Source organism: Pseudomonas nitroreducens (assembly GCF_014204515.1).
Lineage (GTDB): Bacteria > Pseudomonadota > Gammaproteobacteria > Pseudomonadales > Pseudomonadaceae > Pseudomonas > Pseudomonas nitritireducens_A.
Map to the genome: position 1 here is coordinate 1 of NZ_JACHLI010000032.1, position 91,364 is coordinate 91,364.

Annotated in this window: 121 protein-coding genes and 1 other RNA gene; 77 read left to right on the forward strand and 45 right to left on the reverse strand. The window is 57.7% G+C overall.

Features of this window, described 5'->3' with window-relative positions; genetic code table 11:
- Positions 1-124: 124 nt before the first annotated feature.
- The 6 genes from HNP46_RS28140 to HNP46_RS28165 all read right to left on the reverse strand — a co-directional run bounded on the left by HNP46_RS28140 (position 125) and on the right by HNP46_RS28165 (position 4,767).
- Positions 125-625 carry a hypothetical protein gene (locus HNP46_RS28140; RefSeq protein ID WP_184595619.1) on the reverse strand — a complete coding sequence of 167 codons (501 nt, stop codon included), beginning with the start codon at positions 623-625 and terminating at the stop codon, positions 125-127.
- Between the two features lie 89 nt (positions 626-714).
- Positions 715-1,203 (reverse strand): dihydrofolate reductase, encoded by a 489-nt coding sequence (locus tag HNP46_RS28145; protein ID WP_184595621.1) that lies wholly within the window; start codon positions 1,201-1,203, stop codon positions 715-717.
- Positions 1,204-1,244: 41 nt separating this feature from the next.
- Entirely contained in the window at positions 1,245-1,757 is a 513-nt protein-coding gene (locus HNP46_RS28150; protein WP_184595623.1) for a hypothetical protein, read from the reverse strand.
- A 56-nt stretch (positions 1,758-1,813) separates the two neighbouring features.
- Positions 1,814-2,998, reverse strand: coding sequence for a hypothetical protein (locus HNP46_RS28155; protein WP_184595625.1), 1,185 nt, complete (start codon positions 2,996-2,998; stop codon positions 1,814-1,816).
- A 9-nt stretch (positions 2,999-3,007) separates the two neighbouring features.
- The gene (locus HNP46_RS28160; RefSeq protein ID WP_184595627.1) at positions 3,008-4,165 is read right to left on the reverse strand and encodes a hypothetical protein; all 1,158 of its coding nucleotides are present in this window, start codon (positions 4,163-4,165) and stop codon (positions 3,008-3,010) included.
- 2 nt (positions 4,166-4,167) lie between these two features.
- Complete coding sequence (locus tag HNP46_RS28165) at positions 4,168-4,767, reverse strand: hypothetical protein (RefSeq protein WP_184595629.1); 600 nt, start codon at positions 4,765-4,767, stop codon at positions 4,168-4,170.
- Positions 4,768-4,899: 132 nt separating this feature from the next.
- Between HNP46_RS28165 and HNP46_RS28170 the strand changes: the two genes are divergently transcribed.
- Positions 4,900-5,178, forward strand: a complete 279-nt coding sequence (locus tag HNP46_RS28170) for a hypothetical protein (protein WP_184595631.1) — start codon at positions 4,900-4,902, stop codon at positions 5,176-5,178.
- Positions 5,179-5,365: 187 nt separating this feature from the next.
- Here HNP46_RS28170 and HNP46_RS28175 read toward each other — a convergent pair whose 3' ends face one another.
- On the reverse strand, positions 5,366-6,400 hold the full coding sequence (locus HNP46_RS28175; protein WP_221455154.1) for an RNA ligase family protein: 1,035 nt from the start codon (positions 6,398-6,400) through the stop codon (positions 5,366-5,368).
- A 283-nt stretch (positions 6,401-6,683) separates the two neighbouring features.
- Between HNP46_RS28175 and HNP46_RS28180 the strand changes: the two genes are divergently transcribed.
- Both HNP46_RS28180 and HNP46_RS28185 read left to right on the forward strand, forming a co-directional pair.
- On the forward strand, positions 6,684-7,391 hold the full coding sequence (locus HNP46_RS28180) for a 3'-5' exonuclease (RefSeq protein ID WP_184595633.1): 708 nt from the start codon (positions 6,684-6,686) through the stop codon (positions 7,389-7,391).
- 126 nt (positions 7,392-7,517) lie between these two features.
- Positions 7,518-8,612 carry a hypothetical protein gene (locus tag HNP46_RS28185; RefSeq protein WP_184595635.1) on the forward strand — a complete coding sequence of 365 codons (1,095 nt, stop codon included), beginning with the start codon at positions 7,518-7,520 and terminating at the stop codon, positions 8,610-8,612.
- Positions 8,613-8,618: 6 nt separating this feature from the next.
- Here HNP46_RS28185 and HNP46_RS28190 read toward each other — a convergent pair whose 3' ends face one another.
- The 3 genes from HNP46_RS28190 to HNP46_RS28200 form a co-directional block, all read right to left on the reverse strand.
- Complete coding sequence (locus tag HNP46_RS28190; RefSeq protein ID WP_184595637.1) at positions 8,619-9,230, reverse strand: hypothetical protein; 612 nt, start codon at positions 9,228-9,230, stop codon at positions 8,619-8,621.
- A gap of 32 nt (positions 9,231-9,262) precedes the next feature.
- Positions 9,263-10,156, reverse strand: a complete 894-nt coding sequence (locus HNP46_RS28195; RefSeq protein WP_184595639.1) for a hypothetical protein — start codon at positions 10,154-10,156, stop codon at positions 9,263-9,265.
- A gap of 100 nt (positions 10,157-10,256) precedes the next feature.
- Positions 10,257-11,189 carry a hypothetical protein gene (locus tag HNP46_RS28200; RefSeq protein ID WP_184595641.1) on the reverse strand — a complete coding sequence of 311 codons (933 nt, stop codon included), beginning with the start codon at positions 11,187-11,189 and terminating at the stop codon, positions 10,257-10,259.
- A gap of 113 nt (positions 11,190-11,302) precedes the next feature.
- Between HNP46_RS28200 and HNP46_RS28205 the strand changes: the two genes are divergently transcribed.
- Positions 11,303-11,656, forward strand: coding sequence for a hypothetical protein (locus tag HNP46_RS28205; protein WP_184595643.1), 354 nt, complete (start codon positions 11,303-11,305; stop codon positions 11,654-11,656).
- A 62-nt stretch (positions 11,657-11,718) separates the two neighbouring features.
- Here the strand turns inward: HNP46_RS28205 and HNP46_RS28210 are convergent, their stop codons facing one another.
- The 18 genes from HNP46_RS28210 to HNP46_RS28295 form a co-directional block, all read right to left on the reverse strand.
- The gene (locus HNP46_RS28210; RefSeq protein WP_184595645.1) at positions 11,719-12,642 is read right to left on the reverse strand and encodes a hypothetical protein; all 924 of its coding nucleotides are present in this window, start codon (positions 12,640-12,642) and stop codon (positions 11,719-11,721) included.
- A 281-nt stretch (positions 12,643-12,923) separates the two neighbouring features.
- Positions 12,924-13,097 carry a hypothetical protein gene (locus HNP46_RS28215; RefSeq protein WP_184595647.1) on the reverse strand — a complete coding sequence of 58 codons (174 nt, stop codon included), beginning with the start codon at positions 13,095-13,097 and terminating at the stop codon, positions 12,924-12,926.
- A 65-nt stretch (positions 13,098-13,162) separates the two neighbouring features.
- A complete protein-coding gene (locus HNP46_RS28220; RefSeq protein ID WP_184595655.1) occupies positions 13,163-14,023 on the reverse strand; it encodes a prohibitin family protein in 861 nt (286 codons plus the stop codon).
- A 164-nt stretch (positions 14,024-14,187) separates the two neighbouring features.
- Positions 14,188-15,576 carry a hypothetical protein gene (locus HNP46_RS28225; protein WP_184595657.1) on the reverse strand — a complete coding sequence of 463 codons (1,389 nt, stop codon included), beginning with the start codon at positions 15,574-15,576 and terminating at the stop codon, positions 14,188-14,190.
- Positions 15,576-16,922, reverse strand: a complete 1,347-nt coding sequence (locus tag HNP46_RS28230; RefSeq protein WP_184595659.1) for a hypothetical protein — start codon at positions 16,920-16,922, stop codon at positions 15,576-15,578. The genes HNP46_RS28225 and HNP46_RS28230 overlap by 1 nt, the downstream gene beginning before the upstream one ends.
- Before the next feature lie 62 nt (positions 16,923-16,984).
- Positions 16,985-18,310: a hypothetical protein gene (locus HNP46_RS28235; protein ID WP_184595661.1), complete on the reverse strand. Its 1,326-nt coding sequence runs from the start codon at positions 18,308-18,310 to the stop codon at positions 16,985-16,987.
- Entirely contained in the window at positions 18,310-19,437 is a 1,128-nt protein-coding gene (locus tag HNP46_RS36095; RefSeq protein WP_184595664.1) for an ATP-grasp domain-containing protein, read from the reverse strand. Before HNP46_RS36095 ends, HNP46_RS28235 begins: the two co-directional genes overlap by 1 nt.
- Positions 19,438-19,662: 225 nt before the next feature.
- Positions 19,663-20,505, reverse strand: a complete 843-nt coding sequence (locus tag HNP46_RS28245) for a hypothetical protein (protein ID WP_184595666.1) — start codon at positions 20,503-20,505, stop codon at positions 19,663-19,665.
- A 3-nt stretch (positions 20,506-20,508) separates the two neighbouring features.
- Complete coding sequence (locus tag HNP46_RS28250; protein ID WP_184595668.1) at positions 20,509-21,915, reverse strand: glutathionylspermidine synthase family protein; 1,407 nt, start codon at positions 21,913-21,915, stop codon at positions 20,509-20,511.
- A gap of 41 nt (positions 21,916-21,956) precedes the next feature.
- Positions 21,957-22,973 (reverse strand): DUF1190 domain-containing protein, encoded by a 1,017-nt coding sequence (locus tag HNP46_RS28255; RefSeq protein ID WP_184595670.1) that lies wholly within the window; start codon positions 22,971-22,973, stop codon positions 21,957-21,959.
- Positions 22,974-23,035: 62 nt separating this feature from the next.
- Complete coding sequence (locus HNP46_RS28260; RefSeq protein ID WP_184595672.1) at positions 23,036-23,458, reverse strand: DUF350 domain-containing protein; 423 nt, start codon at positions 23,456-23,458, stop codon at positions 23,036-23,038.
- 15 nt (positions 23,459-23,473) lie between these two features.
- Entirely contained in the window at positions 23,474-24,151 is a 678-nt protein-coding gene (locus HNP46_RS28265) for a DUF2491 family protein (protein ID WP_184595674.1), read from the reverse strand.
- The gene (locus HNP46_RS28270; RefSeq protein WP_184595676.1) at positions 24,148-25,173 is read right to left on the reverse strand and encodes an ion channel; all 1,026 of its coding nucleotides are present in this window, start codon (positions 25,171-25,173) and stop codon (positions 24,148-24,150) included. Before HNP46_RS28270 ends, HNP46_RS28265 begins: the two co-directional genes overlap by 4 nt.
- A gap of 58 nt (positions 25,174-25,231) precedes the next feature.
- Entirely contained in the window at positions 25,232-25,786 is a 555-nt protein-coding gene (locus HNP46_RS28275; protein ID WP_184595685.1) for a rhomboid family intramembrane serine protease, read from the reverse strand.
- A 56-nt stretch (positions 25,787-25,842) separates the two neighbouring features.
- Positions 25,843-26,529 (reverse strand): PspA/IM30 family protein, encoded by a 687-nt coding sequence (locus HNP46_RS28280; RefSeq protein WP_184595687.1) that lies wholly within the window; start codon positions 26,527-26,529, stop codon positions 25,843-25,845.
- 14 nt (positions 26,530-26,543) lie between these two features.
- On the reverse strand, positions 26,544-27,230 hold the full coding sequence (locus HNP46_RS28285) for a DUF2170 family protein (protein WP_184595690.1): 687 nt from the start codon (positions 27,228-27,230) through the stop codon (positions 26,544-26,546).
- A gap of 102 nt (positions 27,231-27,332) precedes the next feature.
- A complete protein-coding gene (locus HNP46_RS28290) occupies positions 27,333-27,923 on the reverse strand; it encodes a hypothetical protein (protein WP_184595692.1) in 591 nt (196 codons plus the stop codon).
- Positions 27,924-28,143: 220 nt separating this feature from the next.
- Positions 28,144-29,055 carry a sigma-70 family RNA polymerase sigma factor gene (locus HNP46_RS28295; RefSeq protein WP_184595693.1) on the reverse strand — a complete coding sequence of 304 codons (912 nt, stop codon included), beginning with the start codon at positions 29,053-29,055 and terminating at the stop codon, positions 28,144-28,146.
- 135 nt (positions 29,056-29,190) lie between these two features.
- Here HNP46_RS28295 and HNP46_RS28300 point away from each other — a divergent pair, with 135 nt between their 5' ends.
- The 4 genes from HNP46_RS28300 (at position 29,191) to HNP46_RS28315 (ending at position 34,799) form a co-directional block, all read left to right on the forward strand.
- On the forward strand, positions 29,191-29,919 hold the full coding sequence (locus HNP46_RS28300; RefSeq protein WP_184595695.1) for a peptidyl-tRNA hydrolase: 729 nt from the start codon (positions 29,191-29,193) through the stop codon (positions 29,917-29,919).
- 104 nt (positions 29,920-30,023) lie between these two features.
- Positions 30,024-30,851, forward strand: coding sequence for an ATP-grasp domain-containing protein (locus tag HNP46_RS36100; RefSeq protein ID WP_184595697.1), 828 nt, complete (start codon positions 30,024-30,026; stop codon positions 30,849-30,851).
- A 47-nt stretch (positions 30,852-30,898) separates the two neighbouring features.
- Positions 30,899-32,989, forward strand: coding sequence for a hypothetical protein (locus HNP46_RS28310; protein ID WP_184595699.1), 2,091 nt, complete (start codon positions 30,899-30,901; stop codon positions 32,987-32,989).
- Positions 32,990-33,254: 265 nt separating this feature from the next.
- Entirely contained in the window at positions 33,255-34,799 is a 1,545-nt protein-coding gene (locus tag HNP46_RS28315) for a hypothetical protein (protein WP_184595701.1), read from the forward strand.
- Positions 34,800-35,727: 928 nt separating this feature from the next.
- Here HNP46_RS28315 and HNP46_RS28320 read toward each other — a convergent pair.
- From HNP46_RS28320 to HNP46_RS28335, 4 genes are all read right to left on the reverse strand, one after another.
- The gene (locus HNP46_RS28320; RefSeq protein WP_184595703.1) at positions 35,728-36,216 is read right to left on the reverse strand and encodes a hypothetical protein; all 489 of its coding nucleotides are present in this window, start codon (positions 36,214-36,216) and stop codon (positions 35,728-35,730) included.
- A gap of 76 nt (positions 36,217-36,292) precedes the next feature.
- Complete coding sequence (locus HNP46_RS28325) at positions 36,293-36,643, reverse strand: hypothetical protein (RefSeq protein ID WP_184595705.1); 351 nt, start codon at positions 36,641-36,643, stop codon at positions 36,293-36,295.
- A 105-nt stretch (positions 36,644-36,748) separates the two neighbouring features.
- Complete coding sequence (locus HNP46_RS28330) at positions 36,749-37,864, reverse strand: hypothetical protein (protein WP_184595707.1); 1,116 nt, start codon at positions 37,862-37,864, stop codon at positions 36,749-36,751.
- Between the two features lie 239 nt (positions 37,865-38,103).
- A complete protein-coding gene (locus tag HNP46_RS28335) occupies positions 38,104-38,289 on the reverse strand; it encodes a hypothetical protein (protein WP_184595709.1) in 186 nt (61 codons plus the stop codon).
- 195 nt (positions 38,290-38,484) lie between these two features.
- Here HNP46_RS28335 and HNP46_RS28340 point away from each other — a divergent pair, with 195 nt between their 5' ends.
- From HNP46_RS28340 to HNP46_RS28355, 4 genes are all read left to right on the forward strand, one after another.
- Positions 38,485-38,736, forward strand: a complete 252-nt coding sequence (locus HNP46_RS28340) for an Lpp/OprI family alanine-zipper lipoprotein (RefSeq protein ID WP_184595711.1) — start codon at positions 38,485-38,487, stop codon at positions 38,734-38,736.
- A gap of 130 nt (positions 38,737-38,866) precedes the next feature.
- Positions 38,867-39,310: a hypothetical protein gene (locus HNP46_RS28345; protein ID WP_184595713.1), complete on the forward strand. Its 444-nt coding sequence runs from the start codon at positions 38,867-38,869 to the stop codon at positions 39,308-39,310.
- A 235-nt stretch (positions 39,311-39,545) separates the two neighbouring features.
- Positions 39,546-40,535, forward strand: coding sequence for a DUF6030 family protein (locus HNP46_RS28350; protein ID WP_184595715.1), 990 nt, complete (start codon positions 39,546-39,548; stop codon positions 40,533-40,535).
- A 2-nt stretch (positions 40,536-40,537) separates the two neighbouring features.
- Positions 40,538-41,533, forward strand: a complete 996-nt coding sequence (locus HNP46_RS28355; RefSeq protein ID WP_184595717.1) for a hypothetical protein — start codon at positions 40,538-40,540, stop codon at positions 41,531-41,533.
- A 74-nt stretch (positions 41,534-41,607) separates the two neighbouring features.
- Here the strand turns inward: HNP46_RS28355 and HNP46_RS28360 are convergent, their stop codons facing one another.
- The 4 genes from HNP46_RS28360 to HNP46_RS28375 form a co-directional block, all read right to left on the reverse strand.
- Positions 41,608-42,708, reverse strand: coding sequence for a hypothetical protein (locus HNP46_RS28360; protein WP_184595719.1), 1,101 nt, complete (start codon positions 42,706-42,708; stop codon positions 41,608-41,610).
- 135 nt (positions 42,709-42,843) lie between these two features.
- Entirely contained in the window at positions 42,844-43,668 is an 825-nt protein-coding gene (gene nadE, locus HNP46_RS28365) for an ammonia-dependent NAD(+) synthetase (protein ID WP_184595729.1), read from the reverse strand.
- 1 nt (position 43,669) lies between these two features.
- Positions 43,670-44,920, reverse strand: coding sequence for a nicotinate phosphoribosyltransferase (gene pncB / locus HNP46_RS28370; RefSeq protein ID WP_184595731.1), 1,251 nt, complete (start codon positions 44,918-44,920; stop codon positions 43,670-43,672).
- 17 nt (positions 44,921-44,937) lie between these two features.
- A complete protein-coding gene (locus HNP46_RS28375; RefSeq protein WP_184595733.1) occupies positions 44,938-45,600 on the reverse strand; it encodes an isochorismatase family protein in 663 nt (220 codons plus the stop codon).
- A 160-nt stretch (positions 45,601-45,760) separates the two neighbouring features.
- On the opposite strand from HNP46_RS28375, the gene HNP46_RS28380 reads away from it, so the two are divergent.
- The 7 genes from HNP46_RS28380 to orn all read left to right on the forward strand — a co-directional run bounded on the left by HNP46_RS28380 (position 45,761) and on the right by orn (position 50,233).
- A complete protein-coding gene (locus HNP46_RS28380) occupies positions 45,761-46,321 on the forward strand; it encodes a cytidyltransferase (protein WP_184595735.1) in 561 nt (186 codons plus the stop codon).
- Positions 46,322-46,336: 15 nt separating this feature from the next.
- A complete protein-coding gene (locus tag HNP46_RS28385) occupies positions 46,337-47,035 on the forward strand; it encodes an NUDIX hydrolase (RefSeq protein WP_184595737.1) in 699 nt (232 codons plus the stop codon).
- 198 nt (positions 47,036-47,233) lie between these two features.
- Complete coding sequence (locus HNP46_RS28390; RefSeq protein WP_184595739.1) at positions 47,234-47,746, forward strand: NUDIX hydrolase; 513 nt, start codon at positions 47,234-47,236, stop codon at positions 47,744-47,746.
- Positions 47,747-47,779: 33 nt separating this feature from the next.
- The gene (locus HNP46_RS28395; protein ID WP_184595741.1) at positions 47,780-48,244 is read left to right on the forward strand and encodes a hypothetical protein; all 465 of its coding nucleotides are present in this window, start codon (positions 47,780-47,782) and stop codon (positions 48,242-48,244) included.
- Positions 48,237-48,569, forward strand: coding sequence for a hypothetical protein (locus HNP46_RS28400; RefSeq protein ID WP_184595743.1), 333 nt, complete (start codon positions 48,237-48,239; stop codon positions 48,567-48,569). Before HNP46_RS28395 ends, HNP46_RS28400 begins: the two co-directional genes overlap by 8 nt.
- A gap of 110 nt (positions 48,570-48,679) precedes the next feature.
- Positions 48,680-49,144, forward strand: a complete 465-nt coding sequence (locus tag HNP46_RS28405; protein ID WP_184595745.1) for a hypothetical protein — start codon at positions 48,680-48,682, stop codon at positions 49,142-49,144.
- A 3-nt stretch (positions 49,145-49,147) separates the two neighbouring features.
- Complete coding sequence (gene orn / locus HNP46_RS28410; protein WP_184595747.1) at positions 49,148-50,233, forward strand: oligoribonuclease; 1,086 nt, start codon at positions 49,148-49,150, stop codon at positions 50,231-50,233.
- On the opposite strand, the gene HNP46_RS28415 is transcribed toward orn, so the two are convergent.
- Together HNP46_RS28415 and HNP46_RS28420 are read right to left on the reverse strand one after the other, a co-directional pair.
- Positions 50,230-51,201, reverse strand: coding sequence for a hypothetical protein (locus tag HNP46_RS28415; RefSeq protein ID WP_184595749.1), 972 nt, complete (start codon positions 51,199-51,201; stop codon positions 50,230-50,232). The genes orn and HNP46_RS28415 overlap by 4 nt on opposite strands.
- The gene (locus tag HNP46_RS28420; protein ID WP_184595751.1) at positions 51,198-51,500 is read right to left on the reverse strand and encodes a hypothetical protein; all 303 of its coding nucleotides are present in this window, start codon (positions 51,498-51,500) and stop codon (positions 51,198-51,200) included. Before HNP46_RS28420 ends, HNP46_RS28415 begins: the two co-directional genes overlap by 4 nt.
- A 175-nt stretch (positions 51,501-51,675) precedes the next feature.
- Between HNP46_RS28420 and HNP46_RS28425 the strand changes: the two genes are divergently transcribed.
- The 13 genes from HNP46_RS28425 (at position 51,676) to HNP46_RS28485 (ending at position 58,503) form a co-directional block, all read left to right on the forward strand.
- On the forward strand, positions 51,676-52,287 hold the full coding sequence (locus HNP46_RS28425; protein WP_184595753.1) for a hypothetical protein: 612 nt from the start codon (positions 51,676-51,678) through the stop codon (positions 52,285-52,287).
- 50 nt (positions 52,288-52,337) lie between these two features.
- Positions 52,338-52,814, forward strand: coding sequence for a hypothetical protein (locus HNP46_RS28430; RefSeq protein WP_184595755.1), 477 nt, complete (start codon positions 52,338-52,340; stop codon positions 52,812-52,814).
- Positions 52,811-53,176, forward strand: a complete 366-nt coding sequence (locus HNP46_RS35960) for a hypothetical protein (protein WP_260403291.1) — start codon at positions 52,811-52,813, stop codon at positions 53,174-53,176. The genes HNP46_RS28430 and HNP46_RS35960 overlap by 4 nt, the downstream gene beginning before the upstream one ends.
- A gap of 279 nt (positions 53,177-53,455) precedes the next feature.
- Positions 53,456-53,710 carry a hypothetical protein gene (locus tag HNP46_RS28440; RefSeq protein ID WP_184595757.1) on the forward strand — a complete coding sequence of 85 codons (255 nt, stop codon included), beginning with the start codon at positions 53,456-53,458 and terminating at the stop codon, positions 53,708-53,710.
- A 249-nt stretch (positions 53,711-53,959) separates the two neighbouring features.
- On the forward strand, positions 53,960-54,202 hold the full coding sequence (locus tag HNP46_RS28445) for a hypothetical protein (protein ID WP_184595760.1): 243 nt from the start codon (positions 53,960-53,962) through the stop codon (positions 54,200-54,202).
- 104 nt (positions 54,203-54,306) lie between these two features.
- Positions 54,307-54,567, forward strand: a complete 261-nt coding sequence (locus tag HNP46_RS28450; RefSeq protein ID WP_184595763.1) for a hypothetical protein — start codon at positions 54,307-54,309, stop codon at positions 54,565-54,567.
- On the forward strand, positions 54,554-54,829 hold the full coding sequence (locus HNP46_RS28455) for a PapB/FocB family fimbrial expression transcriptional regulator (protein ID WP_184595767.1): 276 nt from the start codon (positions 54,554-54,556) through the stop codon (positions 54,827-54,829). Before HNP46_RS28450 ends, HNP46_RS28455 begins: the two co-directional genes overlap by 14 nt.
- Positions 54,830-55,300: 471 nt before the next feature.
- Positions 55,301-55,474, forward strand: a complete 174-nt coding sequence (locus tag HNP46_RS28460; protein ID WP_184595769.1) for a hypothetical protein — start codon at positions 55,301-55,303, stop codon at positions 55,472-55,474.
- A 137-nt stretch (positions 55,475-55,611) separates the two neighbouring features.
- Positions 55,612-56,121 carry a hypothetical protein gene (locus tag HNP46_RS28465; protein WP_184595771.1) on the forward strand — a complete coding sequence of 170 codons (510 nt, stop codon included), beginning with the start codon at positions 55,612-55,614 and terminating at the stop codon, positions 56,119-56,121.
- Positions 56,115-56,486: a hypothetical protein gene (locus HNP46_RS28470; RefSeq protein ID WP_184595774.1), complete on the forward strand. Its 372-nt coding sequence runs from the start codon at positions 56,115-56,117 to the stop codon at positions 56,484-56,486. Before HNP46_RS28465 ends, HNP46_RS28470 begins: the two co-directional genes overlap by 7 nt.
- Positions 56,487-56,489: 3 nt before the next feature.
- Entirely contained in the window at positions 56,490-56,888 is a 399-nt protein-coding gene (locus tag HNP46_RS28475; RefSeq protein WP_184595776.1) for a hypothetical protein, read from the forward strand.
- 50 nt (positions 56,889-56,938) lie between these two features.
- Positions 56,939-57,961: a protease SohB gene (gene sohB / locus HNP46_RS28480; RefSeq protein ID WP_184595778.1), complete on the forward strand. Its 1,023-nt coding sequence runs from the start codon at positions 56,939-56,941 to the stop codon at positions 57,959-57,961.
- A gap of 65 nt (positions 57,962-58,026) precedes the next feature.
- Positions 58,027-58,503: a hypothetical protein gene (locus HNP46_RS28485; RefSeq protein WP_184595780.1), complete on the forward strand. Its 477-nt coding sequence runs from the start codon at positions 58,027-58,029 to the stop codon at positions 58,501-58,503.
- Between the two features lie 3 nt (positions 58,504-58,506).
- Here HNP46_RS28485 and HNP46_RS28490 read toward each other — a convergent pair whose 3' ends face one another.
- Entirely contained in the window at positions 58,507-59,181 is a 675-nt protein-coding gene (locus tag HNP46_RS28490) for a hypothetical protein (RefSeq protein WP_184595782.1), read from the reverse strand.
- Positions 59,182-59,332: 151 nt separating this feature from the next.
- Here HNP46_RS28490 and HNP46_RS28495 point away from each other — a divergent pair, with 151 nt between their 5' ends.
- The 13 genes from HNP46_RS28495 to HNP46_RS28555 all read left to right on the forward strand — a co-directional run bounded on the left by HNP46_RS28495 (position 59,333) and on the right by HNP46_RS28555 (position 66,830).
- Positions 59,333-59,671 (forward strand): hypothetical protein, encoded by a 339-nt coding sequence (locus HNP46_RS28495; RefSeq protein ID WP_184595784.1) that lies wholly within the window; start codon positions 59,333-59,335, stop codon positions 59,669-59,671.
- Positions 59,668-60,084: a hypothetical protein gene (locus HNP46_RS28500; protein WP_184595786.1), complete on the forward strand. Its 417-nt coding sequence runs from the start codon at positions 59,668-59,670 to the stop codon at positions 60,082-60,084. The genes HNP46_RS28495 and HNP46_RS28500 overlap by 4 nt, the downstream gene beginning before the upstream one ends.
- 14 nt (positions 60,085-60,098) lie before the next feature.
- On the forward strand, positions 60,099-60,539 hold the full coding sequence (locus HNP46_RS28505; RefSeq protein ID WP_184595788.1) for a hypothetical protein: 441 nt from the start codon (positions 60,099-60,101) through the stop codon (positions 60,537-60,539).
- Positions 60,536-60,901: a hypothetical protein gene (locus HNP46_RS28510; protein WP_184595790.1), complete on the forward strand. Its 366-nt coding sequence runs from the start codon at positions 60,536-60,538 to the stop codon at positions 60,899-60,901. Before HNP46_RS28505 ends, HNP46_RS28510 begins: the two co-directional genes overlap by 4 nt.
- Before the next feature lie 9 nt (positions 60,902-60,910).
- Positions 60,911-61,345, forward strand: a complete 435-nt coding sequence (locus tag HNP46_RS28515) for a hypothetical protein (protein WP_184595792.1) — start codon at positions 60,911-60,913, stop codon at positions 61,343-61,345.
- On the forward strand, positions 61,339-61,692 hold the full coding sequence (locus HNP46_RS28520; protein ID WP_184595794.1) for a hypothetical protein: 354 nt from the start codon (positions 61,339-61,341) through the stop codon (positions 61,690-61,692). Before HNP46_RS28515 ends, HNP46_RS28520 begins: the two co-directional genes overlap by 7 nt.
- 2 nt (positions 61,693-61,694) lie before the next feature.
- Positions 61,695-61,979: a septum formation initiator family protein gene (locus HNP46_RS28525; RefSeq protein ID WP_311771848.1), complete on the forward strand. Its 285-nt coding sequence runs from the start codon at positions 61,695-61,697 to the stop codon at positions 61,977-61,979.
- A gap of 84 nt (positions 61,980-62,063) precedes the next feature.
- Positions 62,064-63,257, forward strand: coding sequence for an AAA family ATPase (locus tag HNP46_RS28530; protein ID WP_184595798.1), 1,194 nt, complete (start codon positions 62,064-62,066; stop codon positions 63,255-63,257).
- A gap of 34 nt (positions 63,258-63,291) precedes the next feature.
- On the forward strand, positions 63,292-63,633 hold the full coding sequence (locus tag HNP46_RS28535) for a hypothetical protein (protein ID WP_184595800.1): 342 nt from the start codon (positions 63,292-63,294) through the stop codon (positions 63,631-63,633).
- Between the two features lie 2 nt (positions 63,634-63,635).
- The gene (locus HNP46_RS28540) at positions 63,636-64,052 is read left to right on the forward strand and encodes a hypothetical protein (RefSeq protein WP_184595802.1); all 417 of its coding nucleotides are present in this window, start codon (positions 63,636-63,638) and stop codon (positions 64,050-64,052) included.
- A complete protein-coding gene (locus HNP46_RS28545; protein ID WP_184595804.1) occupies positions 64,049-64,933 on the forward strand; it encodes a hypothetical protein in 885 nt (294 codons plus the stop codon). The genes HNP46_RS28540 and HNP46_RS28545 overlap by 4 nt, the downstream gene beginning before the upstream one ends.
- A gap of 2 nt (positions 64,934-64,935) precedes the next feature.
- Positions 64,936-66,321 carry a hypothetical protein gene (locus HNP46_RS28550; protein ID WP_184595806.1) on the forward strand — a complete coding sequence of 462 codons (1,386 nt, stop codon included), beginning with the start codon at positions 64,936-64,938 and terminating at the stop codon, positions 66,319-66,321.
- On the forward strand, positions 66,318-66,830 hold the full coding sequence (locus tag HNP46_RS28555; protein ID WP_184595808.1) for a hypothetical protein: 513 nt from the start codon (positions 66,318-66,320) through the stop codon (positions 66,828-66,830). The genes HNP46_RS28550 and HNP46_RS28555 overlap by 4 nt, the downstream gene beginning before the upstream one ends.
- A gap of 277 nt (positions 66,831-67,107) precedes the next feature.
- Here HNP46_RS28555 and HNP46_RS28560 read toward each other — a convergent pair whose 3' ends face one another.
- Entirely contained in the window at positions 67,108-67,551 is a 444-nt protein-coding gene (locus HNP46_RS28560) for a hypothetical protein (protein WP_184595810.1), read from the reverse strand.
- A gap of 383 nt (positions 67,552-67,934) precedes the next feature.
- Between HNP46_RS28560 and HNP46_RS28565 the strand changes: the two genes are divergently transcribed.
- A complete protein-coding gene (locus tag HNP46_RS28565; RefSeq protein WP_184595812.1) occupies positions 67,935-68,369 on the forward strand; it encodes a hypothetical protein in 435 nt (144 codons plus the stop codon).
- A 99-nt stretch (positions 68,370-68,468) separates the two neighbouring features.
- On the opposite strand, the gene HNP46_RS28570 is transcribed toward HNP46_RS28565, so the two are convergent.
- Positions 68,469-68,834 (reverse strand): hypothetical protein, encoded by a 366-nt coding sequence (locus HNP46_RS28570; protein ID WP_184595814.1) that lies wholly within the window; start codon positions 68,832-68,834, stop codon positions 68,469-68,471.
- A 167-nt stretch (positions 68,835-69,001) separates the two neighbouring features.
- On the opposite strand from HNP46_RS28570, the gene HNP46_RS28575 reads away from it, so the two are divergent.
- From HNP46_RS28575 to HNP46_RS28655, 17 genes are all read left to right on the forward strand, one after another.
- Positions 69,002-69,817: an HNH endonuclease gene (locus HNP46_RS28575; protein ID WP_184595816.1), complete on the forward strand. Its 816-nt coding sequence runs from the start codon at positions 69,002-69,004 to the stop codon at positions 69,815-69,817.
- Complete coding sequence (locus tag HNP46_RS28580; protein ID WP_184595818.1) at positions 69,774-70,106, forward strand: hypothetical protein; 333 nt, start codon at positions 69,774-69,776, stop codon at positions 70,104-70,106. Before HNP46_RS28575 ends, HNP46_RS28580 begins: the two co-directional genes overlap by 44 nt.
- A complete protein-coding gene (locus HNP46_RS28585; RefSeq protein ID WP_184595820.1) occupies positions 70,103-70,597 on the forward strand; it encodes a hypothetical protein in 495 nt (164 codons plus the stop codon). The genes HNP46_RS28580 and HNP46_RS28585 overlap by 4 nt, the downstream gene beginning before the upstream one ends.
- 18 nt (positions 70,598-70,615) lie before the next feature.
- Complete coding sequence (locus HNP46_RS28590) at positions 70,616-71,143, forward strand: hypothetical protein (protein WP_184595822.1); 528 nt, start codon at positions 70,616-70,618, stop codon at positions 71,141-71,143.
- Between the two features lie 4 nt (positions 71,144-71,147).
- Positions 71,148-71,504: a hypothetical protein gene (locus HNP46_RS28595; protein WP_184595824.1), complete on the forward strand. Its 357-nt coding sequence runs from the start codon at positions 71,148-71,150 to the stop codon at positions 71,502-71,504.
- A 178-nt stretch (positions 71,505-71,682) separates the two neighbouring features.
- Complete coding sequence (locus HNP46_RS28600) at positions 71,683-71,907, forward strand: hypothetical protein (protein ID WP_184595826.1); 225 nt, start codon at positions 71,683-71,685, stop codon at positions 71,905-71,907.
- On the forward strand, positions 71,900-72,382 hold the full coding sequence (locus tag HNP46_RS28605; protein ID WP_184595828.1) for a hypothetical protein: 483 nt from the start codon (positions 71,900-71,902) through the stop codon (positions 72,380-72,382). The genes HNP46_RS28600 and HNP46_RS28605 overlap by 8 nt, the downstream gene beginning before the upstream one ends.
- A complete protein-coding gene (locus HNP46_RS28610) occupies positions 72,379-72,567 on the forward strand; it encodes a hypothetical protein (protein WP_184595829.1) in 189 nt (62 codons plus the stop codon). Before HNP46_RS28605 ends, HNP46_RS28610 begins: the two co-directional genes overlap by 4 nt.
- Entirely contained in the window at positions 72,564-72,707 is a 144-nt protein-coding gene (locus HNP46_RS28615) for a hypothetical protein (RefSeq protein ID WP_184595831.1), read from the forward strand. The genes HNP46_RS28610 and HNP46_RS28615 overlap by 4 nt, the downstream gene beginning before the upstream one ends.
- Positions 72,708-72,724: 17 nt before the next feature.
- Positions 72,725-73,021 (forward strand): hypothetical protein, encoded by a 297-nt coding sequence (locus tag HNP46_RS28620; RefSeq protein ID WP_184595833.1) that lies wholly within the window; start codon positions 72,725-72,727, stop codon positions 73,019-73,021.
- Between the two features lie 5 nt (positions 73,022-73,026).
- Entirely contained in the window at positions 73,027-73,656 is a 630-nt protein-coding gene (locus HNP46_RS28625; protein WP_184595835.1) for a hypothetical protein, read from the forward strand.
- A 7-nt stretch (positions 73,657-73,663) separates the two neighbouring features.
- Positions 73,664-74,389 (forward strand): hypothetical protein, encoded by a 726-nt coding sequence (locus HNP46_RS28630; protein ID WP_184595837.1) that lies wholly within the window; start codon positions 73,664-73,666, stop codon positions 74,387-74,389.
- A gap of 48 nt (positions 74,390-74,437) precedes the next feature.
- The gene (locus HNP46_RS28635) at positions 74,438-75,280 is read left to right on the forward strand and encodes a hypothetical protein (RefSeq protein WP_184595839.1); all 843 of its coding nucleotides are present in this window, start codon (positions 74,438-74,440) and stop codon (positions 75,278-75,280) included.
- 113 nt (positions 75,281-75,393) lie between these two features.
- Positions 75,394-76,011 (forward strand): hypothetical protein, encoded by a 618-nt coding sequence (locus tag HNP46_RS28640; RefSeq protein WP_184595841.1) that lies wholly within the window; start codon positions 75,394-75,396, stop codon positions 76,009-76,011.
- 40 nt (positions 76,012-76,051) lie between these two features.
- Positions 76,052-76,384 carry a hypothetical protein gene (locus HNP46_RS28645; protein WP_184595843.1) on the forward strand — a complete coding sequence of 111 codons (333 nt, stop codon included), beginning with the start codon at positions 76,052-76,054 and terminating at the stop codon, positions 76,382-76,384.
- The gene (locus tag HNP46_RS28650) at positions 76,384-76,668 is read left to right on the forward strand and encodes an ASCH domain-containing protein (protein WP_221455155.1); all 285 of its coding nucleotides are present in this window, start codon (positions 76,384-76,386) and stop codon (positions 76,666-76,668) included. The genes HNP46_RS28645 and HNP46_RS28650 overlap by 1 nt, the downstream gene beginning before the upstream one ends.
- 39 nt (positions 76,669-76,707) lie before the next feature.
- Positions 76,708-76,911, forward strand: a complete 204-nt coding sequence (locus HNP46_RS28655) for a hypothetical protein (protein ID WP_184595845.1) — start codon at positions 76,708-76,710, stop codon at positions 76,909-76,911.
- A gap of 357 nt (positions 76,912-77,268) precedes the next feature.
- Here HNP46_RS28655 and HNP46_RS28660 read toward each other — a convergent pair whose 3' ends face one another.
- Positions 77,269-77,535 (reverse strand): hypothetical protein, encoded by a 267-nt coding sequence (locus HNP46_RS28660; RefSeq protein WP_184595847.1) that lies wholly within the window; start codon positions 77,533-77,535, stop codon positions 77,269-77,271.
- A gap of 250 nt (positions 77,536-77,785) precedes the next feature.
- Here HNP46_RS28660 and HNP46_RS28665 point away from each other — a divergent pair, with 250 nt between their 5' ends.
- The 11 genes from HNP46_RS28665 (at position 77,786) to HNP46_RS28715 (ending at position 85,390) form a co-directional block, all read left to right on the forward strand.
- Positions 77,786-78,367: a hypothetical protein gene (locus tag HNP46_RS28665; RefSeq protein ID WP_184595849.1), complete on the forward strand. Its 582-nt coding sequence runs from the start codon at positions 77,786-77,788 to the stop codon at positions 78,365-78,367.
- A 58-nt stretch (positions 78,368-78,425) separates the two neighbouring features.
- Positions 78,426-78,677, forward strand: coding sequence for a hypothetical protein (locus HNP46_RS28670; protein ID WP_184595851.1), 252 nt, complete (start codon positions 78,426-78,428; stop codon positions 78,675-78,677).
- Between the two features lie 51 nt (positions 78,678-78,728).
- Entirely contained in the window at positions 78,729-78,920 is a 192-nt protein-coding gene (locus tag HNP46_RS28675) for a hypothetical protein (protein WP_184595853.1), read from the forward strand.
- Positions 78,921-79,575: 655 nt separating this feature from the next.
- On the forward strand, positions 79,576-81,225 hold the full coding sequence (locus HNP46_RS28680; protein WP_184595855.1) for a hypothetical protein: 1,650 nt from the start codon (positions 79,576-79,578) through the stop codon (positions 81,223-81,225).
- 449 nt (positions 81,226-81,674) lie between these two features.
- Positions 81,675-82,034, forward strand: a transfer-messenger RNA (tmRNA) gene (gene ssrA, locus HNP46_RS28685).
- A 63-nt stretch (positions 82,035-82,097) separates the two neighbouring features.
- Complete coding sequence (locus HNP46_RS28690; RefSeq protein WP_184595856.1) at positions 82,098-82,337, forward strand: hypothetical protein; 240 nt, start codon at positions 82,098-82,100, stop codon at positions 82,335-82,337.
- Positions 82,334-83,065, forward strand: coding sequence for a hypothetical protein (locus HNP46_RS28695; protein WP_184595858.1), 732 nt, complete (start codon positions 82,334-82,336; stop codon positions 83,063-83,065). Before HNP46_RS28690 ends, HNP46_RS28695 begins: the two co-directional genes overlap by 4 nt.
- Entirely contained in the window at positions 83,062-83,541 is a 480-nt protein-coding gene (gene smpB, locus HNP46_RS28700) for an SsrA-binding protein SmpB (RefSeq protein WP_184595865.1), read from the forward strand. Before HNP46_RS28695 ends, smpB begins: the two co-directional genes overlap by 4 nt.
- 1 nt (position 83,542) lies before the next feature.
- Entirely contained in the window at positions 83,543-84,001 is a 459-nt protein-coding gene (locus tag HNP46_RS28705; RefSeq protein ID WP_184595867.1) for a hypothetical protein, read from the forward strand.
- Positions 83,998-84,456, forward strand: coding sequence for a hypothetical protein (locus tag HNP46_RS28710; RefSeq protein WP_184595869.1), 459 nt, complete (start codon positions 83,998-84,000; stop codon positions 84,454-84,456). The genes HNP46_RS28705 and HNP46_RS28710 overlap by 4 nt, the downstream gene beginning before the upstream one ends.
- Before the next feature lie 94 nt (positions 84,457-84,550).
- Positions 84,551-85,390, forward strand: coding sequence for an ATP-grasp domain-containing protein (locus HNP46_RS28715; RefSeq protein WP_184595877.1), 840 nt, complete (start codon positions 84,551-84,553; stop codon positions 85,388-85,390).
- On the opposite strand, the gene HNP46_RS28720 is transcribed toward HNP46_RS28715, so the two are convergent.
- A complete protein-coding gene (locus tag HNP46_RS28720; protein ID WP_184595879.1) occupies positions 85,332-86,159 on the reverse strand; it encodes an endonuclease NucS domain-containing protein in 828 nt (275 codons plus the stop codon). The genes HNP46_RS28715 and HNP46_RS28720 overlap by 59 nt on opposite strands.
- A gap of 155 nt (positions 86,160-86,314) precedes the next feature.
- Between HNP46_RS28720 and HNP46_RS28725 the strand changes: the two genes are divergently transcribed.
- Complete coding sequence (locus HNP46_RS28725) at positions 86,315-86,887, forward strand: hypothetical protein (RefSeq protein ID WP_184595882.1); 573 nt, start codon at positions 86,315-86,317, stop codon at positions 86,885-86,887.
- Positions 86,888-86,972: 85 nt separating this feature from the next.
- A complete protein-coding gene (locus HNP46_RS28730) occupies positions 86,973-87,671 on the forward strand; it encodes a hypothetical protein (RefSeq protein WP_184595884.1) in 699 nt (232 codons plus the stop codon).
- A gap of 159 nt (positions 87,672-87,830) precedes the next feature.
- Here HNP46_RS28730 and HNP46_RS28735 read toward each other — a convergent pair whose 3' ends face one another.
- Complete coding sequence (locus tag HNP46_RS28735; RefSeq protein ID WP_184595886.1) at positions 87,831-88,364, reverse strand: hypothetical protein; 534 nt, start codon at positions 88,362-88,364, stop codon at positions 87,831-87,833.
- A gap of 39 nt (positions 88,365-88,403) precedes the next feature.
- Entirely contained in the window at positions 88,404-88,994 is a 591-nt protein-coding gene (locus tag HNP46_RS28740; protein ID WP_184595888.1) for a hypothetical protein, read from the reverse strand.
- Positions 88,995-89,781: 787 nt separating this feature from the next.
- Here HNP46_RS28740 and HNP46_RS28745 point away from each other — a divergent pair.
- A complete protein-coding gene (locus HNP46_RS28745; RefSeq protein ID WP_184595890.1) occupies positions 89,782-90,762 on the forward strand; it encodes a hypothetical protein in 981 nt (326 codons plus the stop codon).
- The last annotated feature ends 602 nt before the right edge of the window (positions 90,763-91,364 follow it).

The following is a 91,364-nucleotide window of genomic DNA, read 5'->3' on the forward strand; positions in this document are numbered from 1 at the left end:
CACATAGTGGCGCGCCACCTCTAGCTTGAACTTCCCATCATGCCTTGCCATGTGGACCCCTCAGAGTTGGTGTCCAACATCTGGGGGTCAGTTCATGGGAGGGGCTTCTTCAGCGGGTCGGCTATTAGCCGAAGGAAGGGCCAGAGTCTTCCTCCTTTCCCCTTTGGGCCAGGAAGTTCTCCAGCCAGAGCTCGTAGTGACGGCCGGCGTGATTCAGGGCTTGAGGATCATCCAGTCGGGCGATTACTGGCGCTGCAATCCAGGCGTCGACCCAAGCCTTGAGCTCTTCGAGAGCATCCTCTTCGACTTCAGGGTTCTCGAGATAGGCGCCTTGATGGAAGAACAGGGGCTCAAGGTCTTCGCCGGTCTTGCTGGTCTCAAACATTTCCAGAAGAACAGGTTGGAGCTGCCCCTGGTACTTGCAGACGCCGATAGCGACGCCATCCTCGCTGAGGATGGCTACCGCGCCGTCGCCGGCCGCCAGTAGGATTTCGCTGGCCACGTAGACCGATTCGAGGAGCCTGTTGTAGACCGCGTCGTACTCGGCATCGGTGATGATCTCGCCATTTGCCAATGTGCTGCGAGTGACATGTGGCTGGCGGGCCAGGGTGAGTGCTGTGGTCATCGCGGTTCCTAGAGTCTGCCAACGCCGGCAGTTGGGCATGATTCCAGCCTACAGGAGCAGCTTGAGGCCGGGAAAGGCGCCATAGGTTCTCAGTTTGCGTTAGGCCTGGCCCAATAGGTCACGGTGAAGCCTTCCTGCGGTCGAAGAGCCTTGAGCACAAACTCCTTCCGGATGGTCGCGAAGAACTCCTCGGGGAGGGAGGCGTCCGCAGGCCCACGGTAGTCGATCTCGCTCAGCACCAGGTGCGTTGCGTACTTCAGGGACTGCATCCAGATCGATGGGCCGCCAATGATGAACACGCGCAGCTCTCTGTGTAGGCGGCGTAGGGCGGTCTCGATGGAAGGTGCGGTTTCGAAGCCGGTGATGACGTTACCGCTTTCGCTGATGACAATGTTGCGGCGGTACTTCAGCGGCCCGCCAATCGCATCCGCCGTCTTGCGCCCCATGATGACGGGGCGCCCAACGGTAGTCTTTCTGAAGTGTTTCAGCTCGGCGGGAAGATCCCAGGGAAGATCATTGTTGAGGCCAACTTGACCATCCCTGCCAAAAGCCATGATCAGGAAAACTTGCGTATCCACGGTGCCGCTCTAATTATTGTTTCGAGCGATATTATCAAATTTCAGAGTGGATAGAAGTCGTGTTTCCTTTCCTCTCGAACTTTCATCAAACGCTCAACCAGTGTCGCCGGGTTAATGGCCCGCATTTTCAGTGGAATTGAGTCGTTATTGATGAAGTCCAGCAGGATCTCATCAATGAGTTCGTGGGTAAGACCATCCGAGTTCAGCACAATGAACAGGCCGACTCCGTCAGGATGTTCGTTGTCGACCACGAACAGCTCCTGGGTGACCATATCCATGCGGGAGAGCAGCTGCTGGGTGATGGCCAGGCGTTCACCGGGCAGCTGACCCATCTCTTCGGCGGCCAGACGTGCGGCATACAGCTGGGCCGTCATCATGGTGATGTCGTAGAGGGCGTCTTCACCGACGGGCAGTTTGATGCGCATCAGCTGCGTGTCGATGCCGTCCTGGTCTTTCGAGTACCAGAAGCGATCCATCTGCTCGGTCATGATCAGCGTCTTGAGTCGATGAACATCGAGCTTGCGCTGATTCCGAGGTAGTTCAATCCAGCTCATGGTCAGTTCCTGAATGTAGGTGGCCTTTAGGCCAAAAGTGACGACATGATACTCGATCAGAGGTCGAAGGCGTCAGCCATGGACTGGGTATCGAACCAGTCTTCGCCCTGGCATACCTCGCGCAACTCGCGTCGGATGAGTTGAATACTCGCCTGGCGGACTTCAGGGCTTAGGCTGTTGACCAGCGCCAGCAGCCGAGCGTCGGTTTCAGGGGTGTGCTCCCAGCCGTGCTGACGAGCCACCGACATCCCTTTGATGATCGCACTGACAGCGTCCGTCAGGTCTTCTCCTGGAACTGGATTGAAGTGCGGGAACCAGTCCTGCTCAAGGCTCTTGATGCCAATGAGCTCGAAGGCTACAAGCGCGGTGATGCAGGCCGAAGAGGTGGCGTCCTCGGCAGCTTCTTGCCTGATCAGGTTGTCGAAGTAGGGGAGCAGCTGAGCTTTTTCGAAGTGTTTGGCGGCGGCCACGAGCTTTTTCGGCTCGCCAATTCTTTCCTGCAGGAGTAGGGCCTGGGTGAGCTTCTCGACACCGAGTTGTGCCAGGCTCATGGTGCCGGTCTTCTCGCGGAATTCGCTATTTGCGGACAGCAGAATATCGACGATTTTGTCCTGGTTCTGCTTGAGCCAATCAATCAATGCCTCGTAGGGCGCCGGTACTCGATCTTTGTAAGTATTGATCTCAGAGATAACGCGTTGCTCACAGAACCTGATGACCTGGACTATCGCTTTCCAGTGAGTCTCGGCAACCTGCAGATAAGCGTCCAACACCCTGGCCACCTGCGGGGACATGTCAGTGTCCTCCTCGGGCGTCTTGCCTGCGTCGGTCAGGTAGCAGGTCTTCTCATGCACGGTGCTCAGTAGAGAAGTTGACCCCCAATGTGCTTCCTCTGCCTGGAACACAGGGATTGCCCGGTCAAGGAAGAGATCAAGTACATCCCGACGGGGCCCAATGACGTCCTGGATGGAAATCAAAGAGCGGTCAGTCAGCCGGGTTTCGAGCAGGATGGCCTGTAGGCAGGCTGGGTGTTCCCCAAAGTCGTATTGGATCTTGTCGCGGGCGGCGATAGCAGCGGCGGCAACCTCCCGGTCTGCATTATCGCAGGCCTCATCGATGGCCTTCAGGACTTGGCGGAGGGGGTACATCGAATCCACGGGCACGGGCGTCTTCACGCCGGCCAGCTCGGCGAGCGCCGGCCGCGCAGAATCGATCAATGCCTGGAGTGGTTCGATCCTGATCATCCCGACTCCTCAGATCTCGAAAGCCGTGATCGCACGGCGCGTGTGGTAGCTGTCGAATTGCTCGAAGATTTCACGCAGGGCAGGGTACTGATCGAACTTGTCGTAGAACTTTTGGGGAACCTCAGTGTTTCGCAAAAACTCAGTCAGCCACTCAGGTCTGATCGACGAGAAGTCGCCTTTGTAGGTATCGAGCACTTCGCCGACCTTTTCCAGTTGTGGTTCAAAGCCTTCAGGTGCAATGAGCTCGCCGCGCTGAAGGGCGTCGCGGATGAAGAGCATCGGCTTCCCGATGATCCTCTTGCGGAACGACTCGTCTTGGTCGAGCTTATCTCGATTGTCGATGAGCACCGTCAGGGCTGGGCCTGTGAAGAAGCTCTGATGGTTGTCGAGGAAATGCTGGGCCATGTCGAACATGCCGAGCTCAACAGCAGCGATGAAGCCTTTGGTGTAGGAGTAGTTGGCTCCGTCGTCAACGCCGTAGATGATCCGAGCCTCGTTATCGGCAATGAACTGCCTGTAGTTTGCCCTGTGCTCAGGGTTAGGGGAGTTCACAGCCTGCTCGAACAGCATGTTGATGGCTTTGGGGGCCGGCGTGAAAACGGGGTCTCCAAACTTGAGGTCGAGCATCTCGTCGACAAGCTCAAGCACAGCAGTCGACGAGCACTGACCGCTCTCAACGATCTTGTTCAGGTAGCTGCTGTAAATACTCTCGTAGCCGTAGTCACCTTTTCCGTTGATGACCCTGTAGTTCAGGTACAGCTCGTTACGCCGGATGAAGTTCAGTGCGTGCTCTGCCAGCTTGGTGCCTTCCAGGTGTGCCAAGCTCTCGTGGCCGTTAAGCGAATCACTGGGGATCAAGTAGCGCATATCCAGGTTGAGGTGCGAGAAGTACTTGAGCATGTTGCTCAGGACAGGCACGAAGTTTCGATTACCGCCCATAAACGAACTGCAGGCCAGACGCCAAACCCCTTCCAGGGCGCTATCGAACTTACGGATGACGGCGTAAGCGTCACGCTTGCGGCACTGCTGGATGAAACTGTCGACACGCTGGATTAGGGCCTGCATGTCCTTTTTGGACATGCTGCAATCTTCCTGCATCACTCTGAGTTCTTCACCGAGGCGCATTGCCTGCTCAGCTAGTGAGCTCTTGTTCTTGATATCGCTCATGGTCAACAGGCCTCGTGAATTTCGTCCAGTGTCAGGTGCAGGCGTTTCTTGATGCTGATCTGTTCCGGGAACCAGGCTACCCAGCAGGTATCGTCGGCTCGAACAGCCAGCACCCCATCAAAACCAAGGATGTCTCTCAGGGCCTTCAGCAGTGCCGGCGCGCTGCCGCTGAAGAAGTCCGTGCCCAGGTTCTTGAGCGTCTCCAGCAGCGGGCCCTTCATGGCAGCGTATCCGCTGGCCGCCCGCTCGATGAGCACACCTTTGTCCTCAAAATCCAGGTCGCCGAAGTTGGCCAGCACCGCATTCAGGTTGGGGGAAGCCAGGAGGATTGCCGTGGCTTGCTCAACGCTGAAGGGGTGGTAGCTGTCCGCGACCAGGGGGTTCGCGATCTTCAGTTCAACCTCCAGGAGCGTAGGAAACAACGCTCGCCCTGGATCTTTCATCACTTTGCGCAGTTGGTCGCAGTGCCTCAGGGCAACTCGGCCGCTACTGCTGAAATAGATGCCAGCACCATAGTTCTGAAGCGAGTCTTCCAAAAGAGAGTCTTCAAACTGTTCAATGTGGCTAAGGCTCCCGTGGAAACAGTGCTGTACTTCATTCATCTCGTAGCCGTATATCATTCAATCAGTGTACGAATGGATTCTTTTCGTCGTCAAAAGCAACGTCTCATTGACTGGCAATATTTAGGGTCGCATGATTGAAACCTAAGTGAATAAACCGTTAAAAGAACCACCATGATCAGCAAAGTTCAACGCACCGGTCTGATTGCCCTTTCTGCGTCGCTGAGCGCCAGCCAGCAGAAGCTGTCGATGGCCATGCACAGGTTCCGGCACAACGAAGTGATGAAGGTCGACATCTCCGACCTGACTTATCAGGTCGGCCTGATTGCTCTGGATACCTCGAGGGTACTCGCCGGAGAGCTGGACGCCATCAGCGATTTCGACCTGGGAATGCTGCACATCCAGGGGGAAATGGTGAACCGAAAGGCGCTTGAGATTCAGCAGTCCTTTTAGGCAATATTGTAGAAAGGCAGGCCTAACCGGAGGACGTGACATGCGTCGACGCGAAGAAGACTGGATCTGAGCCTCACATTTCCGATGCGCGCCCAATTGGAGGGCCCCCATCCGGAACACCTCCAGGCCGCCGGCCAGGAAAGAGAATGCCCCACCGTTGCCGGCGGGGCATTCTCTTTTGGTCGACTTACGCCAGGCCATTGGGGCGGATCTGTTGGTGCTTCCAGTGGGTGTCGGTGGTCACGTGGCCCTTGCGGACGTACTTGGCCACACTGCGGCGGAAGTCCCGGTAGTGGAATTCACCGCGAAGGCGCACAACAAAGCCTTCCGATACCTCCTGATCTGCACGCTCTTCGTAGGCCTTGAGGATGGCCTTCTTGTCGTAGATTCCGGTGTAAAGGGTCTTCACCGGAGTCACGTCGAGGAGTTGGAACCACTCCAGCATGTCGTCGTAGCTCAGGCAGATGTTCTTCTCGTTCCAGAGGAAGAACCCCAGGAAGTAGCTGGGCAAGTTCCTGTACTCGATGGAGTGGATCGCGTACAGATCTTCACCCTGGATACGCCAGCCTTCCGGGATGTTGTGGCGGATCATGCCCCAGAAGCGACGCACCCAGTGCTGTGACGGATGACTATCCGAGTCCAGGCTACGAGCGTGGTAGGCATGCCGGTAGAGGGAGGCGTTTTCGCCATCCATCTTCTCCGTCGAAACGACCTCCTTGCCCTCGAAGTACTTCAGCTCGTCTTCCACCGTCCAGATTTTGTCGTCGCTGGTCGCGCCGGGCGAGTAGCTGAGGTGCGTTGTCCGGGCGGCTTTGACCAAATCGTTGAAGTCACCGAGAAGGTTGGCCTGAAGCAGCAGCCACTGCACATCTTCGAGGTCGAACAGCTCACCCTTCATGCGTGTGCCGTTAGGCTGGAGCTGGTTCCCGTAGCGGTCATAGCGGTCGCTGGCTACCAGGTGGTCGGGGATGATGATCTCCGGGATGCCGGCTGCATCGCGCAGTTTCTGGGTGTTCAGCAGGGTGGTCATCGCGTCCTGGCGGTGCTGGTCGCAAAGCGAAACGCCATTGCCCAGGTAGTGGCCACCGTTGTCGAACAAACGGGTGTCCATGATGTGATGGGCATGATCAGCAGCTGCCCGGCAGACCACGCAACGGTCTTTGTCGCGGTTCCGGACGTTGAGAACGAACTGTTGCTCGCTCAGCAGGATGGGGGACTTCATGTCATCGATCTCCACAGGCTCCGTGCCTGCGGGTCGAAGAGGCAGGCGAGCGTTACTTGATGTAGGAAAGCAGGTTTGCCTTCATGCGTGCTCGTTGGAAGGGTGGTATGAATTTGTGGTGCGCATTTTAGTGACAGAACGTCATGACGTCAATAGTCGGGTAAAGGAGTTGGTGGCCCACAGAGACGACACCAGCTCCCAAGCTAGACGCAGCGGCTCATGGAAACGACTTTGCAGAACAGCCATCTGGCGAATAGCGTCCGCCGCCTGATACGATATAGCCATGACAAACCAAAACGAAAAGAAGAAAGAAAGAACCTACCCCCGCGCCTACTACTGCTGTGTCGACCTGGAAGCAACCTGTTGCGACCAGAATTCGATCTCGCGGGATGAATCCGAAATCATCGAGATCGGCGCCGTCCTCATTGATCCCGAGGGCAAGGTCGTTGACCAATTCCAGAGCTACGTGAAGCCGGTGAAACATCCGACCCTCACGCCGTTCTGCACCAAGCTGACCTCGATCACTCAGGACAAGGTGGAGAACGCCCCAACCTACGCCGAGGCCATGGTTGCGTTCAAGGCATGGTTCGATGCGGCGGAGGCCCGTGGCCAGAAACCCTTCGCCTGGGGTAGCTGGGGAGCCTACGACCGTAAGCAGTTCGAGCGCCACGCCGAGCTCCTGGGGCTGCCCACGCCGTTCACCTCAGCAATGCTGCACATCAACTACAAGGACGAGTTCGGCTATCGAGCGGCCTACCCGAACAAGCGCAACCCAGGCCTCGGCCGGGCAATCGCCGACGAGAAGATGACCTTCGACGGCGTGAAGCACACCGCTCTGGCCGATGCCCTCAACGCCGCCGCCCTGGTGCCCAAGGCCATCGGCTGGGTCGAACCCCTGATCCGCGCCAAGAACCTCCAGGAGCGAGAAAGGAACGAGCTGGCTGCCCGTCGGAAGCGCGAGAAGAGCTCTGGTGGAGGCCTGTCCCGCTAACTCCTGCGGGTGATTTGAAGGCTTCTCCGGGGCTATCCTGGAGATAAAGGGCCTCCTCGTTGTGGCCTGCCTGACGATCAATATGCTTAGGGCACCGCACCTAGGCATCGCACAGTGGACTTTCCAATGCCCGCCGACCACGTAATGCAATTCTCAGAAGACGAGCTCGAAGCAATCAGGGCTACCCAGCTGAACTATCCGAAGCAGATCTGTGCGCGCGTGGTAGCAGAGTGTCCGGACGTTCACCTGGCAGTTCAGGCTATCCAGGCGGCGCTCGGCAGCACAGGGAAGGCACAGCTTGGCCCGCTTAAGTGCGGGGTAGACGACCTCCTCAGTGACCCGGCTCATTACGATGCTGCGTTGGTCTGGATGTACCAGAACAGCAGCCAATTCCAAGCCAAGTATTTTCTCGACCCACTGAAGATCACTCACGGAGGATCGTTCCTTTACGCAAGGGTTGGCAGGGCGCTGTCACGTAATGCTGATGGTTCGCTAAAGGAGTCTAAGCTCCTCAAGAAGGTGCTCAAAAACAGGTATGTCTGCATGACATTCCTGGATTCGGCCCTGCACTTTAACGACACAGAAGCCCTTGAAGTCCTCATGAAGCTTGAGGCGGTGACGAAACACTTCAAGCGCAGCGACCTGGTCGAGCGGGCTCAGAATGCCAAGGCGCCAATTGAGATGAAGGAGTACCTGTCCGAGGGTAGTCGCACGGGTTCCAATGCGCTTGCGGCACTTGCCTTGGGGCTGAGAAACGACAGGGTTCTCACAATCCCAGCAGAAATGATCACCGATGCGGTGATCGAGCATGCTTACCTGATCCCCGGCATGTTTCAGTCAGAGGCATGCGCTCATGAAATCATTGGGGGCAAAATTACTGCCCTCTTTGGCGAACTGCGCAAGAAAGGCGCTGACCTTTACCCAGTACTGGCGGTCGAGCGTGATGGGCCCTATGCCTGGGTGGATGCGGTGAACCGCATCCCAAACCCTGAAGAGGAATTCGCTGAGATCTGCGAATTTGCCCTCCGGTGCTCTCCGAACCAGAAGGCGATGGCAATTGGGCTTCTGGCTGGGATTGAGCCGGTGCGCCTGGCTGCCCATCCAGAGGGGCAAAAGCTCTTGAAGACTAGGTTCAGTGCCCTAGGCGATCCTGCAGATCTGGCGGAGATCAAGTCCGACAAGTTCGCTACCAAGGCCGCCATCGGTGTCTTCGAGCTGTAGCCGTACTTAGGCAGCCACTTTCAGACCCACTTTAAGCTTGGCAAGCTCATTGCGCAGATGGCCGGCGGGCAGGTGCTCCAGGACGAACATCAGGAACCCGAGCTGGGCATGGAGCTTGTACTTCGCATGCCTCCGGCCATCGGCCGCCTTCCGGAGACCCTTCTGAGCGATTTCGGCGCTCACCCTGCCTGGCAGCGCCTGTAGGATCGTTTTCGCACCTATCGACGCACAGAAGCGCTGGGCGAGGCCCTCGTCGCCAATATCCCAAGCGCTGACCAGGCACGCGGCGATGTCATCCTCGTCCAGGTCGTTCCGCAGGCATGCACCGGCAAGTGCTTCCCGAGAGAAGTGCTGGGTGTTGCCCAGGGCCGTCGAAAGCCGCGCCAGCGCTGAAGCGGCATCCTGGCCAACCTTGCGTAATGTCGGCGCCGGCAAGATGGCCAAGGCCTCGGTGATGTGCCGCTCGAGGTTGTTGTGGAGCATGACCAGCTTGGTCGCCGTGCGTGTCCTGGTGGACACCAACTGTCGCCGGGGGCCTAGAGCCGCTTGGAGGCTCGACAGGGTGGCATAGGCCTCGTTGACGGACGGCACTGAGCCCTGGGCCCAGGCGCGCAGCATTTCGTTAGTCTGGGGCGAGTAGGGCGCCATGTTTATACGTACCATGTTTCTGGTTCGTCAACGAACTCAAGCACCGTATGGATCATTCGCTGGTCAGGATGTCGGTTGATCAACGTACCTTGCCTGATGACGTTGTCGAGCAACTCTACCACCTGCGTCCTGCGAAAATCCCTTACCCCTTCAACGCCCCGCACGAAGATCTTCTTCATGGTTTCTCTGAGCTCTGCCGGCCCGCCATAGAAGTAGGCGGCAAGCAAAGACAGTGGTGTTCCTTGGGTCAGCGACCTGATGTCTTCGAGTACGAACTCGCGCACCACTCTGTCTGCCATCTGTGCATACGTAGGTACGAACCGGTTCCTTCGGAGGAATTCCCGGTAATCGTCCATCTGAAGGATTCGACCCAGCAACTTGTGCGAGGCCTGCGTAAGTATTTCCTTGATCTGAGCTTTGAGCTTGGCGCTGGACGTCGCATACGCAGCAATTAGGAGGAATGACTCCTCTTCGTACATCTGGTCAGGGGATAGCTCGAAGGGATAGCTATCGAGCTCGCTACGCTCAATTTCGAGATCACCCCCTGGGCCAAAGAAGTGCAGGATGTCCTTGTGCCCAACTGACTTGTTCTGTGCGGCGGCGATGAGGAGCAGCATGCGGTTTACTGCATTGGGCTTCATAGCAGCAGCAAGCTCAAGCGTTCGCACGGAAGCCATAGGATTCAGCAAACTCTTGAACGCCCAGGATGAGGCAAGAGCGTAGGGGCGCTCAATCATGAAGGACAGGGTGCCGGCGATACCTCTGCGTTGGTTGCAGACAAGGGTATTGGCAACCTCAAGGGCTTTTTCCTTCGGCCAGCTACCTTGGTCGTCGGTGTCCCTGACTAGAAGCCCGAGGCGTATCTCCAGCTCGTAGATCTCTTTGCTCTGCATCATGACCACATCCTGGATTGAAATGATGCGTCTTTTTAATGGAAATTGCAGGGAAAGGGAAGTGAGGAGGCGGGCCGCAGACTCCTGCAGCCCGAATGGGTGATCAGATGGCCAGCGCTGCCTCTCTGACTACCGGCTTTGGTATGTTGTAGGTCGGGCAGTGTTGCTTGGCCAGGCGCACGAACACCTCTGCGGCACGCTTAGCGTCCTTCTGCTGCTCGCCAGCCACGACCATGCTGGCCTGCATGTGCTTGCTTATGTTCTCGACCTTGTCCTCGAAGTATGAGGACTTGGCCAGCAGCGGCTGGCTCACCACGGCTTGGATGGCGTTGAGGAATGCCAGCTTGTCACCAGCACGGTAGAGCGTGGACATCAACTGGCCAAGGTCGGCTTCCTGGTAGAGACCATGCTTAGCCGCAAAGGCAGCGATGACTGGCTCCTGCAGGTGTGCACGGCTTAAGCTCTGGGTGTAAGTCTTCGCGCCCTCCTGGAAGCTTTCGTGGCGCAGCATGAAGGCTGCGTCCTTGGGCTGAAGGTTGTGGATGTTGAGGCCCAGGGCGAAACCAACCTGCGGGTCGTTGCGGAAGATGCCGTGCACCAGCGGAGCGTACCCATCCCCACGCAGAACGCGGCTGTCATTGGCAATGTCGACCGGTGTGTGGCCAGCAGGGGCATCGTTAAACAGCGCAGGGTCGACCGCGAGCGGGCCGCCAGGCGCGAAGACCTCGGCATAGCGATCCGGCGGCACCCAGGAGGGAAGGGCGACCATCAACTGGTGCAAGGCCTTGCTATCGGGGTTGAGGCTGGCACATAGGGATATCACTCGTTCGGCCATTTGCCGGCGAATGGCCTTGGGCACCGCCTCAGGTCGGTTCAAGGCCCCAGCGATCACCATGGCGACTGAGTTACCGACCGGGTTCACCTTGCGACTGGCCAGCATTTCTCGCGCGCAGCTAATCACGGCCGGCGAGCTGTACTTGTTGGTCTGCAGCAACATCAGCAGGTGTTCATGACCAGGACGGGACAATAGGTTCATGGCGATCTCCTCTATAACCAGCTTACGTTCCGCGCACCCAGTGATTCCAGCGCAGTGACAAGGGCCCGCAATTATGAGCTAATTGCACATTCGTCGATACCTGGACACTACTGATGAGCAGCGTCATGCGAATGGGCTATGGCTTTCCGGCCAGTCAGCTCAGCACCGTTGAGTTTCGTGCCCTCTGGAACAAGCGCGTGGAAGGCCCTGGCGGCATGAAGCCGGATCTGATCAGCTGTCATGGACAGAGCTTCCGCCAAGAGGACACCGTTGTGATCCTTAAGTCCTTGGGCCAGGCCCCGAATAATGGCCAGTACATGACCGGCGCCGCGATCACCAACATGCTCCTGGAGCATGGCCAGACATCCGTAGAGCTGCGCGAGGCCATGGATGCGACTCTGGTGTTGAATGGCCTTTCCCACATGCGGGGCCGCTGCAACCAGATGCTCTATCTCGCCGATCACTGAGCAGGGCTAGCTGGTAGGCATGAAAAAGCCCCGCAGTGCGGGGCTTTTCGTTACCTGCTCGATCAGAGCCCTGGGCCAGAGTCGCTGATGTCCTTCTCGAGGGACTTAAGCTTGGCGTCACCCTTCTTGATGAAGGCTTTGCTGATGGCCACGGCCTTGGCTTCAGGGAAGCCTTTCTGCTCGAGGAATGTCTGCAGTACGAGACCGGTGGAGCTGAGCGCCGAAGGCTTGTGCATTCTTGGATCGCTGAGCAGGGTTTCCTCGACCAGTTTCACCAGGCTCTTGTCCTGCGACTTGTGGGCCTCGCTCAGCATGTACGCCGAGTCTGAGTCCCTGTACCAGCGATTTTCGGCGGCGAATCTGAGCGTCGGCACCTGGCCGAGTTGGGAGCGTGATAGATGGCCACGGCTGTGCGTGAGTAGCTCCTTTTGAACCCAAGGCACTTCGATGATTTTCGCCAGGACAACAGGGTTTGTGTACTTCAGGCGGGCTGAAACCTGTTCGGCGACAGACGAGTGGCCATCGAGGTATTCGAGCAGTGATTTAACATTCTCGGCTGAGTCGTTGTACTCGTTCAGGGCGAAAGGCAGCTGAAGAGACTGTGTCCTGGAAGAAATGTCCTCGTAGCCGACAGCATCCAGTTCAAATGCACCGCCGGGGCCGAAGGAAGCCTTGAAGGTCTCCTCGGTCAGGCAGGGGATCAGGTTGTAGGCCAGGCTGACCCTTGTCATCTGGCTTTTCATCAAGTCTTGGGCATCGAACGCCAGAAGATGTTTGATGAGGCGTTCGCCGATGCGTAGGCGATCCTCACGAGACTCGAACTTAGAGCCTTGCAGGGCCGTGATCATGAACGGCCCAATCCCTAGATCAAGGCTTACGGCCTTCTCCATCTGCCTCGCGATGTCCTGATCCGAACTTTCCTTGTGGCGAAGAGCTGCTAGCAGTGAGCTTTGGAGTTCATAAGTGCTGATGGTCTTGGTCGACATGGAATGTGCTCGTTGGATTGATGGCTCGCTGGCCCATATCTACAAGATACAGATGGAGAGTTCATCGGGCCTAGCGGTCTTCGGGCCCGACGCACTTTACCTTGATGTTGAAGGTCGTCATCTGCGTGATTGCGTTACGTACTCGTGTGCAGTCTTCTTTTCGCTCGTAGGGAATGATCTGCACATTAGGGATGCTGTTCATGCTGGTCAGTGCCGTAACAATGACGAGTGTCCACATAGGAGTTTCCAGTGTATTGGTTTGCGATGAAGCGTGTACCACGCTACTTGGTGTCGGGCCCGACGCACTGAGGCGCGACCTTGTTGTTCGTCCTGATGTTGATGACGTCCATCGCTCTGAGGCAGTCGGCCTCGCTCGTAAATGGGATTGCCTGTACGAGAGGAATCTCCTGGCGCCGGAAATCCGTGAAGTAAGTGATCATGATCAGCAGCCACATGGCGATGCTCCTTTGTCCAGAAATGAAGAAGCCCCACGGATGTGGGGCTTCTCCGGCAGAACGTCTTACTTGTTGACGTTCAGGAAGGGCACGGAGCTGCCAGGCACCATCTGCTTCGGCAGTTCGCCGTTCCAGCGCTCAGCCTTGGTCAGCTCGATCAGGTTCTGGTTGGAAGCCAGAGCCTCGGCCTTGGCGCGGATAGCGTCGGCATCAGCCTGGCCGCGCAGACGGGTCGCTTCTGCATCAGCCTTTGCCTGGGCAACTTTAGCGTCCGCATCGGCTTGAGCCTGGGTAACTTTGATCTGTGCTTGCACCTGTTCGGTGGCCAGATTTTGCTGGCGCGTCTGGATCGCTACTTCTGCAAGCATGCGATTCTCAACACTTTTTTCGTACACATCAGAGAAATCAAGCCCCTCGACCTGAACGCTGTCGATCACGATTGGGCCGATGGTTGCTTCTTTGATGGCGGCGCCGACGTCGACGGTCAGCTGGCCACGATTCTGCACTGCTTGAATGGCCGTGTAGCGTCCGAAGACGGCTTCGACCTGGGTCGGAACCTGTCGGCTCAGCAGGCGAGCAACCAGGGAGTCGACGTTGCCGTAGTTCCGGTAGACCTCGGCCACCATGCCCGGCTCTACGTGCCAGGAGACCGAAACTACCAGGCCTGCGGTCTGCTGATCCTTACTGTAGGCTTGCAAGCCTTCGTAGCGGGTGGTGTTGCGTTGGGTGCTGATCTCGACCACGGATTGGAAGAACGGCCACTTCAGGTGCAGGCCGGGCTCGGCAATAGTGTCGTACTTGCCGTTGGTGAGGACGACGCCTCGTTCTTTTTCGTCGATGGTGTATGCCGAGCCGATCAGGGCACAGGCTACGACGAAGGCCAGAAGGCCGCCACAGATCTTACCTACGGGGATTTCGCTGCTCATGAGGATGCGATGATTCCTGGATAGGACTATCGGAGGCGCACCCTCGCGCGGACGAGAGTCATGAGGTCATGACCGCTCGTCGGTTACCCCAGATTCTACAGATTGCCTGCCAATTGACAATATCAAGGAAATTGCGAATAGAAGGGCGTCAGGCGCCCCACGATTCAGAGACCCAGCACTTCTGCCATAGCACCGGTCATGAGGCTGTCGTCGAGGCCGGAGTTGTCGACCAGATCGAAGTCGGAAAGCCAGCGGGCTTTGACCTCCTTCTGCTTGCCGACTTTGAGGATGATGGTGCGCGACTCCGCCGGCCCCAGGTCATCGATCAGGGGCTGCAGATCCTGCGCGCTGCGTTGTCCACTCTCGTACAGCATCAGCATGGACACCAGCCGGTTTCTGGACTGCGGGAGATAGGCCGAGAGCTGCTCAGCTAGCGCCAGCATTTCCTTGTCACCCTGCAGGACGAAGGTGCTGATGGTCTGGGACAGGGTATCCATGATCCGGCCCCTCGCCGCGTCAGATACGTGCGGGAGTAGCCGGTGCGCCAGCCCACAGAGTCCGGAGAACTTGGCCGGGCCCAGGCGCGGCAGCTTGTTGCCGGTAAACACCCGGTCAGCGATTTGCTCGTGTGAGGCGTAGGGAAGGACGCGCTCCAGATCGAACTGACCCTCAGCAAGGCACTGGCCAAACTCCCCGTCGCCTTCCTGCACCCAACTTAAGCCAGACATCACCTGAGCATGGAACGCAGGGATCGCTGTTCCAGCCGGCAGGCGGCCTAGCTTCTGATCCAACAGGAGGTTTTTGGTGATCTGCTCGATGCACTGCATGCGGCTCACTGCCTGCAGTCCGTAGCCTCGATACAGGTCGGCTTTGATCACGGAGAAGATACCAGGGTCTTGCAAGTAAAGACGTGCCTGGGCGCTGACATGGGCGTAGGACTCAAACACCCACTCCTGGTACACGTTGAGGAAGGAGGGTAGCTCCTGTTTGTCTGCAAACTTCGTCCAGCTGGTGCAGACACCATGGGCCTCCAGGAGATCCTTTACGGCGCAGGGGAACCCTTGGCCGCCGGTTCCATAGCGCTTCCCATCGGCGATCTGCTGTGCGCGTTTCACCGTGAAGCTCTCGTACCGTGCTCGGTGCCTCGCCAGGATGGGTTGATCGAGGAATCGGAAGTGCCGCTGCAGGTAGACGATGGTTTCGACCCGGTTGGGGGCACGCGCCTTCCAGATCATGTGCTCAGCCAGGTCACGCTCCAGGAAGATGGCCAGCACGGTGAAGGCCTCATGCTCGGCCAGCGCATGCAGCGTCTGGAAGGTGGCAGCGATCTTCAGCTGGTCGGTCGGGTCGTTGCAGTCATAGGGCTGTAGATCGACCTTCCCCGTCGGCTTGCCGCTGCGGGTGTCGATTTCGTCCTTACCCAGCAACACCTGCTTTATGGCACCAATGAGGCTGCGTTTGCTGCCGGCGTGGCTGAAGTCACGACTGCCTTCGAACGGGAAGGGAAACTCCACCGGTATAGCGGTGGAGGTTGGTACGACAGGCTTGTTCATCAGCTTTCCGATGCAGCCTTGATGACAGTGGAACGGCTCTTTCCAGGGCGGGGAAGGGACTGGCTGTATTCCAGGTTATCCATCCAGGTGCTGATCAGATCAGGGTTGGTGGTGATCTGGCGCATGATGTTCAGTGATTGTTTCGGGCTAACTGCTTCGATGGACTGCTTCATTCGCTCGGTACTGATGGCGCCGATGGAGTAGAGCGCCATGTCGACAGATGTCCTGACCAACTTGGGCAGGTTGATGCCAATGAGGTGAGTAAGGACTTGGTGGAACAAGTCTTCGTCGATGGCCGAATAGCAATGAATGACCGGCGCCAGCTGCTCCAGGATCATGGTGCCGGTGTCGATCTCCACCAGCGGCATCAGTTCGAAGGCGAACTCGATCAGAGATGCCATCTGCTGCTGGCCAACGTGATTGAAGCTGGCGCCCTTGAAGATGCGCTCGGCGAGCCATTCCGGATCGGTGCCGGTCTGGGCGATGACCTCGCTCAGCGGACGCGAACCGGTTTGAACAGCCTTGGTGAACTCGCTGTCGAGGGGCTGGACGAAGCTAAGCTTGGCCAGGCTCTGGTTGGCCAGTGCATCCAGATCCACGTCGGTCAGCGCCAGGAACTGATCCAGGGAGAGGTTCTTGACGCCCAGGCGCTGCCGGCCGTTGGCCAATGCCGAATTTGCAGACTCGACGTAGGTCATCAGATCCTTGTTCACTTGCTGGATCGAGCGCTTATCGCGGAGTACCTCAAGGCCATGCTCGCGGCCGATAAGATCGCGAAGGCAGGCGAATTCTGCAGGGGCACACAGATACATCAGCAGGGTCTGCATCAGCTGTGCCGGCGTGCTGCTGAGGTACTTGGCCACAGCCTCTTTCGCGTCCGGTGCCTTGTCGACGGACAGCAGGCGCTCTGCGCTGTATGTGTAGTGCAGATGCCGCTCCATGATCATCGCCGCCGGCCAGGTCTGCATGGTGATCTCGGCGAAGTCGCGCTTCACGCGGGTGCGGCCCCGCTTTATAACCGACGCGGCCCGCCTGGCAACCGGCTGCTCAAAGAGCTTGAAGTGACGCTGCAGGTAGACGACGTTCGGGATCAACGACTCAGTCTTGAGCTTCTCCAGGCTGGAGCGGATCAGTTCGTACTCGAGCATGGCGGCCAGGGGCGCGTAGTCCTCCATGGCGGCGAGCTTGAGCAGGGCCTTGAAGGCACCGTTGACGGAGCGCAGCTGTGCCTTGGTCATGTCCTCGAAGAGGAAGTCTGCGTTCAGCAGCAGACGCTGCAGGCCAAGGCCGATACGTGCTTCGGTGAAGGGGAAGGTGACAGGCAGTTCCAGGTGATTTGAGATCATCAGCTTCGCGGCTAGCTGGTTGACTGGCATACGCCCGGCGGCCGGGCGCGATGAAGAGGGGGTCAGAGGTTCAGGATGCTGAGCATCGCCTCTGTGTAGACGCTGTCTGAGGCCGGCGTGTCATCGACCCAGCCCAGGAGCACCTTCATTTTCGAGTGGAGGATAGTATCCTTCCCGACCATCTTTTTCACCAGGCGCCGAGCTTCCTTTTGCAATTTATTGTCGGCTATGTGTTTCTGCACCACAGCTTCGTCCAGGCCACTGTCGCGGAGCAGTATCAGCTGTGTACCCAGTCGCTGCAGTGGGTCTTCCATGTGCTCGACACAGTGCCGCAGCATCGGCGTCAGCTCCTGGTAATCGTGCGCCGGCATCCGCTTGAGGGTGTTGTGGCCGTAATAGGTGACCAGATGCTGCCTGACTTGGTCATCGGGCAGCTGAGCCAGCTGTAAGGCGAACCGGTTGAGGTGGCCAGCGATGTCGCCGCCGTCCTTGTAGTGCTTCTCGCCCTGGTAGATGGTCTGTGCGATCTCTATCAATGGTCGCCACTGGGCCAGCGCCTGCAGGTCGAAAGAGCCCGGCGGGAGGGCTCTGCAGAACTCCTGATCTGCCGGCACCAGCCACCTAAGTCCGGCCATCGCCTGGGTTTCGACCTGATCGTAGTCAACTGGGGGCAGATGGCCTGCCTCGACGTCTTCCTGCAGCTTTCTCCGGATCATCTCCCTGGATCGTGTGTTTCTCAGGTACTCGATGCCCACTCTGCGATAGATCGCAGTTTCCACCCCGTTATAGGGGGATTGGTTAACCAGGAACGCGCGAAGATAATCACGAACCCGGTCGGTGGTCTCGCAGACAGTCCGATGGAACCAGTTCGAGATCGATGGTGGGTAACCCCTGGAAGTTACCCCGTCCATCGTGAACGGAAAGAGTTGGTGATGGTGTGCGATCTGTTCATCAGGCCAGTTGGCGACCCACTCACCCCGGCTCGACATGACCTGTGGCCCCTCTACGCCGGCAGAGGCTTGTTTTGCCAACGCCCTGGACTGGATGGTAAGGGCCTTGGTGCGTGCCCCAATACGCTGCTCGAAGGGTTTGTGGCGCTCCATCAAGTAGTGGCAAACCGCGATATTCTTTGGAGTAGTGACTCTACCGACGATCATCTTGCCGGCATGCAGCTCAATCACGGCGGCGGTAAAGGCGAAGGCGGGGTAGTTGGCCAGCTCCCCGAGGGCTACATAGGCCTCGTCGAGCTTCACCCGCGCATCGCTCTCAATGCCTTTCTCCAAGACCTGGTTGATCAGATCAGCGAATCCCTTGCCTACCGTGACACCTTCGAAGGGGAACTTAACCGGCAGCTCCGGGATAGGAGGGAGGTCACGGGTTTTCTGCATCAGATGATCCCCAGTCCGCCGAATGCGCCTTTGAAATCAAGCTTCAGGTCTTCGTCGTCGGTAATCGGCATTGGCAATGCCATGGGCTCGATCAGCGGGATGCGGGCATGGCTGTTGAAGTGCTTGTCGATGGCCCTGTACATCGGCAGCGGTGCGTTATCCAGGTAGCGGCCAGAGCGCGTGAATTGGTTCAGCTCGACTACCTGGCAGCCCTGTTCTGTCTCGGCGATGTCCAGTGCGTAGGCGATGGGCAGCAGCGGGTTCTGGTCTGCCGCGAAAGATACAGCGAACTGACGCACGGCCAGGGGAACGTCTTCGGACTGATAGTCGACATAGCGTGAGAAACTCATCACCTGGCCCTTGAAGACAAAGCAACGGTACTCACGCTTGCTGCCTTCGCTGGCGCCAGCCTTCGGGGCGTCCTTGGCGATGTTCATCACTGCACTGACGATAAAATCGTGTCTGATGACCTCTTCGTGGAGCCGGCCGCGCTGCGTCATCTCCCGGTATGGGCAGTACCAGTCAGGATCACGGTTATGGATCACCCAGTCACCGGGCACACCAATGTCCGGGCGCATGGCCCGTTCGATGGGGCGAATCAGGGATTCGAGCTCTTCGCGGGAGTTGATGACGTGACGCAGGCTGGAGCCGTGGGTAGGGCCTTTGTCCGAGCCCTTGATGAAGATGGGGAAGCTCAGTCGCCCGTCGGTGTACCAGCGCTCGAAGAATTCGGCGCGGGGCACATATTCAACCCTGCGGCCCAGGTACTTGGAAGAAAGGATCAGCTTGCGTGGCCACTCCATGATGGTGGCGTCATCCTCGGCCGACAGCAGGGGCGTGAAGCCTTCTGGCCCAGGGCCGCCGGACAAAGTACGGAGCATCACTCTGGCGCTCTTGCGCTTAAGCTTGCTCAGGTCGACGTTGGTGTCGAGGATCTCCTGTCCGCCGGTAGCGTAGGCGATGAAGGGGATGCGCGCGTTGCGCAGCACATAGGCCTCAAAGCCACGCTCGCGCAGGATGCAGTAGCTGTGGTTCTCATTCACCTCGGTGTAACGGTGAGCCGCGATGCGCAGCCCCTCTTCATAGTCTGAGCGAGACTTGAACTCGATGCCAATGATGACAACCACGGCAGATCCTCTGTGTTGAGAACGTCATTCCAGGATGCCAGGGCAGTCACCGCGCTGGCTATTTAGGGCGAAAATGCGAAGGGCTCCTTTCGGAGCCCTTCTGGATAGATCCGGCCACCACTTTCGACAGGCCTTGCGCCTGTACGGGGTTACCCGCTGGGGAGCGCTCAATCTCAGCCGGTTAGTCGCTCCGAAACGTCATTTTAAGTTGAGTGGCCAGCATTCTCAAGATGGGAGGTACTCAACGCAGTGCCGGCGCAAGACAGGCATGATGGCTGGCGCTTTGTCCGGGGCGTAAGTCGCAGTGAGCTTGATAGAGGTGGTGCAGAGACCGTGGTACTTCTCGTCTGCCGGCGCGGCGTAGGCCATGTAGGTCGGGCCTTCGTTGAAGTCCACAGCGACGTACCAATCCTCGTTCCACTCCACGCTGATCGAGCCATCAATGGCCAGGGTCAGCTTAGGGTCGTATACCCCGGCATGCTGGGTGCTGTTGATCAGCCAGGCGGCCTTCCGGATGGTTTCCAGGCTGGCGCAGTAGCCACGTCCGTTGTCCACGGCGAAGCCTTCCAGGGCTGCCTTTGCATCAGGGCTCCAGAAAGCGAGGTCGCAGAGGACTTCGGCCAGGCTATCCGAGGTCAGCTGCTCCGGCGGAAACTCCTGGTCAGCAGGCTCGTCGGCCGGGAAGTGCTCGCGCAGTAGGGCCAGCACCTCTTCGGTCGGCCCTGTATCCATGTTCAGAGGGGCGGCGGACACGGAGCCTTCGTTGTCACGGATAGCCATGCCGCTATAGCGGTTCGGGAAACAGTCCACAGCAACATAGAGGGATTTCTTCGTATGCCACGTCAGGCAAATCTCCCCGCCAGTCCCGAGCACACAGGACGGCTGCGCGATTCCGGCAGCATAGACAACCCTGAGTAGCTCCACGGCCTTCATGGCGCCGGGAACGCAGGCAGGGTTGGCTGAGTAACCATCCCAGCCCTTGGACTCATGCAGGAAGCGATGCATGCGCTCCCTGCAGTGGTGGTAGGGGCCAGGTACGCCCGAGACGACTTCGTGCTTGCTGAGCATGACTTAACCAAGGATCACGTGGGGTTGGAAACGGCTGCTGTCCTTGGTCACCAGCGAATCATCCTCACGGATACCCATGCCGCAAGCCTCGTCGCCCACAACCCAGGATCCAATGAGGGAATGGCTTTTGCCGTGGCGCATCAGCGGAGCGTACTGCTGGATGATGTACGGCGCATCGGTGTACGGGCCTGGCACCGACTCTTTCTCGCCGCCAGGGGTCACGACGTCGACGTTGGCGCCTTCGCGGCTGAAGTAGGGTTTGCGGACAAAGCCGGCGCCGAGGCTGGCGCTGGGGTCTTTGTCGATGAACGCCGGCAGCAGATTAGGATGGCCCTCGTACTCCTCCCAAAGCAGGGGAAGGATGCCTTTGTTCGACAATACGGACTTCCAGGCCGGCTCGATGAAGAGGGTGGAGCTCTTCTCGACCTTCGGGCCGAAGCCTTCCTGGAAAATGTGCTCCCAGGCATGCAGCTTGAAGAGATAGCTGATTGGGTTGTCATCCATGTCGATGAACTTGCCCATGTCGTTGCAGCCTATCTCTTCGATAGCTACGAAACGTGCGTCATAGCCTGCCTGAGTAGCGACATCGCGCAGGTAGTCGACGGTGCCACAGTCCTCCTTGGAGTAGCCCATGGCGGCGAAGTAGAACGGCAGGGTGATGCCGTACTTGTCGCGGAACAAGCGGAAGCGGCTGAGCAGCTTCTCGTGAATGCTGTTGAACTGGTCTACGTCGCCGGGTAGCTGGAAGCGGCTGCGCATGTCAGTCATCCACTGCCACTGCACTACTGAGGCCTCAAACAGGCTCGTCGGCGTGTCGTAGTTGAGCTCCAGGAGCTTGGCCGGGCCATTGCCGGTGTAGGCGAAGTCCATGCGGCCGTAGAGATGCGGATGGCCTTCAACCCAGGAGGTGTAAACCAGGCTCTGGTACTGCTTGGGGATGTGCAGCCGCGTCATCAGCTCTTCGCTGCGGCAGACCTTATCGCACAGCGCCATGATGTGCTGGTGAAGATCGTTGGTCGGGTCTTCGATGTCCCGCTCAACCTGATCAAGGGTGAACTGCCAGACGACCGACTCATCCCAGTACTTCTCTGGGAGGAACTCCCTCACGGGGTTCTGCGGCGGCTGTACTGCGGTACCGAAATTCTGTACCCACAGGTGCCGGCGGGTATCCTCCCAGGGCAGGGCATTGCCCTGGCCCTGGGATTCAGCCTGCAGCGAATCCAGGTGTGCCTTGACCATGTTCTGGCTCTTCACGAAGTCTGCTCGGCCGGCCAAGCCTTGCGCCGGCTGGTAGTGCATGACTGCGTCCTGGCTCTGTACGAGGTCATTGCCAAAGGTGTGGAACTGGAAGCCAATACCCTCGGCAATGGCCTGCCAGTTGTGGCGTTCGGCGATCTGGATGCGCTGCATGTTACTTCCTTGAGATGTTGAGGAGTGGAAGAGCAGGGCGGTTAACCGCCGCTGCTCCAGCCACCACGGGCGGAGGCTACGCTACCGAAGCCGCTACGGGAGCTGGATGCGCTCGACTTGGACGAGCTACCCCAGCTGCTGCCCCAGCTCGAACCGCTGCTGGAACTGGTCGACTTGTAGGACGAACCGTAGCTGGACGAGTTGTAGGAGGAACCCGAGCTTCCCCAGCTCGAACCGGAGTTCGACGGCTTGTAGCTGCTGGATGAGCTCGGAGCCGCACCCCACAACTTACTGGCGGTAGACTGCGGAGGCTGCGGCGCGATGCGGGTGGTTGCGGCGCGGTTAGCCAGGCTGTCGGACATCGGCTTCTGGCTATAGTCCCAGCCTGAGCGAGACTGAGTCGACTTCTCGAACTTCTGACCTTCGTCGATCCGCTGCTTCAGCGTCGAGGTTCTGTAGTCGCCACGTGAGGTGCGCTCAACGTACACCGGCTGCGCATAGTAACGCGGTGCACTGGCATTGCTGAGGTTGCCCAGGGCATAGCCCAGCATGAAATCGCCAACACCGGAGTGGCTAGCGCCGCCGCTGGTGTTGTTGATGATGGTGGTGCCGCCGGCCGCCGCGCCGCCGCCGGTATTGATCACGCCGTTCTGGCCGCTGGCGGTTTGGGTGGCCTGCTGCTCTTCGCGTTGCTTCTCACGGGCCACTTCGACCGGGACTTCGTGGCTCTCGGTGATCTGGAAGCCAGCGAGCTTCGGCATCCACTGGGCGCCTGAGGTCTCGACACACGAGTCCTTCATGAAGACGTCTTCGCAGTCCGTCTGGGAGCTGAAGGTCGGAGCGACCTTTTTGTGCTCCTGCATCGCTTGGATCAGCGCGTTCTGGCAGATGTCGGTTGGCACCTTGGCGTCCACGCAGGCCTGCATGTTGGCGAAGGTCTTGGAATTGGTGACGGTGGCGACCTCAGGGGCCTTTTGCGGCTCATCACAGCCGGTCAGGATGAGGGGGATGGCACCGACCAGAGCCAGCGTAATTGCCGGGCTGGATTTCCTTTTCATCGCGAATTACCTCCAAATTGCAGTGGTGAGGGCGAAGACGGCAGTTTTCGCCCGACGCAGGATCAGCTCGGGGTCATGCAGGCCGCGTTGATCAGGCCAACGGCAATGGCCATGCCACCGCAGAAGATGCCGGCCGCGATGTTGTCGTCTTCGATCTTGGCGGAGGCGCCTTTCAGGAAGATGGTGCAGATACGGAACACACCCAGCTGCACAATGGCGGCCAGGACTGCCCAAAGCAGGAAGTCTACGGGGTTGTAGGAGTGACTGATGATGCTCTGGAAGGGGATGGCCAGGCCGATCACGGTGCCGGACATGGCGATAGCGGCGGAGACGTTGCCGGCGCGGATCAGCTTCATCTCATTGTGCGGAGTGATGAGGGTGTAGACCCAGGTGACGATGCCAAGGGCAACGACAGCGCACACGATGTACACCCAGAAGGCGATCACGGAGTCCAGCGGGAGGAACGACTTGATAACTTCGATCATTGGAGTTGGGCCTTATCAGAGAACGGTCAGTTCGTTCGGGAAGACGGTGACGCCAATCGCCACGCTTACACCGCGTGTCTTCTCGCCGTCATCCATGGATTCCTCACGGGAAATTACGAGGAATTCGTCGCGTGCGCCGCCGCAAATCGGGCGTGCGTACAGCATGCAGGTGTGCTCGCAGAGCTTGTTCTCGGCCTCTTCGCTGGTGACGTACTCGTCCATGCGGCGGAAGTCTGTCATGCCTTCTTCACTGCCCCAGCGGCGCTGATAGGTGTTGCCGTTGTAGGTGAACTCCGGCAGGCCAAGGCCAGTTTCCGGGCCCATCAGCTTCATGAGCTCGGTGTCGTCATAGGCCGGGATGACCGTGTACGCGTCGTAGTTGAACATGATGACGTTATCGACGACGTTTTCGGCGTAGCCGGTGGTGTAGACCTGCAGCATGAGATCCTCGTCCTCGAAGTAGAAGCGATGCATCTTCACGCCTTCCTTCAGGTCGATCAGGCCCCTGGCCACGACCTTGTCCGTGTCGCCGGGCAGACCAACGACACTCTCGCCCTGGAGGGTGAGCTTCAGTGCGTTGCTGGCGCTCACCAAGCTGTTCGGACGGATGTTCAGTGGGTCGTTGGTGTTCTTGGGCAGAACAATCGGCTTAGGCGAGCTGAACCAGCTCTTGATGGTATCGATGAAGCTCATTGCAGGGTCTCCTGAGTGATTCGTTTCTGCGCGATGTAGTAGACCTGTGCGCCCGCTCGCAGATAGGTCGCAGTCTCCGGCGGTGCAATCGCCGGCTTCGCAATTGCGTCGTGGCTGAAGCCAACGGCAATAGCGCCTTTGGCCTGCATTTTATTGATCAGATCGCGGTAGACGGCATCCCAGGCCAGCACCAGGGTGAATAGGCCGGCGCCGGCAGACGCATCCAGAAGATCGGTTACGACGGATGACGTGCCAGGATCATTGGCCGAGCGCACCAGCATGTCGGCAGTCATGGGAGAGCAGACCTCGATCTCGACCAGGTAGGACTTAGCCAGCGCTGCGCGCTCGGAGGAGTCGAAATGGGCAACCATGTGGCCCTTGTAGTTCGTCGAACCGATAGCAAGGGCGACAGCAAGAGTCTGGTCGTCGTTGGCTCCATGGACGATGATCCGCTTGGCATTGCCGGGCGCGCCGCGCAGCAGGGATGCCAGGCCCAGTCCTTCAGAACGCACGAAGAGGATCTTGTTGGGCAGCGGGTTCTCTTCCACGCCGTCAGCGCACAGGACGATTTCCGCGTCCTCGGCGCCGCGCTCAGCCAGGAGCATCTCCAGCAAGTGCAGGGTGCTGGCGCCTTTCCAGCCGACCACCAGGGTATGACCGGCCAGGTCGGAGTAGTCCATGTTGCCCTTCAAGCGGTTTCTCCATTTGTCGATCAGGTTGGCGGTGCAGGTGCCGATTACGGCGGTGATGATGCCAATACCGCCCAGCATGACCCAGATGGCAGTGAAGTAGCGGGCGAACGGGCTCTGCGGCGAGAGATCGCCATAGCCAACGGTGGTGGTGGTCGTCACGTACCAGTAGAGGAAGTTCGCGAACACGTCGGTGATGTGCGTTTCACCACAGGCGCGCAGCACGACGTAAGTGGTGGCCAGGTGGATGGCCATCGCCACGAACAGGTAACCCCAGCCGACACGTTTGGACATCCAATCGCCGAGCCGGCGGAGCAAGAGCAGGAAAGGCATAACTCGTCCTGAGCCTCAAAGTGGCGACATAATATTACCGAAATTGTCAGTGCGTCAATTAGGTGGTAATTGCGCGTGCGCCCAGCTTTTCAGTCAGGTAGGCGTAGGCATAGCCGGCCCAGGCGCCGCAGATGTGTGCCTCGAAAGAAACGTAGGCGCGCGGCATGAAGCCCCAGATCATGGAGCCGTAACCGACGAGCACAACGGCACCGATCATCAGCGACTTGAAGCTCTTCTTGTACCAGGCGGTGGCCAGCAGATAGGCCCAAAGCCCGAAGATGAGGCCGCTGGCGCCCACGTGGTTTGCATCCCGGCCGATCAGCCATACGGCACCGCCGCCCACGACGATGATGAACAGGCAGAGCTTCAGGTAGCGGTTACGCTCGCCAGCGACCACCAGGATGGATAGCGGCACGAAAGCGACGAGGTTCCCTAGCAGGTGCACCATGCTGGCGTGCAGGAACGGGGAGAGGGCAATACCCGGCAGCCCGGCGACGGAGCGTGGGATGATCCCGAACTGGTTGATCCAGCCGGCGGTGACGAAGTTGACCATGAACAGCATCACCATTGCGCAGGCCGCCCAGGTAATGAGCTTTGTCTCTTTGTGCAGCATCTCAATTCTCCAAAAAGAAAGGCGGGCGCCCAAGGACGCCCGCCTTCAGGATGGCCTTACTTCTTGCTCAGGCTCTCCAGGATCGCCTTGGCGTCGTAGTTTTCGTTCTGGCCGATGCCGGCAGCCTGGAACTTGTCTTCCAGGCTTTTGCCGCTCAGTTGGCCGTCCAGTTCTTCGGCGGCCTCGAGCTGGGCGTCCTTCTGGTTCAGGGTGTCCTCGGCACGCTGCAGGGCGCCCATGGCCGAGTTCAGGCCTTTGCCGGAGGAGCCAGTACTGGCGCTGATCGAGGCACGGGATTCCTGGATGGCCTTGCGAGCACGAGTGCGATCCAGCTGGCTCGTGACCTTTTTGATGTCGCCTTCGGACTTGGTGAAGATAGTCTGCTGCTGGTCGCGGAAGGTTTCGAACTGCTTCAGATCAGTCGCCACCAGGTCGCGCTGCTGGCGCAGGTTGCCGATCTCGCCGGCAGCCTCCATGGCCAGGTCAGTCAGACCCTTCTCCTGGGCCTGGCGGCACTTGTTTTCCATCGACTCGACTTGGGTGTTGAGGTCGTCCAGCTCTTTACGCTTGAGCTTGACCTTGGCGTTGAGGTCGATCACGGCGAGGCGGGCCTTATCCTGGTTAGCCCTGGCTTCACGCAGGTACTGTTCGGCGGTGTCGGTGGACAGGCCGTCAGCGGTTTCTTCCATCTTGCCGTTGAAACGGTTCTGGATGGCTTTGATGATGTCTTTGAAAGCGCTCATGGAGGTGCTCCTGGTCAGTTGGTTTGGGTGTTGCTGACGAGAACCGGCTGGAACTCGCGCATGGCCTTCATGGTGTTTTCGGCCAGGGTTACCACTTCCTTGACGATGTCGGCCAGGCTGGAGCCGGAGCTCAGCGTGCCGTACATGATGTACCAGTCCTGCTCGTCTTCGTTCTGTTCGATGGAGACGGCGGACAGTTCAAACAGAGCGCGGGAGCGCAGAATACCTTCGTTGAAGGCAGCACTGTCAGCGACCTGGGTGACGGGGAACAGGTTGGTTTCGAAGAGCGTTTGCTCGCCGGCACAGGCACCGAAGATCTCCAGGTCGCCGTGTTCGTGGCTGACGATGTGGATCGACGTGTTCATGCCGCCAACTTGAGTGACGGTCATGCCCGGAATCTGGCCAATCAGGGCTTTGGCCAGGGATTCGGTGCTCCAAGCGGTCGGTGCGGTCATCAGTGACTCCAGTTCAGAGGGGGTGGTGCCGGCTTCAACTGGCCGGCGCAGTCGTTGTTCGATCCCCTTGAGGATCGACTTGTTCTCAGGCAATACCCAGGCTTCGACACGAATCAGGCCGGCTTCATGAAGGCGATCCTTGCGGGCCTTTTCGTAGTCGGCGGACGTCTTTTTAGGGATATTTGCACTTCGCCCGGTCAGACTGCCTTTGGCAGAGCCTTTCTGGGATTTCTTATCGGCAGACATCGATACATCTCTTCTGCAATTTCCTAGATATTATCGATGCGGAATTTGGGCGTCAATATCCTCACCGGTGAGAATCTTAAACATCACCGGTGAGGATCTGAGCTAGCGGTGCGGGGAGACGAAGGGGGTGCCGTTGAGACCATCCAGCGGATGATATTCCTTGAGCGCCAGGATCACCTGCGGGTTAGCTGCACGCAGTATTTCGTAGGGCGATATCTTGCTGGGGCCCGCGCCATTGGTGGGCTTGAAGAGGAGGCCGACGTCGGTGTGCAGCACATGACGGCTCCAGGTAGCTTCCAGGTGTGATCGGTTGTCCAGCCAATACGCGTAGTTGCGCATCAGGAAGAAAAGCGCGATTCCGCGCCAGGTGTTGTTGGAGAGGTCGGTATCCAGCTTGGCCAGGTGCGTCATCAGCGGCCCGTACTTCTTGAACATGGCCTTGCGGATGTCAACGGCCCAGCCTGCAGCCTTCTCAGGCCCGTTCATCACGGGAAGATCGAATGGGAAGGGCTGCTCCTCGTAGGTGCCCTTGACCCACTCATCGACCTGCTTGCGGCATTCCTGGCACATCCAGGTCTTGTACTCGGCTTTCTGCCCGGCGAGGTCGCGACGTCCACGATAGGTGAAATCGTTGAGTTCCGGGTGCCCACAAGCCATGTGGACTTCGCTGTAGGACTTAACCGCGCTGAGCATGTTTGCTCTCCATTTCCCTTCAAAAGGGAGTTAACGCTTTCTGGTGAACCCCGCCGCTGCTTTAACCGACATAAGCGTCTCAAGATCAAGCACGACGGGGATAACTGTGTCGACTCCGCAGTGCGGGCAAAAGGCAGTCTGCCCTTTGTCACACCACTGGGTTACCTCTTCGAAGCTCACGTGCTTCAAGCAACAGTAGCAACAGCCATTTCCCTCTGCCTTAAGCGACCCATAGTTCCTGGACGCCATCGGCATATAGAGCGCGGCCTTGTCGTTGCGCCCTGCGACGGTTGAACTCTCTTTTTGTGATGATTCCATGGTCGTGCACGGCCTCTCGGAGCTTTTGTTGGGATCGGACGTCGAGCTGTCTGACGCGCTCGGCGCTGATACCCAATTCTATGCCGATTTCCTTGTTGGTCGGGCACTTTTCGCCATCCTGAAGGTAGCGCATGGTGATGATCGATGCGGACTTCTCATCGAGAATATTGCTGATATTGCTGATCAGCTCGCCTGTTATCCGGGCGTGCTCATCGCGTAGGATCTCGGCCTCAACATCGCCACTTTGAAGACCCTCGTGGTCTTCAGCCTCCAGTGCTTCGCTATCGTGCTCGAGGTAGTTGTCGTGCATCGCGCTGTGCGCATACTTCACATGCGCTTCCGATACACCCAGCTCGGATGCGATGGCCTCTACCTGGCTCTGGCGTATGTCGGGCCCCACGCCGCACTTGAGCAGTCGCCGGAACGCTGCATGGAAGGGCTTCGAGTGCTCGGGAACACTGACCAGGCCCCAGTTGACGATGCAACGCCGGCCGCTCTTGTGCATCAGACGGACTTTGGCGTAGGCGAAGAACGGGTAAGCCCCGGTGAACTTAAACTCCCGAGCGCAGTGGATCAGCTCTTCCATGCATTCCTGGAAGGTGTCCTCCTGGTTAAGTCGGTAGCGGAAACGCTTGGCAACTTCGTGGCACAGCCCGCTATGCGCCAGCAGAATTCGTTCAAGGCTCTTGCCGCACCCGGTCTGCTGGTACTTGGCCACCAGCTCAGCGACTTCCGCGAACGACGGGTAGCCGAGGAGGGCGCCCGCGCACTTGAGGGCCTGGAGGGTGATCGGTTGCTGTGCGATAGTTGCCATCCTAGGCCGCCCATCTGAGTTGAGATGCGCCAAGCTTAGTGACAAAGTGACATGATGTCAACCTGTCACTAAGATGCTCTTTTATGTGGAAATTCCAACCCCCTGAGACAAAATTCTTTTCGAAGGAATCGAGCAATGCTGAACATCTACGTTCGCAACGACCTCAACATGCGCCTGGGCAAGCTGGCCTCCCAGTGCGCGCACTCTCTCACCAAAGCGGTGCTTGCGGGGTTCAGCCAGCGGCCGGATGGCCGGCTTCAGCTCACCAGGAGCGACTACCTCGTTCTGTTGGATTTCATCTGCTATCCGGAGGTGAAGATCAACCTCGTCCCAGAGCAGGAGATTCTGGCACTGGCTGGCAAGGCCCACTTGGTGATCGACAACGGGCACACCGAGTTTCACGGGGTTCAGACACTAACGGCAGCGTCCGAGAGTATCTTCCCCGAGTTTCGCGAGGAGACACTTACTGACCCAACGGGAAAGTCGGACGCGCCGATAAGGCAGTATCTGATCTTCAGCAAGGAAAAGAAGCCGTCCAAGGAGAGAGCATGCGAAATGGCCGCTCACGCCCAGGTACGGCAACTGGCAGTCGATCTTCAATGGGAATGCGCGCTCTTCGAAGGGGACTTCGTCGTCCTCCCGCCGCTTAACCCTCAGCTTGAATGCTGGCTCCGTAGCGGGTACGGCAAGATCGCAGTGTCGGTGACCACGCAGAAGGAGTTGGTTCAGGCTGACGAAAAACTTTGTGGCATCGAGGGCATGAAGACTACCCTAGTCGCCGTAGGGGACTCCCTTGCACTGGCCACCAGCCCGGCCATCGCCGCGCACCTTGCGGATATCACTGGGTCGATGAAGTTGCTCTGACCCACTCCCGTGCCTGTACGCAGCTCACAGCCACGTGTGAGCTCGTAATGCGCCAGCCACCTTCCGCCTGACCTACAGCCACTGTCGAATTTGAGGAGAGTAGGGTGAGTACCCAGTTTTTGCTGCAGCAGAGCATGCTTGAGCGCACTGGCCAGTCTGACCTGCCAGAGGTGCTCCGCGCCGCCGGCATCAGATTCCACCTGGTGGAGTCGTTGGACAGCTGCCGGGTGGTAGCTGACCAGGATGTCCCTCAGGTGCTGTATGGGGCCATCAAGTGGGTTGTTGATGCCAACAAACAGCTCTCCCTGATCCCTGGGATGTACTACGACGATAAGCGCTTCAACTGCTCTGACTACATGCGCCGGCTTCCCCTGGAAATTGTTGCGAATGGCGACGGTGTTTATATGCCGTTTGGCGACTTCCGGCGCCGGGTCGACCAGGTGATGAACCTTTTCCAGGTTGACGAACTGTTTCTGAGGCCAGACGGTGGGAGTAAGACGTTTACAGGCTTCACCATCACGCGCGAGAACGCTGCATTCGAGATCAGTAGCCTGGATCAGCTGACTGGCGTGGTTGATGGAACGATGATCCTGGTGGCGCCGGCAAAGACCATCTCAGCCGAGTACCGCTTCTGGATCGTGAATCGAAAAGTCGTCACTGGCAGCCAGTACCGGGTTCAGGGCAGAGACGAGACGTCGCAACACGTTGATCCTGCGTGTTTGACTATCGCAGAGCGAGTGGCCACGCTCCCATATCAGCCTGATGTCGCTTACACCTGCGACGTGGCCATGATAGGCCAGACCCCCATGGTTATTGAGCTGAACGCCATGTCCACCTCGGGCTTGTACGAGTGTGACCGTGCAGTTCTGTTCCAGACGCTGGCCGTAGCTGCGAAGCTCGAATATGATGGAATTCTGTCGAGAGAGGGCTGATTTTTCTTATCAGTCTGTAGGAAATGACCCGAAGCTATGGAGGCTATATGGGCGAAGTTGTACAGATCACCGGAACGCTGCAAGACGCATTCGACGACTTCTTCAGCGCCAGCCCGAACAGGCCAAAGCCCTATCGCTACCTGCCTGACCGTTTCCTGAACAAGGAAACATTCGAGAAGCTGATGGTAATGCTCCTTCCAAACGGGGTTAAACCAAAGCAATACGAAAAGATGCTGCGTGACTTCCTATCTATTGTCGCACCTAATCGTGAGGCGATTCGAAGTGTTCCAGTTGTAACATTGTTCCAGACTGCCTATTACTGCCATGAGACACGTGAAAAGTTTTACGATCACGTAGGTGTTTCTTATGGACAAGACAGTCCGCTGGTACTTGAAGAACGACTTCCTTCTCTCTGCGAAAAGCTGAATACAGTTGTTCCGGACTCGTTATGTGATCTTCCTGAGCCCCTATTGAAAGTTGGTGGGAATCTGGCTGATGGCGGGATGTATATTCTGTCGAATAACACGGCAGAATCCGACTATAAGGCCCTCAGTAGAACCGCTAGGGACTATGTTGATCTAGCTGTTAACTTGATACTTTCCAATAGTGGAAGGCCGACATTTATCAAACGCTATTTCGAAGCATTCCCGTGGCTTCGTGATAGCCAAAGTACGTTCTACAAAGCCGTTTGTGCATATCTGGATGAGTATGGTGATGCGTTCCTGAATGACGATGACACACCTACCTTCCAGGGTATTGTTACAGAGTGGACGGGATTCCTTGCCGATCAGGCTGTGGGGATTGAAAAGAACTACTCCAGTCGCGTCACGAAAGTTGCCCAAATCTATCAAGCCTTCCACACGATGGCCAGTGGAGCATACGGCCCGATCAATGCTTTCGACGCCGCCATCCGCGAGGATGCCAAAGAGATCATTGCTGCAGTTGAGTCCATCGCCGAAGCGATGAAGCCTGCCGAGAAGTACATTAAGAACCGGAGCTTGGCCGACGTTGCAGCTAATGCAAAAGAGCTGTTTTCCTACTCTTTCTCCGGGGTCAGAATTACCGAAGACTTCGTTGTCAAAGTTGTCGAGTACTCTAAGACTCGGCGTGCCTCCCTCACGACCGTGAAGAGTCTGGCATCTGCTGCCATTGACCGTGCAAATAAGATCGGAAGTCTCACCTCCAGAATTTCCGAGACAGTAAACTCGGGTGACTTGGAAGGCCTTTCCAAGCTTGCCGAATGGTCTACTGAAATCTCGGAACATGCCACTCACTTCTCGGGCGAAGTTGATGGGATTTTCGTTGCCTTTGATGCCCAGTTGGCTGACTTCAAGAAGATCATTGAGATCAAAGAAGCACAACTCGCACAAGAAAGTTCCGTAGTAACGCTTCAAGGCGAAGTTGGCACGGCTGGGCAGGCTGTTCGTGATCTGGAAGAGCGCCTCAGCAAATCCCAGGACGAAACCATCGGCCTCGGTATTCGACTCGCCGAGGCCGAGCTTGAGGTAAAGCGCCTGGCCGAGCACAACGACGAGCTGGCGCACGCGGAGCTCGAGAAAGACGAACAGATCGGCGAACTCAAGCAAGAAGTTCACAACCTGAAGGTGGTTGTCGAGTCTTATTCCTCACAGCGGCCGACAGACAGTGCCTTCGCCAATCTGCCGGTGGATGATAAGACTGTGCTGCGAATGATGAGGGGGGAAGAACTTAAGCCCGTCGAGATCCTGCGTGTTTTCGAGGTTATCGCACCTGATCGCGTAGTCATTCTGCCGTCTGCATACGAATCGGCAGATGATGCCGAGGACTTCCGCAACACTAAGCGTTTGTCCTCTCTTCTCGAGTCCTTGATCTATCCGTATCTGGAGGCCTTCCGTGAAGGCAAGCAGGATTCCGAAGCTCGTCATCTCCTTAACGGTAAGTACGGTGCTAAGGAGTCGACCACTGTCGAGAATAACAAGCGGCTGCGCTCTCTTCGTGAGTTCGACTACAACGGTGAGACTGTTTACTTCGACTCGCATGTCAGCGCAGGTGGCAGCTACGGTACCGCCAACATGTGCCGCATCCACTTCAAGGTGATCGACCGCAAGATCGTCATCGCCTGGTGCGGTGAGCACCTCGAGGTTGCCGGCACGAACTGAGTTGGCCTGGCCGGGTTCTCCCGGCCAGCTTTAACTTGGTTAGGCTAGGCTGTAGAATTGAAAGGGTAAGCGCTTGGGGCAAATCGTCGGCAGGTTATGAGCACCACCGAAGATCCAAGGGCAATGAAAACCGTTGAAGGCCACCTTTCCAGGTGGCCTTTTTCGTTAGAGGCTGGCGCTCGTAGGTGAGGGCAGTTGCCCGGTGGCGCCAGGTCTTGCTCCTCTGGTGAAATGAATCAAGGTGCCTAAGGCACGGACTTCTTTCATGAGCGATCAAATGCAACCGTCTTCGTCTATTCGTATCTTTGCCGCGCCGCTGGAGGCGCTCTTGCCCAAAGAGCTGCTCCTGGAGCTGACAAGGCTCAAGTACGACCTGGACGCCGGCAAGACCACAGGAAGCCTCCTGGAAGCCTTCCTACGCGCGGATAGCGTTGACACCCGGCTCTTGAGAGGAGCCCATGGTGATGAAGCAGCTGTGCCCACCGGGTGGACGTTTGCGACTGCTGTGTGCCTTTTGCGTGAAGCCTCATCTCACCCCCAGCGCGAAACGCTACTACCCAAGTTCAAGAGCATGCTGGATATCAGCAGCCCATTCTTCTACAACGGCGAAGCCACGACTATTGACGCCGGCACGATCATGGCGCTGATGTACGACTTCGAGCCCGAGGCCCGCGAACAGCTGATTCACAGCTACTTGCGCATGACTAACGCGCCGGCCGCAACTGATAATCTGAAGCTGCCTGACGGAATCCTGGACGCCACCTTCCTGGCCTCGGCCGTCAATCAGAAGTGCCTCTACGGAACCGATATCACCTGTGACGAGCTCGATTCAGAGGCCTTGGAGCTTGTCCGTCTAGCAGTCTCCCCGGATTACCTGGTCTCTGAAGCCCCCGAGAAGGCCGAGGCCTACAAGATGCTCCTGCGCAAAGCCAGGGGCACGATTGTAGATCGCGCCAATGTTAAGTTCAGTGAGGATTACGACGAGTCCTGGGACTACTTCGTCGAGGAGCACTACAAAGACGGCACCTGGGACATCGCCTGGGGACGAAATCTTGGCCGTATCGCTATCCAACAGGGTTACCCGGTGCAACAGGTCGTTAAGGGGCTTGAGGCACTCTACGGTGCCATCTATGACGAGGTGACCAACAACAGGCACCGGGAGGAGAAGATCCGCCAGATGGTGATCAGCACTCTGTTCCCGTTCCCTGATGCACTTAGGGAGGTCAACCCGACGAAAATGGAGTTGGTCGCGCCAGATATCTGCGACCGCTACAGTGAGCTTCATCCAAGTGATCACCTGAAGCTGCACTTTAGGCAGACTTACCTCAACGACTACCTCGATGCCCTGACGCGTTACGACGGGGAGTATTTCACTCCGTACCGCCTAATTGGAGCTGCTGCCCAGCCCAGAGGGTTCGACAAGTTGCGTGAGGCGCTGGCGAGCAGGGTTGGGACTTGGAAGAAGGACTTCATTGCCTGGGCCAACGAAGGCTGCATGGGGTATCACTTCGAGACGGGCGCTTCAGATCTTGTCAGCCTGTACGCCAGGAACCCGTGGCTCCTTTGCGAGCGGCCGGGGAGGATGGCCTATAACCGCATGGTGCTCAATAGCGGGCTCAATGGAGAGGGATTCAAGGGTAGCCTTCTGCGCTACGAAGGCTGCGACAATGACCTGGTCGAAATCCTGCGTGATATTGGCCAGCTCAAAGCCGACGTCCTGCGTTCCTGCCAGGTTGATGAGGCTGTCATCAAGCGTGTGACCAATCCCTTCAAGGCTGTTCCCAGCTCCTCGCAAGAACTGGGCATGTGATGCTGGCGCCCTGGCTGGTTTAGCAGGGCGTCCTCTCAATATCATCTCGCCAAATGCCTGCCGGCGGCAGGCCTCTATCTGCCACCTTCCACATTTCCATCCACCGATCGGAGCAGCAAACCGATCTCCTGCCTTAGATCGGTATCCACTACCGTGGGCCTTCTTGGTGACCCCTCGATTGCGATCAAAGGGAAGGGCAGAGGCCAAAATACACCCGCAATTGCGCCTCAGTACGCGCAGGCGATGAAATGACAGGGCAGGGGCATCTCGCTGAGGATTCAGAGTCGCGCCCCTTCAACAGCTCCTGGAAGCCTTCATGCTCGACACCTCCGGCCGCACTGTATTTATCGCTACCAATGACCGCGACTACCCGTTTAGATGAGGAAGGGGTGCAGGTGGCCCCTATCATCCACGGCCGCAGGCCTCTGATTCGCCCAGGCGAGGAGGGGAGGCTAATCGAGCTCCTGGAGGATATCGAAGAGATGACCGTCCTGAGCCTGGCAAAGTCAGGACTCACGTTCGAGCAGATGGATGCCGTCCGGCCAGACAATGACCTTGTTCACACCTGGCGCGCAGTCGACGGCTTCGACCTTTAGGCCAGCTAAAACCGGTGCTGGTGATAGACGTCACTGCCTGCTCAGCGCAGGCCCAAGCGGAACAGCATGCCCCGGCACAAAGCAAAAGCATCTGCCAGACCCGATACCCTCAAAGAAATACACGCCTAGATCGGTATCCGGTAGCACCGCCGTATGGTGCAGACCTGTTCTGACTCCCAGAAGCGGAGATATCAGGGGATAAGGCAGTTTTGATGCCAATTCTGAGAGTTTGACTACAAAGAGATGCCCCAAAAGCGAGGCAAGATGGGTCGGTAGAAGGGCTGAGGAGCCTGAATTAGATGGGCTCCTCACAAAAGCAGGTGCGTGCGAACTCAGGAGTTACTGGGTTCCTTTCCGTTGAAAAGCGGAGCGATGAAGATCAGGAATGGAAACAGAGCCAGCATAACGCGCGTGATGCCTTCACCAGCTGTGCAGCCCCAGAACAAGGGCATCCACTCAGGGAATCGCGATTTCTCGATGCCAAACGTCTCGATGACACCGGCCATACCGAGTGCGATGTAGGCCATCAAGCAAAGGACAGCTAGCACCAGGTATCCGATGAACATGACCCCCATGCGCCCGAGATAGCTACCTGGCCACATCCCATCGTCCGATGCATATTCGACCTGCGAGAGATCCGATTTCCGTAGATCATCGAGGACTGCAGCAGCAACGATGTCACGGCTGGCAGTGACAGTTACGTCAAATCGACGGCCGCCGGCAGTTACTCCCGTGAAGCTATGCTCGACCGTAGAGGACTCCTGAACCGGAATGATGATCGGCATGACATTCGGCGTCGGACTGGGAATGATAATGTTCATGAGACGACTCCAATCGAGAAGTCGGCGATTCTACTGCAATAAGATCAAAAAGGAAGCGCCCCTAAGGGCGCCCTGTTTACGCCTCGCCTGGCGGCGGAGGAGGAGGGAAGTCACCGGAGCCTTCTCCGCCTCGAGGACGTCCTTCCGGATGGTTCTGCTTCCACTCTTCGCGCTTCTGCTTGAAGTACGCCTTGCGCTCGTCTTGCGACATCGCATCGATCTTCGCCTTCTCTTCGGAACTGATCTGAGGACGGTGCTTACCGCCACGGCCTTTACCGGGCACGCACCCCTCGTGCTGTGCTGCCTCACCGCTGGCGCCGACAGGTTTGATCGCTTCATCGGCCATAGCCTGACCTGCACCAACCAGCAACCCACAAAGGGCGACAGCCAGTGTGTACGGTCGGGCAATTTTCAACATCTTCTGCATTCAGGAACCCTCAGTTGAACTTGCTCCAGGAGCACACAACCGATGCTAGGGATGAGCATTGGTGGGCTCAACAATTCCCAGGTAAAGGTCATGTAAAGGCAGCTGTTACAAAGAGAAGCCGTTGATCAAGAGCTCAGTAGCCAACTTGTCGTCCTCCGGGAAGCTTCTGAGCAGATCAGCCTCATCGAATACCAGATGCAGGTGCTTTCTGAAGTCAGGATCTTCATCCCTGAGAAGCTCTGCGACCGACGCCAAGGGGTAGGTGCCAACCACCGCCAGGCCCAGCATCATCACCGACTTATCTTCTGAGATCATCCACTCAATCGCGTCGTGGAGGCTCCCAGGGAAGAAGAAGTGCTCGCGAGCAGTAGTGGCATGGGCCAGCATGGAGAGTACACGTCGATTAGCCGGCATCGATGCCGCAGACTCGTGATTGCCGGCAACTGCTGCAGACACCATGGCCTGAGTCAGCTCGTCTTCAGGAATCCAGCCGATGGCAGCTCGATCCCTGGCAACCGCGATCACTCGGAGATCGTTCTTCTCCTTCGGTGACAAGACCAGCTTGTCGAACCCAGCATTGTGGCACTGGACTTCAAAAGGTTTCGCGTTGACCCGCCTGCCAGTTTCCAGGTCATGTAGCAAAGCTGGCTTCACCTTCAGGATGCCCACCAGGTCGGTATAGCCCAGAAGGCTGCGCGCCACATCAAGAGCAATCGAGTACTGCTCCGTCTCGATTAGAGCATCCTTTACGGCGAAGGTTAGAACCTGGGAAGAAACATTTACGCGGTCGAGCAACCCGCCCTGGCGCGCATACACCGCCTTCAGCACCAATGCCTCCGTGATCCTTGTCTCCGGGACATCCTCGATGTTGCGGCCGTCGGTGCAACATCTCTGCTCGTAGATTCTGACTTTCACGTGATCAGGGATTCCTGCCGCTTCGAGCTCTGAAAGAACGTCGGCCTGGCAGAATGCCGCTTCAAGCCAGAGATCTACGACTTCATCATCGCTCAGGCCTGGACTCTCAGATATCTGCACAACCAGCCCCGGCTCTTGTTCGATTGCCTTGAGCTTCACCTCGAGAGTGGCGAGGCCCTCAGGCAGCTTAAGCACCAACGAAGGATCTGAGGTCACGGCCACCAGCGCATCCACAGAACTGACCTCGTTCTGGTCGACGGAAAGGATCAGTGCAGGGTTGTCTCGAATCTGTTGATGCCAATACATGAAGGGCTCCTGGGGTTTCCTCATTTTGGCACGCGAGCCCTTTCACGATCACCCCGTCGATGCTTCGCGAAGCGCCCTAAGAGCCTTCATTCTTGATGCCAAAAAGGGGATACGGAATCTGGGATGAGACTCGAGAAGAGGAGGGGAAGGAAAAGGGTGGTTGGTTGATACCAAAGAAGGGATGGTAGGCCAGGCTGCGCCTGGAAGCCCTGGAATTGGAGACCTCCAGGGCAGGGCGATCAGAACGGCTGTCGCTTGAGGGCTTGCCTCTCGTGCTTGTGTCCACACAGCTTGCACTTGCCGCCGATGCTCACCTTTCCCCTATCGCAGTAGCTGCACCAGAACTCCCCGAGCCTGGGGCTGAGCCTCCTCTGCCGGTTCGTCATCCACCTCTTGAAGAAGCTGTTGACCTTGGCTGCTTTCATACCGACCTCCATTAGCCAGGAAATGACCTCCTGGCCACACCATGATACCCATGAGAATTCGCGTACAAAATGAGAACTGAAAAGACACTCTTTTTTGTCGTAATTGCAGTTTCTAAGCCCCATGCGCAGTGGTATTATGGGGATTCTTTGATGTGCTGTTTTGATTGCGCAAGTCCACTGATGTCGAGGATATCGATGAAAAACGTTCTGAAGTTCTCCGCCCTGGCAATGGCTGCTGTTCTGGCTACCGGCTGCTCCTCCCACTCGAAAGAGTTCGAAGCTCGCCTGACTGCCGCCGACGACGTCGCCGCCAAGGCCAATGCTCGCGCTGAAGAAGCCTACACCCGCGCCGACGAGGCCCTGGCTGCTGCTCAGAAAGCCCAGCAAACCGCCGATGAAGCCAACGAGCGCGCCGCTCGTATGCTGCAGAAGGCAAGCCGCAAGTAATACGCTTGCTGCTGTGAAAAAGCCGGCCGTGAGCCGGCTTTTTCTTTTGGCGCCTGAACTCCTGCTCCGAGTAGCCGAGACGCCTGCTCACGTGGAAAGATGGGACATCAACCCAGCAGGACTCGCGCTGATGACCATTGACCCTTCAACTGCCACAGCTGCAGCAAATGCCGAGTGGCCAGATATCCTGAAAGACAATTCTGCTATCGCTGAATACGTCTGCGAACTGTCTCCCTACGAGGTCGACGCGGAGATGCTCGAGGAGATGTTCCATGGCTCCCGCGCCAGGCTCCGCTGGGTAGAGTTGGCCACATTAATCCTTGCGCCTGAAGAGAGCCATCTCCCGAGTAAGACGAGGCAGAAGAGAGTCGACAAGCTGCCGATCTCCACCATGCCGCCGCTGCTGGTATGTGACCTACATCTCCAGGACGGCTACCACCGACTCCGAAAGCTTCTAAAGGAAGGTATCACCCACCACTGGGCTTATGTGGTTGAGGATGTGCCAGAACCTTCGCTGGAGGTTGCCCAAGCGCCTGCCTCCAGATGGGATGACATGTACAACATTGGCCGCTAGATCAAATCAGCTCGAAAATGCCGGCGCATAGTCGGCTTTTCCTTTTTCTTCTGGTACATTCGTCCATCGCCCAGGATGGCAGATCAGCATCATGAAACGCATACCCACTCGACACCCTCCGCTACACATCTGCCACTGGATGGCCGCCAACTCTCAAAAAATAGGTGACCAGGCGCAAGCTGCCCATGCTGTAGCCGCGTCAGTTGTTTACACGCTCATATAACAGGGGAGTTATATGGAAACCAACCTCATCATTCTTTCGTTCCTGTTCACCGTGTTCATGGTGTTCTTCTACGTGGGGATGACGCGCAAGCTCATGCGCTTCAAGCGCTACAAGACCTACGCACAGGTCATCTACACCAAGCTGATCGAGCACTACGAAGAGCTCTCAGCGAAGCGGGATGCATTGATCGTCGACAAGGGTTACAACGTCGTCGACCCGCAGCCCTGGATCGATGAGATGCACAAGTTCATCTCCATCGTCATCGCGCCGGCACTTCCTAAGAGCCTGCAGGCAACGATCAAGAAGAAAACCCTGGCGAGCATCGAGTTCTCCTCGTTCGCTTGCGCGTTCCTGGTGAAGTTGCTCGACGAGCCGAAGAAGCCTTCTGGATACGACCTTGATGCATTCACCCAGGAGCTCGAGGACACAGACCGTATCGACTCGTTCTTCAAGGGTGAGCCGGCGTACAACAAAGGCATGAAGGTTACTACTCGGCTCGCCGGTTTGATGCTGCTCATTGCCTTCGTCGGCCACCAAGGTACCGCCCTTGCCGAAGATGCGCAGGGTTTCGCGCCTATCACCGCGTGCAATGCCCTGGCTGATGAGCCCGGTTTCAGCCCATCGAACTGGTCTGAGCTCTACGAGGGCAAGTACACCTGCGGTACAAAGTACAAGGATCTTGGCCAGGGCGCGCTGCCCAACAACCTGTCCATGTACGGCATGGGCACTAAGGCTGAAGTGACTCGCGTCAGGTTGATGCTGAATGTCAACGTCAAGTCGCGCGCCGGGCAAGATCAAAAGACTCTCGCCGGGTTGTGCACCAAGATGACCGAAGCCCTGATCGGTGATGTTCCTCAGGGCTACGCTGGCAAGATCGCCGCCGGCACGCCGTTTGAATCGGACTTCAATGGCTACCGTGTTGCGCTGACCAAAGAGGTTTGGAAGACCGGTAAAGGCTTTGAACTGAACTGCATCGTGGCAACCAAGTACCACAAGGAATGACGATGACTACTCAATCGAGCAAGAAGCTCTCTCACTCGGACATCTTCTGGTGGGTCGGTACTGCAGCCCTGGTCGTTATCGGCGCCGGTAGTTTCCGTGTCAGCTGGGCCGCCGGCCTGTTCATGATCGCCATTGCCGCGATGATCTCCCCGTTCGTGTTCCAGAAGATCCTGGCCAAGCTCGGAATAGCTGATCGCATCCAGATCCGAGTTTTCATCACGTGGATCGCAATCGTCGGCACCACGATTATCTACATGGGTCAGTTAACACACCTGAAGCACCAGGAAGAGGCTCGACTCGCAGCCGAGCAAAAGCAGCGGGCCGAGCAAGCGGCAATCGCTGAAGCAGAAGCTCTGAAAGTCAAAGCCGCCAACTTCCAAGCCAATCGCACGGCCATCATGGCGGACATCAACAAATCGATTGAAGCCAAAGAGGTCGGGCGAGCTGATAGCCTTCTCCGGCAACAGTCAGGGATAACCGACCCTGAACTTATGGCTGCTACAGCCAAGTACAAGGAAATGGTTCAGAAATGGCAGGATGATGCAAAAGCAAAATCGCTCAAAGCCGAGCTAGCCAAACTCCAGCCAAAAGAGTACAGCCGTGCTGCAGATATCTACGGTAAGTTGCTGGATTTGTATCCGGGTAACAAGGCGTACCAAGTGGCGAAGGACAAAAACTCCAAGCTAGCTGACGCTGAGGAAGCAGCAGCAGCCAAGCGTCGCATTGAAGAAACTAAACAAGCTGAACGCACCAAGAAAATTGAGGCTCAATTCAGCGGATGGGATGGTTCACATCGCGGGTTGGAGCGAGTTGCCAAAAGCATGATGAAGAATCCTGATAGCTTCGAGCACGTGGAAACCAGATATAGTGACAAGGGTAAGTACATTAGGGTTGGAATGACCTACCGTGGAACAAACTCCTTCGGCGCTGTTGTCCCTGGCACCATCGTGGCCGATTTCGATCTGGAAGGTAACCTTATCAAGATCGTTTCCCAGTGACTGTAAGGGCCGGCGAAAGCCGGCCCTTTTGATTTCAACCCGCTGAGAGTGCCGAACCTTTTAGTGCTTTTAATTCATTTTGTAACTGCACCAGCTTGTCCAGAACCTGAATTTCCATCTCCATTCTTCTTAGCACTTTTCACCTTCTTAACCCCATCCGAAACTGCATTGATTATGTCAGCGGTGCTATCTGACTTTGACGCCTCTTGTGTGACATCGAATCCGCAGGTAGAACGAGCCTTAAAGGTCGCTTTGCCAGGAAATTTATAAACATCCAAATAATAAGGATCTGCCACTACGAGCTGGACTGTCTTCGTCACGCCACCAACATCAACCTCGATCACTGCTGGACGACAAGATGAGGCATAGAAGTAGCTCGTATCCTTTCCTAAAACACCTGACTCAGAACTATTCAATTCTGTGTATGGAACTGTACCTGGAGCAGGATCATCGAGATACACTGTGTATTTCATGAGACCAACATCAACGTTAGTGCATGTGAAATAGGTGTCCCCTGATCTTTTAACGCACCGCTTATCATTTGGTTCTGACTGATTGCTGCCATCAGAAACTCGGTCGCCCAAGCTCCGCTTGAACCCTAAGTCAGTGATTTCAGATGACTCAATTCCTGTAGGCCTATGGAAAGTACTTCTAAGCAATGGAAGGGTGTCGATCCTAATCGGGTATGTAATGCCATCCTTTCCAACAGGAGGGGTAACATTCGCACCTTTCTGTCCATTATCAAATAGAGCTGCAAGTGCAATTGTCGCTGTAATGACATCAGCTCCAGCCTTTATATTTGATACTCGCTCATCAACCACTTCAACCCCTAACGAATCAATGAGATTGGTTCCATCTACCTTAGTCATTGTTAATGATGTATCTGAGAAGAGGGTTTTAACCCTGGATATCGTGTAAAGCGTACCAACATCCCCAGGGATCGTTTGAACCCCAAACGAGTCCGGCCCTTTGTCTTTGTCCGGCGCGGTGATAACTATGTCTGTTTTACGAAAACTGAACTTGAAAGCTCCAGGTTCAAGGACGGATTGGTCTTTGGCCTCGCTGCTGCCGGCATCTTCAAGCTTTTCGTACCGCACAGTTGGACTTGAACCACAGCCCTGCAGCAGAACCAAGCAGACCAGCGCCAGCCAAAACCCAATACCCGTGCACTTCATGTCCATTCTCCTTGTGCTCAAAAAGTGGCGATTTGACAGTAGCACCAAGAGTGGAAACTGCCATGATCCTGGCAGTAATCCTTCGCCATAAAAAAGGCCGGCATCATCGCCGGCCTTTTGACTGCAGTTGGTGCGTTAGGGAGCGTAGGGCAGCTCGCGTTTGTGCTGGGTCTTGGCGTACTGGGCCTCGATCAGCTCTGCGACACGGTCATCTACCGAATCGCCGAGAAGATAGTTCTCGATTTCCTCGTAGCCGCAGCCGAAGGCCAGCACGTCAGGTTTTCCGGGAACCAGGTCTTCCAGGTCAGCAGTGGGCGTCTTGTGCACCAGCTGGCCCGGCGCGCCCAGATAGCTTGCGATGTTTCGCACCTGCTCTTTGGTCAGCCCGCTGAGCGGAGCGATGTCGCAGGCCCCGTCCCCGAACTTCGTGAAGAACCCCATCACCGCTTCTGAAGCGTGATCTGTTCCGACAACCAGGCCGTTTGTGGCGTTGGCGATGTTGTACTGGGCAACCATGCGCATGCGGGCCTTAGTGTTCCCCAGGACGAAATCGCGTGCTTCCGGGGTAAGGCCTTCCAGCGCCAACGTTTCACCAGCAATGGCCTGCACCGCCGGCCCGATGTTAACGACCTGGACTTCGCTTGGCTTAATGAATCGCAGCGCGGCCTGGGCGTCTTCCTCGTCCAACTGGGTACGGTAGGGCAGGCGGACTGCAATGAACTTGTACCCGCCCTGGCCTTGGCCATTCAGCTCGTCGATAGCCTCCTGGCACAAACGGCCGGCGCACGTGGAGTCAACGCCGCCGCTGATACCCAGCACCAGGGTCTTACAACCGGAGACCAGCAGGCGATTCATGATCCAGGAAATTCGAAGGCAGATGGTCTGTTTCAGCTCTTCAGTGGTCTCGATACGCTTTACGCCCAGGGCGGCTGCGATCTCTTTTTGCTTGGAAGTGCTCATTTCAGGCAGCCTCGCTCTTGTTGGTGGCCTTGGTTGGCAGTTTCACGCCGAAGGTTTGCCCCAGATAGTTGAGGAACCCCTCGTCTTCACACATAGCCTTTTCCGGGTTATCGCTGATCTTCGCTACCGGCTGGCCGTCCATGCTGGTCATTTTCATCACCACGCTCAGCGGGGTAACGCCTTCGACATCGCAGGTCAGGTTTGTACCGATGCCGAAGCCCATGTTGATGCGGCCTTTCAGCGCGCGGATGATTCGCAGCGATTCCTTGAAGTCCAGGCCGTCTGAGAAGATCAGGGTCTTGGTCTTCGGATCGATGCGCAGCTTTTCGTAGTGGGCGATCATCTTCTCAGCCCAGGCCACAGGATCGCCGCTATCGTGGCGCAGGCCATCGAAGAGCTTGGCGAAGTACAGGTCGAAGTCGCGCAGGAAAGCGTCGCTGCTGATCGTGTCGGTCAGGGCAATGCCGAGCTCACCACGATACACACGGGCCCAGTTCTCGAGAGCGACCTTCTGGTGATCCTGCACCCGAGCTCCACCAGCCTGCTGGTGCCCCATGATCCATTGGTGGGCCATGGTGCCGATGCAGTTGAGGTTAAGCTCTCTGGCCAAGTGAACGTTGGAGGTGCCAGTGAGCACGCCGGGGAAGTCCTTGCGCAGGATGTCCACGACAGTGTGCTGCGCCTCGTAGCTGAGCCGGCGACGGGTACCGAAGTCCGAAAGCTTGAATTCAGCCAACTCGCTGGCATCTGCGTTTTGCTTCAGCCAGTCGATCTTGTTGTAGAGCCGTTCGTTGACCATGTCGAAGGTCACGTCCGGGTACTTGGCCTTGTTACGGATCTCACTGAGCATCGCCAGGATTGCTATCTCCCAGATCTGCACGAAGAACCAGCTCCCAGAGGCACGAATGTCGATCTGGCCGTTCGACTCGCTGATTTTCACCATCTTCGCCTGGGGCTGGAAGATGCTCAGGAAGTCTTTGTAGTCGGCCTTCAGGTAGCTACGGTTGTGGCTGAACAGGAAACGCAGCTCGTCTTCACGAAAACGCATCTGCCCGTACATATCGACCTGTTCACGCAGATCTTTGATCAGCGGTCGCAGATCTTCGCCTTTCGTGCGCACGGTGACGCGGAAGACAACCTGTGCGGAAGAGTGCAGCTTCTGGATCGCCTGGCCCATGGTGATCTGGTAAAAGTCCGTGTCGAGCAGGGACTTCATCACGCATTCGTCGGGTTTGAAGTAGATGCCGTTCATGCCGGTTTTCCTTGTGATCAAAGGGCGGAGAGGGCGACGGCTACGTCAGCGGCGCTCGCGACCAGTCGAATATTGGGGTAATTGCCGAGTTCACGAGTTGCATCGGCGGCCGAGTTGTCAGCGATGGCGCGGGTAGCGGCCATGTTCACGATCACGTTGAACTCGGCCTTGGCCAGTTGCACAGCGGTCGTTTTCACGCAGTAGTCGTAGGCCAGGCCGCCGACGATTACGTTCTTGATGCCTTGGGCCTTCAGGTACTCGATGACGCCAGTAGACAGTTTGTCAGCGAGATCGTGGAAGCAGGCGCCGTAGGGGTGGAGGCTAGGGCTTACGCCCTTGTAGACCACGAAGTCGTAGTCCAGCTCGGCGGGGAGGCCAGGGATGAACTCGTAACCCGGAGTTCCGGGGACGCAGTGGCTGACCCAGGTCAGATCGGCGTTCGGCAGGCCGGTCGGCTGCAGCATTTCAGCGTGGGTTTCAACGACCCAGGGAGCTGTCGGGGTGTGGGCATCCTTGCTGGCAACACGCAGGCGGGCCAGGGCAGCCATCGCGTTCAGTTCGCCGACAATTTCGTCGCCGCCGGGAACCGGCAGCTCACTCGGGGCCAGGGGAGTGAAGCCGACCTGCGGGTCAATATCGAAGGATGCAGTTGCATCGAAAATCCGGGTGGAGGTGTTCATTTTTGGTGTCTCTCCGGTGTTGATGATTTGATAGTACACACCGTGCTCTATCTTAACAAGCGTCGGCTTAAACTTTTTTCTCAATCTGCATCAAGTCGCTACCTATAAAGGCACAAACGCCCTCTCGACAGTTAGAGCACATCGTGCTCTAATATGGAGCATGAACAGTCAGATCAAAGTCGCCATCTACGGAGGCGCATTCAACCCGCCCCATGCCGGCCACGCCGACGCGATGCTGCAGGCCAGTGCTTTCGCGCATCGTATCCTGGTGGTGCCTTCGTGCCGGCACGCGTTCGGGAAGGTGCTCAACGACCTCGAGGAGCGGGCGACCCTGCTCAATCGCATCGTGAGCGAGATCAAGGGGCCGGCTCTGATTGAAGTCGATACCATCGAGCGTGAGCTCGCTACGCAACAGGCCGGGGCAATCTACAGCTACGACCTGCTCACCGCAATTGCGAACCGTGAAGGTTTGGAGACAAAACAGGTCGCTCTCGTGATCGGTGAGGACAACGTCCAGACTCTGAGTCGGTTCTACCGATCTGCCGATCTGATCCAGGACTTTTCCCTGGTCGTGATTCAGGAGCGCCTGGGCGTGCACAGTTCCAAGATCAAAGAGCTTCTGGCCCAGGGCCTCGACTTTCCAGCAGAGTGGGTGGCCCCAGGCCTCTGCCGCGCCGACTATGACATCTACAACCCATCAGCCATGCCTATCTGCGCCTGACCGGAGCCTGAATCGATGACCAATCAACACAGAGACTACCTTCACACCATCGACGTCGCCGTTCTGCGTTTGAACTTCGAGGTCAGCCAGGTGGAAGTGCTGGTGCACAAGCGCCTGAACGATCCTTTCGCCGGCAGCCTGGCGCTGCCCGGTCTCGTGGTCAGCGGTAGCACTGTTGATACCAGCCTGCCAGGCGCGGTGAAGCGCCTGATGGACTCCGACAAGGTCGGCATGGCTACGCGCTTCATCGAGCAGGTTGGGACTGTAGGTGACGCTTACCGCGACCCGCGCGCCTGGTCGTCCAGCACCTACTACTTGGCGTTCCCGGAAGAGCATGTTGAACTGTCCGATGACCAGATGTGGCTGAGCATGAATGGCATCCTTTCCGGTGCCTACAAGCTCCCCTTTGACCACAACACCTTGTGCGAGGACATCTTCAAGCGCCTCGAGTCCAAGGCGCGCTACTCGAGCATTCCGCTCTACATGATCGGCCGAGACTTTACCGTCGGCGAAGCGGTAGCTGCGTTCTCGATAGTCCTGAGCCGGCCGGTGCAGAAATCCAGCATGCGCAAACGCATCGTGAAGATGCTCGAAGATGGCTACCTGGTAGAAACCGGCGAGAAGCGCTCAGGCAGTTCCGGGCCCAAAAGCGAGGTCTACCGCCTGGTGAATGGCGCAGAGCCTTACATTTTCGACTCCAGCCTCGAGCGCTGATCCATGAAACAGCTAAATACCAACGAAGCAGTCCTGGCCCTGGCCCGAAACCTCACGCGGGCGATGGATGAGAGCCCGTCGCTGATTCATCCGGTTCCCCAGCGGCAAGATTCGCCGACTGGATGCTGAGTTCAAAGTCCTGGGGGTCATCGTCATGACCGCAACCAGGCGCAAATTGAGGCCAGAGGAGTGATGCAGATGCCGAAACAACGTGTGGAGTTCGGGTGCAAGTGGTTCGATGTGGTGGTGCAGGACGACAAGTACTTCATCGTCAAAGAGCCGAAGGAAATCAACGGCGCCGTGGTTGTCGGCGTGCGCCGCTTTGACGGGGTGTTGCACGTGGCCATGGTCGAACAGTACCGCCCGGCAATCGGCGAATCCTCTCTGGAGCTGCCGCGTGGCCGCATCGAAGATGGCCAAGACCCCGTCGACGCCGGCTTGCGTGAGCTGAACGAGGAGACCGGCTACACAGCCAAGCCGGAATCTGCGCAGATCATCGGCAAGCTGCACACCAACAACTCGCTTTTGGCCAGCGCGGTGATGATTGTGTTCGCCGAAATCAGCGACACGCCCCAGGGCGAGCTCGACGGCGAAGTGCAGGTGGTCTCATATTACAAGCCCGAGGAGCTGTTTGGCCTGCTGGGCACCAAGATCACCGACAGCCACACCATCGCCGGCCTGACGTTCGCCAGACAGCGCGGCCTGTTGTAAGGTCAGAGTGAGAGGGCAATGAGGCCGGAGCAGATGCAGAACACGAAACAGGTCGACGCGGTGAAGCTGGGCCAGGTGCAGGACATCGCCGAGATGACGAGGCAGATGTTCGTGTCGATTCTCAAAGACTCGGGCTACCAGCGCACGGCCGGCAGTTGTCTGCACGCCTCTTACTTGTGCTGGTCACTGATCAGCAAGTTCGCTGACCTGACGTGCCGGATAGTCGGCGGCGGGGGCGAGGGATTCGGCGGCATCATCGTGGATGGCAAAACCCACGGGCACTACTGGGTTGAAGTGATGATCGATGAGCAGTGCTACATCGTCGACATTACTGCCGATCAGTTTGGCCTGCCGGAGGTCATCGTCGCGCCAGCAGCAGAAGCGCCAGCCACATACCAGCCCGATGACCAACTGGCCGTTAACGCCCATGTGGCAGAGCTTGAGGCTTGGCTAAATCCGGTGGGCACCGTCGATTCAGAAGGAGTGAGTGATGACTGAGAAGGATGATTTTGGCACTTGCGCACCAGATGTGGCCCAGTTCTTCATCGAACACCTGGTTAAACAAGCAAGCTATGCGGCCATGCACACGGCCTGGTACAAGAACCTTTGGAGCGCCAGTAACTGGCAGGTGGTAAAGGTTTCCATCGACGAGATGAAGTTTCAGACCTGGCCGGTTCCAAATCAGGACGACTGTGAGGAGAGCGTTCTCACCGCCTTTGGCACTGTTACCGCCTACGGTGAGACCAAACGGTTCAGCTGGCCTTTGCGCAAAGGGCTTTTGGTCGAGCACGGCATTCTCAATCCCTTGGAGATTATGAACTAAGCTCCTTTAGCCGGAAATTCAATCGTGTTGCCGGTATCCCTCATCGAGTAACATGAAGGTATCTGCGGCCCTGTGCCGCTTCCAGTATTGAGAACCAGAGAGACTGCCCAATGGAAATGAGCGTGTACACCGAGGCCCAGCGCCTTGAGATCTATCGCCTTCGCTCTGTCGTTGGCACTCACCTGGGCGAGCCCGAGCGCGTGACCTGGGCCATCCAGGACAAAGAGCTGGTCGGCTACATCATCGACCTGCCGACCGAAGCCCAGGCTGACCAGTACCTGACTGACCGCGAAGCGGCCGAACCCGGCGTCGTTGAGAGGGAAGGGCTGCACAAGGTGCGCTGCTCCCATTGGGAGGACTACCTGGGCCTGCACGGCGAATGCGCGGCATCGCAACGCTTCCAGGAGTGGGCTTTTGCCCAAGACGCGCTCGCCGGCCGCACTCCCGCCGACTTCGCTGGCCAGGCAAGCCCGCACCAGCCGCTGCTGGTGGTGGTTGCGTCCAAAGTGATCCCAGGCTTCAGCTTCCCGCTTCCCTACGTGGAAGAGGCGCCACTGCTGATCGTGGGGGAGTGATCCATGAAGCTCTCGAACCAGTCGGCCGGTGAACTGCATGAACAGCGCACTCAGTGGGTTCGTAAGCTCGCTGAAGAACGCTGGGGTGAGCTGCGTAAGCGTGACGCTCAGATCGGCCAGATGATGGGCGAGATCCCTGAAAAGCACTGGATGATCCTGGGTAGCTCCGGCGGCTACTGCTTCGACGGGAAGGGCCCGCTGGGCGAGAAGTCCGTCAAGCAGTACTTCTCGGAGATGAAACCCAGCGTCGTCGAGCGCGAGGGGTATCGGGTCGTGGTGAATGACCTGTGGCCCGATTATCAGGCGCTGAGCGGTCACAACAGCGGCTCGTCGCGCTTCCTTGATTGGGCCCTGCGCTTGCCAGAGCTCGCTCAATCGCTCGCCAGAGCGCTGACTGAGATCCGTGAGGGGGAGTCGCTGCCTTTCCTCCTCGCGAACGAAATCCTCAGCGAGCCGGCACCGGCACCTGCTCGCCTTGCGCCAGCAGCAGATCGCCGTCTTGCATGGGTAGACCTGGAAACCAGCTCGTTCACTGAGCTGGACAAGAAAAAGGTTTACAGCGCTGACGTCTTAGAAATTGGCTTGGCCGTCACCGACTGCCAATTCAACCTGATCGCGTCGACCAGCATCGTGATCCATCACGACCCCCTGCAGGTCATGGCCAAGTGCGACGACGTCGTCCGGGAGATGCACGAGAAGAATGGTCTCTTCGCCGATATGGCAGTCGCGACCATGACCCTGGAAGAGGCCGAGCGCGCCGCCGTGGCGTTCCTTGAAAAGCACGGCGTCACCCAGAAAGGCTCGCCGATGTGCGGCAATGGCGTCACCTTCGACCGGATCTTCACTGAAGCCCGCATGCCGTTCCTGAACAACTTCCTCCACTACCGAAATCTTGATGTGTCTGCGGTGAAGGAATTCATGAAGACGGTAGACCCGCGCGTTGAGCTGCAGAAGCGCGCCACTCACCGGGCCAAGGACGATATTCTGGAGTCTATTCAGGAGGCGAAGAAGCTAAGGGCTCTGCTGGCCCCAGGCATCGAAGCAATCCTGGGTCAGCAGAAGAGTGCAGAGCTGGAGCTGGGCCGTTAAAGGCCCAGTACTGCATCCTTGTCGTACTTGTTGGTGGTCGATTCCTGCATCAGCTGACGCATGGTCTCAGCGTCGTAAGTACCCATCCTCGGGTTATCCAACTTCCCGTCCAGGATCAGCCTGGTCATAGCATCTGGATGCGTACTGGGCTGGTTATCCAGCTTCCCGTCGAGAATGAGCTGGGTCATTGCGTCAGGGTGCTGAGTGCCATCCACCTGTGGCGCGTCATCAGCCATTTCAGCATCGGTTGCCAGAGCCTGCGCAGCTGCTTCAGCGTTCTTGGCGTAGTCCGGGTTCGACTGGTTGTCGTACCGGTCGTTGTAGTACTTGTAGAACGGCTCGGTCTCACCACCACGCTGAGCGATACCTTCTTCGGTGGCGTAGCGAGTGACCAGTTCCTCTGGCATTTCATTACCGTCAAAGGCTGCGTCGACCAGAGCCATCATACGTTTCTGGTCGGCGTCACGTACTTCCTGAGGCTGTGCGGAGCGCGCATCACGCTCGGCTTGACGGATCTTGGCGATCTCGGTGAGCTTGATGGCTTCTAGGCGGGCGCTGACTTCGGCCAGCTTGGCCTTCGTCTGGATCTCTTCGCGCTGGGTCACGTACTCATAGGTGTCCTTGATCTCGCTGCCGGCTACGAGTGTCATTGCTACCGGGCCGGCGGCCGAGGAGAACAGGACATTTCCAACGCTACCCATCGCCTGGCGCAGCGGCGAGACGTCGGCAGGAGAGGGCTCCTGGTCGCTGATGCCGGCGGTCACCTCGATCCCGTTCTTGAACCCCGTCCAGAATCCAGGCTCGTCGGCCATCGCTTTGCCCGGAGTGGCCACCGACATGACCGTGGCCAGGGTCAGCGCCAGCGTAACACCCAGTTTCTTGGCGGAGGGCCCGCTCTCGAAAACAGCCGCTTTGGTGGCTCCCAGCTTCTCCAGAAGCTTGGATTTGAACGTCGGCTCTTTGCTCATCGTGGTGCTCCAGAGTAAACGACCTGCAGCATGACTTCTTCCTGGGTGTCCGGATCGAACACCACCAGGGGCAGATCGAGGTGAATGGCTTCAACGCAGCGCTGGTCTATGCCGGCCAGGCGCAGGGATTTGAATTTGCTCACAATGAGGAGGTCACCGCCGACGAGCTGGGCCGATTCGGGCGTCGCCGGCATGGCGCCGACGGGCTCTACGGAATCAGCGGAAACGGCGAGGCAGACAGGCTTCTGGTGGTCATTGAAGCAGACGGAGAGGGCATAACTGGTGGCACGAGCTTCCATGGCGCATTTCCATCAATGGGTTTCATCCATGCTACCCAAGGAGCGGCCACCCCGTAAATGAAGTGCCCAGAGTAGGGTCACCAGGCGTGCCAAGCAGCTCTTTATACGATAAATTGCAGAACCCGCCTGGTGCTCCGCTCCGGGTGCTTTCGCTTATCAACCCCTCAGGTGCCCGATGTCACAAGAAGATACGAACAATCCGTCCGCCATCGTCGTTGAACGCCCCTACAGGCTGACCTCCCGCTACTCGCTCACGTCGCTGGCCATCTACATGGTCATCTTCGTGGCGGTTGCCTGCCTGGGCTTTGGCCTTCGTAAAGTCGACCCTGACTATTTCTTCATGGAAGAGAACCCGACCTACACCGCAGCGCTCTTCAAGGTCATGGAAACGAAAGAGCTGGATGGTTATTCGCGCATCAGCGTTAAGCAGAGTCTCTTCAAGAGTGAGTACGGCGCGACGATGGAGTCTGCTGATGGTTCGTTCTATGCGGCACTGGCCAGCGATTCGGCCTATGAGCGGGCCGGACTGGAGAAATATTGCCGCCGGGGATGCCCCGAATTCGTTCTGCGTAAAAATGCCGACGACAAATGGGTTGTCCTGACGCCATCGGCTGTTTTGTCTTACCCTTATAACCCCCTGAATGTGTTGGCCATCGCCCAAAAGGTCAGGGAAGCCATTCTGGTGCCGCTCAGCTGGAAGATCGATCAGAGCCAGGCCGACGTCGAAAAGAGAAAGGCTGAGATGGGCATCCCGGTCAAGAAAGGCGAGTTCACGCCCAAGCCGTGAGGTGAGAGGGCGCCTGTCGCCCTCTATCGTTACCTGACTAGAGGTGTTTCATGAGTAAAGACATGCTGGAACGTGGCCTTGGTGGCATAGCCGCGCTATTCGTTGCTGTTGCCTTGTACTTCCTGTTCGGGCTGCACTACGTCGACTTCATTGTCTACAGCGAGAACCCCCGCATCAGTGCCGACGTGCGCAAGCTGATCAAGCCAGGGGAGCTGGATGGACACTACCGATTCGCGGTAGGTGACTTCAACGTATCCGGGCAGATCTTTGAAAGTGAGTGGGGGATGGACGTCTGGGGAGGCGAAGTTCAGCCGTTCCTCCCACTGAGTCGTGGAAACGGCAGCCCCAACTACAAGGATTATGTCGTGCGAACCGGTTTCTTGAGCGATGAGATCGTAGTGCTGACGAACCGGGACGTTTACAACTCCCCCTACAGCAGCACCGTCGCAGCACAGATGGTTGGCAACATCCGTGAGGCTATCGCACTGGCGGCGTCCTGGAAGGTCACGCCTGAGGCTAAGCCATGACGGATGTGATCGATGGCGACATCGTCTACAAGCCTTACCTGTTGCGTCACAACAGCTTCCAGCGCTCCTGGTTCATCTTCGAGCTGGACTCTGAGCGCTGTAGAGGCGTAGAGAGCTCCAGGAAGAAGATCGAGCCCCGGCTGGCCAGGATCATCGTCGAGGACGAACAAGATCTCCTGGCGCCAGCCTACCAGGACAAGATGCAGGCCAAGGGTGAGCAGTACAGCTACATGGACGCCTTGGATGCTGTGATCCATGAGGCCACCCACAACGCCAGGCACTTCCTTGACGTGCTGCTGCCCGAGCTTCGCGCGATTGACCAGGCTTCCGGCCGCTTAAGTCTGGAAATCAGCTTCGACTGAGCAGAGAGGGGCCTAACGCCCCTTTTTGATACCAACCGCTGTTGCCTTCTCGCATGCCGTGCTCTCTGCCGGCGCGCCTTACGCTTCCCCACTCTGGGGCTCCCAGAATCTTGACCGCTTGCTCTTGGCACGTCACTCCCGACGAAATTTGATGTTTCTCTCAATCCTCCTCTCAGATTGAGAAGGCTTTGTTGAGAAGACCAACGTAGGAGAGAGAAGGCGCTGACAAGAGGGCTCTTTTACCAAATAATTGCAGCCCCGCGTTTAGGAAGTTGTTGCATGTACCGCACCTCTCGCGACCGCAAGGTCGACAGCATTCTGTCTCAGCTAGAAAAGAGCGGCTTCACCATCCAGGCTGGCAAGCAGCGCATCCTCGCGCTCCTCACCAATGGCGGCACCGCCTTCGTGAAGGCCGGAATCGTCGACTGCTGCCTTCGCATGGTCGGTGATCACCTGGACATCGATCTCAGCCCAATGCCCCCACGAGCTGGCCAGCCCCACGGGTATCTGGTGAGGGCGACGGTTGGGGGGTGAGTTTGCTCGGGATATTGCTTACAGTATGTAAGGGCTTTGCATTCAAACGAGTGCCTGCTCACTGCCGGCGGCGGGTCTCCTGTTCGCCAGCGTACTGAAGTAGGGGCGAATTCTTCGCCGAGTAACGATCATCAAGTGAGGTGGGGGATGGGGTTCCGGTCTGTCTGTCTTGTCGCGTGCGCTGCTGTGATGGCAATGCTGGTTGGGTGCGAAGATCCGCACAAGCCTACAAAGGCCGTAATCACGAAGGTGGATACCTGGGCGCAGGATGAGGCCAACAAGGCCGGCCTGCAGGTGGGGAAGTTCGTTGACGTGAAGAAGCCGGAGTACTTCAGCTACTGCGTGCCGGTGAACGGTGACCTCATCCTTTTCAAGCCCGACGATGGCACGGGTGATGGCCATGGCACCGCGCGTCGCCTGGAGCGCCATAGCCCGGTATGCCAAAGGACTGACTCTTCCTACAAGGAAGGCATCTACGTCCACAACAAGTGACAGTGTGGCCCGGTCTCTCCGGGTCATATCAAATTGTCACGACAGACTGGATATCCTCCGGGAACTGGATAAAATAACCCTTCCAGTAGAGCAAGGAGCTGGACATGGAATTTCTTGAGTTCGTCGCCGAAGTAGCCAGCCGCCCCGAGTTTGTTGCCGAGTTCAATCGGCTGACCAACAGCAACGTGACGTTCACTGACGACCGCACGCCGCTCGAGCGCGCCATCGACAAGGTTACCGGCCGCCAGGCGGAAATGGACGCGAACGAGCAGGAAGATGTCGTCAACTTCGTGTCTTTTTGCCTCTTCGACCTCTGGCCGCAAGTACCGCAGGAGCTGAAATCTCCAGCCTATGCGATCCACTAGCGCCAAGGATCTTCCGAGGATCGAGGCGGGTTCTCTCGTCGCAGAACACTTCGAGCTGCTCTTGGCCGGCACCAGGGCCGACAGCCAGCGCGTGGTCGATTCGCTGCGCGCGCACCTGGTCGATGGCCAGGACGCCAAAGTTGCTCAAGCCAAGCATGGCGTGTCTGCCTCTGAGTTTTCCCGTCTATACAAGTCGCTACGCGTCCAGCACGTCCGCGCCATGAGCCTCGCGCCGTTCTACAGCCTCGCCCAGCAGGCTTGATCCGTGGAGCAGAGGACTGATCGTCTGGCTCGTGATCTTCGTCTGTGCCCTTGGTGCCAAAAACCGCCCGTCCTCAACCAGGATTTGGATCTGACCTGGAGTGTCGCCTGCAGGAATACCCTGTGCCCAGTGATGCCGATCTCCAAGTCATTCGAGACGGCCTTCGCTGCAATCCGGGCCTGGAACGGCGTCATGCCGGCGCCGTTGCGCGTAGTCCAGTCTTGACTGTCACATCTCATTGCGGATTGGTATCCTATTGGTGCCGGCTGATGCCGGTGCGCCCCATGCGTGCTTACCTTGCCGGACGTCGGCCGGGGATGCACCTTGCGAGTGGGTGTCCTGGTTCGCCACCAGGCCACCCTGGCGGTTCGGTGCTAGATGCTGATACTTCGCATGGCCCGGCCGTCATTAGGCATGCATGCGATCTTGTCGCGGCGGCGCGGCCACCTCATTCTCTTCAGGAAGGTTTCGATGACAGACTCGCAAGACCACCAGAAGAAGTTCAACACGCTAGTAGCCTCGGTGACGCAGAAACGTGAGCACATCACGGAAGAGCAGGAACAAGCCTTCGCTGAATTAGTGAAGCAGGCCCAAGAGCTGGACATGGGCTACGGCGACTCCTTTAGGCCGAAATTGCTTTCATAGATATACAGCAAAGTGTATATTTGGCCATCACACCGCTAAAGGATGGCCATGATGGCTAAGCGTCCCTTCAGCTCGTATCTTCATTACCTTGGCTTCGTCTTCCTGCGCCCCAGCCCTGATTGCCAAGGTGTAGGCTCATGAGCCAGCTGTATTCTCTCCTCTATCCCTATTCCTGTGGCGACTGTAAAGGGCGCCTCACCTCGCTTGCCCATGCCGTCGCCTGCTGTGGCGCGCCTTACGTGCTGGTTGCGAATCCCGATCTGTTCTGTAACGAGCTGACGGATGACTCCCCCGAGCACTTCATTGTCGCCAAGGACGCCTACGTTCCGGGCTGGCAGCTGGTAAGCAAGCAGCGAGTTGTCGGCACTGCAGTCCTGGTTCATCCGATGAGTCACTTCCAGTCGCAGATCATGGAAGCCATGGCCATGTCCGGCGTCATGACGCCTGCTCAAGGCATTGGCCTCAAGAGATTCAATGTCCTCTGGCACCGAAAGGGCGAGAGCTTCGACATCGAGGTCGACAGTCTCCAGACCTTCAAGCTGAAAGCCGTGGACGTTGATCACGCCCGCAAGCTCTTCCAATCCGAAAGTGCTGATGTAACCATCTGGTCAATTGATCAGCCCGAGCAAGGAGCTCAGACATGCTGAAAGAGTGGGTAGAAGAAGTCGCTGACCTGCAGCTCGCCAGCGGTGAGACCGTCGGCGACACCTTCGTCGGCGCCAAAGTCCTGGAGTGCGCGCTCAAGCACATCGAGGAAAGCGAGATCCCGAGCCTGGTGCCCTGTAACGAGCTCATTTTCCGGCGGCAGGACATGGGGCCTGGCCGCCTCGAGATGATTCGCCAGGAAGATGGCGACATCTGCATGAGCATCGTCGGCGCCGACGGTCACAGCAGCAACGTCGAGTTCTGCACCTACAGCGGCGGGGGCAAGTCACCCCGTGTACTCAAGGCCCTCAACGCTCTGATGGTGGCCATTGCCGCCGACAACAAAGACCGCCCGCTTCCCGAGTAACGCATGAGCCCTGTTAAATTAGCGGTTCTCCTGCAGCTCATGGAGATGCCAAAGGGTGAGCTTTGCCAGGACGCTCTGGATGTCCACCAGGGCCAGATGATCATCGCCGGCCCGCTCCTAGGCGTAAGCACCTTCATTCCGATGTTCGCCGGGTACATCCTGCAGGTCAGGCTGACGATGGAAGAGGGTGGCCACCACCATTTTCTTCTACGCCAGATCGACGGGAGCATTACCTCCGTGCCGGCCAGCGGCTTCTGCCGCATGACTCCCGAACAGGAGGCCCTGGCGCGCGAGTCCTTTGTTTGCGTACCCGAAGACGAGGACACCGCCCACGGCTACAAGGCCATTGGTGACAAAGACTTCATTCCAGGTTTCCTGGTGCGGCCGCCGGCCTGCGCCTGATTTTTCTGCCGGCGCCAGCGCCGCACAATCAACGATCACGAGGATCGCCGATGCAATACCTGTACGATTTCCTGCTCTTCCTGGCAAAAGCAGTCGTGCTACTCACCGCCGTGGCCATCGTGGCTTCCATCATCTTTGGCTCCAAATCCAAGGGTGGTGGAGAGGGGAACCTACGCGTGCGCTCTCTTAACACCTTCTACAAGAAGCTCAACAACGCCGTCGGCGCCGTGCTGCTACCCAAATCGCAAGTGAAGGCCCAGCGTAAGATGGAGGCCAAAGAGGCCAAGCTGGTGAAGAAGCTGGGCCTGAGCGCCACCCAAAAGCCCAAGGTATTCGTCCTGGACTTCAAGGGCGACCTGTACGCCTCCGCTGCCGAGAACCTGCGTCACGAAGTTACCGCGCTCCTGAGCCATGCGAAGGAAGACGATGAAGTCCTGGTGCGTCTGTCCTCGCCCGGCGGCACCGTCACCGGCTACGGCCTGGGCGCAGCTCAACTGGCGCGCGTGCGCGATAAAGGAATCCCGCTGACTGTTGCGGTCGACCAGGTTGCTGCCAGCGGCGGCTACATGATGGCCTGTATCGCCAACAAGATCATCTCGGCCCCGTTCGCTATGCTGGGCTCCATCGGCGTGGTCAGCCAGGTAACCAACGTACACCGCCTGCTGAAAAAGAACGATGTAGACGTCGAGCACTTCACTGCGGGCGAATACAAGCGCACGGTCACCATGACTGGCGAAATCACCGAAGAAGGCCGCGAGAAGTACCGGGAACAGCTGGCTGAGATCCATGAGCTGTTCCGTGATCATGTCAGCGCCTACCGCCCCGAGCTCGACATGCAGAAGATTGGGACTGGCGAGGCCTGGTGTGGAACCAAAGCGATGGAGCACGGCCTGGTTGATCAGCTCATGACCAGCGACGAGTATCTGCAGGATAAGGCCAATATGGCCGACCTGATCCATCTGGAGTTCCGCGCGCCGAAGCCCGGCCGCCTGAAGAAGCTCATGGGCGCCGAGCTGGCAGACTTCGTGGATGGCTTCCTGACTCGCCTGTCCTCCCGCTCCTCGGTAATCTGACCCTATCAGTTCAGCGCCGGGCCCAGCGCCCGGCCTGACTTAACTCCCGATCAGGCTCCCAGACGATGAATACCCACGAAATTGAGACTCCGAGCGGGCTGCGCTTTCACCCTGAGCCCGACGCCACCGTTCCGTTCCTGCGCCAGCCGGAAGCTGTAATTGCATCGGCTGGCCCGCAGCCGGGGAGCAGTTTGTACCTCTCCCTGCACCGCAGCGCCATGGAGCGCCTGATCAAGCATCGCAAGGCAAAGCTCACACCTGATCAACTGGCCGCCGGGGTAGAGCACGTGAAAGAGCTCACCGGCATCGTGATGAAGCCGCGCCAGCTGGCCGATATCCTGGATATCAGCCCGAGCGCCAAGATGCACCTGGCAGCGTTCGGCGAGTTCGGCCGGCAGTTCAACGACGCCCTGGGGTCGTACTTCCTCGGCTGCGCTTGGCCCACCGAGAAAGAAGTCGCCGCCGGCATCGATCTGCGGTCGTTCCTTTCCATCCTTCGCCGGCAGGCGGAGGCGATGGGCTACAAGCTCCACAAGGCATAATTCTCAGATACCAAGCTCTAGCGCCATCGAAGACGTGGCAGCCGTGTCTGACGCTCGCTCGATCAGATCTGCGGTGCGGTACTTGATGGCCATGGCATCAATGTCCTTCTGGCTCAATGAAGCATGTTGAATCCCGAGCTCAGCCAACAAAGCTTCGTCGAAAGGGCCTGTCCCTGCATTTGTCCCCAAACAGAGCCAGTTCTTAAGTCTATTAGCATCTTCGGCGAGGAACATCGCGAGCGGTTGCACCAATCGCACTCCAGCGCCAGCCTCCACTTCTTCCAGCAGTAGGTATGTGCTGTTGAGCGAGGGTTGGAGGTTCCTGCCCACGAGTGGATGGATTGCCAGTTCATTGGCAAAGCCTACGAGAGCATCTATGCCGACCTGATCAACACGCATGGAGAGGTCTGCCGGGACGTGCCAGCGCTTTGCTCGATAGGCTTTGTCCTGGAGAGACACTGCGCCAAAGACCTCGGCCAATACCAAACCGAGGAAGGCATGGTGATCAGGAATCCCAAACTGCTCATCCCAGAGACCAGCAATGGCTTTGCATTGGCTCTTGGAGTAGGGCCCATGATTGAGCCTGGATGCTGCGCAGTCGTAAACAAAGGCATCCCGACCGTCCTGCTTTGCGATCACTCGCTCAATAAAGATCTCGCGGATTATCCCCACAGCCATTCACCTCAGTTCTTCAACTATTCCTTGAGTCTGACGAGTGCGCCCGTGCGACGTCCAGGGCTCACCAAATTTCCAGCGCAGCTACCAGGTGTCAGAGCGAATAGCTGCTGATATGATGCCACCCTGCAATTTCATGCTTAAGGATGCACCTGTGACTGCTCTGTCCTCCACCCCAAGCCTTCCCAAATTCGGGGTAGGTTCGTTCGTAGTCCTCGGGCCGCTGTTCCGCTTTGCCCATGGCATCTACGGCTACACCGTGACAGAGCGCACGCTGACTGCCGAGATAGAGCATCCGCCGCTGCGTTGGTTCTCCCATACTGCTGCGGCATGCGAGATCGAAGACCTGGTGCGCAACGGGCAGGAGGGCGTGGTTTTCTACCCATCCAAGAGCTCCCAGGATCGTGCTGAGGCACTGAAGGTACTTCAGGAGTCCAGCAACAGGGTCTATCCGGACAAGGTCGAACGCCTGGTCAAGGTTCATTTCGAATGAAAGCCTCCCGAATCGCTCCCGACTTCAAGCAATCCAGGACGAAGGATCTGGCAGCAATGGCTTGTGAAGTGCTGGTGGATCTGGCCCTGGGCACCGCGTTCCTGGTTGTTGTCTTCGCCGCCGGCTTGAGCTTTAAAACGAGCCTCGCTGCAGATCGTCTGCTTCCATTTCTTATCTTGGCCTGCACGGTGATGGGCATGCATGCCATGATCGGCTTCCGTGCTCGAAGCATAGGCACGCTCTCGTTCTACGGATTCGTTGCCGGGGTGCTTATGGAGCTAGGGCTGCATACCTTTGGTGTTGTCAGCTACCTGCTGATCACAGGAGGTTGCATCTGCATGGCCATCTTCGCGCTCTGCTACTGGTTCGCACGCCCGCAATACAAAAACGGCAGAAAACCCAGCTACTTCTAGGATGAGGTAAACCCATGCAAGACCAGAACAATCAGGGCACCAAGACCCCCATAGCTCGTGCACTCGGCTTTGCGTGCCTGAAATTCGCCCAGGTGCTTATGGCCATCGGCCTGATGCTCTTGATCTGGGCCTGTTTGCTCGGTTCCTGGAACTGGCCAAATTTGCTTCTTGCTGCGGCCGTGGTGGTCGGCATGTTCCTGGCCCAGGGGCATGGGTTCAAGCACGTGGTAGGGATGATTGGCTGCGCTATCGCAAGCGGCTGGATGCTACGTCTGATTAATGAAGGCATAGACATCCACTCTCGAAGTATCACCAACGAGCAAGCAACCATCTTCGCAGTCGCTACCGTTTGCGGGTATGTGGTGTTCTACATCGCCTGCTACGTATACGGGGACAAGCACTTCAGGGCTTGGCTTGGTACCAAAACCAAGCCGGCGGAGAAGCCTGAAGCATGAGCATCGCAATATCGATCAAAAACAGCCTTATGACATCCACCGCTAGGTTCGCAAAGACCTGGTTGTGGGGCCTCTGCGTGGGCGCTCTGATGCTAATCGCCGTCGAGTGCATCTTCATCTCGGCCTCTCTGGCCCTGCAGCTGCCAGACACTCAGCTGGTCAGCGCCACCATTTTGCTCGCCATCATTGTTCTGGGAGCAATCTTCGGCGATTCCGTGTGTTTACTGATGATGTCAGGGGTATCGGCCAGCTGTGCCTTTCTCATCCCGAGCCACCAAGCCCTGTATGGACTGGTTGCTCTGGGCTGCTTGGCTTCGTACCTCATGATCTGCCTGTTCCGCTTCAAACATGCATCTGACTAGGAGTCCAGCATGGCCGAATCCATTTCCCTGATCGACAGCGAATGCTCGCTGCAGAAGAAGATTGCCGCCGCCTTTGAGCTTCTGCGCGCGTGCGCAGTCCTCGATCCTGGCACCGAGGACGAGAAGTCCGAGCTGTTGGACGACATCAAGGCCGCTGAGTACTCCATTGAAGATGTCAAAGACCGGCTGTTCGAGCGCTTCGTCGGTGCTTCGCGCAAAGCCGTCTACCACCGGCTTTCTGATCTTGTGCCTGGCCTCTACGAGATGCCGGAGTCCGAGTGGCCGGCGGCCTTGAAACTGCCTGCCGACAAGATCGAGGCGTGGTCGGACACTCTCACCCCTCTGGAGAAGTACTACTTCGAACACCACCGGGGGCACATGATTTTCCACGCTGTCACACTTCACGCCGAGTTCGGCCCCGAACCATTGGAGGAAGCATGCTGAAGAAACTGCAGGCGGCATTCGACGAGCAACTGCCTGAGAGCCGGGCAGCATTCAACCTGGTGAGCAAGTACGTCAACTACGCCTTGCTGGCTCTCTACAGCAGCATACTTCTCTTCCAGCACCAGCCGACCCATCACTATATTCTCAGTGTATTCGTGACCTGTCTGTGCCTGGTCTGTGCCGTTTGCAATTCCTTCGCCAAAGAGGGCCCGCCGAACTGGCGACTGATGCTCAAGCAGAACCTCTACCGTATGGGTTTGAGCATTCAGGCACTTGCCGTCGTTGGCGCCATGTTCTTGGCCTATGACGCATACAGCCACTACCCATTCCTGTTGTCTCAGGCCTGACTGTGCGCTTCATGAGCCCCTACTGGCTGTTCCCCGTACTGCTCGGCACCCTGGGCGGACTCCAGTATCGCCTCTGGATCGGTGAGGGCAGCATCCAGAGCGCTCAGCGCCTGCAGGAGCAAATCCTCACCCAGCAGGCTGAGAATGAGCGCCTGGAGATGCGCAACCACATGCTCGCCGCCGAGGTGGCTGAGCTTAAATCTGGAGCCGAAACGGTAGAGGAGAGGGCGCGCGGTGCTCTCGGAATGGTAAAGCAGAACGAACGGTTGTATTTGCTGGCCAGATGACGCCAATGTGTTGGTAGCAAACCCTCCTTTTGTGTAAAATTGGCAGATCGGCAAGACTGCCGAGCGAATTTTACAGGTGATGTGATGGACTACTACCAACTGGCAGAGCTTGTCCCGGATGCCGGCGCCAGCGTCAACTACGACGCCCTCTACGCGCTGATCCCCGACCTTCTGCTCCTCGCAGACTCCCCTGGCGACCCGATCTGGCACGCCGAAGGCGATGTGCTGACCCACACCAAGATGGTCGTCGAGGCGATGATCAACGGCCAGGCCTACGCATCTGCGTCGGCCGAGGATCGCTTCATTCTCTTCTACGCCGCTCTGCTGCATGACATCTCGAAGCCGGCAACTGCCGTGATCGAGAACGGCAGGGTGAGCAATCCGAACCACTCTCCACGTGGCGCCATCGACACCCGTATCCTCCTGTGGCGTGCAGGCGTACCCTTCGCTGCCCGTGAGACGATCTGCCGACTGATCCGCGTGCACCAGGTGCCGTTCCACTGCCTGAAAGGTGACCGCAAGGGCAACAGCCCCGAGTTCATCATCGACCGGCTGTCCTGGGAGGTGCCGATCTGGATGCTGGCAGCCCTGGCGGAGGCGGACATTGAGGGCCGCATCGCCGAGGACATGCAGAAGGTGCTCGATGACATCGAGGTCTTCGCGCTGTTGGCCGAAGAGCGTGGCGTGCTGCGCACACCCCAGAAGTTCGCCAGCGTGTACACCCGCATGCGCTACTTCGATGGCGCCAACGTACTTCCTGAGTTCGAGCTGTTCCAGGAAGTCGTGGGCCCCGAGGTGATCGTCATGTGTGGCCTGCCGGCGAGTGGCAAGAACACCTGGGTTTCGAAGAATGCGCCGGGCCTTCCGGTTGTCTCCTTCGACGACGCCCGTGATGACTTGGGACTGCGGCACGGGAAGAACGAGGGCATGGTGGCTCACCACGCTACCGACCTGGCCAAGAAGCTGCTGGCCTCGAAGACACCCTTCGTCTGGAACGCCACGCACCTGAGCGATCAGATGCGCAGCAAGACACTGACCCTGTGCCACAACTACCACGCCAACGTGCGCCTGGTGTATCTGGAGCACCCGGAGGCAGTGCTGCTCTCGCGCAATAGCAAACGCGACAGCTCGCTCACCAACGCCGGACTGCTGGGCATGCTGCACAAATGGGAGCTTCCATTGCCCTGGGAAGCTGCCAGCGTCGAGTACTACGTCGAAGAGAAGCCGGCGCCGCGCAAGGCCAAGGCTGTTCAAACCACAGAACCGGGCGGCCGTTAAGCCGCCTCGTTTTTATCCGCGAAGGAAGCAGACCATGAGCAATTCTCCGAGATCGATCATCGTTGGCCCGGCTGAACAGGTCGGCACCAACTGGATTCCGCGCATCATGTCGCCGGAATCTTCGTCCATGGAAACCCAGTTCATCCGTGCGAACGACAAGTTCACGGAAGAGCAGTGCAACACCTTCCTGGACGAAAAGGCCCAGATGTACCGAAGCAGCGGCATGCGTGTGATCCGGGTAAAGACCATGGAAGAACGCGACACCATCCTGACCTTCGTCCGCCAGAGCGCTGAAATGGCCATCAGCGGGCTGATTTCCCGTGCTAAGACCCACGGCCACGAAGACTCCTCCAAAGCTTTCTCCCTCGCGTCCTGACCATGCATCCTTACATCCTCGCCAAGTTGTTGCGTGACCAAGCTGACCAGGTTCTTTGCCAGCTAGAGCTGCTTAGCGACAAGTTCAAGGATCTGCCCAGCGGAAAGCTCACCGGAGCCACGTATCACGGTCTTGGCCAGGCCCTGGAGGCCAGTCTTGAGCAGTTCCAGGCTGCTGTGCCGGCGCTCAAGCTCGAAGCCGAACGCCACGAGCGAGCCATCTGCGAAAGTCTACTGCCAAAGCTCCGCCCATTTGTTGGCAAAATCGAGCACCTCTATGCCGGCGACCTGGCGCAGATCCCTGGAGTTGAAGAGGGCGAGCTGCTGTACATGCGCCTGAAGTCCATCGAAGACGTCGATTTCTGCATGCTCATCGCACACTGCGAGAAGATGTGCGGTGATCAGGGAATTGAGTCGTGAGCCAACCCAAGAGCAAGGTAATCCAGATGTCGGAAGGGGCATTCACTCTGCTCGATGGCCACCTGCAGAGCGCCAGTATGTCGCTGGGCATCGCCCTCAAGGAGTGCGAGTCGTCAGAGATCGCTGCTCTCGCGGAGCGCCTAAGCATCCTGAAGGTCGGTGTCGATGGGGCCCGAAACTTCCTGTCAACCGAGAGAATCCAGGTGCTTGATAGCTCCGGCGTTGCCGGAATTGGCGACCTGGGGGTGACCGGATTGGCTCTTGGCGACCTGCTGGAGTTGATCGCCCGAATCAAGGCCACGCCGGCCGCCGAGATCGAGGCTCTGCTCAAAGCGCTACCTGACTATAAGCTCGAGGCGATCAAGAATATCGCCGTCAGGCGCGACGACATGACATCGGTGATGTTGTACTTGCTTCGTTTTCGCCCTAGCGTACAGCTGAATGTCGGCGGCTCATTTTTCCACATAATAAGCTGTACTCACCGCATAACTGCCATGCCAAACCCTACTGTGTGGTTCTCCGCCATCAAGGGTTCACACACCCTGAGTGGCGGGACTATTCAGCCGTACAATGAAGAAGCCATCGCTCATCGTTTTGGCATGAGGGCCCATTGCAGGGAGGTGAATCTTGTAGCCACCAATGGGCCAACCGTGATTCGCCTGAACGGCAATATCGCCATTGACCAAGACATTGACGATACCACTGCAAACGTCCATTGCTCGAGTTTCCATGATGGAACCTTCCAGTGCACCGTCGATTCAAACGGCCAATTCCCAGAGTTCATTCATGACATCCTCAGCGAGCTTAAGCCCCTTGCAATTAAGCTAGCGCTCGGCGAGGCGCTACGTAAGATCGTGCGCGATAAATCCCCCCTGGAGTAGAAATGACTGAAGTGCCCAAGGTTCTCGCCGATGTGAACGTCGAGCGCGACAGCAGCAAGCGCCTGCTGCACATTATCCCGGCCATGAAGGTTCCGGCATCCGTCCAGGCCATGATCAAGCATGGTGACGTGTCCCTCTCGATCTCGTCGTCACTGGGGCAGAACGTTCTTCCGGAGGGTGGGGTGGTACTGCGGCGCCCGTACCCCAACCCGATTTTCATCGTGGCCGGCTCCAATAACTCCCGCAACGGATGGGTGGTGGAGTTGCCTGATGGGCTCGATTTCCTTGAGTTGTCGTTCATCTGGAGCTTCTCGAACCCGCGCTTCATCCACAAGCTCATGCAGCAGGCGGCGTACCTGAAACCTGAGTATCTGCCGGCAGGTGACAGGTGGGTTGTCGAACACGACATCACGATCTGCCTCAAGCCCGGTACCGGCAACACGTTCACCTTCGACAGCGCGTTCTGGTCGGGGCAGAAGCCAGTTGCAGCACCGATCTACACTAAACCGGTTGGCCACCTGTTCTTTGAACAAGAGGGGTCGAAAGGTCTGTCCTTCAGGACTGCATCCGGTAGGGCGCTCCTGGGTGAGCGCGAGCAGATCATCGGCTACGACATCGACGAATACGTGGTGATTCACGGTGTCCCGCTCGAGAAAGCAATGCTGACGATCAACGCCCACCAGGAGGAGCAACTCCACGAGCTGACCCACGCCGAAGGCTTCTCTACAAACACCGAAGAGCATCGGGCCAATGGCGCCCATGAGATGCCGGCGTCCGTACTGTGGCGCGCGGTCATGGAGGCCAGGCGCATTCCGTTTGACTTCAATTCGCTCCTACGCACAGAGCACCCCGGCGCCGGCTGGGCTGAACACCACCCAGCACTGAAGACGATCACGGACTGGTGGAAGTCAGCCGAGCGCCCTGGCACCCGACTGGAGCCTGGCATGGCCATGCTCTGGGTGCGCGTTGAGGACAACGATAAATACCACTGCGGCAACCCAGAGCTTCCTGGCACCAGCATCGCAGGCTTCCTGCAAGATAGGTGCTCGCAGGCTACTGTCGGACAGCATCTTCTGGTTCGATTCAATTGTGGGGTAAAGGACTTCACCTTCGACGAAGGCTGTTTCACCACGAAACTCCTGAATGGCTCCGAGGAGACCGAGGTCGGCATCGGTCGGGATGAATACCGGGCAGGTGAGTACGACGAGGCTACATTCAGCCTGGCGGCCCTGGCCGGCCTTCCTGAACGCTATCCTGAGGCCTGGCGCCAGCTTGTGCAGATGAAGGAGAGTGAGTCACCCGGTGTTCCTGACATCTCTCTCGAGGAGATTGTGCGTGCAGAGATCGGCGGCAGCGCTAACAAGGGCCGTCAAGGCGAACCAGTATGACGGAAGTAGATACTCTCTGGCGGCTGACCATCAACGAGCTGCCAACAAACGTCCAGTGCGATCCGTGGGTTATGGCCTTCTCGCTGGTGTGCCCCAACTGGATCTTCAGGTCGCGATTCCAGGTCGGCTTTACGTGCGGTCTGATCGAGGGGGATATGCCTGACGTGGTCGCCTGGCGACCGCTTCAGTCCTGGAAGGAAGCTTCCCGCGAACTCCCTCATGCTGACCGGACAGATCTGGAGCAGATACTTGGGGTGCAACTGCCACCGGGCCCGGCTCTCCCTGATCCCTTAGGGACTCTTGGAGAGGAGCATTACCCGCGCGTGATCGAGAAGGTTAAACGCCTGGGGGTTCGCCCATACTGGTGCAATGCAAAGGGCGAGTGTATGTGCGCGGGCTGCGCTAACCGCCATTTGTCGATTCAGGAGTTTGACTGCTGGATGAAGTACTCTCCCGAGAACATCGCCGTTTCTCGCTCCAGGCGCCAGTGTGAGGCCGACCATGATTGAGTCCAACATCTGGAAGGCAGTATCATTGAGGCTGAGTGTGCAAGTGCCTTCCCGCTCTCTAAATCCAGACAAGGCCCGCGTAGCGCCAGCCCCGGCCAGATCGTAAAGACGAGTAGGGGTGCGAGACAGGTAGCGGCTGTCCACCCCTTTTAGACTTGAGCTGGCCGACAGCTTGTCCGGTGCAACACTCTTGATTACTCTGCAGGCAAGATTAACCCCCACGCCTCTGACTGGTCGCATCCAGGCACGCGCACCAGGGGGTTAGTTGCTTCTGGGGTTACGCTCTGCAGGCGCCGGCCGTTACTTTCGCGCCAGCCTTGAGCATGTCGATGGCCATGTGAGCTTCGCGCAATGCTGGGCCATTTACACCACTGCCTTTGTTCGCAAATTGGCTGTGCAGGCCCTTTCGAAGCGCCTCCCAGTCCTCAGCAGTGGCCATACTGGCCGACCACTCACTGCGATTGAAGTACCAGTGGTACCCACGGTGATGCTGGAACTTTGCAGGGGGTAGGGCCTGGTAACTCCACATGGCGTAGCGAGCTAGCAGCCCCTCAGCCTCGTAGCTGAAAAAGCCGCCGTCGGCGACGTCTTTCAAGCCCAGGGTGCCGTCCTGGTTCTTCTCCCAGGTCGCGGTGAAATCGCGATCAGCCTCGTACACGCAGCCCCAGGCAGCAGCGATCATCCGAAGCAGCTTCAGATCGGTCTGTTGCACGACAGACATGACAATCCCCAAACAGGTTCGCGGCCGCACGGCGCCGGCCAGGCACACTTAGGAGAATAGCGGGGGTGTGGGCAGGGGGCAACGCCAGAGCATGGCCGAATTGGTTGGAAATTGCAGAAGGTTGTGCGGGGAGGCGGGCAGCCCGATGTTCTGAGCCACCCTGGGGACTGAAGGGGGAGGAGACCCCTCTTCTCCGGGCTCCTCAGTCCTTGAGCCCAGACTACGCCTGACTTTCCTGGCGCCCTTGACTTGAGTCAGGAATTTCAAACAGTTGTTTGAACGAGAGCTGAACGGGGCGCTAAATGGCTGCGAAATGGCCTTAGGCTAGCTTCAGCCCTTGCTCCATTGTGATACTGCCGTAGAACGAGCACAGGAGGAGGATCATGTACTACGTTCTCGACGTGTCCTTTGAGACAAAGTGGTTGACCTTCAATGACCGCGACCCTGCAGTGGTGGCTCAGTGGCTGATCGACAACAATCGCTACCCGGCGGTGAAGACTGACATCCATGACGGCTTCTGGGTTTCCAGGAACGAAGACTTCCACTTCGGCTCTGCCGGCCTGATCAACAGGTTCGTGGAACACTTTGTCCCTGATGCCCTGAAGATCCGCGACGAGCGCGTAAAGGCACGCTTCGCCGACCTGGGCCCTATGGGCCAGGAGCTTGCAAAGGAAGCCATCAAGGCCCTGGACGAGATGCGCGAGCGCGCTACTCGGCGCTTCGAGGAGGAGTTTCCTCCAGCGCAGGTGATTGAAGTCATTCCTGTCGCCGTGAGTCTTGTCCGCCCAAAAAAGACAGAGTCTGAGTTCTCCCTCTGAACCCGAATATCAAGAAGGCTCAGACTTCGTCTCCAGAGTGGATTGTGCGCTGCGAAGCAGCACGACGTGTGATCGCCCCTCGGAACGTCTAGCACCGAGCTAGTAGCCGGGGCAGTTGGCCTTGAACACAATCTGCGCAAGCTTTTGCGCACTCTCAGAATCTGCACCAGACGTTCTATTAAGACGTGAGTCTTGAAAGTACAGGTAGAGCTTGTTGGCATCGCCGAGGAAGACCGTTGCCTTTTCCCAGCCGGTATAGGCGCCGAGACGATTCTTCGAGTTCATCTCTACACAATAGCTGTTCTTGCCGGGCTTCTTGAGGATGTTGCGCAGCATCACCGAGCTAGGGTCAATGAGATTGCTGTGCTTCATCAGCAACTCTTTGATGTTCTCTTCGTCGCTCTTGGCGCAGCCGGCGAGCATCAAGGGGAAAGCGAGTAGGGCGAGTATGCCTGCGGACTTCATACGACCTTCCGTGGTTGCACAATGATGTGCTCATAGTATCCGTCAACATCTGCGACTCACAATAGCCACGATGCCAGGCCGGATGAGACCTGCCCTAAAGCTCCAAAATGTGACACAATGACATGATGAGGCCCAAGAGGGCCAAGGTTCTGCTCAAGGAGAGCGAAATGGCCTTCACCTGGGAAACGCGAATGATCGCCGCAGCACGTTGCGGTGGGGTTTGTGCGAATCCGGCTTGCAATCGCTACCTGTTCGGGCCTGCGCTCGACGGCGAGAAATTCGTCGCCGTGTTGGAGGGAGCCCACATCGTAGCCGAATCCCCGAACGGCCCTCGACACCGTGTTCTATACCTTGGCGGGTATGATGATCTCGACAACTGCATTCCGCTTTGTCGTCCTTGCCATCACGTTGTTGACCATCATCTGAATTGGAACTTCTACCCAGAAGAGATGCTCAGACGTTGGCGCGAAGATGCAGAGTTAATGGCAGAACAACGACGGGGGACACCGATCAATGTGCCGTTCTTCGATCCAGCCAAAGCTCGTAAAGTGCGCGATGAGTTTTCTCAAAAGCTTGGTGCGATCCTCGACCTAATGTTTACTCGATACGAACAATGCGGCTCTCTCCATCGTGACGCCATTATGCAACTACACTTTGGCGGAAGAGGATTCCAGCCAGGCATTTGGAGTACAGAGTCTTCCGCCAGATCGGAAGACTTTCGTGTTGCTTACCAGCAAGACCGACTTGTAAATCTAATGTCCAAGATAAGCACGCACTTACACTGCCGCAAGTGGTATATGCCATCCAATTTCGGCCTGGAGAATCATGAGCGCTTTAGACCTATTATGTATGGCGCACACGAACAATGGGCTAAAAACCAAGATGATATTTATGAGAATCATCTGCTGATGCTTCTTAAAGAATTCAGGACTATGGCGCATGAGTTCATCGCCATGGTCAGAGGTGCCTATAGTGGGATCTGAGAAAGAGCTCATCGGCGAACTTTCGCCCTCAGAAAAGAAAATGATCCTGGAGTACCGGCAGGGAGAGGCACGTAGGAAGGCAGTCGCGGCCTTCCGCCTGAAGGTACTGAAGGTCGCCTACGAGTTTGAAATTTGGCTTCAAAGCCATGACGAGGACAGCTCACTCGGGGTCTTTACCTCGAACTTCGGCTACAAGGAAGACGACTTCAAACTTGTCTACAAGGCGGTGACCCAGCTCCGCCGGCTTTCAGGAAATCTACTGCCGGTGGACGAGGAAACCGTCGATTGATCCGAAATACCAAGGCTGAGCAGCGCTCCATCGTGTTCGAGGCTGCTCCGCTCATTGATTTGTTGAAACCCCCGAAGACCGTACTTGAAGCTGCGAAGGAGCCCGAATTCTTCGGAACGAGGGAAGGGATAGCCAACCTACCTGCTCCCTTCAACACGGGCGAATGGGTCTCCTGTTCCATGGTAGAGCCACACCGGGATATCTTCTGGAGCGGTCGACGCTTCGTGCTGCTGGTTCTGGAGTCATCGCACACTGTCAGCGTGATGAAATCCATGTACAGAGGGCTTACCATCCCGACCAGGCCGGGGATGCTCTTCACTATCAACCCAACTCAGCTCCACTGGTGCTGGCCTGACAATGGGTGCTTCGGCAGTCCATTCATTGCCTTGCACTGGGATGTGGCCACCCGTGAGATCGACGGATTCATCGACAAGCTGGTCGCGCACATCCGTGAAATCACGCCCCTCATCGAGGATGGGGTGCTCGAGTAACCAAGATAGAGACTTGCGATGACGATCAAGGTGACCCAGGCTGAGGAGCGGACTTACCAGTTCTGTCCGGATGCCATGGCCAGGCTGATTGCCGTTCCCCAGAAAGTGAAGGATGCAGCACTCAATCCGCGCGTGACGACTTACCAGGCGGGGATTATGAACCTGCCGGCGCCGTTCAATACAGCCGATGCATGGGTCTGCTGCAGGATTCTCCAACCGCATACCGACCCGGACTTTAACGGCAAGCGCTTCATCACCCTGGTCGTCGAGGCATCCCACCAGATCGGTATCGTTCGTAACGGCCAGGCTGGCTACGAGGTTCAAGGTCAACCGGGTCTGCTGTTCACCTTCAACCCCAATCTCCTTCACTGGTGCTGGTACAACGAAGACGTCGAGAACCCCCGATTCATCTGCCTGCAGTGGGAAGTTCCAGTGAATAAGGTCGACCAGGTGCTTGAGGAACTCGTCGCCGAGCTCTCTGCGGTGGCGCCGCTCAATGATGCAGCCGAGCTTCCCCTGACACGCTTCCACGACTTCCAAGGTTAAGGCCATGAATACTCGATCAGGCAAAGAAAGGATCTACGGGCCCAGCAAGCTGCTGGACTATCACTCCGCTCAGTTTGCGGCCGGCGCTGAGCGCTTCCGGAAAGGGGCGCTGAGGCAACGCTGGGACGCGGCTCCAGCCTGGGCTAACTGCTTCATCAAGCCTACCGAGTACGGGGTGAGGGAGGGCGGCCTCGACCCCGACGACTACCGTTGGGCCAACGTGAACGAACTGGGCAATGCCACCCTGGGGGAGCATGACGGCGCTGAGGTTGTAAGCGTGCTGGTGGAGCACGATTCGCTCTTCAGCATCTGCGAGAAGCGGCCGTCGCCGGAGATGCTGGTGGTTGCAGAAGGCCGATAGACCAGCTCCTTTATCAATTAATTGTCAGCTCCAGCAGGACGTGAGAGGATGCCCGCCACCCATGTTGCTGGTGCTGACTGCACATGCTCACCAACGGCCATTGCCCGATTCATAGGGGCCGGGCGCCTGACCGCCTGCTCCTGATTCGCATCAGTTCCTCGCCAGAGGCCTTCAGCTGATGCATCGCTTTGACCCCTCCCGCCTCAGTGAATGGCTCAGCCATCACCAGTTCACCCGAGTCGAAGCTTTCGGCCTGAAGTTCGGCGCCATCGCCTTGCTGATCGTCGTGGTTTCCGTCGTGGTCTCGATCAAGATGCTCATCCAGCACCTTTGGCGCCGCCGGCAAGACGAAAGGGCGCGCCGCGCCTCGATCAACGAATCCAGGGAAACTCCCAATGAATAACCGCGTGCTCCCGAACCAGCTTACAACCTGGGCTGGCCAGGCTACTGCCTGCGTCGAATTCTTCGACTGGCAGCTGCAGAACGTTGACACCCATTACCGCACCCAGGAAGAGGAGATCGCCGCCTACCTGGATCAGCAAATCGAGGCAGAAGGCCGCGCGTTGCGCGAAGAGTGCGAGGGTGGCCGGGCGTACATCCAGCTCTTGGTGGACATCAAGGCGCGCCACCCGCGCCTGGCCGAGCTGACCATCGCCAAACTCGAGCTCGACCTGGCCGGCAACACCGGCCCGGCACTACGCCTCATTAACGGCGAGCGCCTGACTACAGGGCTTGATGACGATTATGTGCTCGAGACCCAGTGCTACAACCGGCAGCGGCCTGCGCCGGCACTGCAAAAGCTCTCGCTGCGAGATCGGCTCAAGGGGCTCATCGGCATCGGCGGCATTGATCGCCATGAGCGCAGCCCGGTTCTATGAAGCGCCAGCTCCGTAACTATGCCGTGTTCGCCGCCGGCCTTCAGCTGTTCGGGCTGCTCATGACGCAGGCCACCAACCAGCTCGCTGCTGGGACGATGACTATGCAGTACAGCCCTTGGCCATGGGCGGCCGGCGCGCTCGCCTGCGGGGCTTTCTGGGCCCGCCAGGCGGTAACCGCAAAATGACCCATCAGCAAGATCCGGACTGCTGCGTGCTTTCTCAGGTGCTCGTGGAACTCATGCCTGAAGAAACGCCGGGGCAGTGGCATCTACTCATGAAGCAGCAGCTGGAGTCGTTCGTAAACGGCCTGCAGCAGATCAGATAACCAGACGAGAAGTCCTCATGAAGCTTTCCTCCTTCGAAATTGGCTGCACGGCCCTGGCCGGCGGCATGGTCATCGGCGCCATCGGGTGCAAAGTGGTTGCAGACAAAAACGAAGCCCACGTCAGCGCGATGTCTGCCTCCAAGGTCTTCGAGATCGATGTCACCAAGCTCAACCTCCAGGCACCTGGCTGCGTTCTCCGGGGAGAGGACGGCGTGGCTATCGACGCTGAGGCGTTCTTTAAGGGCGCCGCGAAGACTCCATTCCGTGGCTCGCTGACCCAAGCATGCCTCGCCGAACAAAACGCAAAGGGATAATCAGGATGCAGACCCCCTCTGAAGGTTACGGCCACTTCTTCAAAAACCATGTCGGCGATGTAGAGCTCAACGCCCTCGTCATGCTCCAGGACATCATCTCCAGTCCGATCCCGCACAACACGTTGGCGAAGGACAGAAAGGAGAACCTGGAAGATCCTGGTGCCGTGGCCAGCGCTGAATTGCGAGCCGCATGGTTTGCCGGCTTCATGATGATCGCCAGGAGCTTTGGCCTTGGAATCTTCAGGCTGCCGGGCAAGGACAACGACAGTTTCAACCGGGGCCTGGGTCAGTTGGCCAACTTCATCTGCGGCGAACAGTCAGGGCAGGGTGACCACCCGGCCGCGCAGATGATCCTCAAGCAGGTCTACAACAACCTGGAGACCATCGAGACCTTCACCTCGCGCCACACTTGCCTCAAAGACACGGAGGCGAGCTCCCTGACGCTCCAGGCCGTGGCCGAGATCGTGAAAGCCACAACCAGCAACACCGACCTGATCGATCAACTCAAAGACGTTCATCCCCTGGAGTCTCCCGAGGTGCAGATCCAGCTGATGTTCCGGGGCCTGGCCGAGGTGATTCGCAACACCTCCGGCAATGCCGATCTAGCCGACAAGCTTTCCGATTTCTCTTTCTGAGCCGTTCATGACCAAATTCCAGAGTGCCCAGCATCTGCACCAACTCCCTTCAGAAATCCTAAATCAGGCGCAGCGTGACGAGCTGATGCATCTGGCAAGCCTGTTCCCGGCAGAGAAACTCGATGCAGTGCCTATGACCAAGACGAAGATGCTTCAGGAGTTCGTCTGTGGGTCGGTGCATATCGAAGGAAACTGCTACACAGAGCAGGAGGTTCATCAGTTCCTAAAGAACAAGCACACAGCCGGGGGCAAGCCGCTCTACGCGGCCACCATGATCCAGCATCACTGGGAAGGTATTATCTGGGCGATGCTGGCCACTCCTGCGCAGGTCACTTCACCTCTTGAGGTGTTGCAAATGCGCAATCGCCTGGCTGAAGGGGTGCATAAACTGCCGAGCCTGCAGGTCGTGGAATGGAAAATCCTCGAAGACATGATGAGGGCGGCCAAATCACTCCCTAACCCCTTCGACCGCGCCATCTTCCTCCACTGCTACATCAGCCTGCTCAGTCTGTATGACGGGATCAACTGCACCGGGCGGATGTTGCAGGTAGCGGCCTTGGCGTCCTGTGGAATCACGCCGCTCCTGACTCTCCCGGAAAACCTCAACCTTTACCACTACGCGTTAGCGCAGTTTCAAGGGGCAATGGATTACAGCCCTTACGTTGATCTGTTCTTGGACAACTACCGGCGTCAGACTGAGAAGCTGCTCAAGCAGCAGCACATGGTGTCATAGTGAAATGATGTGCTAGAGTCGCTGTACTCTGAACCACAGGCAACGACTATGGAAGTGAAAGCCTCGATGATCCCTGCGGGAGATGGAGAAGTCCTCTACCTCCTGAATGACTATGAAGGTCTCTCGATCAGCGGGATCTTGAAGGGGCCTGCCGGCTTCGATTTCGAAGCCCAATTCGAGGTGTTCCGCGAAGAGGCTTACGCAAAGGCCGAAAGCGAAGGGGAGAGCTTCTGCTATCCGTCCGCCAGCGACTTCGAGGCCTGGTTAAGGGAAACAGGTCGTCTCAACCCAGTCCCGGCCGTTGGTGTAACCATCACCACCAGGGAGAGCTTGCTCAGAACCCCCTATGAGCCAAGCCACTGGGAAGACTGTCCTTCCTGCCGCAAAGGCAAGGGGGATCACTGCCAGGGCGACATCCTTAGCCATCTGAACCGCCAGCACATCTGCCTAAAGTGCACGCGCTGCGGTTTTAAGTGGAACCACCAGGCCGTGCCCTGTGACGAGAAGTTGCCAATGGTCGATGACGATGGCAGCTTCACGAGAAACGGCTGTGTCCCCTACACGGTCAGCAAGGTCACCGGAATCCCGTTCACCACCATTCTGCCTCTTTGCATCGAACGGGGCTGGGATGAGAGTGGAATGGATTACTGGAAGGCCATTGAGCTGATGAAAAAGCTTGGATTCAATGCCTATCCTCGCCCTTTGACCATGATTCAAGAGAGCGGGAAGAAAACGCTAAACCGCCTGCTCAACGCTCTCCGACCGGACAGGACTTACATCGTCGCAACCCATGGGCATTGGCTGCCGGTGGTGAAGGGCCAGAACCTGGACAACAACGAGACCCACCTCGGCACTCTCGTCCAAATGTGCTGGGAAGTCTTACCCGCTTGACTTCCATTTGGTGTCAAAGTGACATAAACTCTGCACCATCGGAGTTACCCGGAAATTGCAGCCAGCGAGGTCAGCTAGATGATGCGGCCTCGCTCCTGTGCAAGGAGCACAATATGCAGCAATTCGTTCTACAGGATTCCCGCAGCCTGCTGGGCAGCCGCGTTTACTTCTGGGCGGACAGTGGTTACACCACCGACATCACCCAGGCGCGCCTTTTTACCAAAGAGTCGGCTGTCAGCCAGCATGAGTGCCGCGAAACCGACGTGCCGTGGCCACTCGACTACCTGACGCCGCATGCGAAGCCTGCCGTCGACCACCAGTACCTCAGCGATGAAGAAGCCCTGGCGACGCCGAATCCATCCGGGCGTTTCTTCATCCAGGCCTATCATCGCTGGGACGGCAACGATCTCTACTGGATGTCTGCTGCCGGCGGCATGAACACCAATCTGGCAAGAGCAGGGCGCTTCACCGAAGCTGAAGCGAACGAAATACTGGCCGAGCGCCCCGAACTGAAGGTCTGGCCGGTCGAGTATGTGTTGGAGAAGGTGAGGCTGGTGATCAAGGCCGATGACATCAGCCGGCAAGTCGCCCTGAAGGATACTGGCATCCAGCTCATCCGCCGCAAACCCAAGTACATCCCGATGAACTGCTGCAGCTGTGGCCGGTTCATCTCCGAAACTCTGCGCTACGTGCAGGACTGCCCGAACTGCGGTCAGGACAACAGACCCTGATCGTTCGACGCACGACTTTCTGCTTCTTCTAGGAGGCTCCATGAACGCACTCGAAATCACCGGCTACATCGTCCTGTCTCTGATTTCGCTCGCCGGCCTGGCGCGCTTTTCGGTAGTCGTCGGCGCCTCGATGGTCGCCGGCAAGGTGAATTTCCGCGCCTTGGCACGCGATCTTGTCATCCTGACGTCTCTCTTCGCCGGGGCCGTACTGACTCTGTACTCCACCGGTCTGCCTTTGCTCTCGGCATACACGGCCGTCCTGGTCAGCATGCTGCTGGTAGAAGGGGGGATGGTCTTCATCGGCTGGTGGGTATTCGGACGTCGTGAGGAGCGCGCGCTGCAGGCTGAGATGCGCGCCCTGGGCGTCCACTGATGGGCTCGATGCTGCCAAAGGATCTGCACCTCAACCTGAAGCGAATCCACTTCGAGGACATCCGCGCCGGCACCAAGCTCTTCGAGTACCGGCTGCGGTCGAAATGGGGCAAGCGCATCGAGGGGAAGTCCTTCCGGAACATCTACCTGAAGCTCGGCTATCCTTCGAACGACCAGGTCAACCGCATCCTGGAGCGTCCCTGGCACGGCTACCACGTCGAGTGGATAGTGCATCCCGAATTCGGGCCGGACGCTGTAGAAGTCCTGGCAATTCGGGTAAACTGATCGGCTGACAAGTTGTCAGCACCTACTGGAGCGACAACTATGCGTCCGTACAGCCCGAACACAAACAAAGGCCGCACCGTGGCCGGCGACGACATTCGCGACGGCACCAAATCCTGGTCGGAGAGCAGCGCCAAGGCCATGCGCCACGCCGCGAGACAGGAGGCAGAACTCGAGATCCGTGCTGTCTTCGGCGATCCTGGCCCATGCCCCTGCTGCGTGGATCAGTACCCCGAGGCAGCCTGATGTCCGCTGACCACCCTCTGCCGGCACCAGGAGACGTACTCGTTCCAGGGGCCTGTGGACTGAGGGTGCGCTGAGGCGCTACAACGGCCTTGATGTGACCAATTTGAGTTGGACTAAAGGCCCGATGGGCCAAACAGCCTCAATCCAAGGGATCGTGGTCGGTAACGTCTCACGCCTTTCGCCAAAATCGCCCTGGATCATCCGATTGAATGGCTTCCAGTGGTGGCTACCGCCCAGCGGCATCGCAGCTTACTGGCATTACTCTCCGGTGAGCTCCGAATTACGCCTGCCTGCTGCCAAAGCGCACCTGGCAAAAATTTTTACAGCCAGGCCTCTACCTGCAACGGAGGGTTAGCGTCAGCCCCGCCAGCTCTCGTACCGCAGATACGCCCGTTTCCTGCCATGACTGATGATCCTCTCAATCTGATCCGGAAGCCTCAACCAGATCCAGAGTCCCCAAAGCACAAGCGCGAGAAAAGCGGCGACAGGGAAAAACCAAATCGCTGAGGCAAAGACCTTGTCAGGGGCGGAGTTGAAGAACCAGGTGGTGTCGCCAATCCAAGAGTCAAAATGACCAATGAAGCAGTAAGCTGCCTGTAGGTAGAATGGAGTGACGATGGTCATTGCGAACAGAACCTTCAGCGTCTTCGCAACTACTGGCCACACATCTTTCACGAGCCATGGCTTTAAACCGAGCCAGAAGTAGAACCCGCGTGATCGCATCGAGGAGGCCTCCTGGCCATAAGCTGGGAATGCAATTTAGCACCAATTGCACCGACATGACTCCTTTCCTTGTATATTGCTCACGATTTTGTAAGACCTTGATCGCACCTCGCCGGCAGCGCCGGCCCTCGACATCGTATGGAGACATGTCATGACTGAACACACCACGCTGGTTAACGGCGGAAAGCTCACCCAGGAGTCCTGGGATGCCTTTGTGGCCCAGATGAAGCATGACTGCGTAGGCCCGCTGTATGCCGAGCATGCAACCGGGGACGTAATGTTCGTGGTGAAAGATCGCCACATCCAGGTTGGTTTCGATCCCGAGTACACAGACAACCGGGTGATCCAGTGGGATGACTCGTCCTGGTACACCCTCGACTCATTCATGGCTCAGCTGGACGATGACCTGAAGGAGCGCCTGCAGGCCATGGCCGTTGAAGCTGAGGATGCCCGATGGGATGACCTCGGCGATGATGATAAGTACGCCTTGATCGACAAGCTGGATTTCATCCACGTCTATGCCTGGACGGAGCACTGGAACTTCGTCGGCGTGCATCTGACCAGAAAAGCAGCCGAAGAATACGTGGCTCAGCAGTCGCGCAAGTGCGGTGGTCGGCGCCGGGAACTGGTGATCTTTGAGGAATTCCAGCCCTGCAGAGAGCTGACCGCAATCCGCAACGCGATCATGTCGGGCCGGCTGGTCTTTTCTCCAGAGGCAGCGGAAGCGCTATAAATCTCTGCCGGCAGTGGCGCCGGCAGAGACTGATCAACGGTATTGGAGCAGAGGGCACATGACTCAGAAGTGGTTCCGGCGCCTGAAAGAGGCAGGTTCAGCCGCCGGCATGGTGATCGGTCAGACGATCTTCGCTTCGATTCTGACCGCCATGGCGGTCTACTACCAGAATGACCTGCACGCGACGCGCTACACCCTTGAGGTTGCGGCCGCAGCGGGCGCCCTGGTCGGCATGATCATTTCCTGCTTCATAGAGATGAGTCTTTTGGTTTCAAACATCATCCTGCGGCACCGGGCGCGCCAGCTTTAGCCGAGCAGCCTGGTGTCTGGATCTTCAGCTGATTGATGCGGGAGTAGCCTGATGCCGAAGTTGATGCGCGATAGGAAGAAGTTTGGCCGCTGTAGCGTGCCTGGGCACGGCAGTACTTGCGAGCTGAGCCATGAGCTCCAGTCCATCGCATCGGGGCGCCATGATGAGCGTCGTGAAATTGCCCACGAGGTCGACCGAGGGCTGGATGAACTACTTGATCAGGAAGAGGAACCCCTTCAGTGACGGACATCGAGACACTCAAGGTTCGCGTCCGTGACGGTCATGCGACCAGGGAAGAAGAGCAGGAATATGCGGTCTACTGCAAGGCCCGAGACAGCTCCAACCTCTATTTGGCCTGGCGCTTCATTCGCTACTGGTCGTTTGCCGTGCTCATGGCCGTCCCAGTCAACGCCCTGAGCTATTTCGTCGGCGGAAACGAGGGGCCGATCCTCTCATTCGTCCCAGCAACAATCGTAGGCATCATAATCTGGGTCTTCTTGACACTGCTGCCACGAAAATCTGCATCGTCGTCACAGGCTAAACGTCCCGTTGCTGGCACAAACGGTTCACGTTCGAGCAGCTCAAGTTCTAGTTCAGAATCCTCCTGGTGGGCTTTCGGAGGGGACAGTGGCTCAAGTTGGGCCAGTGGTGACTCCAGCTGCGATTGTGGCTCCGACGGTGGAGGCGGGGACGGGGGTGGCGGAGGCGGTGACTGATCAGCTTTCGATATTCGTGCACATGCTAAAGGGAGTAGAAAATCAGTAGGTCGCCACATGGCTTATGAAACGAGTGTGGGTGACCCGATGCTCGGCATGCTGACGCGATTTTCAATCCTCGACGGCAGTGCGATACTCCAGGCCGGTGCACAATCCGCAAACCAGAAATGGAGTTCTGAACAATGGTGCAAAGCGTCTCCTGCAGTGGTTGTGGCGCGACAAGCTCTGACGACCGGGCACAGTGCCTGCAGTGTGGCTCAACCCTCACGGCGTCGTACACTCCGGAGCCGGCCAAGGGCGGCAACTTCATCAGCACCCACTGGAACGGCGACTACTCCCTGGCTCGCTCCTACTGGGTCAACGGGACGCTGCTCACCATTCTCCTGATGTTCGTCATGGCCGTCCTTTTCAAGGCGCTGGACGGTGCCCCCATGGGCGCCATGGCCTCCGCGATTGTCGTGACGACCTTCTGGGTCGTGCTCCTGGCAATCACCATCTGGCAATTGGTCGGCATCTGGCGTTCGGCCTCGATGCATGTGCCGCGCGGCGGCAGGCAGATCTGGGCATTGGCGGCATGCCTGATGGTTGTCTTGGGCGGCTTCCGCACTGCACATACCTACGTTACCCAAGCATTGCCGGCGGTTAAGTCCAAGATCATGATCGCCATCGGTCAGGACAAGATCCCTGAGTACCGTCTGACGCTCCTGCAGGACAACACCGAGCTGGAAATTGCCGGTGGCATCCCGGCCGGCACGGCCGCAGCGGTTGAGAAAGCTCTTAACGAACACCCGACGGTGAAAATCCTGCAGGTCAACAGCTCCGGCGGGCTGGTCGAAGAGGCAGCCTACATCGGCAAGCTGGTGCGCCAACGGGGGCTCACGACTTACACCTCCTCCGCTTGCATGAGCGCTTGCGTCCTGATCTTCATGTCTGGCCAGGAGCGTCTACTTGGGGAAAAAGGGCGAATTGGCTTCCACTCGGCCGCCCTGGTCGGATCAAGCGGTAGCGATGCCTCGTCGAATGAAGAGTTCATAAAGATCCTTCGTGACCATGGCGCCTCATGGCAGTTCATCATGAAGGCAACCTCCACCAAGCATGATGACATGTGGTTCCCGGACAATGCCGAGCTTCGCCGTGAACATATCGTTACTCGCCTGGTAGAAAGCCGCAGCTATGGCACCGCCGCCATGACCATCTGGAAAGACCCGATGAAGGTCGACCACTTCCTGATCAAGCTACCGGTGTACGCTGCCATGCTGAAGTACGATCCGGAGAGCTATGCGACCATGAAGGCGGTCTTGATGCAGGGTGCCGAGCGCGGCTTGTCGCAGGCCCAGATCACCGCCGAGGCTGCCAGGAAGATCCAGGAAATCATCCCAGTGTACATGGCCAAGGCTCCAGGCCCTGAGTTGGTGAACTACTGGACGATCCAGATGCGTGAGGTCGACGCTTTGGTGAAGATCGACCCCAAAGCTTGCGCGGACTTCATTTTCCCTGGCCCCAATGGTCAACAGGTGGACATCCAGCGCATTCTGCCGATGGCACTTCTGAAAGAGGACGTGGCTGCTCTGGAAAAAATGATTGAAGCCGCATCCCTTCGCCCTCAATCCAACGCCAGCACCCCACAGATCCAGAGCGACATGACAGCAGCTGCTGTGCGCCTGGAGAAGAAACACCCAGGCTCCCTCGAGTTCCTAGAAAAAGGTGCAGCCAACAAGAACGACCCTGCCAAGCTGTGCTCGACGTTTTCCGCACTGTACTGGGAGATTCTCGCCATCCCAGACCCCAAAAGGGCCGGCGCGGTTCTCAGATACATGCTCTCTCAGAGCTGAGCTCCAAGGCCCCCTTAAGGGGGCTTTCTTTTGCACCGGATTTGCATATCCTCGCCACAATCCGGGCCGGCATCTGGGCCCGCCTCCAATCTCTGGTGAGGACACTGCATGATCTCGTTCCTGGTCTTTCTGATCCCCACCACACCTACAACGCCCCTGATGCAGAGGACAATCGAGACGACCTGACCATCAGTCGACTGACGATGTGGGATCTGGAATGGGCTTCCTGCTCACTTGGTGACGTCCCAGTTCAGCGCGACCTGGAGAAAAAGCCCACAGTGGAGGAGAGCGGTCTCTCTCTTTGAGACCAAATACCCAACTCAGGAGACCGCCTTCGGGCGGTTTTCTGTTTCCTGAGCAAAGGTGCGATAGCCAATCATTGGGAAATCTACTCATCGCATTTTCTAGATTATTGACACCGTGCGAATTTAGCGTAATATGTGTCTCACGGGGCTGATTTGGATTCGACCTCGAAAAGAAGTTTGAAGACGCATGCCGAGCACGCGGTTCATCTCGTCAAAAATGACCGCAAAAGATTAGTCGCCAACGACGAAGTCTACTCCGTAGCAGCCTAAGGGCTGCTTCCGCTGGCTCCTGAGTTCCTCATCTCTCGGGTTTAGTCAGCGTCATACGAATGAGGGTAGGTGATCCCCGCTGACTGGCGCAGGGTGATCCGAAACTTAGCCAGCACACCCTACGAGAGCCTGTCGAGCGGCGCGAAGAAGGGTCACCCAGTAGATCGACTAAGCATGTAGTGTTAACTGACGGGCGTTTGAGACACGAGGGTTCGACCCCCTCCAGCTCCACCAATAAACCAGAAAAGGCGCTTCCTCGAAGCGCCTTTTTTGTTCCTAAGACTGTTGGAATCGGACATGTTCGCAGAGCAAAAGGTTTACATGCAGTACACCCAGCCTGGGTGCTCTAACGCTGGCTGGTTGATCAAGCCCAAGGCCCCGAACGGGGGAAAGCCGGCGTGCGTCCGGGTACAGCTGGGTGATGAAGCTCGTCAGCTGGCTCAAACCGACATGACCCCGGATCAGGCGGAGCTGTTTGCTGAGCATCTGGTACAGGCAGCCAAGGAAGCGCGCGAGGCTCAGGCGAAGCTCGCATGATCCACAACTACTTCGGGGCTGTGCCCAAGCAACCGACGCCTCTAACGCCTGAAGATATCGAGCGAACCCAACTTTGGCGCCTTCGGAATGTGACGGCTTCCTGGCCGGCATGGAAGCGCCATTACGTGCTGACCAGACACAGTGAAAGCGCTCAGATATCTCCTGGGTTTGTGCACCTTGTCGCCTTCGCTCAGGAACAGGAAAAGCAGGGGTTCAAGTTCCGACAGGGCATGATCGAGGAAATGCAGGCCGGGCGTGATGAAGCGGAACGCGCGCTCATCCTTGTGCAGGCGCTCGTCGAAAGCCTCTGGGGCATCCGCGAAGACCCAGCTGCAGGAAACGTCATTCCTGCAGAGGAATGGGGTAAGGTTCTAGACATCCTCGCGCAGCTGGAAGACGTCTCCAAGTACGGCGCCGCCGATATTGCCTCCCGCGCCCACCGGGTAATGGAATGGCTTGCCAGGCTGGCCATGACGATCACCAATTCTCCGGAAGGGGTTGATCTTGAGCGTGACCCAGTATGGTCAATGGAGAAGGTTGCATGCCAGCAGCACTGGGGTGTCTCCAGCCATGTGATCGATTACACCGACAGGAAGACCAACGTCCTGGTGCAACTGGGCGACCGGGATGGCTGTGACGCCAGGGTCAGCATGACCCCGGATGAAGCTATCGAGTTCGCCAATGCTGTGTTGGCCAGGGCTCAGGCTGCAAAAGAAGGAAAGGAATGATGAAACCCAAGCACAAAGACGTGCCGCCGATTGCCAGGAACCGCCGGGCCGGCCATGACTACTTCATCGAGAAGCGCATCGTTGCCGGCCTCAAGCTGGAAGGCTGGGAAGTGAAGTCCCTACGCGCTGGCAAGGCCGAGCTCGTGGACTGCTACGTGAAGATCCTCCACGACGAGGCGTACATCATCGGCGCCAGGATCGATCCATTGATCACGGCCGGAACCCATGATTTCCACGACCCGCAGCGTACACGGAAATTGCTCCTTTCCAGGAAGGAGATTTCGGATATCCGCGAATCGGTGGAGGTGAAGGGTTACACCTGCCTGGCACTCGATCTACATTGGGATCGTCACCTGGTGAAATGCACCTTGGGTATCGCCAAGGGCAAGAAGAACCACGACAAGCGCGAAGCCGACAAGGTTCGTGACATGGATCGCGAGGCCCGAGCGGCTTCCAAGACCGAAAGGATGGCCTGACATGGATGCCGGCGCAAAGGATGCGGATAAGAAGACTCTCTACGGGGATGGTTACGTCCTCGTAGAGGCTGCCCGGCGTGTACAGGCCTTGATGCGAAGCAAGTACCTGGAGCAGGCGGCCTGTCAGAGTGCTGAAGAGGTCGAGCGATCCCTTCTTGCCATTGGCGAGATCGGGTACTGCATGGACACGATCAACACGCTCTGTATGGAGCTGCGAGAGGCCGCCAAGTACGTTCCTGGTCTCAACCGTTTGATTGAGGCCGAGAACCGACTCCGAGCGCGCCTGTGCACACACCAACAAGCACTACGCGAAACGGGGAGTGGCGCCGTGGCTGAGCTGATCCAGAAGCGCCTTCGCGTCATCACTGACACGACCAACGAGTGCATCAAGCTGGTGGAGACGCTTCGAAAAGAAGCGACCGAGCACCAGATAGCAGAACAGAGGAAACAGGCGTCATGAAGGCCTTCACGAAATCTGATCTGCTAGCCTTGGCACCTCCTTTGACTGCAAATGACGCCCTGGCGCTGGCGATAAGTGTTCTTGAGCAGCGCCAGCTGCAGCAGTACGACAGCCTCCAGCGCGCCTGGCGCCCCGGCAATGCTACCGGTGAGCAGATCTTCGACGTCGGTGTCGACGAACTCAGCAAGTGCCTGGCGGCGGTCAAGGCACTGCGTGTCGAGGTCGACCAGCGTGTGGGCGTCTCTGCCTCCATGGTGTTCTCGCGTGTGATCATGGAGCTCAACACCCGCCAGCGCCGCTTCATTCCCGGTAATCGTTCGCCCAAGACCAGGGTAGAGACATTCGTGAGTGTCGAGCTGACCAACTGTGTCGCACTGATCGAGGGCCTTCGCCAGAAAGCCCGCCGGCTGGAAGAGCTCTCGCTTACTCGCCCAACTCGGCGGAACGCCGCCTAACCAGCTTTTCCTTTCGGGTGCTATCCCAATAGACTCAAGGCACGGGTAATCACGCCCGTGCCGGCGGCCGTATGGCCACACTGAAGTCCTCTCAATGAAACCCAAGATCGCCTTCCTGCTCCAGACAAACTACGTCACTCGCCTAACGACGCCTGTGGGCTACTACGCACAGCTGAACGGCTACGACATTGTCGACTGCACGGCGGCCAAGGATTTGGACATCATGGACTTGGCCGACTGGAGTCAGTACGACCTGGTCATCCCCTACGGTTCCACACAGCTGAACCAGATGTTCCGCGAGTGCGCCCTGGGCGCGTACCTGCAGTTCGAGGAGGGGGCCTACAGCACCGATACCTGGATGAAGAAGTTCGGCAGCCTGGCGCTCAACAGCGCCGGCAGGACGATGCAGGCCTGGGAGGTGTTCGAGCATCTGGAGCGGCACCCGAATGCGCACGTTCGCCCTAACTTCGAAACGAAGGCGCTGCTGGCTAGGGTCTTTGATAAGCAAACCTGGCGTCATCACTGCATCGAACGCAACGTCCGCGACGACCTGGAGGTCTTCGTGAGCCCGGTGCGTGAGATTCTGGCTGAGTACCGCACCTGGGTGATCGGCGGCGAAGTTGTAGAGGTAAGCCAATACTTAAAGGCGGGGGTACTGGAGACTGCGCGCATCGAAGAGGGCGCAGTTCACGATGCTGCTCGGCGCCTGGCCGAGGTGTATCTGCCTGATCACGCCCAAACGATGGACGTAGCCCTGACCCCGGAAGGCTACCAGCTGATCGAATTTAATGGTCTGCACGGCTCTGGCTGGTACGCCGGCAACGTCCACAAGATTCTGGACTTCTACGTCCAGAACCTCTGTCAGAGGCTTGGCCTCACTGCGAGCGCAGCGCCCGGTGGTAAGCCGCTTCCAGCTCCGGAGTTAGAGCCGTAAGGTCATCCGTCGTGCGGATGGAGAACTGCACCATTCCATCCGCTCGGGCGACGCCGGCAACGGCGTTGCGATCCTGCTGCTCGAGCGCCAGGCTCACCTTCAGGCGCGGGTGCACCCCTGCGGTGATCCAGAACCGACCGAACATCTCCGGCGCCCCGAACTGGCAGTCGTCTGGGCCCTCGGTGATCACCACATCAGCCAGCTTTTCGAGTTTGCTGCGAAGTGCCGCCACCAATGCCTGCACTGCTGGGCCGGCCGAGGAGAGGCGGTAAGCAAACCCTCGTCCCAATCGAGCCCTCTGGGCGCGCTGAAGGCTTTCCTTCAAGTAGTCCGGCCGCCTGGTCGACGCCTGGTGCTGCAGGCAGAAGAGGGAGTCCGTGAAGAACTGGTACGACATAAGGTCGAGGTTGGCGTTGAAGTGGTTGATCGCCTGAAAATCGTAGCGGTTGAAGTCCTGGGCGATGCACACCACGCGGACACCAGACCAGTCGATCACAGCCGGATCGATGTGGAGGCGCTCGGCGGCCAGGCGGGCAAACTCGTCACGGTGATCCTTGAGCCAGTCCAGGTAGAAGAGCCCCTGGCTCATCACGTTCTCTGGTGCGGAGTCCCGCTTGAACTCGATGATAACCGGAGAGTTCGCGTCGTCGAGCGCAAGAGTGTCTATTCGGCCCAATTGGGCGCCTATGCGGTATTCCGAGGCCACCAGACGCATGCCCAGCAGGACAGGGAGGTTGGACTCAACAAAGGTCTGCAGCTCCTTCTCCATGGCGGGCTGCCAGCGCTCCAACCTCCTGCAGGGGTGAGCTCCACACTGAAATAGCTTGATCGTCACGGGAATGCTGCCGATGCTATATCCCCGGCAGGATTGCCGGGTAGAGTGATGAATATACCAACAATTGCAGGTAAAGGCAGGTCATCCCCATGCCGCTGAACATCAGCGAGAACAACATTCAGATCCTGGCCAGGATAACCGACGCTTCCCCGCAAAGGTGCCGGGAGCTTCTTGAGATGGCACAGGGTGACGCGTTCGGGGTGATCAACATCGCCTGCCGGCGACCTGGTTCCGAATCACACACCTTGGTGAGGGACGCCTGCGCGACCCTCAAGAAGTACTTCCAGGATGTGCATGGCGAGTTGGAGAAGAAGCCGGCATTCATGGCCAGAGCAGGGGATGTTGGCCCTGTGCCCGAGACTGCAGAGATCACTGCCGAGAGTGTTAGGATTCTCCGCCAGATCAGCGGCCACGGGATGATGGAGTGCCGGAAGGCGCTTGTGGCCGCGAATGGCAACGTCCTTGAGGCAGTGGGGCATCTCTTCTACGCCGGCTGCCTGATCAACGTCAAGAACGGCGGCTACGACGCCTGGCTGGATAGGATGGTCAAGAGTTTCGCCGAGGCTCACGAGATTCGCGACGGCAAGATCGTTGAGAAGAAGGGTGTGCCACCCTTAAAACCGTCCTTCATGATCAAGCCATCCGACTACGAGCAAAGCTGACCTACACCTCCTTTTCTGGTAAATTGCGCGCCTTCACTAGACCCGGCCCCTGGCCGGGCTCTTCTTTGCTGAGATAGGATTCCCCGTGGCCAACGACATCAACGATACGCAGTACACCACCGAGCCCATCGTCAAACTGGAGGTGGCCAAGCTGGCCTCCTATCATGACGTGTCTGGGCTCGGCGACTATCGGGTTGTTGAGTTTGAGCGCCGGCTCATCTGGATCCGCCAGACTCGCGCCGTCCTGGAGTACTGGAGGAACGGCAAACGACTCGCAGAACGCTCGACCAGGGCCTGGGGCTCAAGTTATCTCTCGGTTTTCGAGAGCAGTATCCTCGAGGCCATCAATGCCTGCAGGGAAGAGGAGATAGATGAGTCCAGTGACATCGAGCTTGTGATCCGTTTGATCATCACCGACGTCCCGGCCGTCACCTGCAATGCGTTCGCAAACGGCGTGGCTTCAGAGAAGATCGGCTACCGTCCTATCCCTGAGACCTGGAAGTCCAATCACCATCTTGCTTACCAGGGCGATGGAGAGCTCCATAAATGGGCCAGAGCGAAGGGTGTTGAGCGAAGTGAGCTTGTCGAGGAGGTGCAGTGGATCTGCCCGGCCGAGGTCATGGATCTGATCGCCTGGCGAAGCAGCAAGCACCTGACGGCTAGCGGTGCTCGGGAAGTCGAGGCCTTCATCGAGCATCTACGCAGCGACATTACTCCACTCAATGGCGACCTGATCAAGGCTCGAAAGCACGCGGCCTTCTTGGCCGTTGGAACTAACGTCTAGGCTGCCATAGACAGCCAGGTGCGCTATAGTGTGACCGAGAGCGCGAAATCGGTGGCCATCAGCCGGCAATGACCGACGTAGGAACCCTGCCATGGGGCTGAAACCTGGCAGGGTGAGACCTCTCACCACAAAGGCCAGCCCCCCTGGCCTTTGTCCTTCTTACGCGCCGCTCTTGCTGAAAGTCAGGCCCGACTTACAAGCGGAGAGCACTGCCTTCACCATATCGATCCGCGACTGCCGGCGCCGTTCCTTGATGTCTCGCTCGTTCAGCAAGCGAAGTTGCTCGTGGATAAAGTGCGCAGCTTCATGCATACCCAACCTAGCGACCGCCCAGGCAGCGTCGTCGATCTCAGCTTTGAGGCTCGGAGATTCGACGGGCTTCGTGGTTAGCGGCAGCTGATTGAGACGGTCGCTAAGGCCCATTCGGTGCCTGTGGTTGATCGGGGCCTGGTAAAGCTGGAGCATTTCACCGTTCGAGCGGAATACGTGAGTGCGGTCGCTACGAGATTTCCCATTCTCCTTAACCCATTTGACCCGCTTGATCCAGCCCCAGGCTCTGTTCCGCTTGGCCTTGTTCGAACTGATGTAGGCCACGGCGTCCTTGAGACGCTCGAACTCGGTGATCGGCTCGTTGAGGCTCCAGCCGACCTGATACCGGATGCCGGCTTGGCTCTCGATGAATTGATATCTCACTTTGGTATTTCCCCTTGTTCTTGTTGTCAGGGTGATTCGTCACGGAAGCCTTGGGTGGCCCTTGCTGACCTTCGCCACCAGTGATGCGATTAGCCCATGGAGGTCTTTCACCAGCGGAGTGAAGACTCCGACCAACCTCGAGGCAGCCTTGAAGCACTTGGTGCACTTCTGACTCCTGGCTTCACGCTTACGCTGAGTCTCAACCAGCTTAAGCCCCTCATGAAGCATGATGCTTGCGGCCTGGTTGGCACCAATCCTGGACAGAAGTTGGAACGAGTCCATGACCTCTAGGTATAGGGGAGTGCCTTCTGGATAGGCCGGTCTTTTCGGAAGGGACATCCAGTAGTCCAGGTACCCCTTGCGCTTCTGGTGGAGTGGAGCCTTCGCGAGCTGCAGTTCTTTGCCAACAACACGCCAGATGTGGGTGCGGACGCACTGGAGCTTCCCATCGTTGGTGTAGCACCGCTGACGCTCGATGGTGGTTTTGTAGTCCCCCTTCGGGGAAGGATGCGACTGGGTGTACTCATAGGCTTCGCGCAGTGAGGGGCCGCCCCAAATGGCGCTCATTCCTGAGCCGTCGAAGACGAAATAAGTGATCTCGCTACCAGTAGCGAGCTGGAAGACGTGCATGGAGTGCCTCTTGTTCTTGTTATTGGCAGCACCCGGCGCCTCGGAGGGCGGGGCATTCAATCAATCTTACCGAGCTGTCACGGGTGAAGCAGCTGTAATGAGGACGCGAACGACTGATTTGCGTATCGCGGAGCCAAGCTCTGGCAAACAGCATCTAGGGCAAACGCGCGTTGCTACGTGAAATCTGAGCTTTTTACCGTGGCCAGGACGGCCAGATTTCAAATTCATCGTTTTTCGATGGATTGGGCGTTTTTTCATCGTTTTTCGACTGGATTCATCGTTTTTCGATAGAACATGGGAAATCGAAGCAAATCACCAGGCACGTTATTCCTATGACTATTCTTTTATTATCAGTAACTTGCGAGCAAATTATCGATTTTACCTTAGCTCGATTTGCTATCCTAGAAACTACTTTAAGTATGCTAGAAATCACTTTAAGTTCGCTTTAAAAGATAGATATTCATAACTGATGACTCAAATTACGATAGGCGCTATCTATCATTGGCATCAGAAATTGATCGTCCGGAGCTGATTGAGGTGATCACTGCTAATCGTTATTCTCTAAGCAGATCTGCAACCGGAACTCCCTCTGGAGGGCAGACCGACCGGAGCTTATGCTCCCCCAGCCTGTGAGCGGGATAGCGCAAGCGAAAGGTAAGGCCGGCAACCCCGAAAGCCCTGGTGATTCGTCGCTGGGGCTTTCCTTTTCTAGAGGTAAACCGGGCGCTGTGCCATCATCAGCGCACCCGGCCACGTGCGGTGGCCAGCGTGTAGGGAGACGCGTGCGGTGGAGCTCAATCCTTTCCGGTACTTCAAAGACAAGCAGGTTGCTGATCGACTCATCGATGAGCACTTCCACGTCCTCGCTCTAGAGGAGTACCGCTCCGGCGCTCGACGGGCTGGCCTGATGGCGAAGGCACTCGCTCGGAGTGGCGGTAACCCTGGCGCCCTCGAAGCTGAATACATGGCCTTGCTGGTTGTTGCCATCCGCGATGACTTCTACATAGCCAAGCGTCTGCAGGATGCTGCACAGGCAGCCGCAGACCAAGCCAACCGGGAACGGATTGTCTCTGAACAATCGGCACGGGAGAACCTGCAGCGCCAGCGGGCACAGGAAAAGCGCCAGCGTGATGCCGCGTCAAAGGCGGCAGAGGCCGAGCGACAAACCCAGCTAGCCGAAACCAGGGCCAGAGCAAAGGGGCTCGATGCTCCTGAGTCAAAAAACTGGGTTTTCCTCACTCTGATCGCTTTCGCAGCTATCCTCGGCATCGGCCTCTACAACGCCAACAAGAGCAATGGTGCCTTCTACCGAGGCTGGCAAGAAAAGACTCAGCAAGATGCTGGTCAGCCAGTCATTGCGTTCAATCAGCCTGGATCGCCTCAATCTGCGCCAGCAGCTCAAGCCCCGGCTGCAGTACAGGCCCCCTCGCTCCCCAAGAAGAAGACTGAGTACGATTTCCTGGTTGATGCCTACGTCATCATGCACGACGAGCTGAACCCAGCGTCGCCAAAGTTTAACCAACGGCTGGTCGATCAGATAAACAGCCGCACTGATGCACTGATCCTTGCCGGCTGGAAAAACACAGAGGCCCTAAGCCAGGCCGTAGGCGAGTTCATGCCTACTGTTCATACACAGCAACAGCGATCCAAAGCGGACGTCCAACGCCAACCACCAGTCCAGCGCGCATCTTCCACTTCCTCGTGCGTGTTCAAGACCGTGATGGACGATGACGACTACAAAGCCTGCGGCTTAACGCCGCCAAGATAGGCCACACCGGAGCGTCTATCTCGGGCTTTTCACTAATTCTTCACGAATTGCATCCCGACAAGCTGTTGCAATTTGCAAGGGAGAATTGTTTAGAAATGGCCTTTCGCCATGTAGAATGGCGCCATTCAGAACTCATAGGAGTGGGCAGAGCCAGGCACCTTCAGTCGCAGGCATTTCCAACAACGCCCAGGTGAATGCTTTCAGCCTCACCGGGGATGTAAATGTCAACGCTGCTCCAGCCGTCAACGGCAACCAGAGCAACGCAACTGCAGATACCCGGCTGGGGTTCAAATCCCCGGCGAAAACCAACACCCACGGGACTTCCCGTAAGCAACAGTCCAAGGAAAATCAACAGATGACCAAGAGCCGCACTCCGAACAGCAAGAAACACCAGCCACTTCGGAAATGCGCGATTGTTGGGTGCCTGGTAGGCGCACTGGTTGGTGGGCTCCAACCCTCCCACCCCTATGAGTTTTGAGTCGACGTCCTGGGTGAGCCACTTCCCAGGTGGTCTGCTCCCCGCATCTGAGTACAGGGACTCACGCTAATTTTGCTGCCTGTTTGCGCCGCCGAAATTCCCTTGGGGATCGGTAGTTCAAGGC

Excerpts from the sequence above, each read along its gene's own strand:
- HNP46_RS28315 (WP_184595701.1), top strand. The coding sequence starts at position 33,255 with ATGAGCGATCAAATGCAACCGTCTTCGTCTATTCGTATCTTTGCCGCG.
- HNP46_RS28450 (WP_184595763.1), top strand. The coding sequence starts at position 54,307 with ATGGAATTTCTTGAGTTCGTCGCCGAAGTAGCCAGCCGCCCCGAGTTT.
- HNP46_RS28535 (WP_184595800.1), top strand. The coding sequence starts at position 63,292 with ATGAGCAATTCTCCGAGATCGATCATCGTTGGCCCGGCTGAACAGGTC.
- HNP46_RS28375 (WP_184595733.1), bottom strand. The coding sequence starts at position 45,600 with ATGAACACCTCCACCCGGATTTTCGATGCAACTGCATCCTTCGATATT.
- HNP46_RS28580 (WP_184595818.1), top strand. The coding sequence starts at position 69,774 with ATGAGTTCATCGCCATGGTCAGAGGTGCCTATAGTGGGATCTGAGAAA.
- HNP46_RS28720 (WP_184595879.1), bottom strand. The coding sequence starts at position 86,159 with ATGGAGAAGGAGCTGCAGACCTTTGTTGAGTCCAACCTCCCTGTCCTG.
- HNP46_RS28620 (WP_184595833.1), top strand. The coding sequence starts at position 72,725 with ATGAAGCTTTCCTCCTTCGAAATTGGCTGCACGGCCCTGGCCGGCGGC.
- HNP46_RS28485 (WP_184595780.1), top strand. The coding sequence starts at position 58,027 with ATGAATACCCACGAAATTGAGACTCCGAGCGGGCTGCGCTTTCACCCT.
- HNP46_RS28510 (WP_184595790.1), top strand. The coding sequence starts at position 60,536 with ATGAGCATCGCAATATCGATCAAAAACAGCCTTATGACATCCACCGCT.
- HNP46_RS28680 (WP_184595855.1), top strand. The coding sequence starts at position 79,576 with ATGGTGCAAAGCGTCTCCTGCAGTGGTTGTGGCGCGACAAGCTCTGAC.
- HNP46_RS28575 (WP_184595816.1), top strand. The coding sequence starts at position 69,002 with ATGGCCTTCACCTGGGAAACGCGAATGATCGCCGCAGCACGTTGCGGT.
- HNP46_RS28670 (WP_184595851.1), top strand. The coding sequence starts at position 78,426 with ATGACTCAGAAGTGGTTCCGGCGCCTGAAAGAGGCAGGTTCAGCCGCC.
- HNP46_RS28360 (WP_184595719.1), bottom strand. The coding sequence starts at position 42,708 with ATGAAGTGCACGGGTATTGGGTTTTGGCTGGCGCTGGTCTGCTTGGTT.
- HNP46_RS28350 (WP_184595715.1), top strand. The coding sequence starts at position 39,546 with ATGGAAACCAACCTCATCATTCTTTCGTTCCTGTTCACCGTGTTCATG.
- HNP46_RS28390 (WP_184595739.1), top strand. The coding sequence starts at position 47,234 with ATGCCGAAACAACGTGTGGAGTTCGGGTGCAAGTGGTTCGATGTGGTG.
- HNP46_RS28340 (WP_184595711.1), top strand. The coding sequence starts at position 38,485 with ATGAAAAACGTTCTGAAGTTCTCCGCCCTGGCAATGGCTGCTGTTCTG.
- HNP46_RS28565 (WP_184595812.1), top strand. The coding sequence starts at position 67,935 with ATGTACTACGTTCTCGACGTGTCCTTTGAGACAAAGTGGTTGACCTTC.
- orn (WP_184595747.1), top strand. The coding sequence starts at position 49,148 with ATGAAGCTCTCGAACCAGTCGGCCGGTGAACTGCATGAACAGCGCACT.
- HNP46_RS28540 (WP_184595802.1), top strand. The coding sequence starts at position 63,636 with ATGCATCCTTACATCCTCGCCAAGTTGTTGCGTGACCAAGCTGACCAG.
- sohB (WP_184595778.1), top strand. The coding sequence starts at position 56,939 with ATGCAATACCTGTACGATTTCCTGCTCTTCCTGGCAAAAGCAGTCGTG.
- HNP46_RS28345 (WP_184595713.1), top strand. The coding sequence starts at position 38,867 with ATGACCATTGACCCTTCAACTGCCACAGCTGCAGCAAATGCCGAGTGG.
- HNP46_RS28325 (WP_184595705.1), bottom strand. The coding sequence starts at position 36,643 with ATGCAGAAGATGTTGAAAATTGCCCGACCGTACACACTGGCTGTCGCC.
- HNP46_RS28520 (WP_184595794.1), top strand. The coding sequence starts at position 61,339 with ATGCTGAAGAAACTGCAGGCGGCATTCGACGAGCAACTGCCTGAGAGC.
- HNP46_RS28290 (WP_184595692.1), bottom strand. The coding sequence starts at position 27,923 with ATGCTCAGCGCGGTTAAGTCCTACAGCGAAGTCCACATGGCTTGTGGG.
- HNP46_RS28515 (WP_184595792.1), top strand. The coding sequence starts at position 60,911 with ATGGCCGAATCCATTTCCCTGATCGACAGCGAATGCTCGCTGCAGAAG.
- HNP46_RS28455 (WP_184595767.1), top strand. The coding sequence starts at position 54,554 with ATGCGATCCACTAGCGCCAAGGATCTTCCGAGGATCGAGGCGGGTTCT.
- HNP46_RS28560 (WP_184595810.1), bottom strand. The coding sequence starts at position 67,551 with ATGTCTGTCGTGCAACAGACCGATCTGAAGCTGCTTCGGATGATCGCT.
- HNP46_RS28655 (WP_184595845.1), top strand. The coding sequence starts at position 76,708 with ATGCGTCCGTACAGCCCGAACACAAACAAAGGCCGCACCGTGGCCGGC.
- HNP46_RS28440 (WP_184595757.1), top strand. The coding sequence starts at position 53,456 with ATGTACCGCACCTCTCGCGACCGCAAGGTCGACAGCATTCTGTCTCAG.
- HNP46_RS28715 (WP_184595877.1), top strand. The coding sequence starts at position 84,551 with ATGAAACCCAAGATCGCCTTCCTGCTCCAGACAAACTACGTCACTCGC.
- HNP46_RS28530 (WP_184595798.1), top strand. The coding sequence starts at position 62,064 with ATGGACTACTACCAACTGGCAGAGCTTGTCCCGGATGCCGGCGCCAGC.
- HNP46_RS28230 (WP_184595659.1), bottom strand. The coding sequence starts at position 16,922 with ATGATCTCAAATCACCTGGAACTGCCTGTCACCTTCCCCTTCACCGAA.
- HNP46_RS28165 (WP_184595629.1), bottom strand. The coding sequence starts at position 4,767 with ATGAATGAAGTACAGCACTGTTTCCACGGGAGCCTTAGCCACATTGAA.
- HNP46_RS28615 (WP_184595831.1), top strand. The coding sequence starts at position 72,564 with ATGACCCATCAGCAAGATCCGGACTGCTGCGTGCTTTCTCAGGTGCTC.
- HNP46_RS28420 (WP_184595751.1), bottom strand. The coding sequence starts at position 51,500 with ATGGAAGCTCGTGCCACCAGTTATGCCCTCTCCGTCTGCTTCAATGAC.
- HNP46_RS28640 (WP_184595841.1), top strand. The coding sequence starts at position 75,394 with ATGCAGCAATTCGTTCTACAGGATTCCCGCAGCCTGCTGGGCAGCCGC.
- HNP46_RS28185 (WP_184595635.1), top strand. The coding sequence starts at position 7,518 with ATGCCCGCCGACCACGTAATGCAATTCTCAGAAGACGAGCTCGAAGCA.
- HNP46_RS28500 (WP_184595786.1), top strand. The coding sequence starts at position 59,668 with ATGAAAGCCTCCCGAATCGCTCCCGACTTCAAGCAATCCAGGACGAAG.
- HNP46_RS28475 (WP_184595776.1), top strand. The coding sequence starts at position 56,490 with ATGAGCCCTGTTAAATTAGCGGTTCTCCTGCAGCTCATGGAGATGCCA.
- HNP46_RS28550 (WP_184595806.1), top strand. The coding sequence starts at position 64,936 with ATGACTGAAGTGCCCAAGGTTCTCGCCGATGTGAACGTCGAGCGCGAC.
- HNP46_RS28175 (WP_221455154.1), bottom strand. The coding sequence starts at position 6,400 with ATGAAGTCCCCCATCCTGCTGAGCGAGCAACAGTTCGTTCTCAACGTC.
- HNP46_RS28675 (WP_184595853.1), top strand. The coding sequence starts at position 78,729 with ATGCCGAAGTTGATGCGCGATAGGAAGAAGTTTGGCCGCTGTAGCGTG.
- HNP46_RS28190 (WP_184595637.1), bottom strand. The coding sequence starts at position 9,230 with ATGCTGCGCGCCTGGGCCCAGGGCTCAGTGCCGTCCGTCAACGAGGCC.
- HNP46_RS28330 (WP_184595707.1), bottom strand. The coding sequence starts at position 37,864 with ATGTATTGGCATCAACAGATTCGAGACAACCCTGCACTGATCCTTTCC.
- HNP46_RS28270 (WP_184595676.1), bottom strand. The coding sequence starts at position 25,173 with ATGCCTTTCCTGCTCTTGCTCCGCCGGCTCGGCGATTGGATGTCCAAA.
- HNP46_RS28460 (WP_184595769.1), top strand. The coding sequence starts at position 55,301 with ATGACAGACTCGCAAGACCACCAGAAGAAGTTCAACACGCTAGTAGCC.
- HNP46_RS28250 (WP_184595668.1), bottom strand. The coding sequence starts at position 21,915 with ATGCAGCGCATCCAGATCGCCGAACGCCACAACTGGCAGGCCATTGCC.
- HNP46_RS28555 (WP_184595808.1), top strand. The coding sequence starts at position 66,318 with ATGACGGAAGTAGATACTCTCTGGCGGCTGACCATCAACGAGCTGCCA.
- HNP46_RS28205 (WP_184595643.1), top strand. The coding sequence starts at position 11,303 with ATGAGCAGCGTCATGCGAATGGGCTATGGCTTTCCGGCCAGTCAGCTC.
- HNP46_RS28705 (WP_184595867.1), top strand. The coding sequence starts at position 83,543 with ATGGATGCCGGCGCAAAGGATGCGGATAAGAAGACTCTCTACGGGGAT.
- HNP46_RS28740 (WP_184595888.1), bottom strand. The coding sequence starts at position 88,994 with ATGCACGTCTTCCAGCTCGCTACTGGTAGCGAGATCACTTATTTCGTC.
- HNP46_RS28310 (WP_184595699.1), top strand. The coding sequence starts at position 30,899 with ATGGGCGAAGTTGTACAGATCACCGGAACGCTGCAAGACGCATTCGAC.
- HNP46_RS28300 (WP_184595695.1), top strand. The coding sequence starts at position 29,191 with ATGCTGAACATCTACGTTCGCAACGACCTCAACATGCGCCTGGGCAAG.
- HNP46_RS28395 (WP_184595741.1), top strand. The coding sequence starts at position 47,780 with ATGCAGAACACGAAACAGGTCGACGCGGTGAAGCTGGGCCAGGTGCAG.
- HNP46_RS28380 (WP_184595735.1), top strand. The coding sequence starts at position 45,761 with ATGAACAGTCAGATCAAAGTCGCCATCTACGGAGGCGCATTCAACCCG.
- nadE (WP_184595729.1), bottom strand. The coding sequence starts at position 43,668 with ATGAGCACTTCCAAGCAAAAAGAGATCGCAGCCGCCCTGGGCGTAAAG.
- HNP46_RS28690 (WP_184595856.1), top strand. The coding sequence starts at position 82,098 with ATGTTCGCAGAGCAAAAGGTTTACATGCAGTACACCCAGCCTGGGTGC.
- HNP46_RS28570 (WP_184595814.1), bottom strand. The coding sequence starts at position 68,834 with ATGAAGTCCGCAGGCATACTCGCCCTACTCGCTTTCCCCTTGATGCTC.
- HNP46_RS28590 (WP_184595822.1), top strand. The coding sequence starts at position 70,616 with ATGACGATCAAGGTGACCCAGGCTGAGGAGCGGACTTACCAGTTCTGT.
- HNP46_RS28245 (WP_184595666.1), bottom strand. The coding sequence starts at position 20,505 with ATGCTCAGCAAGCACGAAGTCGTCTCGGGCGTACCTGGCCCCTACCAC.
- HNP46_RS28320 (WP_184595703.1), bottom strand. The coding sequence starts at position 36,216 with ATGAACATTATCATTCCCAGTCCGACGCCGAATGTCATGCCGATCATC.
- HNP46_RS28660 (WP_184595847.1), bottom strand. The coding sequence starts at position 77,535 with ATGACCATCGTCACTCCATTCTACCTACAGGCAGCTTACTGCTTCATT.
- HNP46_RS28600 (WP_184595826.1), top strand. The coding sequence starts at position 71,683 with ATGCATCGCTTTGACCCCTCCCGCCTCAGTGAATGGCTCAGCCATCAC.
- HNP46_RS28610 (WP_184595829.1), top strand. The coding sequence starts at position 72,379 with ATGAAGCGCCAGCTCCGTAACTATGCCGTGTTCGCCGCCGGCCTTCAG.
- HNP46_RS28635 (WP_184595839.1), top strand. The coding sequence starts at position 74,438 with ATGGAAGTGAAAGCCTCGATGATCCCTGCGGGAGATGGAGAAGTCCTC.
- HNP46_RS28260 (WP_184595672.1), bottom strand. The coding sequence starts at position 23,458 with ATGATCGAAGTTATCAAGTCGTTCCTCCCGCTGGACTCCGTGATCGCC.
- HNP46_RS28215 (WP_184595647.1), bottom strand. The coding sequence starts at position 13,097 with ATGTGGCTGCTGATCATGATCACTTACTTCACGGATTTCCGGCGCCAG.
- HNP46_RS28425 (WP_184595753.1), top strand. The coding sequence starts at position 51,676 with ATGTCACAAGAAGATACGAACAATCCGTCCGCCATCGTCGTTGAACGC.
- HNP46_RS28400 (WP_184595743.1), top strand. The coding sequence starts at position 48,237 with ATGACTGAGAAGGATGATTTTGGCACTTGCGCACCAGATGTGGCCCAG.
- HNP46_RS28490 (WP_184595782.1), bottom strand. The coding sequence starts at position 59,181 with ATGGCTGTGGGGATAATCCGCGAGATCTTTATTGAGCGAGTGATCGCA.
- HNP46_RS28415 (WP_184595749.1), bottom strand. The coding sequence starts at position 51,201 with ATGAGCAAAGAGCCGACGTTCAAATCCAAGCTTCTGGAGAAGCTGGGA.
- HNP46_RS28220 (WP_184595655.1), bottom strand. The coding sequence starts at position 14,023 with ATGAGCAGCGAAATCCCCGTAGGTAAGATCTGTGGCGGCCTTCTGGCC.
- pncB (WP_184595731.1), bottom strand. The coding sequence starts at position 44,920 with ATGAACGGCATCTACTTCAAACCCGACGAATGCGTGATGAAGTCCCTG.
- HNP46_RS28210 (WP_184595645.1), bottom strand. The coding sequence starts at position 12,642 with ATGTCGACCAAGACCATCAGCACTTATGAACTCCAAAGCTCACTGCTA.
- HNP46_RS28650 (WP_221455155.1), top strand. The coding sequence starts at position 76,384 with ATGGGCTCGATGCTGCCAAAGGATCTGCACCTCAACCTGAAGCGAATC.
- HNP46_RS28695 (WP_184595858.1), top strand. The coding sequence starts at position 82,334 with ATGATCCACAACTACTTCGGGGCTGTGCCCAAGCAACCGACGCCTCTA.
- HNP46_RS28295 (WP_184595693.1), bottom strand. The coding sequence starts at position 29,055 with ATGGCAACTATCGCACAGCAACCGATCACCCTCCAGGCCCTCAAGTGC.
- HNP46_RS28505 (WP_184595788.1), top strand. The coding sequence starts at position 60,099 with ATGCAAGACCAGAACAATCAGGGCACCAAGACCCCCATAGCTCGTGCA.
- HNP46_RS28285 (WP_184595690.1), bottom strand. The coding sequence starts at position 27,230 with ATGTCTGCCGATAAGAAATCCCAGAAAGGCTCTGCCAAAGGCAGTCTG.
- HNP46_RS28200 (WP_184595641.1), bottom strand. The coding sequence starts at position 11,189 with ATGAACCTATTGTCCCGTCCTGGTCATGAACACCTGCTGATGTTGCTG.
- HNP46_RS28595 (WP_184595824.1), top strand. The coding sequence starts at position 71,148 with ATGAATACTCGATCAGGCAAAGAAAGGATCTACGGGCCCAGCAAGCTG.
- HNP46_RS28195 (WP_184595639.1), bottom strand. The coding sequence starts at position 10,156 with ATGATGCAGAGCAAAGAGATCTACGAGCTGGAGATACGCCTCGGGCTT.
- HNP46_RS28665 (WP_184595849.1), top strand. The coding sequence starts at position 77,786 with ATGACTGAACACACCACGCTGGTTAACGGCGGAAAGCTCACCCAGGAG.
- HNP46_RS28170 (WP_184595631.1), top strand. The coding sequence starts at position 4,900 with ATGATCAGCAAAGTTCAACGCACCGGTCTGATTGCCCTTTCTGCGTCG.
- HNP46_RS28225 (WP_184595657.1), bottom strand. The coding sequence starts at position 15,576 with ATGAACAAGCCTGTCGTACCAACCTCCACCGCTATACCGGTGGAGTTT.
- HNP46_RS28725 (WP_184595882.1), top strand. The coding sequence starts at position 86,315 with ATGCCGCTGAACATCAGCGAGAACAACATTCAGATCCTGGCCAGGATA.
- HNP46_RS35960 (WP_260403291.1), top strand. The coding sequence starts at position 52,811 with ATGACGGATGTGATCGATGGCGACATCGTCTACAAGCCTTACCTGTTG.
- HNP46_RS28355 (WP_184595717.1), top strand. The coding sequence starts at position 40,538 with ATGACTACTCAATCGAGCAAGAAGCTCTCTCACTCGGACATCTTCTGG.
- HNP46_RS28180 (WP_184595633.1), top strand. The coding sequence starts at position 6,684 with ATGACAAACCAAAACGAAAAGAAGAAAGAAAGAACCTACCCCCGCGCC.
- HNP46_RS28275 (WP_184595685.1), bottom strand. The coding sequence starts at position 25,786 with ATGCTGCACAAAGAGACAAAGCTCATTACCTGGGCGGCCTGCGCAATG.
- HNP46_RS28265 (WP_184595674.1), bottom strand. The coding sequence starts at position 24,151 with ATGAGCTTCATCGATACCATCAAGAGCTGGTTCAGCTCGCCTAAGCCG.
- HNP46_RS28430 (WP_184595755.1), top strand. The coding sequence starts at position 52,338 with ATGAGTAAAGACATGCTGGAACGTGGCCTTGGTGGCATAGCCGCGCTA.
- HNP46_RS28710 (WP_184595869.1), top strand. The coding sequence starts at position 83,998 with ATGAAGGCCTTCACGAAATCTGATCTGCTAGCCTTGGCACCTCCTTTG.
- HNP46_RS28470 (WP_184595774.1), top strand. The coding sequence starts at position 56,115 with ATGCTGAAAGAGTGGGTAGAAGAAGTCGCTGACCTGCAGCTCGCCAGC.
- HNP46_RS28405 (WP_184595745.1), top strand. The coding sequence starts at position 48,680 with ATGGAAATGAGCGTGTACACCGAGGCCCAGCGCCTTGAGATCTATCGC.
- HNP46_RS28605 (WP_184595828.1), top strand. The coding sequence starts at position 71,900 with ATGAATAACCGCGTGCTCCCGAACCAGCTTACAACCTGGGCTGGCCAG.
- HNP46_RS28150 (WP_184595623.1), bottom strand. The coding sequence starts at position 1,757 with ATGAGCTGGATTGAACTACCTCGGAATCAGCGCAAGCTCGATGTTCAT.
- HNP46_RS28160 (WP_184595627.1), bottom strand. The coding sequence starts at position 4,165 with ATGAGCGATATCAAGAACAAGAGCTCACTAGCTGAGCAGGCAATGCGC.
- HNP46_RS28335 (WP_184595709.1), bottom strand. The coding sequence starts at position 38,289 with ATGAAAGCAGCCAAGGTCAACAGCTTCTTCAAGAGGTGGATGACGAAC.
- smpB (WP_184595865.1), top strand. The coding sequence starts at position 83,062 with ATGATGAAACCCAAGCACAAAGACGTGCCGCCGATTGCCAGGAACCGC.
- HNP46_RS28255 (WP_184595670.1), bottom strand. The coding sequence starts at position 22,973 with ATGAAAAGGAAATCCAGCCCGGCAATTACGCTGGCTCTGGTCGGTGCC.
- HNP46_RS28645 (WP_184595843.1), top strand. The coding sequence starts at position 76,052 with ATGAACGCACTCGAAATCACCGGCTACATCGTCCTGTCTCTGATTTCG.
- HNP46_RS28630 (WP_184595837.1), top strand. The coding sequence starts at position 73,664 with ATGACCAAATTCCAGAGTGCCCAGCATCTGCACCAACTCCCTTCAGAA.
- HNP46_RS28235 (WP_184595661.1), bottom strand. The coding sequence starts at position 18,310 with ATGCAGAAAACCCGTGACCTCCCTCCTATCCCGGAGCTGCCGGTTAAG.
- HNP46_RS28140 (WP_184595619.1), bottom strand. The coding sequence starts at position 625 with ATGACCACAGCACTCACCCTGGCCCGCCAGCCACATGTCACTCGCAGC.
- HNP46_RS28625 (WP_184595835.1), top strand. The coding sequence starts at position 73,027 with ATGCAGACCCCCTCTGAAGGTTACGGCCACTTCTTCAAAAACCATGTC.
- HNP46_RS28155 (WP_184595625.1), bottom strand. The coding sequence starts at position 2,998 with ATGATCAGGATCGAACCACTCCAGGCATTGATCGATTCTGCGCGGCCG.
- HNP46_RS28465 (WP_184595771.1), top strand. The coding sequence starts at position 55,612 with ATGAGCCAGCTGTATTCTCTCCTCTATCCCTATTCCTGTGGCGACTGT.
- HNP46_RS28280 (WP_184595687.1), bottom strand. The coding sequence starts at position 26,529 with ATGAGCGCTTTCAAAGACATCATCAAAGCCATCCAGAACCGTTTCAAC.
- HNP46_RS28385 (WP_184595737.1), top strand. The coding sequence starts at position 46,337 with ATGACCAATCAACACAGAGACTACCTTCACACCATCGACGTCGCCGTT.